Source organism: Azospirillum baldaniorum, from assembly GCF_003119195.2.
GTDB classification, from domain to species: domain Bacteria; phylum Pseudomonadota; class Alphaproteobacteria; order Azospirillales; family Azospirillaceae; genus Azospirillum; species Azospirillum baldaniorum.
Map to the genome: position 1 here is coordinate 2,078,011 of NZ_CP022253.1, position 110,547 is coordinate 2,188,557.

Below are 110,547 nucleotides of genomic sequence, written 5' to 3' on the forward strand. Positions count from 1 at the left end.
CCCCAGTTCGGACGCCAGCCGGTCGGGACGGCAGTCCTCCTGAAGCAGTTCCGGCACCAACATGCGGTCGAGCATCAGATTGACCAGATTGACGTATTTGACCCGGATCAGCCGCCGGTACAAGGCCACCGTCACCGGGTTGAGACGGTAGGCGATCACCGTCGGCAGGCGGGCCAGCGCCAGTTCCAGCGCCACCGTCCCGGACGCCGCCAGCGCGGCCTCCGCCGCCGCGAAGACATCGTATTTCGGAGCGTCGCCCTCGACGAGGATGGTGCGCAACGGCCACCCCGCCACCTCCGCCGCCACGCGGTCGCGCACCGTCGCCACGGTCGGCACCACGGCGACCAGCCCCGGATGAGACGGCAGCAAGCTTTCCAGCGTGGCGCGGAAGTCGGGAAGCAGGCGCGACACCTCGCCCTTCCGGCTTCCTGGCAGGACGGCGACGACCCGCGCATCCGCTGCCAGCCCATGGGTCTCGCGGAAGCGCTGCGCGTCGCCATGCCCGGCGCCGCTCTCCACCACCGAATGGCCGACGAAGGTGCAGGGAAGCCCCTCCTTCTCGAAATAGGGCGGCTCGAAGGGCAGGATGGCCAGCAGATGATCGTAGATCGCCGCGTACTTGGCGGCGCGCTTCGGCTTCCACGCCCAGACAGTGGGCGCCACATAGTGGATGAGCGGAATGTCCGGCGCCTGCGCCTTGACCCGCTTGGACACCCGCACGGTGAAGCCCGGCGAATCGATGCCCACCACCGCGTCAGGCCGCAGCCGCAGAATCTCGGCAACCGTCTGGTCGATGCGGCGCAGCAGGTTCGGCAGATGGGGCAGCAGTTCGAACACGCCGAACAGAGTCAGCTCGCCCATCGGGAACAGGCTCTCCAGCCCCTCCGCGACCATCTTCTCGCCGCCGATGCCGGCGAAGCGCACCCGCCCGCCGGTCAGCCGTTTGCAAGCGGCCATCAGCCGCGCGCCCAGCGCGTCGCCGGAGGGCTCCCCGGCGATCAGGAAAATCAACGGATCGCTCACGACCGGGTCTCCGACGCAACGGTGATGCCGACGACGAACAGACCCAGCCGGTCGGCGGCCTCGGCCACCGCGGCACGGTCCACCAGCAGGCTGCCGCCCGCCTCGACGGCAATGCCGCGCAGACCGGCGCGGGCGGCGTTCTCCACCGTCGTCACTCCCATGGTGGGCAGGTCGAGGCGTCGGTCCTGCTGCGGCTTCTTCACCTTGACCAGCACGCCGCCCGGTCCAGGACGCGCCAGCCCGGCGCAGCGGGCCAGCATGGCGTCGGTGCCCTCGATGGCTTCCACGGCGATCACGATCCCCTGCTGGACCACGGCGCCTTGTCCGACGTCGAGCGCACCGAGCGTGCGGGCAACCTCGACCGCGCGGGCAATGTCGCGTTCGGCCTCGGCGTCCGGCCGCAGCCGCCCCACCGGCCCCACCGGAGTGAGAAGCTCGCCGAGGAGGTCGTGCAGGCCGACCACGCGGAACCCCTCCCCTTCGAGTTCGCGCGCGACGGAGCGCAGCAGCCCGTCGTCGCCCAGCGCTCGGGTGCCGACCTTGGCGAGGAACTTGGTGGTGTACCAGTCGGGAAGAAGCTCGGTGAAGGACGGCCGACGCACTGGTCCAGCGAAGACCAGTTCCCCGACCTTTTCCTTCTTCAACCGGTCGATGATGCTGCCGGCGGCGCCGAAGCGGCTCCACAGATGGGGGAGTCCCTCGACGGTGGCTGGGTCGGTGTGGCCGTCGAAGGCGACGACGAAGACCTCGCGCCCCTGGCCGCGCACCGCGGCGGCGATGCGGGCCGGCAAGGTGCCGCCGCCCGCCAGGATGCCGAGCTTGGGAAGAGGCTGCGACATGGCCGGGACTCTCCCAGGAAACGGAACGTAAAAAGAGGGGCGTGAAGGCCCCTCAGCCCTCGCGCGGCTGGCAGAGCGACCGCGAGGCGCGCGCGAAAGTCAGCACGTCGGCGACCAGCGTCTGCTGCCCCATGTCGCGCCCGACCTCCTCCATGCGCTCGGCGAAGGTGCCTTCGTTGCCGAACAGCAGGCGATAGGCGGCGCGCAGGGCGTGGATCTCGTCCTTCTGGAAGCCGCGACGCTCCAGCCCGACGAGGTTCAGGCCGGCCAGACGCGCCCGGTCGCCCATGACGAGGCCATAGGGGATCACGTCCTTCTCGACGCCGGACATGCCGCCGATCATGGCGTGCGACCCGATGCGGACGAACTGGCGGACCGCCGACAGCCCACCGATGGTCACGAAATCGCCCAGATGGACATGGCCGGCCAGCGTGGCGTTGTTCGCCAGGACCGCGTGGTCGCCGACGACGCAATCGTGGGCGATGTGGACGCCGACCATGAACAAGCCGTTGTCGCCGACCCGCGTGACCATGCCGCCGCCCTCGGTGCCGGGGCTCATGGTGACATGCTCGCGGATCTGGTTGTTGCGCCCGATGACCAGTTCGGACGGCTCGCCCTTGAATTTGAGGTCCTGCGGGCGGTGGCCGATGGACGCGAAGGGGTAGATGACCGAGTCCTCGCCGATGCGCGTGCGGCCTTCGACCACCACATGGGAGGTCAGCCGCACACGGTCGCCGAGCTGGACATCCGGTCCAACCACACAGAAGGGACCGATGGAAACGTCTTCGCCCAGCCTGGCGGCCGGATCGACGACCGCCGTCGGGTGAATGGAAACGCTCATTTCTCGTCCAGGATCATGGCGGAATAGACGGCTTCGGCGACCAGGACACCGTTGACCTTGGCCTCGCCCTTGAACTTCCACACGTTGGCGCGCTGGCGCTGCTTGCTCACATGGATGTGGATGGTGTCGCCGGGAGTGACCGGGCGGCGGAAACGCGCCTCGTCCACGGTCATGAAGTAGACCAGCTTGCCCTCGGACTCCTTGCCCAGCGTGGCGACCACCAGCACGGCGGAGGTCTGCGCCATCGCCTCGATGATCATCACGCCCGGCATCACCGGCCGCGATGGGAAGTGCCCCTGGAAGAACGGCTCGTTGATGGTGACGTTCTTCACGCCGGTGGCGCTTTCGCCCAGGGTGATGTCGATCACCCGGTCGATCATCAGGATCGGATAGCGATGCGGGATCATTTCCATGATCCGCATGATGTCGAGGTCGGCTATCTTCTTGTTGTCCGCCGTCACATCCATGGTCCGGCCGCCCGCCTTTCAAAATCCACGAGAACGCCCCGCGCCGCGCCTGCGGCGGCCCGGGACGAAGCCCCTTGTGCCCCATTTCCGGGGATTTGGCAATCCCGACGCCGACAGCTTTCCGGCTCCGCCCTTTGCGCAAAGAAAAAGCCGCCACGCCTCCCTGCGGAAGCGTGGCGGCTCGTTCCGACGCGCCTTACTGCTTGGGAACGGTCAGCGCGACCTGGGGCAGCTTCTTGTTCACCCGCTCCAGCACCACGTCGGTGACGTCGAGCTGGGTGTCGACCAGGACGAACTGCTGGCGGGCGAGGACCAGGTTGGCGCCGCGCTCGCGCGCGACGTCGGCCACGATCTCCACCATGTTCTTGTGGACGACGGCCATCGCCTCGTTCAGCGCGTTTTCCAGGGCGCGCTTGCGGCTCTGCACCGTCTTCTGGACCTCGCCGACCTGCTTCTCGAAGTCGCGGCGCTTGTTGGCCAGCGCGTCCGGAGCCAGCACGGTCTGCTGCTTGCGCAATTCCTCCTCGGACTTGCGCAGCTTGTCCTCCAGCGAGGCGATTTCCTTCTGGTAGGTCTCGCGCAGCGATTCGAAGGACTTCGAGACGCCCTTGGAGGCGTTCGACTCCTGCATGATCTTCTGGACGTCGACCACCGCGATGACCGGCGCCTTGAGGTTGTCGGTCGGCTTGTCCTGGGCGAAGGACGGCGTCGCCATCGCGACGCCCGCCAACACCGCACCGGCGGCGACCAGCGCCCTGAGCTTGCTGAACTGCATGTTAGAACCTGGTTCCAAAGCTGAAGCGGAAGATCTCTTTCTTGTCGTAATCTTCCTTGAGAATCGGGACCGCAAAGTCAAGGCGGATCGGCCCGAAGGGCGAGCGCCAGGACAAGCCGGTGCCGACCGACAGGCGGACCGATTCGTCGTCGGGGACGAGCGGATCGTTGATGTCGACCTTGCCCAGCGTGCCGACGTCGGAGAAGGCGTGGCCCTTCAGCCCGAACTCCTCGGGCAGGCCGACCGGGAAGCTCATCTCCACCGACCCGCGGTAATAGCGGGTGCCGCCCAGGGCGTCACCGGTGCGCAGGTCGCGCGGGCCGATGCCGGCGGTGTTGAAGCCGCGCAGCGTGTCGCCGCCCAGGAAGAAGCGGTCGGACAGGAAGACGTCCTTGCCGATGCCGACGATGTAGCCGATTTCACCCGTGGTGCTGAGCACCCAGCTTTCGTCGAACAGCGGCAGATAATAGCCGGCGCCGAGGCGGTTGCGCAGGAAGCGCGCGTTGCCGCCCAAGCCGGCGAAATCGTTCGTCAGGCGGACGTAGTAGCCTTCCGTCGGGTTGAGGCGGCTGTTGCGGCGGTCGTAGGTCAGCTCCTGTCCGATCAGCGACGTCGTGCGCGCGCCCTTCTGGTCCTGAATGTACTGGGACGCCGAGCTGGGAACGCTGGTGATGTCGGTGTTCTGGAGCTGGTAGTAGACGCGCTGGCGCAGGTTCTCCGTCAGCGGATAGCCCATGCGCAGGGCCATGCCGGTGCTCTTCTCGTCGAAGGAGCTTTCGTCCTGATAGTCGCGGGTGATGCGGAACAGGTCGAAACCGGCGGACAGGTCGCGGTCGAGGAAGTACGGCTCGGTGAAGGAGACGTCGTATTCCTGGCGGCTGCCCGACACGGTGGCGCCGAAGCGCAGATCCTGGCCGCGGCCCAGCAGGTTGCGCTCGCGGATCGAGAAGTCGGCCAGCGGACCGTCCGAGGTCGAGTAGCCGGCGCCGATGGAGATTTCACCGGTGGACTGCTCGGTCACCTCGACGTTCATCACGGTGCGATCGGGCGCCGAGCCTTCCGCGGTGGTGATGTTGACGCGCTCGAAATAGCCCAGATCCTTGATGCGCTGCTCGGAGCGGCGCAGCTTGGTCGTGCTGAACGGGTCGCCTTCGGACAGCAGCATCTCGCGCCGGACCACCTTGTCCAGCGTGCGGACGTTGCCGGTCACGTCGATGCGCTCCACGAAGACGCGCGGCCCCTCGACGATGTCGTAGACGATGTCGATGGTCTGGTTGTCACGGTTGCGCGAAATCCGCGGCCGGACGTCCACGAAGGCGTATTGCAGGTCGCCGACCGCGTTGGACAGCTTGGTGATGGTGTTCTCCACCTCCTGCGCGTTGTACCAGTCGCCCTCGCGCGTGGTCAGCACGCTGCGCAGTTGCTCCGGGTCCAACGCCTTCAGAGAGGTGCTGATGTCCATTTTGCCGAACTTGTAGCGCTCGCCCTCGTCCACCGTGAAGGTGATGACGAAGTCCTCGCGGTCCGGCGTCAGCTCCGCCACGGCGGAGACGACGCGGAAGTCGGCGTAACCTTCCTTGAGGTAATAGCGGCGCAGCAGGTCGCGGTCGTAGTTCAGGCGGTCCGGATCGTAGTTGTCGTCCGACGTCATGAAGCGCCACCAAGCGCTTTCCCGCGTCTGGATCGCCTCGCGCAGCGTCCCGTCGGAGAACTTCTCGTTGCCGATGAAGGTGATGCTGCGCACGCCGGTGCGCACACCCTCGTTGATCTCGAACACCAGATCGACGCGGTTCTGGTCGAGCTGGATGATCTTCGGCTCGACGGTCGCGGCGAAGCGGCCCTGGCGGCGGTAGATGTCCAGGATGCGCTGCACGTCGCTCTGGACGCGCGTGCGGGTGTAGACGACGCGGGGACGGAGCTGGATTTCCTTTTCCAGATTCTCCTTCTCGATGCGCCGGTTCCCCTCGAAGGCGATGCGGTTGATGATCGGGTTTTCCGCCACCTGCACCACCAGCGCGTCGCCGTCGCGCTTCAGCACGACGTCGGCGAACAGGCCCGTGTTGAACAGGGCCTTCAGCGACTGGTCGATGCGGTCGGGATCGAAGGGATCGCCGGGCGCCACCGCGAGGTAGGAGCGGACCGTCGTCGGCTCGATGCGCTGGACGCCCTCCACCCGGATGTCCCGGATGGTGCCGCCCGAGAACATCTGCGCCACCAGCGTCCCATCGCCAAAGGCGGCGGATTTCGCCGCCCCCGGATTGGGCGCGCCCGCCTGGGCCCAGGCTGCGTGGGAAAGGGCAAGAGAAACCGTCGTCATGGCGCAACCGGCCATCAGGCCGAACGCCAGAACCCTGCTCGACACCCGCAAAGCTCGCTCCCTGGCTTTGGGGGCATCCCTCAGGAAATGAGCCCCCTAAAGAAATCCACCACGCGAAGCTGAACGAGATCGTTCCACGTGGCGAAAACCATGAGCGTTAATACCAAAGCAAGCCCGATGCGGAAACCGTATTCTTGCGCTTTAGGTCCGAGAGGACGCCCACGGAGTCCTTCAAGGGCGTAGAACATCAGATGGCCGCCGTCAAGCAGCGGAACCGGAAACAAATTGATCATGCCGAGGTTCACCGACAGGAAGGTCATGAACCAAATCAGCGGGTACCAGCCGGATTGCGCGACCTCGCCGGACATCTGGGCGATGCGCAGCGGCCCGCCCAGCTCCTCGGTGCCGCGCGAGCCCTCGATCATCTGGCCGAGCGCCACGAAGGTGCCGGACACCATGCCGACGACCTCCCGGCCCGCCTGCCACAGGGCGGTCAGCGGGTCGTGGCGCTTCGTCTCAGCCCCGCCGCGCATGATTCCCAACTGGCCGATGCGGTGGGTGTTGCCGAGTCGGTCGGTGACCTCGCGCACGTCCGGAGTCGCCGTCAGATTGACCGAACGCCCGTCGCGCTGCACCACCATCTCCAGCGGCGCGCCCGGCTGCATGGAGACGATCTGTCGGATTTCCTCGAATCGCTGGATGCCGCTGCCGTTGATCGAGACGATCAGATCGCCCGGCTGCAGCCCGGCGCGCTCCGCGGCGCTGCCCGGCTGCACGCCGCCGACGTCCGGCGGGGTGAAGGACTGGCCGGCGGTGGCGAAGAGGATGGTCAGGGCGACGATGGCGAACAGGAAATTCGCGATGGGTCCCGCCGCCACGATGGCCGCCCGTTGGCCAAGCCGCTTGTGGTGGAAGGAGACCGCCTGCTCCTCGGCGCTCATGCTCTGCGTGTGGGCGCCGGGCGTGCTTGCCGGATCGGCGTCGCCGAACATCTTCACATAACCGCCGAGCGGGATCGCGCTGAACTTCCAGCGCGTTCCGGAGCGGTCGGTCCAGCCGAACAGCTCCGGGCCGAAGCCGATGGAGAAGACCTCGATCCGCACGCCGTTGCGGCGCGCCACGAGGTAGTGACCGAGTTCGTGCACAAACACGAGCACGGTGAGGACCAGCAGAAAAGACAGAAGCGTGGTCCCGAAGCCGCCCATGACGTCCATCACATCCTTTGCATCCCGGAGCGGCTCCTTCGCGGCCCGCGCCCGGAAAAAGACTCAGCGTGCCAGGGCCGCGACCCGGTCGGCCGCCACGCGGCGAGCCTCGGCGTCGGTGTCGCGCACCGCGCCCAGGTCGCGGAGCGGCCGGTGCGGCAGCGTGCCCAACACCCCCTCGACGATCCGTTCGATGTCGAGAAAGCCGATCCGGCGGTCGAGAAACGCCTGCACGGCCACCTCGTTGGCGGCACTGAGAATAGTAGGAGCGCCCCCACCGCTTTGCAAGGCGGCCCGGGCGAGCCTCAGGGCCGGGAATCGCTCGGGGTCCGGCGCCTCGAAGGTCAAGGTTGCGGCCTTGACGAGGTCCAGCCGTTCGGCGGGCGTCGGGATGCGCGCCGGCCAGCCGAGCGCGTAGGCGATCGGCGTGCGCATATCCGGCGTGCCGAGCTGCGCCAGGACCGAGCCGTCCACATACTCGACCAGCGAATGCACGACCGATTGGGGGTGGACGAGCACGTCGATCTTCTCTTCGGGGACACCGAAGAGGAAATGCGCCTCGATGATCTCCAGCCCCTTGTTCATCATGGTGGCGCTGTCGATGGAGATCTTGGCGCCCATCTCCCAGGTCGGGTGGGCGACCGCCTGCTCGCGCGTCGCCGCCGCCATGAAGGCACGGTCCTTCGTCCGGAAGGGGCCGCCTGAGGCCGTCAGGATCAGGCGCTGCACGCTGTCCAGACGGTCGAAATCGAAGACCTGGTAGATCGCCGAATGCTCGCTGTCCACCGGCAGCAGGTTGGCGCCGTGGCGGCGCACCTCCTCCATCATCAGGGCGCCGGCGCAGACCAGCACCTCCTTGTTGGCGAAGGCGACGCAGGCGCCGCGGCGCACGGCGGCCAGCGTGGGCTCCAGCCCGGCGGCGCCGACGATGGCGGCCATCACCCAGTCGGCGGGACGCTCCGCGGCCGCGGCCACCGCCTGCGGCCCGGCGGCGGCCTCCACGCCGGTACCGGCCAACGCCTCCTTGAGGTCGGCGTAGGCGGCGGGGTCGGCGACCACGGCCAGCTTCGGGCGGAGTTGCCGCGCCTGTTCGGCGAGGAGGGCGACGTTGCGGTTGGCGGTCAGCGCCTCCACCGCAAAACGCTCCGGATCGCGGGCGACGAGGTCCACCGTCTGCGTGCCGACCGACCCGGTCGAACCGAAGATCGTCACGCGGCGCGGCGCGTCCCCCGCCCCTTCAGCCTTCACAACCATGACCCCGTCACCACCATGCGATTGCCGTGCCGATGGTCGCGTGGAACAGGGCCAGCACCGGGGCGGCGGCGAGCAGCCCGTCGATGCGGTCCAGGATTCCCCCGTGACCAGGAATGAGATGGCCGCTGTCCTTCACGTTGTAACGGCGCTTGACCGCGGATTCGAAGAGGTCGCCCGCTTGCGCCACCACGGCCAGGACGGCGCCCACCGCAAGAGCCAGCAGCGGCCGTTGCGCGCCCGCGGCCAGAGCCACCCCCCACCCCACCAGGGCGGAAGAGGCCATCCCGCCGATCAGGCCGGCCCAGGTCTTCTTCGGGCTGATGCGCGGGGCCAGCTTCGGTCCGCCGATCGTGCGTCCGGCGGCGTAGGCGCCGATGTCGGTCGCCCAGACGCCGAGCATGGTGAAGAGGAACAGCGCGAGGCCGGACTCCGGGTCATCGCGCAGCCACATCAGCCCGGCCAGACCGGCCACGACATAGAGGATGCCGCCCCCCGACAGACCGCGATCCGGCCCGCCCGAGGCCACGGCCACGCCAGCGCTGGCCAGGATGGCGACGACGACGGCCGCCCACGGCCCGGCGGCGATCTGCGCAGCCAGCGCCAGGAGGACGCCGGCCACCGATAACGCGATGGCCGCACCCTTGCGGCGGCAGGGAACGAGGTTGCCCCACTCCACGGCGGAGGCCACGGCACCGAGCGCGATCAGGACGTGAAAAACCCAGCCGCCGGCCCAGACCGCGGCCAGGACGAGCGGAGCCAGGACGAGCGCCGAGATGGCGCGCGTCTTCAGGTCGCCGGATTTAGCGGGTGCCGGTGGTTGCGCCGAAGCGACGTTCCCGTCGGTGGAACTCTTCAATCGCCGCCTCCAGGTCACGCTTGGAAAAGTCAGGCCAGAGCGTGTCCACGAAGACCAGCTCGGCATACGCCGCCTGCCAGAGCAGGAAGTTGCTGATGCGCTTCTCGCCGCTGGTGCGGACGATCAGGTCGGGGTCCGGGATGTCGGCGGTGAACAGGCGTTCGGACAGCCGGTCCTCGGAGATGTCCGCAGGATCGAGCGTCCCCGCCCTCACCTCTTCGGCCAGACGCCGCGCCGCCAGCGTAATCTCCTGGCGGGAGCCGTAGCTCAACGCCACCACGAGGGTCAGCTTGCGGTTGTCGCGGGTCAGATTCTCGGCGTTGTCGATCAGGCCGACGATGTCCTTGGACAGGCGGGCCCGGTCGCCGATGACGCGCAGGCGCACGCCGTTGCGGTGGAGGTCGGCAATCTCGCTGCGCAGGTAGAAGCGCAGGAGCTGCATGAGGTCGGACACCTCCTCCTCCGGCCGACGCCAGTTCTCGGACGAGAAGCTGAAAATCGTCAGATAGCCGATCCCCAGGTCGCCCGCGGCTTCGACCGTCCGGCGGACGGCGTCCACGCCCTTTTTATGGCCGGCGGTGCGGGGCAGCCCTCTGGACTTCGCCCAACGCCCGTTGCCGTCCATGATCACGGCCACGTGCGCGGGCGGGCGCAGGGGGCGGCTGTCTTCCGCGTCGCGCATGCCGTCAGACCTGCATGATGTCCTTTTCTTTCGCCGCAAGCGCATCATCGACCAGCTTGATGTACTGGTCGGTCAGCGCCTGGACCTTCTCGCCGAGCCCCTTGTGCTCGTCCTGCGAGATGTCGCCGGCCTTTTCGGCCTTCTTCAGGCCGTCCATGCCGTCGCGGCGCACGTTGCGCACGGCGACGCGGGCCTGCTCGGCGTACTTGTGGGCGACCTTGGCCAATTCCTTGCGGCGCTCCTGCGTCAGGTCGGGCAGCGGCACGCGGATCGACTGGCCCTCCGTCTGCGGGTTCAGGCCGAGGCCCGAATCGCGGATGCCCTTCTCCACGGCCTTGACCATGCCGCGATCCCACACCTGCACGACGATCAGGCGCGGCTCCGGCACGCTGACGGTGCCGACCTCCTTGAGGTGCATCCTGGCGCCGTAAGCCTCAATGGTGACGGGCTCAAGCAGGCTGGCGGAGGCACGGCCGGTGCGCAGACCGCTCAACTCCTTGCGAAACGCCTCAAGCGCTCCTTCCATGCGGCGCTTGAGATCCGATGCATCGGGCGCAGCCACGGCTCACTCCGTTTCTTCGTTGATGATCGTAAACTTGCCCCGGCCCTGCATCACCTCGGCGAAGGCGCCGGGGGTGTGGATCGAGAACACGAGTATGGGGATGTGGCTCTCACGCGCCAAGGAGATCGCGGAAGCGTCCATCACCTGCAGATCGTTCGCCAGGACTTCGAGATAGCCCAGGCGCTCGTAACGCTGCGCGTCCTTCACCTTCTTCGGATCGGCGGTGTAGACGCCGTCCACCTGCGTGCCCTTCAGCAGGGCGTCGCAGCCCATCTCCGACGCGCGCAGCGCGGCGGCGGTGTCGGTGGTGAAGAAGGGGTTGCCGGTGCCGGCGGCGAAGATCACCACGCGGCCCTTTTCCATGTGCCGGATGGCGCGGCGCCGGATGTACGGCTCGCACACCGACGACATGGGAATGGCCGACTGCACGCGGGTCGCGACACCCATCCGCTCCAGAGCGCTCTGCATCGACAGGGCGTTCATCACGGTGGCGAGCATCCCGATGTAGTCGGCCGAGGCGCGCTCCATGCCGCTCGCCGCACCCTTCACCCCGCGGAAGATGTTGCCCCCGCCGATGACCAGGCTGACCTGGACGCCCAGCTGGATCACCGCCTTCACCTCGTTGGCGACGCGGTTGACCACCTCCGGGTCGAGGCCGTAGTCGCGCTGACCCATCAACGCCTCGCCCGACACCTTCAGCAGGACTCGTTTGAAGCGGATGCCGTCAGCCGGCTCGGTGGTCCCGGTGGTCTGGGCCATGGGGGGCTTTCTCCCGGTTGGTGTGAAGAGTGCGTGCGGCGGGTCGCCGGGTCCTTACTTCTGGCCGGCGGCGGCGGCGACTTCGGCGGCGAAATCGCTCTCCGCCTTCTCGATGCCCTCGCCCAGCGCGAAGCGGACGAAGCCCGTCACCTTGACCGGGGCGCCGACGTCCTTGGCGGCGTTCTCAACCACCTTGCGGACCTTGGTCTCGCCGTCGATCACGTAGGTCTGCTCCAGCAGCACCACTTCCTCGTAGTACTTGCGGATGCGGCCTTCGAGCATCTTCTCGACGATGTTCTCCGGCTTGCCCGAGGCGCGGGCCTGCTCGGCGAGCACGTTGCGCTCACGCTCCAGGGCAGAGGTGTCGACGTCGGCGATGTCCAGGGCGTCCGGACGGGCGGCGGCGATGTGCATGGCGATCTGCTTGCCCAGATCGTTCAGCTTGGCGGCGTCGCCGGTCGACTCCAGGGCGACCAGAACGCCGATCTTGCCGAGGCCCGGCGCGATGGCCGAGTGGACGTAGGACACGACGACGCCCGCCGGGACCGACAGCTTGGCCGAACGGCGGATGTTCATGTTCTCGCCGATGGTGGCGATCAGGTTGGTCAGCTCTTCCTGGACCGTGCGGCCGGCGTCCGGATAGGCGGTGCCCTTCAGGCCCTCGACGTCGCCCGAACCCGACAGGGTCAGCTCGGCGGCCTTCAGGGAGAAGGCCTGGAACTTGTCGTTGCGCGCGACGAAGTCGGTCTCGGCGTTCACCTCGACGACGGCGCCCGCGGTGCCGGCGGTGGCGACGGCGACCAGACCCTCGGCGGCGACGCGGCCGGACTTCTTGGCGGCGGCGGCGAGGCCCTTCTTGCGCAGCCAGTCAACGGCGCCCTCGAGGTCGCCCTGGGTCTCGGCCAGCGCCTTCTTGCAGTCCATCATGCCCGCGCCGGTCTTCTCGCGCAGTTCCTTGACGAGCGCGGCGGTAATCTCGGCCATGGTTTCGCCCTCTTCCTTCCGAACAGATCCAAGCGGATCGGGTTGATCCAAACAACTCATAAAAAAGGCAGCCGGGCCATAGGTCATAAGGCCCGGCTGCCCCGTATCACCGGGATCAGGCCTGGGCCTGTTCGGCCTCGGCCCCTTCCTCTTCCGGCAGCTGCTCGGCCGGAGCCTCCTCGGAGGAGCCGACGTCGATGCCGGCGGCGCTCATCTCAGCCTGCAGACCGTCGAGCACGGCGCCGTTCACCAGCTCGCAGTACAGGTCGATGGCGCGCAGGGCGTCGTCGTTGCCGGGGATCGGGAAGGCCACGCCGTCCGGATCGGAGTTGCTGTCGATCACCGCGATGACCGGAATGCCGAGCTTGTTGGCTTCCTTGACCGCGATCGACTCCTTGTTGGTGTCGATGATGAAGAGGACGTCCGGCAGGCCGCCCATCTCCTTGATGCCGCCCAGCGCGCGCTCCAGCTTGTCGCGCTCGCGGGTCAGCTCGAGGATTTCGCGCTTGGTCAGGCCCGAGGTGTCGCCGCCCAGACGCTCTTCCATCTCGCGCAGGCGCTTGATCGACTGGGAGATGGTCTTCCAGTTGGTCAGCATGCCGCCGAGCCAGCGGTGGTTGACGTAGTACTGGCCGCACTTCGACGCGGCCTCGGCCACCTTCTCCTGGGCCTGGCGCTTGGTGCCGACGAACAGGACGCGGCCGCCGCCGGCGACGACGTCACGGACGGCCTGCAGGGCGCGGTGCAGAGCCGGGACGGTCTGCTCCAGGTCGATGATGTGCACGCCGTTGCGCACGCCGAAGATGTACGGACCCATCTTCGGGTTCCAGCGACGGGTGTGGTGACCAAAGTGGACGCCGGCTTCGAGCAGCTGGCGCATGGTGAAAGACGGAATAGCCATTTGGAAAAGTCCTTTTCCGGTTGCTCCGCCGCGGGCACTGTCCGTTTGACAGGACACCGGATCGGGCCATCGGGGTAAAGCCGAGGGACCGCCAGCCCGCGTGAGGTTTTGACGACGGCGCTTACATAGCCCGCCGCAACCGCTTTGGCAACACCGGTTTGCCAATTCGGTCGGAAGCGCGATCCTGTTTTCTCAGCGGTTAACCGCGGTCTTGAGCGCTGTGCCAGAGCCGCAGGATCGAAACGGTTTCGTCTTCGCCGATGTCGTAGACGATGACATAGGGACGGACGACGACCAGTTCCCGCGTGCCCTCGACCAAGCCCCGGCGGCCGCGTCGCGGAAACACCTGCAGGCTGTCACCCGCAAGAACCAACTCCTGGGCCAGGCGCCGAGCGGCGACCGGATTTTCCTGCGAGACATAGTGCAGGATGCGGACGAGGCCGGCACGCGCCGCCGCTCGCCAGACGACCCTCACAGGTCACGAGCCTCCGGCGGCTCCGCACCGAACTCACCCTCGGCCACCCGCAACAGCCATTCCCGCATCTGCTCGTGCGGCACGCCGCGCCGGTCTGCGCGCGCCGTTGCGACCGCAGCCTTCAGAGCATCGGATTCGGCGGCTTCATCGTCGATCTGGCGGGCGAGGTTCGGCATGGCTTGAATATGACATCCCGGCGCGGCCTTTTCCAGCTGTGCACCCGATTACAGTTCCACCACCTCGACCACCCCCGGCACCGCCTTCAGCGCGGCACGGCTCTGGTTGGTGATGTTGAAGGAGCCCGGAAGCTGGATCTCCACCTCCTTCAGCGGGTCGATCTCGACCAGCAGGTGGATCTTGCCCTTGCCGCGGGCCAGCCGCTCCAGCATGCCGCGGATGCTCTCCACCGGCCCGCCGTCGCGCACCACCACCTTCAAGCCGTCGGAGACCTGGGCGACGGCGTCCTCCAGCGGCTTCACCTCCTGGCAGGTCAGACGGATGTCCTCGCCGTTCATCTGAACGTCCACGGTCATCAGCACCGGGCGCCCGGCCTCGAGCAGGTCGCGGTTGGTCGCCAGCACCTCGGAGAAGACCGTCACCTCGTAGCCGCCGCTGCTGTCGGACAGCTCCACGAAGGCGAAGCGGTTGCCCGACTTCGCGGTCTTCTCCTTGCGGCTGACCACGATGCCGGCGACGCTGCGCCGGGTCGAGCCGCCGCCGGTCACCGCCGTGGCAAGGTCCGCCGACCGCACCACCCTCATGCGGCCAAGCGGCCCGGCGAAGGCGTCCAGCGGGTGGGCGGACAGGTAGAAGCCGATGGCGCCGAACTCGTGCTTCAGCTTTTCCAGCGGCTCCCATTCCTTGACCTTGGGCAGGTCCGGCTCCTTCAGTCCGCCCCCGGCGCCGCCGAACAGGTTGCCGATGCCGCTGTCGCGCTCCGCCGCTTCGGCCTGGGCGTAGCGGATCAGCGTCTCCAGCGCCGCGTGCACCTGCGCGCGGTTCGGGTTGATGCCGTCGAAGGCGCCGGCGCAGGTCAGGTTTTCGAGCTGGCGCTTGTTGATGGTCTTGAGGTCGAGGCGGCGGGCGAAGTCGAAGAGGCTCTTGTAGGGGCCGTTCTTCCGCCGCTCCTCGACCACCGCCTTCATCGCCGGCAGGCCGACTCCCTTCACCGCGGCCAGCGCGTAGCGCACCGCCTTGGTGCCGTCGGGCAGCGCCTCCACCCCGAAGATGCTGTCGGACTTGTTGATGTCCGGCGTCAGCAGCTTGATCTTCAGCCGCACCAGCTCCTGCCGGAAGACGTTCAGCTTGTCGGTGTTGCCGAGGTCGAGCGTCATCGACGCCGCCATGAACTCCACCGGGTGGTTCGCCTTCAGATAGGCGGTGTGGTAGGCGACCAGGGCGTAGGCGGCAGCGTGGCTCTTGTTGAAGCCGTAGCCGGCGAACTTGGCCACCTGATCGAAGATCATGCTGGCCTGATCGGGGTCCACGCCCTTGTCCTTGGCGCCGACGACGAACTTGTCGCGCTCCTTGTCCATCTCCTCCTTGATCTTCTTGCCCATGGCGCGGCGCAGAAGATCGGCGCCGCCCAGCGAATAGCCGGACAGCACCTGGGCGATCTGCATGACCTGCTCCTGGTAGATCATGATCCCGAAGGTTTCCTTCAGGATCGGCTCCAGGGCCGGATTCATGTAGTCGGGCAGCTCCTCCCCGTTCTTCACCTTGATGTATTTGGGGATGTTGTCCATCGGGCCGGGGCGGTAGAGCGACACCAGCGCGATGATGTCCTCGAGCCGGTTCGGTTTCAGCCGGCGCAGCACGTCGCGCATGCCCGAACTTTCCAGCTGGAACACGCCGGTCGATTCGGCGCGCCCCAGAATCTCGTAGCTTCGGGGGTCATCCAGCGTGACGGTGGTCAGGTCCGGCTTCTCCGGGATCAGGTCCACCGCCGTCTTCAGCACGGTCAGCGTCTTCAGGCCGAGGAAGTCGAACTTCACCAGCCCGGCCTGCTCGACGAACTTCATGTTGAACTGGGTGACCGGCATGTCGGAGCGCGGGTCTCGGTACAGCGGCACCAGATCGTGCAACGGCCGGTCGCCGATCACCACGCCCGCCGCGTGGGTCGAAGCGTGGCGGTACAGACCCTCCAGCTTCAGCGCGATGTTGACGAGGCGCGCCACCGTCTCGTCGCTGTCGCGGGCCTGGCGCAGCATCTCCTCGCTGTCGAGCGCCTGCTGGAGCGTCACCGGGTTGGCCGGGTTGTTCGGCACCAGCTTGCAGATCTTGTCCACCTGCCCGTAGGGCATCTGGAGCACGCGCCCGACGTCGCGCAGCACGGCGCGGGCCTGGAGCTTTCCGAAGGTGATGATCTGGGCGACGCGGTCGTAGCCGTACTTATCCTGGACATAGCGGATCACCTCTTCACGGCGGTCCTGGCAGAAGTCCACGTCGAAGTCGGGCATCGACACGCGTTCGGGATTCAGGAAGCGCTCGAACAGCAGGCCGAAACGCAGCGGGTCCAGGTCGGTGATGGTCAGCGCCCAGGCGACGACCGAGCCGGCGCCCGAACCGCGGCCCGGCCCCACCGGGATGTCGTGCGACTTGGCCCACTTGATGAAGTCCGACACGATCAGGAAGTAGCCGGGGAACTTCATCGACACGATGACGTCCAGCTCGAACTCCAGCCGCTCGAAATAGGTCTTGCGGGTTTCCGCGCGCTGCTCCGGCGTCATGTCCGGGGTGTAGACGACGCTGTTCAGCCGCATCTCCAGACCCTCGCGGGACTGGGCGCGCAGTTCCTCCCCCTCGTCGCGGCCGCCCTCGCAGGGGAAGGGCGGCAGGATGGGCTTGATCGGCTTCAGCAGGAAGGAGCAGCGCTTGGCGATGGCGACCGTGTTGTCCACCGCCTCCGGCAGGTCCTTGAACAGCTCCCGCATCTCCTCGGCCGACTTGAAGCGGTGGTCGGGGGTAAGGCGGCGACGCTCGGTCTGGCTGATGTAGGCGCCCTCGGCGATGCAGAGCAGCGCGTCGTGCGCCTCGTACATGTCCTCGGTCGCGAAATAGCAGTCGTTGGTGGCGACCAGCGGCAGATCGTGGGCGTAGGCGAGATCGATCAGCGCCGGCTCGATGGCGTCCTCGATCACCGCGAAATGGTCGCGGTGGCGCTGAAGCTCGATGTAGAGGCGGCCGGGGAACAGCCGCTTCAGCCGCTCCAGCACGTCGAGCGCCAGATCCTTCTGCCCCTCACCCAGCAGCCGCCCGACCGAGCCGGCGGGACCGCCGGTCAGCGCGATCAGCCCGGCGGAATGGCCCTCCAGCGCGTCCAGCGGGATCTGCGGCCCGGCCATCGGGTCCGATTCCAGGAAAGCCCTGGACACCAGCTTCATCAGGTTCCGGTAGCCCTCGTCGGTCTGGCAGAGCAGAACGAGCTGGTCGGGGACCGACGCCGCCTTGCCCGGCAGGCCCGGCTTGCCGTTGGCGGGACCGACTCGGGTGATGCCCAGGACCGTGCCGATGATCGGCTGCACGCCCGAATCCGCGGCGGCCAGCGCGAACTCCAGCGCGCCGAACAGGTTGCCGGTGTCGGTCACGGCGACCGCCGGCATCTCCTTCTTCTGGCAGAGCTTGACCAGCTCCTTCACCTTGATGGCGCCCTCGGACAGGGAATAGGCGGAGTGGACGCGCAGGTGGATGAAGTCGGCGTGGGGCATGGCGGAGATGGGCACCGGTTCCAGCGAAAGGGGGACGTCTCTCCTAGTCGTCGCGCATCCCGTCCCGCACTGCAAGGGACCAAGCGCGGGCCCGGCCATGCGGCGATGCGCCAACCCTGTCGAAGGTAAGGGATGATTCCCCGATCATGCGTGTTCGTGCTATCGAAAGAGGCAGAGCCACGATCCGAGAATGACCCGTTCCATGCGCCGCATCCGCTCCAGCGCCGTCCTGGCGGTGCTGGCGGCCACGCTCCTCACGGCTTGCCAGACCACCGGCGCCCCCGCACCGTCCGCGGAGCAGACCCACCGGCCGCCGCCGACCGCTACGCCCGCTTCCCCCCTGTCCGACGCGCCGGGGCGCGTCGTCGCGCAGAACAAGGGCTGGGTCGTGCGGGCGCATCCGGCGACCAAGACCGGCTCGGCCTATTGCTACGCCACGCGGGCGGACGACTCCTCCCCCCTCTCCTTCCGGGCGACGGCGAAGGGCGCAGCCATGCTGGTCAACGCCGACCAGCACGCCCAGGCCGGCAAGGACACAGAAAGCCGCCTGACCGCCATCTTCCCCGATGGCGAGACCATGGCGCTGGAGGCCAGCCCCCTGCCCGACGGCGGCGTGGTGGTTCCGGTCGAGCTGCCGAAGTACGAGGACCTGTTCGAGCCCTTCATGCGGTCGCGCGCGGTGACGCTGCAGCGGGACGGCGGCGGGACGGAGATCGGCGACGTCAATCTCGGCGGCTCCTCCTGGGCGCTGGCCGCGCTGGACGAGTGCCGCATTCTGCATACGGATAAGTGAGGAGATTCGGGGGTCTGACCCGCAATGGATGCATCGGACACCGCATTGACCGGCGGGTTGCCCGCCTCTAGCCTCCACCCCATGCGCACCGCCCACATCGGCCTTGCTGTCGCCGTCGCGGCGATCTGGGGCTTCAACTTCGTCGCCATCAAGGTCGGCCTCGCGGACTTTCCGCCGATCCTGTTCTGCGCCCTGCGCTTCGCGCTGGCGGCGCTGCCGCTTCTCGTGCTGGGGGTTCGCCGCGGTCCGCCGGTGCCCTGGCGCTTCATCCTGGGCATCGGGATGGTGCTGGGGGTGGTGAAGTTCTCGCTGCTGTTCGTCGGGATGGACATCGGCATGCCGGCGGGGCTGTCGTCGCTGGTGCTGCAGTCGCAGGCCTTCTTCACCGCCCTGTTCGCCGCGGCGCTGCTCGGCGAACGGCCCGGACCGAAGCAGGTCCTGGGCATGGCAGTGGCCTTCGCCGGGATCGGCCTGATCGCGCTGGAGATGCCGGCGGGCGATTCGCTGCTCGGTCTGGGGCTGGTCATGGCCGCCGCGGCCACCTGGGGCGTGGCGAACCTGCTGATGAAGCAGGCCAAGGCGCCGGACCTGTTCCGCATGATGGTGTGGGTCAGCGTGGTGCCGCCGATCCCGCTGCTGCTGCTGTCGCTGGGGATGGAGGGGCCGGAGCGGGCGTGGCAGGCCCTGACCCATCTGACACCGCTGGGCGTCGGGGCGGTGGCCTACATCGCCTTCGGGGCGACGCTGTTCGGCTTCGCCGCCTGGGGCTTCCTGCTGCGCCATTACCCGGCGAGCCTGGTGGCGCCCTTCTCGCTGCTGGTGCCGGTCTTCGGCATGAGTTCCAGCGCGCTGGTCCTGGGGGAGAGCTTCACCCCGCTGAAGATGGCCGGCGCGCTTCTGGTGCTTGCCGGGCTGGCGGTGGCCGTGCTGAAGCTGCCCTCCGCACGGCCCGCCACCCATCGGCCCTGATTTGGGCCTGATCGTTCAGGTCAGGTTCTTCTTCAGGAACTCCACGGACCGGCCCCAGGCGAGGTCCGCCGCGTCCTTGTTGAAGCGCTCCGCCGACGTGTCGTTGTGGAAGGCGTGATTCACGTTGTCGTACATGAAGAGTTCGTAGGACTTGCCGCCCTTTTTCAGGGCCTCCTCATAGGCCGGCACCTTGGCGTTCACATTGTTGTCCAGCCCGGCGTAATGGAGCTGGAGCGGCGACTTGATGGTCGTGACCAGCGTCGGGTCGGGCGCCGGGCCGTAGAAGACGACGCCCGCCTTGAGGTCCGGCGCCTTGATGGCCAGCCGGTTGGTCATGCCGCCACCCCAGCAGAAGCCGATGGCCCCAACCTTGGCGTTGGAGTAGCGGTAGGCCATCAGATCGCTCATCGACGCGATCAGGTTGTTCACCGTCTTGTCGGGGTCGAGCTGGCCGATCATCTCGCGGGCGCGGTCGGGGTCCTGCGGGGTGCCGCCGAGCGGGGACAGCAGATCCGGGGCCATGGCGACGAAGCCGGCCACCGCCAGCCGCCGCGTCACGTCCTCGATGTAGGGATTGAGGCCGCGGTTCTCGTGGATGACCACCACCGAAGGCGCCTGCTCGGCCAGCTTCGGGCGGGCCCGGTAAGCCTGGACATCGCCGGTCGCGCCCTGGAAGGTGACGCGGTCCGTGGCGATGCGGCTGTCATCCTCCGGCACCTCGGCGGCCAGGGCGTAGTTCGGCTCGATCTGGGAGAGGATCGCCGGAATGGCCGCCGCGCTGCCCGCCAGCACCGCCAGCCGCTCCAGGAAGACGCGGCGCGGCAGCGGCCGGTGGGTGTACTCGTCGTACAGATCGATGATCTTCTGATCCATGAACTCCGGTCCCTCCTTGTTGAGTTGCGCGAAGTCTGCCCCAGGACGCACCGATCACCAATCCGCCGAACGGCGATGCCACTCTTACGCGGTTTGGCCGATCACGCCGCCGCACCGCGATGGCGGTCAAACCCGCGCGTGCTCCACGAGGACGCCGTCGCTCATTTCGAGCACCCGGTCCATGCGGTTGGCAAGCTCCAGATTGTGGGTGGCGATCAGCGCGCCGACGCGGGCCTGCCGGACGATGGAGGTCAGCATGGCGAAGACCCCCTCCGCCGTGTGCGGGTCGAGGTTGCCCGTCGGCTCATCGGCGATCAGCAGGCCCGGCCCGTTGGCCAGCGCACGGGCGATGGCGACACGCTGCTGCTCGCCGCCCGACAGGCGGGCCGGACGGTGGCCGGCGCGCGGCTCCAGCCCGACCATGCGCAGAAGCTCCAGGGCGCGCTCGCGGGCGGTGCGCTTCGCCACCCCGTTGATCATCTGCGGCAGCACGATGTTCTCCAGAGCGGAGAATTCCGGCAGCAGGTGATGGAACTGGTAGACGAAGCCGACCGAGCGACGGCGCACCTCCGTCCGCTTCCCGTCGTCCAGGGCGGACACGTCGGTCCCGGCGATCCGCACGGTGCCGGCGGTCGGCCGCTCCAGCAGGCCGGCGATGTGCAGCAGCGTCGATTTGCCGGCGCCCGAGGGGCCAACCAGCGCGACCAGTTCGCCCGCATGGACGGTCAACTCCGCCCCGCGCAGCACCTGAAGCTCGGTCCCCGCCTGCTCGAAGGTCCGGACGATCCCCGACAGTTCCAGCATCGGCTCACTCATAGCGCAGGGCCTCCACCGGATCGAGACGGGCCGCCCGCCAGGACGGGTAGACGGTGGCGGCGAAGGACAGGCCCAGCGCCATCAGCGTGACCTGAACCACCTCCGACCAATCGATCTTCGCCGGCAATTGCGACAGGAAATAAATCTCGGCGTTGAACAGGTTGGTGCCGGTCAGCGCCTGGATGCCCTGGCGGATCGTCTCGATGTTCAGCGCGAAGGACACGCCCAGGGCCACCCCCAGCAGCGTCCCCGCCACGCCCACCGAGGCGCCGGACAGGAAGAAGATGCGCATGATCATGCCGCGGGTGGCGCCCATGGTGCGCAGGATGGCGATGTCCCGCCCCTTGTCCTTCACCAGCATGATCAGGCTGGAGATGATGTTAAAGGCGGCCACCGTGATGATCAGCGACAGGATCAGGAACATCACGTTGCGCTCGACCTGGAGCGCCGTGAAGAAGCTGGCGTTGGACTGCTGCCAATCGACCACCCGCCCCACCCCGGCCACCGCCGACTGGATGGCGTCGCGCGCCTCCCGTATCCGGGTCGGGTCGCTGACAAAGACCTCCAGCGAGGTCACCGCCTCGCCCGTGCGGAAGAAGGCCTGGGCCTCCGGCAGGGGCAGGAAGATGAAGCTGTTGTCGTACTCGAACATGCCGACGTCGAACACGGCGCCGATGGTGAAGCTGCGCATCCGCGGCACCGTGCCGAAGGCGGTGACGTTGCCCTGTGGCGCGATCAGGGTCATCTGGTCGCCGACCGCCAGACCCAGCCGCTGCGCCATGCGGATGCCGATGGCGATGTTGTCGTCACCGAATGCCTCCGCCGTGCCGCGCACGATGTTGCGGGACAGCGTCGGGCGGACCCGGAAATCCTCCGGCCGCACGCCGCGCACCACCGCACCGGAGGCGACCCCGCGAACCGACACCAGCGCCTGCCCCTCGACCGTCGGCGTCACCCCGACGACGCCGGGCACGCCCTGGAGACGCTGCACCAGCGGGTCGTAATCGGGCAGCGGCCCGCCGCGGACGCTGTAGACGTTAAGGTGGCCATTGAGGCCGAGCACGCGGCCCAGAAGCTCCGCCCGGAAGCCGTTCATCACCGACATCACAATGATCAGCGTCGCCACGCCGAGCGCGATGCCCAGCAGCGAGAATCCCGCGATGACCGAGATGAACCCTTCCTGGCGGCGCGCCCGCAGATAGCGCATCGCGACCATGCGTTCGAAGGCGGAGAAGATCATGCGGCTCCCGATGAGCGAAGGGCGGGCGGCGGAGGCCCGGCAAAAGCAAAGGCGGCGGACCGCAACCAGTCCGCCGCCCCGCAACATAAGTGCTTAACCGTGGCAGGAAAAGGGCGACTTTCCAGCGACCTTCCAAGGCGCTCGCTCCCCCGCCCCACGGTGTTACGCCGAGAGCTTCTCCAGAGCGCTGTCCACCGACAGCTCCTGCTTCTCGCCGGTGGAGCGGCGCTTCAGCTCGACCACGCCGTTCTTCAGGCCGCGCGGCCCGACGACGAGCTGCCACGGCAGGCCGATCAGGTCCATGTCGGCAAACTTCACGCCCGGACGCTCGTCACGGTCGTCGTACAGGACGTCCATCCCGTTGGCGCGGAGCTTGTAGTACAGCTCCTGGCAGACGCGGTCGGTCTCGGCGTCGCCGACCTTCAGGTTGACGAGGCCGACGTTGAAGGGCGCCACGGCGTCGGGCCAGATGATGCCGTTGTCGTCATGGCTGGCCTCGATGATGGCGCCCATCAGGCGCGACACGCCGATGCCGTAGGAGCCCATCTCGACCGGAACCGGCTCGCCGCCCGGACCGGCGACGACGGCGTTCATCGGCTTCGAGTACTTGGTGCCGAAGTTGAAGATGTGGCCGACCTCGATGCCGCGGGCCGACACCAGGTCCGACTCCGGAACCGGGCAGTTGCCGGGCTCGTGCTTCTCGTCGGTCGCCGCGTAGATCGAGGTGTAGGTGTCGAAGAAGGGCTGCAGGTCCTCGTCGAAGCCCGGGGCGTTCTGCAGCACGTCCAGGGTCAGCCAATCCTTGTGGCAGAAGACGCCGCTCTCGCCGGTCTCGGCCAGGATGATGAACTCGTGGCTGAGGTCGCCGCCGATGGGGCCGGTGTCGGCGCGCATCGGGATGGCCTTCAGCCCCATGCGGGCGAAGGTGCGCAGATAGGCCAGGAACATCTTCTGGTAGGAGCGCCGGGCGCTGGCCGCGTCGATGTCGAAGCTGTAGGCGTCCTTCATCAGGAACTCGCGCCCGCGCATCACGCCGAAGCGGGGGCGGATCTCGTCCCGGAACTTCCACTGGATGTGGTAGAGGTTCAGCGGAAGCTGGCGGTAGCTTTTCACGAAGGCGCGGAAGATGTCGGTGATCATCTCCTCGTTCGTGGGACCGAACAGCATCTCGCGGTCGTGACGGTCGGTGATGCGCAGCATCTCCTTGCCGTAATCGTCGTAGCGGCCGCTTTCCTTCCACAGCTCCGCCGACTGGATGGTCGGCATCAGCAGTTCCTGGGCGCCGGCGGCGTCCTGCTCCTCGCGGACGATCTGCTCGATCTTCTTCAGGACCCGGTGGCCCAGCGGCAGCCAGGCGTAGATGCCGGCGCTGGTCTGGCGGATCATCCCGGCCCGCAGCATCAGGCGGTGCGAGACGATCTGCGCCTCGGTCGGGGTCTCCTTGAGGGTCGGCAGGAAGAAGGTGGACAGCCGCATGGCTCTGCTCTCGGTTTCGAGGGGATTCGTCCGGCGGTGCGCCGGTCCGCAACAGGGACAGGGACTTTAGGAAGCCACCGCGCGCTTGTCCATCGTCACGGCGCGCGGCGAGGGCCGGATCGGCCTATCGGGCGGTGCGGCAATAGGCGTAGACCTCGGCCTCGCTCGGCGCGCCAATGGGCTGGCCGTTGAAGTAGAGGCGGTTGGCGTACCAGGTCAGATAGCCGACCTCGACGCCCGGCGCCGCCCCACCCTGCGGCACCGGGAAGCCCATGCGGCGGGCGAAATCCACGGTCACCGGGATGTCGAACCGCTCCAGCGGCGGCGCGGCGCCGGCCGAGCCCGGCAGGTCGGCGGGGGCCACCGCCTTGCCCTTCACGTCCACACCGGGCGTGTACTCCACCCCCGGCGCCGGGCGGTGGGCGGTCAGGAACTGGCAGGCGGAGAGATCGATCGGTTGCGCCGCAGCCCCACCGGAAAGCGCCAGCGAAGCGATGACGGACAGGGCGGAGCGGCGGATCATGGCGGACCTCAGCCTTGGGCGGCGGCGGACTGTTTCATGGATTTCCAGTAGGTGGCGAGATAGGGCATGCCCTTCTCCGCCTCCTCCTGGGTGCGGGCCGACTGGCGGATGTACTTGCCGAGGAAGGGCTTGTTCACGAATTCCATGTCGACGGCCGCCTTCAGCACCAGGAACTCGCCGATCCGGTCCGGCAGATTGTAGTGCCATTTCTGCAGGCAGTCCGAAGTCACCCCCGGCTTGGCCTGATCCTGGCCCGACAGGTAGAATTCCTGGTGATGGTATTGGTTGATCTCCTTCCAGGCCTGGAAGATGCGCGCCGGCTTGACGCGGATCAGCCCCTTCAACACCTTGATGTCGTCATGGAACAGCGGCAGGTAGCCGCGACGCTCCGCCTGCTCGTTCAGCATGGTGTAGAGGCCGGCCATGACATCGCCTTCCGCACCCTGCTCGCTGGTCTTCCTTTCCGGCTTGTCCGCCTTGCGACCGAACAGCGAGGCGAAGAAGCCCTTCTTCTTGGCCGGCGCCGACCCGCCGCTGTCCGCCCCCACCTTCCGCTCGTCCCACAGCGCGTCCCAGGCGTAATCCCAGGCGGTGAAGACGGCGTTGGAGCGGTCGTCGAGCACGGTCAGCAGATAGTCGCGCCCGTCCCGCGGCCAGTCGACATCGCCGACGATGGCCCGCACCGGACGGCGGCTGAGCAGCACCGGGAAGATCCCGACGCGCACCAGTTCCGCGTAGATTTCCTGGAAGGACGGGGTCAGGGCAAAGGGGAGCTTGGCCGCCGGCTGCTCTTCGGGGGTCAGCAGTTCAAGACTTTTGCGAGTGCGGTCGAGCAGTTCGGTGGTCAGAATGGCCGCGAACTGCTCGAACTTCTCATTATCACCCGCGGTCATCGGCGCCTCGACATCGTTCTCCCCGCTGACGGTCGCAAGCCCGGCTGCGAATGCCGACGCGCTTGAATCGAAAGTCGGAACGGACGCTTGCCCGCTTCCTGCACAGTGGATCAGCTATAGCCGATAAAGGGTTAATTCATTCTGTACCGAAGCACAACGCTCCGTCCACCTACGAACGAACGTCGGCCCGGACATCGCAAGCCGGCCGGGACGAAAAAAGGACCGCGCGGCGATCGCGGCGCGGCCCGAGGTTTAGGGAGGAATCGCCACCAGGCGTCGGAAAAGAGGGAAGAACCCCTCTCGTCACACCAAGTACATTGAACCCGACCCCACCCGATGACAAGACGGAATTTGGAATAAACCAAGTCGTCAGCAAAGAATTCGCAGGTTTCGCCCAAGACATAGGCGGTTGATTACGTCATAGGCGCCGATATGCCTGCTTTATGAGCGTCGTATCCTGCGAACCCCTGCCGAACGGCGACCATCCAAGGGGGATCGAGCATGGCGACCTCGGACCAGACCGGGCAACGGGGCTGATGCGCGCCCGGCAGATAGCCGAGACTCATCAGGAATTCGCCGGTGATCTCGCCGCCGGTAAAGCGGAAGGTGCGCTTGAACAGCCGGATCCACTCCGCCTTGCTCAAGGGGTGATGGGCGCGCAGCCAGCCGTCGAACGATCCGTGCGTTTCGCGCAGGGCCACGATCCGCCGCGCGTTCTCAATGGCGGCGTCGACCTTCAGCCGGTTGCGGATGATTCCCGGATCGGCCAGCAGCCGTTCCCGCTCCGCCTCGCCATAGGCAGCGACGCGGTCGATGTCGAAAGCGTCGAAGGCGGCGCGAAAGGCCTCGCGCTTCTTCAGAATGGTCAGCCAGGACAGGCCCGCCTGATTGATCTCCAGAATCAGCCGCTCGAACAGCACCCGGTCGTCGGCGCTGGGGAAGCCGTACTCGCTGTCGTGGTAGGGGCCGTGATGCGCGTGGCCGGGCGCCGCGTCGCAATAGGTCAGGCTCACGCGAAGGCTCCTTCCGGGAGGGGGATCAGTGCGGCTTGGCCATCTCGCGGAAGGAAATCAGGTCCGACTGCACGATGCCGAAAATGACCAGCCACACCACCGCCGCGACCAGGGTCGTGGCGGCGAATTTCAGGAGGATGCGCGGGCGCTCCGGCGCGCTGCTCGCCATGCCCGGCTCGGGCTGGGCCGGGGTGCGCACGCCCCAGGGCAGCACCGCGAACAGCACCACCCACCAGACGACCACATAGACGCTGATGCCCGTCACCCAGCCCATCGCATGCCTCCGGTCTTCGCGCCTTGCCTCAGGCCTGCTCCAGCTCCACCAGGGTGCCGCAGAAGTCCTTGGGATGCAGGAACAGCACCGGCTTGTCGTGGGCGCCGATCTTCGGTTCGCCGTCGCCCAGAACGCGGGCGCCCTGCGCCTTCATCCGGTCGCGGGCGGCCAGGATGTCGTCCACCTCGTAGCAGATGTGGTGGATGCCGCCGGACGGGTTCTTTTCCAGGAAGCCGGCGATCGGAGACTTCTCGCCAAAGGGATGGAGCAGCTCGATCTTCGTGTTGGGCAGCTCGACGAAGACGACGGTGACGCCGTGCGGCGCCAGGTCCACCGGCTGGGACACCGCGGCGCCCAGCGTGTCGCGGTAGAGCGCGGTCGCCGCCGTCAGATCCGGCACGACGATGGCGACGTGGTTCAGCTTCCCGATCATGGGTCCTCCCGAAAGGCGTAAACTCGGAAACGCTTATACACGGACGAGGTGCACGTCCGTCACCGGCTTCTTGCCGTGCGTCGCGTTGAAACAGCGGCGGACGGCGATCCGAGCGGCGGCGCGCACCTGCTCGTCGTCGGAGCGGGCCGATTTCGGCATCTCGGCGACGGCCTCGCGCACCGCGTCCACCACGTCGAGCAGCATGTCGCGGTCCGCCGAGTCGTCGAGCAGCCCCATCACCGCGATCTGCGGCGCGGTCACCAGCTCGCCCTTGCCGTTCATCACCAGCGTGACGACGGCGGCGCCGTTGTGGACCATCCGGTGGCGCGCCCGCATCAGCCCGGTGTCGAGCGGGATCAGCCGCTTGCCGTCCAGCGCCATGCGGCCGGAGCGGACCTGTGCCACCACCCGCGGCGGCGCGTCGGGCGCCAGCCGGATCAGGTCGCCGTTGCCGGGGACCAGAGCCTCCGGCACCTGACAGGCGCGGGCCAGCTTGGCGTGCTCCAGCTGGTGGCGCTGCTCGCCATGGACCGGCATGGCGATGCGCGGGCGCACCCATTGGTACATACGGACCAGCTCGTCCTGCGCGGGGTGGCCGGACACATGGACCGGCGCCTCGTCGGCGGTGACGATTCGGATGCCCTGCCCGACCAGCAAATTCTGCATGCGGCCGATGGCCCGCTCGTTGCCCGGAATCTCGCGGGAGGAAAAGATCACCACGTCGCCGCGCTGCAGCGACACCTGGGGATGGTCGTCCGATGCGATGCGGGCAAGGGCGGAGCGCGGCTCGCCCTGGCTGCCGGTGCAGACCAGCACCAGCTTGTCGCGCGGCACGTAGTTGGCGTCATGCTCGGTCAGGAAGGCCGGCAGGTCTGCGAGGTAGCCGTTGGAGCGCGCGGCCTCGTTGATCCGCCACATCGACCGCCCGACCAGGGCGACGTGGCGTCCGTGCGCCGCCGCCGCGTGGGCGATGCTTTCCAGCCGCGCGACGTTGGTGGCGAAGCAGCTCACCGCGACGCGCACGTCGGGAAACTGCCCGATCAGCTCGGTCAGCGTCTTGCGCACGCTGCCCTCCGACCCGGAGCTGCCGGGCACCAGAGCGTTGGTGCTGTCGCCGATCAGCGCCAGCACGCCCTCGTCGCCGACGGCGCGCAGCCGCTCCTCGTCGGCCGCCTCCCCCACCAGCGGCTCGGGGTCGAGCTTCCAGTCGCCGGTGTGCAGCACCGTGCCGGCGGCGGTGCGGATCGCCAGGGCGTTCGGCTCGGGGATCGAATGGGTGACCGTCACATACTCGACCGAGAAGGGGCCGACCTCGATGGTGCTGCCCAGCGCCACCTCATGCACCGGCACCACCCCGGCCAGCCCGCGCTCGTGCAGCTTGGCGCGCAGCACGGCGGCGGTGAAGGGCGTGCAGTAGACCGGCACGCGAAGCTGCGGCCACAGATACTGGATGGCCCCCAGGTGATCCTCGTGCGCGTGCGTGACCACGATGCCCACGAGGTCGTGCCGGCGCTCCGCGATGAAGGCGGGGTCCGGCATGATGACGTCCAGCCCCGGCATCGTGTCGTCCGCGAAGGAGATGCCGAGATCCACCATCAACCACTTGCCGCGATGGCCGTAGAGGTTGAGGTTCATGCCGATCTCGCCCGAACCGCCCAGCGGCAGGAAGTAGAGCGCGTCGTCCTCGGGAGCGAACAGGTCGCCGTCTCCCTCGACCGGGTGGACGGAGGGAGCGGAGTCGGGATGGGTCATTGGGCCGTGTTGCGCTTGTGGATCAGGAGGAGGCCGCGCAGCGTGAGTTCGCCGTCGGTGTGTTCGATTACATGGGTTGCCTTGGCGAAAAGCACACCCAGCCCTCCGGTCGCGACGACCGTCATCGGCTCGCCGTACTCCGCCCGGATGCGGTTGACCAGCCCTTCGATCAGGCCGACATAGCCCCAGAAGACCCCGGACTGCATGCACTCGACGGTGTTGGTGCCGATGACGTGGCCCGGCTGCTGGATTTCGACGCGGGGCAGCTTGCTCGCCGCCATCTGCAGCGCCTCCAGCGACAGGTTCAGGCCGGGCGCGATGACGCCGCCGCGGTAGTTGCCGTCGCGGTCGACCACGTCGAAGGTCGTTGCCGTGCCGAAGTCGATGACGATCAGCGGCGTCTTGTAGGTGGCCGCCGCCGCCACCGTGTTGACCAGACGGTCGGCGCCGACCTCGTCGGGCCGGTCCACCAGCGCGCGGGTGCCGAGATCGACCCCCGGCTGGCCGACCACAAGCGGATCGCAGCCGAAATGATCCTTGCACAGACGCTTCAGGTTGAAGGTGGCGCCGGGCACCACGCTGGCGATGATGGCGCTGTCGATGTTCGCCGGGCCCAGGCCCTTCAGCGCCATCAGGTGGGTCACCCACACCATGTATTCGTCGGCGGTGCGCTTCTTGTCGGTCGCCGTGCGCCACAGGCCGCGCTGTTCGTCGCCCTCATAGATCGCGAACACCACGTTGGTGTTTCCGGCGTCGATGGCGAGCAGCATCTCTCAGGTCTCCACCGCGGGTGGGAAAAACACGTCTCCGGCGGCGATGCGCTGGCGCCCCGCCCCGTCATCCCGATCAAGCAACAGAACGCCGTCGCTGTCCAGATCGGCGAAGGTGCCGGTCAGCGTGCGGTCCGGCAGACGGACGACGATGGGCTCGCCCAGACCCCGCGCCCGCTTCAGCCAGGCGGCGCGCACCGGGCCGAAGCCATGCTCCGCCCAGACGCCGTACCAGCGCGCCAACTGCTCCGCGTAGATTTCCAGCAGGGCCGCGGGCTGGAGCGCGGGGGCGCCCTCCGCCGCCAGCGACGTGGCCGCGTAGTCCGTGCCCTCGGGAAAATGCCGCAGGTTGATGCCGACGCCGAGCACCAGCCAGGAGACCCCGCCCCTGGCCGCTGCCTCCGACTCGAGCAGGATGCCGGACAGCTTGCGGCCGTGGACCAGCACGTCGTTCGGCCATTTGCAGCGCACGCCGTCGGGATCGGGGAGGACGGCGGCGGCGGTGTCGGCGATGGCGAGCGCCGCCACGAACGAAATCTGCGCCGCCTCGGCCGGCGGGCGCGAGGGACGCAGTATGGTCGAACTGTACAGATTGCCTTCCGGCGAGGTCCAGCCCCGGCCGCGGCGGCCGCGGCCCGACTCCTGCCGCTTGGCCCATACGATGGTGCCTTCGGCAGCCCCCGAACGCGCGAAGGCCTTCGCCTCGTCGTTCGTGCTGCCGACGGAGTCGAAGGCCATCACCCGGAAGCCCGGAGGCAGGCGCAAGCGCGCCGCCTCCGCTTCGTTGCCTGCCGTCATCCGGCGAACAGCGAGGCCGCCGCCGCCGCCGCGTAGTTCAGGATCGGCGCCGGAACCACGAAGAACAGCAGGGTGAACAGGCCGGTGGCGATCAGGATGCCGGTCATCCCGTCGTCGCCGATCTTGTCGAACGCCTCCACCGGCTCATCGAAGTACATGATCTTGATGATGCGCAGGTAGTAGTAGGCGCCCACGACGCTGGTCAGCACGCCGATCACCGCCAGCGTGTAGAGCTGCGCCTCGATGGCGGCAAGGAAGACGTAGAGCTTGCTGAAGAAGCCGGCCATCGGCGGGATGCCCGCCATGGAGAACATGAACACCGCCATCGCGCCCGCCAGCAGCGGGTTGGTGCGCGACAGACCGGCGAGGTCCTTGATCTCCTCAACCATGCGGCCCTGCTGCTTCATGCACAGGATGACCGCGAAGGTGCCGATGTTCATGACGATGTAGACCGCCATGTAGATCAGCACGCCGCGCACGCCTTCCTGGGTGCCGGAGGCGAGGCCGACCAGGGCGTAGCCGACGTGGCCGATGGAGCTGTAGGCCATCAGCCGCTTGATGTTGCTCTGGGTGATCGCCGCGAAGGCGCCGAGCGACATCGAGAGGATCGAGCTGACGATGATGATCTGCTGCCACTGGTGGGCCAGATGACCGAACGGCTCGATCAGCAGGCGGGTGACCAGCGCGATGGCGGCGACCTTCGGGGCGGCGGCGAAGAAGGCCGTGACCGGGGTCGGCGCGCCCTCGTAGACGTCCGGCGTCCACATGTGGAACGGAACGGCGGAGATCTTGAAGGCCAGACCGGCGACGACGAAGACCAAGCCGATGATGACACCCACCGACGGATGCGCGCCGCCGGCGAACAGGGCGGCGATCTTGTCGAAGGAGGTCGTGCCGGCGAAGCCGTAGACCATCGAGGCGCCGTACAGCAGCATGCCCGAGGAGAGCGAGCCGAGCACGAAGTACTTCAGGCCCGCTTCCGAGGACTTGGCGCTGTCGCGGCGGAAGGCGGCGATGACGTAGAGCGCGAGGCTCTGCGTCTCCAGCCCGACATAGAGGGAGATGAGGTCGTTGGCCGACACCATCATCAGCATGCCGAGCGTGGCGAAGAGCATCAGCACCGGGAACTCGAACCGGGCCATCTTCTCGCGCTCGTTGAAGCCGAGCGCGAGGAGGACCGACAGCGAGGCGGCGACGAGGATCAGCACCTTCATGAAGACGCCGAAGGCGTCCATCACGAAGAGGCCGTTGAAGGTGACGACCCGGCCGGTGCCGTAGCCCATGGTCAATATGGCGGCCAGCAGCAGCGCCACCATCGTCATGTAGCCGATGGGGCGCGTGAAGCCGTCACCGCGGAACACGCCGATCAGCAGCAGGGCCATGCCGGCGCAGGCGAGGAAGATTTCCGGCAGGGCCGGCCAGATGTCGGGAAACACAGCGGTCATGTCGGAACCTCTAGCGCGCGGCGACGGAGACGTCGGCCCCGCCCTGAGCGGCGGCCAGCTTGGTCTGGTAGGTCTGGATCAGCTGCCCGACCGACGCCGAGGTGACGTTCAGGAAGCTGTTCGGATAGACGCCCATCCACAGCACCACGACGATCAGCGGCAGGAAGATGGCAACCTCGCGGGTGTTCAGGTCGAACATCGCGCGGACGTCCGCCTTGACCAGCTTGCCGTACACGACGCGGCGGAACAGCCACAGCGCGTAGGCCGGGCCCAGGATCAGGCCGGTGGCGGCCAGGAAGGCGACCCAGGTGTTGTCGCGGAAGGCGCCGAGCAGGACCAGGAACTCGCCGACGAAACCGGAGGTGCCCGGCAGGCCGACCGAGGCCATGGTCATGAACAGGAAGACCACCGCGTATTTCGGCATGTTCTTCACCAGACCGCCGTAGCGGGCGATCTCGCGGGTGTGCAGCCGGTCATAGACGACGCCGACGCAGAGGAAGAGCGCGCCCGAGACGATGCCGTGCGACAGCATCGTGAAGATCGAGCCCTCGATGCCCTGCTGGTTCAGCGCGAACATGCCGATGGTGACGAAGCCCATGTGGGCGACGGACGAGTAGGCGATCAGCTTCTTCATGTCCTCCTGCGCCAGGGCGACGAGGGAGGTGTAGATCACCGCGACGATCGACAGGGCGTAGACCATCGGGGCGAAATACTCGGTCGCCTCGGGCAGCATCGGGATGTTGAAGCGCAGGAAGCCGTAGCCGCCCATCTTCAGCAGAACACCGGCCAGGATGACCGACCCGGCGGTCGGCGCCTCGACGTGGGCGTCGGGGAGCCAGGTGTGCACCGGCCACATCGGCACCTTCACCGCGAAGGACGCGAAGAAGGCCAGCCACAGCCAGAGCTGCATGTTGCGCGGGAAATGGGTCGCCGTGATTGTCGGGATGTCCGTCGTGCCGGCCGCGAAGTACATGGCCAGGATGGCCAGCAGCATCAGGACCGAGCCGAGCAGCGTGTAGAGGAAGAACTTGAACGCCGCGTAGACGCGCCGCGCCCCGCCCCAGACACCGATGATCAGGAACATCGGGATCAGAACGCCCTCGAAGAACATGTAGAAGAGGACGAAGTCCAGCGCGCAGAACATCCCCACCATGAGGGTTTCCAGCACAAGGAAGGCGATCATGTATTCCTTCACCCGGGTCTGCACCGCCTCCCAGGAGGAGAGGATGCAGAGCGGCATCAGGAAGGTGGAGAGGATGACGAACAGCATCGAAATGCCGTCCACACCCATGTGGTAGGAGATCCCGAACTCGGGGATCCACGCCGCCTTTTCCACGAGCTGGTAGCCCGGGTTGCGCGGGTCGAAGTTGAACCAGATGAACAGCGACAGGACGAAGGTGATGACCGTCGTCCAGAGCGCGACGTAACGGACGTTCCGAACCACATCCGGCGTGTTGCCCCTGCAGAAGAGCAGGATCAGCGCCACACCGGCCAGCGGCAGGAAGGTCGTGAACGACAGGAGCGGCCAGCTAGCCATTGTTCTTGTTCCCCTTCAAACCGCTCAACCGAACACCGAGAGCCAAGCCACCAGCAGCACCACACCGATCACCATCGCAAAGGCGTAGTGATAGACGTAGCCGGACTGGAGGCGGCTGGCGCGCGCCGCGACGTCGCGGGTGGCGGCGGCGATCCCGTCCGGACCGACACCGTCGATCACGGCGCCGTCGCCGGATTTCCACAGGCCGTAGCCCAGATACTTGGCCGTGCGCACGAACAGACGGTCGTACAGCTCGTCGAAGTACCACTTGTTGTACAGGAACTGGTGCACGCCACGGAACGTGGTGGCGACCTTCTCCGGCAGGCCCGGGATCGCCATGTACATGATGTAGGCGAGCGCGATGCCGATCAGGCCGACGACCAGCGGAGCCAGCTTGACCCAGCCCGGGGTGTGGTGGTGGGCCGCCTCGATGCTGTTGTTGTCCGCCAGCACCAGGATGGTCTTGCCCCAGAAATGCTCCATGCTGTGGCCGATGAACAGCTCGTGGAAGCCGAAGCCGGCGAACAGCGCGCCCACCGCCAGCACCGCCAGCGGGATCAGCATGACGATCGGCGATTCATGGGCGTGGTCGAAGACCGACTTCTCCATCCGCGGCTTGCCGTGGAAGGTCATGAACAGCAGACGCCAGGAGTAGAAGGCGGTCAGCAGGGCCGCGGCGATGCCGAGCGCGAAGGCGAACTTGCCGACCGGGCTGGCCGAGGCGAAGGCCGCCTCCAGGATCATGTCCTTGGAATAGTAGCCGGCGAAGAAGGGCAGACCGGCGAGCGCGAGGTTGCCGATCCACATCACCGCGTAGGTGAAGGGGATCTTCCGCCAGACGCCGCCCATGTTGCGCATGTCCTGCTCATGGTGCAGAGCGTGGATCACCGAGCCGGCGCCGAGGAACAGCAGGGCCTTGAAGAAGGCGTGCGTGAACAGGTGGAACATCGCGGCGCCGTAGGCGGAGACGCCCGCGGCGAAGAACATGTAGCCGAGCTGGCTCATGGTCGAATAGGCGATGACGCGCTTGATGTCGAACTGGGTGAACCCGATGGTCGCCGCGACGAAGGCCGTCAAGGCGCCGACCACGGCCACGATCTCCAGCGCCGTCGGGGCGTATTCGAAGACCGGGGACAGGCGGCAGACCATGAACACGCCGGCGGTCACCATGGTGGCCGCGTGGATGAGCGCCGACACCGGGGTCGGGCCCTCCATGGCGTCCGGCAGCCAGGTGTGCAGGCCGAGCTGGGCCGACTTGCCCATGGCGCCGATGAACAGCAGCAGGCAGGTGACGGTCAGCGCGTCGAAGTTCCAGCTGAGGAAATGCAGCGTCTGGCCGGCCAGCTCCGGCGCCTTGGCGAAGATCGCGTCGAACTGGACGGAGCCCGTCAGCACGAAGATCGCGAAGATGCCGAGCACGAAGCCGAAGTCGCCGACGCGGTTGACCAGGAAGGCCTTGATCGCCGCGTTGTTGGCCGAGGGCTTCTCGTACCAGAAGTTGATGAGCAGATAGGAGGCGAGACCCACGCCTTCCCAGCCGAAGAAGAGCTGCACGAGGTTGTCGGCCGTCACCAGCATCAGCATGGCGAAGGTGAACAGCGACAGATAGCCCATGAAGCGCGGCTTCTGCGGGTCCTCGGCCATGTAGCCGATGGAATACAGATGCACCATCGACGACACGGTGTTGACCACCACCAGCATGACCGCGGTGAGCTGGTCGACGCGCAGCGCCCAGGACACGTCCAGGCCACCGCTGCGCATCCAGCTCATCAGCTCGATGGTGCGGGGATGCCCGCCGACGGCGACGTCGAAGAACAGCACCCAGGACAGGATCGCGGAGAGCAGGACGGCACCGGTGGTGACGAACTGCGCGGCGCGGTCGCCCACGGTGGGCGGCCCGGCGACGACGTGATGGTCGTCGTGGCCGTCCTCGTGATGCTCGTCGTGAGCGTGCGCGTCGTGCGCATGGGCGTCGTGGCCATGACCGTGGTCATGCCCATGGTGATCGTGGCCGCCGGCGTGCGCCGGCTCCGCCTTCGGCCCGCCGAACAGGGCGATGGAACCCGCGACGAGGAACGCCAGGAGCGGGAGGAATACGACAAGGACTTCCATGGCGCTGCCTTAGCCCCTCATCAGATTGATGTCTTCGACCCGGATGGAGCCGCGGTTGCGGAAGTACACCACCAGGATGGCGAGACCGATGGCCGCCTCGGCGGCGGCGACGGTCAGGATGATCATGGAGAAGACCTGCCCGACCAGATCGTTCAGGAAGACCGAGAACGACACCAGATTCAGGTTCACGGCGAGCAGCATCATCTCGATCGACATCAGGATGATGATGACGTTCTTCCGGTTGAGGAAGATGCCGAGGACGCCGAGCGTGAAGATGATGGCCGAGACCGTCAGATAATGCCCGAGACCGATTTCCATGATCACACGCCCTCCCCGGTCGGCACCTTGCGGATGGCGACCACGTCCTCGCGCCGACGGGCGAGCTGGGAGCCGATGTTCTGCTTCCGGACACCCTCACGCTGACGCAGGGTCAGGACGATGGCGCCGATCATGGCGATCAGCAGCACGAGGCCCGACGCCTGGAACAGATAGACGTAGTGAGTGTAGATCAGCTGGCCGAGCTGCTCGGTGTTGGTCGCACCGGCCATCGCCGCGACCGGCGCTGAGGCGGCCTTCTCCGCGGCCGGCGCGATGATCCAGCCGCCGAGCACGGCGGCCAGTTCGGCCAGCAGGATGAGGCCGATCAGCCCGCCGATCGGCAGGTACTGGAGCGCGCCCGCCCGCAGCTCGCGGAAGTTGATGTCGAGCATCATCACCACGAACAGGAACAGCACCGCGACCGCGCCCACATAGACGATCACCAGGATCATCGCGATGAACTCGGCCCCGAGCAGCACGCACAGGCCGGCGGCCTGGAAAAAGGCCAGGACCAGATAAAGGACCGAATGAACCGGATTCCGCGCCGAGATGACCATCACACCGGAGGCCACCAGCAGCGCGGCAAAGACGTAGAAGGCGATGCCTTGAACAATCATCGTTATCCCCGTTTCCGCTTACCGCACTGCAACGACTTACCGGTACGGCGCCTCGGCCGCGAGGTTCTGGGCGATTTCCGCTTCCCAGCGGTCGCCGTTCGCCAGCAGCTTCTGCTTGTTGTAGAAAAGCTCTTCACGGTTCTCGGTGGAGAACTCGAAGTTCGGACCCATCACGATGGCGTCCACCGGGCAAGCCTCCTGGCAATAGCCGCAGTAGATACACTTCGTCATGTCGATGTCGTAGCGCGTGGTGCGGCGGCTGCCGTCCTCACGCGGTTCGGCCTCGATGGTGATGGCCAGGGCCGGACACACCGCCTCGCACAGCTTGCAGGCGATGCAGCGCTCCTCGCCGCCGGGATACCGGCGCAGGACGTGCTCGCCGCGGAAGCGGGGGCTGATGGGGCCCTTTTCGAACGGGTAGTTCAGGGTCACCTTGGGCTTGAACATGTAGCGCAGGGTGAGCCCGAGGCCGCCCAACAGTTCGGTCAGGAACAGGCTGCGCGCCGCACGATCGAGGAACGCCATGGCCTCTTCGTCTCCTTCCAAGCGGGCGCCCCGTTCCGGGTGACGCCCGCGCATTCTCTTTGAAACTCGATCCGATGGTCCGTTCAGGCGCCGGTCACTTCGGCAGCCAGCCGAACGTCACCAGCACGCCGGCCGTCAGCACGACCCACAGCAGCGAGAACGGCAGGAACACCTTCCACCCCAGACGCATCAGCTGGTCGTAGCGGTAGCGCGGCATGGTCGCGCGGACCCACACATAGACGAACAGGCAGAAGGCGATCTTCAGGGCGAACCAGATCGGGCCGGGGATCCAGGTGAAGGGCGCGAACGGCAGCGGCGGCAGCCAGCCTCCCAGGAACAGGATGCTGGTCATCGCGCTCATCAGGATCATGTTGGCGTATTCGCCAAGGAAGAAGAGCGCGAAGGGGGCCGAGCTGTATTCCACCATGAAGCCGGCCACCAGTTCCGACTCGCCTTCCGGCAGGTCGAAGGGGGACCGGTTGGTTTCCGCCAGCGCCGAGATGAAGAAGATGACGAACATCGGCAGCAGCGGGATGGCGAACCAGATCGTCTCCTGCGCCTCGACGATCTTCGTCAGGTTCAGCGAGCCGACGCAGAGCAGGACGGAGATGATGACGAGGCCCATCGAGACCTCGTAGGACACCATCTGCGCCGCCGAGCGCAGCGCGCCGAGGAAGGCGTAGCGCGAGTTCGACGCCCAGCCGGCCATCACGATGCCGTACACGCCCAGCGACGAGATCGCGAACAGGTACAGGATGCCGACGTTGATGTCGGCCAGCACCATGCCGTAGTCGAAGGGAATGACCGCCCAGGCGACCAGCGCCAGGAAGAAGGTCAGCATCGGCGCCAGATAGAACACGAAGCGGTTCGCGCCGACCGGCAGGATCTGCTCCTTCGCGAACAGCTTCAGGCCGTCCGCGAACGGCTGCAGAAGCCCGAACGGGCCGACGATGTTCGGACCCTGGCGGAGCTGCATGGCGCCCATGATCTTACGCTCGGCGTAGGTCATGAAGGCCACGGCCACCAGGAGCGGCACGACGATCGCCAGGATCTTGAGGACGATGATGATCAGCGGCAGCAGGAAGCCGCTCCAGAACTCAGCCATGGGTACCGGTCCTCTCCTGAGCGCTCTCGGCGGGCTTCACGAACGTCTCGGCGCAACGAGCCATGGTCACCGAGGCGCGGCTGATCGGGTCGGTCATGTAGTAGTTCGCGACCGGCGACTGGAGCGGGGCCGCGTCGAGCGCGCCCTCCGCGCCGAACGGCGCCCAGGGGGCCGGCGTGACCGTGCCGACCGCCGCGAAGACCGGGTTGACCTCGGCCAGACGGCGGCGGATCTGCGTCAGGCTGTCGTAGGGCAGCTTGTGGCCGAGCTGTTCCGACAGGGCGCGCAGGATCTTCCAGTCCTCCCGCGCCTCGCCGGGCGGGAAGGTGGCGAGACGCGCCTGCTGCGGACGGCCCTCGGTGTTGACGTAGAGGGCGTTCTTCTCGGTGTAGGCGGCACCCGGCAGGATGACGTCGGCGCGGTGGGCGCCCTTGTCGCCGTGGTGGCCCTGGTAGACCACGAAGGCGTTGCCCAGAGCCGCGGTGTCGATCTCGTCGGCGCCCAGCAGGTACACCACGTCGATCTCGCCCTTCCCTGCCCCCTCGACGATGCCGACGGTGCCGCGACCGCCCTCGCCCGGCAGGAAGCCGATGTCGAGGCCGCCGACGCGGGACGCCGCCGTGTGCAGCACGTTGAAGCCGTTCCAGCCGTCCTGAACCACGTTGAAGGTCTCGGCCAGCTTGCGCACCGCGGCCTGAACGGCGGCGCCGTCCTTGCGGCGGAAGGCGCCGGCGCCGAGGATGACCATCGGGTTCTTGGCGCCGCGCAGCGCATCGGCGAAGGCGTGCGTGCCGTCGACGAGCTGCTGCAGGGCGTCGGTGCCCGTGCCGAGATGGCTGTACGGGTAGGTCAGCTCGCGGGCCTCGCCGATCACCGCGACCTTCAGGCCACCCATCAGATAGCGCTTGCGGATGCGGGCGTTGACGATGGTGGCTTCCCAACGCGGGTTGGTGCCGACCAGCAGGATGACGTCCGCCCGCTCGATCCCGGCGATGCCGCTGTTGAACAGGTAGCCCGCGCGGGACGACGTGTCGAACAGGGCGCCGTCCTGGCGGCAGTCGATGTTGGCCGAGCCGAGGCCGGCCATCAGCTCCTTGAGCGCCAGCATGGATTCGGTGTCGGCCAGATCGCCGGCGATGGCGGCGATGCGGTTGCCCGGGACGCCCTTGACCTTGGCGGCGATGGCCTGGAAGGCCTCGGCCCAGGTCGCCGGCTGCAGCTTGCCGTCCTTGCGAACGTAGGGGCGGTCGAGACGCTGGCGCTTCAGCCCGTCATAGGCAAAGCGGGTCTTGTCCGCGATCCACTCCTCGTTGACGTCCTCGTTGACGCGCGGCAGGACGCGCATCACCTCGGGGCCGCGGGTGTCGACGCGGATGTTCGAGCCGACAGCGTCCAGCACGTCGACCGTCTCGGTCTTGCGCAGCTCCCACGGACGGGCCGTGAAGGCGTAGGGCTTGGACAGCAGAGCGCCCACCGGACAGACGTCGGCGAGGTTGCCCGACAGTTCCGACCCAATGGCCTTCTCGACGAAGGTGGTGATCTCCATGTGCTCGCCGCGGTTCACCGCGCCGAGGTCGGGAACGCCGGCGATCTCGTTCACGAAGCGGATGCAGCGCGTGCAGTGGATGCAGCGCGTCATCTCGGTCCGGATCAGCGGCCCCATGTACTTGTCCTGGACGGCGCGCTTGTTCTCGCCGTAGCGGCCACGGTCGAAACCGTAGGCCATCGCCTGGTCCTGGAGATCGCACTCGCCGCCCTGGTCGCAGATCGGACAGTCCAGCGGGTGGTTGATCAGCAGGAATTCCATGACGCCCTTGCGGGCCTTGTGCACGAGCTCGGTGTTGGTCTTGACGACCATCCCGTCGCCGCAGGGCATGGCGCAGGCGGCCACCGGCTTCGGCGCGCGCTCCATCTCCACGAGGCACATGCGGCAGTTCGCCGGCACGCTCAGACGCTCGTGGTAGCAGAAGCGCGGGATCTCGATGCCCAGCTGTTCGCAGGCCTGCAGGATCGAGGTGCCCGGCTCGACTTCGATCTCGATCCCGTCGATGGTGAGTTTCGGCATTGGAAACCGGGCTCCTTACTCGGCCGCCAAGGACTTGGCGGCGTTGCGGTAGTCGAGGATGCGGCGCTCGACCTCCGGCCGGAAATGCCGGAACAGGCCCTGGATCGGCCAGGCCGCGGCATCGCCGAGCGCGCAGATGGTGTGCCCCTCGATCTGCTTGGTGACCTCCAGCAGCATGTCGATTTCCTCGACGCGCGCGTTGCCGGTCACCATGCGCTGCATGATGCGGTTCATCCAGCCGGTGCCCTCGCGGCACGGCGTGCACTGGCCGCAGCTCTCATGGGCGTAGAACTGGGACAGGCGGGCGATGGCCTTCACCACGTCGGTGGACTTGTCCATCACGATCACCGCCGCGGTGCCCAGGCCCGAGCGCACGTCGCGCAGGCTGTCGAAGTCCATCAGGACCGTGTCGCAGATCGACTTCGGCAGCAGCGGCACCGACGAACCGCCGGGGATGATCGCCAGCAGGTTGTCCCACCCGCCGCGCACGCCGCCGGCGTGCTTCTCGATCAGCTCCTTCAGCGGGATGCCCATCTCCTCTTCCACGTTGCACGGCTTGTTGACGTGCCCGGAGATGCAGAAGAGCTTGGTGCCGGTGTTCTTCGGACGGCCGAGACCGGCGAACCACGCCGCACCGCGGCGCAGGATGGTCGGAACCACCGCGATGGATTCGACGTTGTTCACCGTGGTCGGGCAGGAATAGAGACCGGCTTGGGCGGGGAACGGCGGCTTGTTGCGCGGCTGGCCCTTCTTGCCCTCGATGGACTCGATGAGCGCCGTCTCCTCGCCGCAGATATAAGCGCCCGCGCCGCGGTGGATGTAGATGTCGTAGTCGTAGCCGGTGCCGCAGGCGTTCTTGCCGATCAGCCCCGCCTCGTACGCCTCGTCGATGGCGCGCTGGACGTTGGAGCCCTCGTTGTAGAACTCGCCGCGGATGTAGATGTAGCAGGCCGACGCGCCGATGGCGAAACCGGCGATCAGGCAGCCCTCGATCAGCTTGTGCGGATCGTGGCGCAGGATGTCGCGGTCCTTGCAGGTGCCCGGCTCGCCCTCGTCGGCGTTGATGACGAGGTAGACCGGCTTGTCGGTCACGTTCTTCGGCATGAAGGACCACTTCATGCCGGTGGAGAAGCCGGCGCCGCCGCGCCCGCGCAGGCCGGATTCCTTGACCTGCTCGATGATCCATTCCTTGCCCTGGGCGATCAGGGCCTTGGTGTTGTCCCAGTCACCACGCTTCCGGGCGGCGTCCAGGCCGAAGCTCTGGTAGCCGTACAGGTTGGTGAAAATGCGGTCCTCGTCGCGAAGCATCGCATCCCCCTCAATCGGCCGTGGTGGTGAAGGCCTTCAGAGTCGTCGGGCCGCCCACCGGTTCGGAGGACTGCCGGCCGATCTGCGAGCCGTGCTTGGGGATCTCGCCGCCCTTGAGGGCGTCGATGATCGTTTCCATGTGTTCCGGGCTGACGTCTTCATAGTAGTCGTCGCCGATCTGGACCACCGGCGCGTTGACGCAGGCGCCCGAGCACTCGACCTCGCGCAGCGTGAACTGGCCGTCCGCGGTGGTCTCGCCGACGCCGATGCCCAGCTTGCGCTCGCAGGTGTGCACGATGTCGTCGGACCCGCGCAGCCAGCACGGCGTAGTCGTGCAGACCTGGATGACGTGCTTGCCGACCGGGGTCTTGTTGTACATCGTGTAGAAGGTCGCGACCTCGTACACGCGGATGCGCGGCATGCCGAGCAGGTCGGCGACGGCGTCCATGGCGACACGCGGCAGCCAGCCCTCGCTCTGGCGCTGGGCCAGATCAAGCAGCGGCATGCAGGCGCTGGCCTGCTTGCCCGCCGGGTACTTCGCGATGATGGCCTTCGCCCGTTCCAGATTTTCCGGATTGAAGGCGAAGGAGGCCGGCTCCTTGGCCGGGTCGTGAGCCGGGGCGCTCATCGGTCAATTTCTCCGAACACGATGTCCATGGACGCGATGTTGGCCACCGCGTCGGCCAGCATGTGGCCCTTCGACATGAAGTCGAGGCCCTGCAGGTGGGCGAAGCCCGGCGCGCGGATCTTGCAGCGGTACGGCTTGTTCGTGCCGTCCGACACCAGATACACGCCGAACTCGCCCTTCGGCGCCTCGATGGCGGTGTAGGTTTCGCCCGCCGGGACGTGGAAGCCCTCGGTGAAGAGCTTGAAGTGATGGATCAGCGCTTCCATCGACCGCTTCATCTCGCCGCGCGGCGGCGGGGAGACCTTGCGCTCCTCCGCGCGCACCGGGCCTTCGGGAAGCTCCTTCAGGCACTGGCGGATCATGCGGTTGGACTGGCGCATCTCCTCCATGCGGACGAGGTAGCGCGCCCAGCAGTCGCCGGTCAGGCCGACCGGCACGTCGAAGTCCATGCGGTCGTAGACTTCGTAGGGCTGCGACTTGCGCAGGTCCCAGGCGACGCCCGAGCCGCGCAGCATCGGGCCGGTGAAGCCCCAGTTGAACGCCTCTTCCTTGGTGACGACGCCGATGTCGACGGTCCGCTGCTTGAAAATGCGATTGTTCGTCAGCAGATTGTCAATGTCGTCAACAAACTTCGGGAAGCGCTCCGTGAACTCCCAGATGTCGTCGGTCAGGCCAGCGGGCAGATCCCAGGCGACGCCGCCGGGACGGAAGTAGTTCGCATGCAGGCGCGCACCGCACACACGCTCGTAGAACTCCATGAGGATCTCGCGTTCCTCGAAGCCCCACAGCGCCGGCGTGATCGCGCCGACGTCGAGCGCGCCGGTGGTGATCGACAGGATGTGGTTCAGGATGCGCGTGATCTCGGAGAAGAGAACGCGGATGTACTGGGCGCGCAGCGGCGCCTTGATCTGCAGCAGGTTCTCGATGCCGAGCACATAGGCGTGCTCCATGCACATCGGGCTGACGTAGTCCAGGCGGTCGAAATACGGAACGGCCTGCAGATAGGTCTTGTACTCGATCAGCTTCTCGGTGCCGCGATGCAGCAGGCCGATGTGCGGGTCGCAGCGCTCGACGACCTCGCCGTTCAGCTCCATCACCAGACGCAACACGCCGTGGGCCGCAGGGTGCTGCGGCCCGAAGTTCATGGTGTAGGGCTTGATCTGGGTCTTGCCGCCGGACTGGCCGGCGGAGGGGTGTGCGGACGTGGCGATGGTCACGGCTTGCTCCCGGTGTCAGGGGCCTGGGCCTTCTCGTCGCCGGGCAGCATCACGTTCGTCATGCCTTCCCAGGGCGACAGGAAGTCGAAGCTGCGGAAATCCTGCGTCAGGCGGACGGGTTCGTAGACGACGCGCTTCTGGTCCTCGTCGTAGCGGCACTCGACATAGCCCGTCATCGGGAAGTCTTTGCGCAACGGGTGACCTTCGAAACCGTAGTCGGTCAGGATGCGGCGCAGGTCCGGATGATCAGAGAAGAAGATCCCGAACATGTCCCAGGTTTCACGCTCGAACCAGCCGGCCGCGTTGTACACCGGCACGGCCGAGGCCACGGGAGTGTCCTCGTCGGTGGTGACCTTCACGCGGAGGCGCCGATTGTGCTTGTAGCTCAAAAGGATGTAGACGACCTCGAAGCGTTCCTCCCGCTCCGGCCAATCCACAGCGGTGACGTCGAGCAGCTGCTCGAACGAGCAGGTCGGATCGTCACGCAGGAAGGTGAGCGACTTGATGAGCGAGGGCCGGCGGACGGTCACCATCAGCTCGCCAAGCTTCAGCTCGACCTTCAGGACGTCATCGCCGAGCGTCGCGGCGATATGGTCCCCAAGTTCCTTCAACGCCTGTTCGGACATGGCCAGGACCTGCCTTTTTCTTATTCAGCGAGCGATGCGGTTGCCGCGCCGGATCTTCTTCTGGAGTTGCAGAATGCCGTAGACCAGCGCTTCCGCGGTCGGAGGACAGCCCGGCACGTAAATATCGACCGGAACGATCCGGTCGCAGCCGCGCACCACCGAGTAGGAATAGTGATAGTAGCCGCCGCCGTTGGCGCAGGAGCCCATCGAGATCACCCAGCGCGGTTCCGGCATCTGGTCATAGACCTTGCGCAGCGCGGGGGCCATCTTGTTGGTCAGCGTGCCGGCCACGATCATGCAGTCGGACTGGCGCGGGCTGGGGCGCGGAATGACGCCGAAACGGTCCAGGTCGTACCGGCTCATGTAGGCGTGGATCATCTCCACCGCGCAGCAGGCCAGACCGAAGGTCATCGGCCACAGGGAACCGGTGCGGGCCCAGGCGAGCACATCCTCGTACTTCGCCGTGATGAAACCCTTTTCCTGGATCTCCTCGGTGACCGCGCGGAGATAGGCGTCCTGTTCCGGTCCGGGCGGAATCGGCGCCAGCTTGGCAGCCTCTACTCCCATTCCAGAGCTCCTTTCTTCCACTCATAGATGAAGCCGATGGTCAGAATCCCAAGGAACACGATCATCGACCAGAAACCGAAGAGGCCGATGTCCCCGAGCGCCACGGCCCACGGAAACAGGAAGGCGACCTCGAGGTCGAAGATGATGAACAGGATGGAGACCAGGTAAAACCGCACGTCGAACTTCGTGCGGGCATCCTCGAACGGCTCGAAGCCGCACTCGTAGGGGGAGAGCTTCTCCGAATCCGGATTCTTCGGGCTGATGACGTAAGACGCGCCAACCATCACCACGGCCAGCGCGATACCGATCAGCAGGAACACCAGGATCGGAAGGTACTCAATGATCAGCGGGTTGGTCACCGCGGTCCTCCCATAAGCCCACGCCACGATCGCCGGTACGGCCGGTAATCGGCCGACGCGCGGTGTCGTGGCTGGAATGCCTTGGATTAGCCCATCAGACGGGGCGGAATATATGACGAGAGCGTGATCAAGGAAAGCGCTTTGAATCGCTTTCGGCCAACGAATCCACTCTGCGGAAATGAGCGGATGTCCTTGGTATTACCAAACTTTTTAAATGACCCTTCTCTCTATCCGGCTTATCGGATATGCGGGTCGAGCTATTCGGATATAGGGATCACGAGCCTGCCGGTAAAGCCGTGAAGGCTTCGTTTTCATTGCAAAAAGGAGAAGGGAGAGGGGAAGAATGGCGCGAGTGACGGGACTTGAACCCGCGGCCTCCGGCGTGACAGGCCGGCGCTCTAACCAACTGAGCTACACCCGCGCAACGCGGCAAGATGAAACGCGCAAAACAAGCGTCCGTGTCATAGGATCGCAGCGCTGTTTCCGAGGCTGTGCCCCGTCGCCGATGGGCGGTTTCTAGCCGCCCGACGCATGGCCTGTCAATCACGATTTTGAAAAAGACATGCCGGAAGGATCGGGCGCGGTGGTGGGCGATGAGGGTTTCGAACCCCCGACCCTCTCGGTGTAAACGAGATGCTCTACCGCTGAGCTAATCGCCCGCGCCGCGTCGTTGACCGGATTGGCGTCCAGACAACGCAAAGCCGGCCAGCTTGTGCTGACCGGCGCGCACTATGCCCGGAATGCCCTATCCGTTCAAGACGTCATCACTTCAGCCCGTCCTTCAAGGTCTTGCCCGGCTTGAACTTCGGCTGTTTCGACGCGGGTATGGCGATCTTCTCGCCAGTGCGCGGGTTGCGGCCCTCGCTGGCCGCGCGTTCGGAGACCGCGAAGGTGCCGAAACCGACCAAGCGAACCTCCTCCCCGTTCCTGAGCGAGTCGGCGATGCCGTCGAAAACGGCGTCGACCGCCTTGGTCGCGTCGGTTTTGGACAAACCCACGGCATCGGCGACGTGCGCCACCAGATCGTTCTTGTTCACTTACTTCCCCCCATTTCAATCCGGCAAAGAAAGTGGAAGCAAAGCCACCCAATGACTTCACGCGTTCAAACGATAAACACGACATCGCCCGCCCGTCAATTGCAGACGGGCGGGCGATGCGAAGCATGGTAGCGCTTTAAGGGTGCTTTAAACGCCGGACTCGATCAGTGACGAAGCACCTCGCCTCCGCCGTCGGTCTGCGGCTTGGCGACCGCCGGCTCGACCGCTTCCGGTTCCTTCCACTCGATGGGCTCGACTTCCCGAACCAGGGCGTGCTTCAGGACGTCGTCGACGGTGCTGACCGGGATGATTTCAAGGCCGCGCTTCACGTTGTCCGGAATCTCGGCGAGATCCTTCTCGTTGTCCTTCGGGATCAGCACATGCTTGAGGCCACCGCGCAGTGCGGCCAGCAGCTTCTCCTTCAGGCCGCCGATCGGGAGCACCCGGCCGCGCAGGGTGATCTCGCCGGTCATCGCCACGTCCTTGCGAACCGCGATGCCGGTCAGAACCGAGACGATCGACGTGATCATCGCCACACCCGCCGACGGGCCGTCCTTCGGGGTGGCGCCCTCGGGCACGTGGACGTGGATGTCCCGCTTCTCAAAGAGCGTCGGCTTGATGCCGAAGGCGGTGGCCCGCGACTTGACGTAGCTCTCCGCCGCCTGGACCGACTCCTTCATGACGTCGCCCAGCTTGCCGGTGGTGGTCACACGCCCCTTGCCGGGGAGGCTGACCGCCTCGATCGATAGCAGCTCGCCGCCGACTTCGGTCCAGGCCAGACCGGTGGTGACGCCCACCAGATCTTCAAGCTCCGCCTCGCCGAAGTGGAAGCGGCGGACACCGGCGTACTTGTCCAGGTTCCGGCGGGTGACCGCGACCTTGGCGCCGGCGGAGCCCTTCATCAGGATCTCCTTCACGGCCTTGCGGCAGAGGTTGGCGATCTCGCGCTCCAGGCTGCGGACGCCGGCCTCCCGCGTGTAGTAGCGGATCAGGTCGCGCAGCGCGTCGTCGGAGATGGCGAACTCGCCCTTCTTCAGGCCATTGGCCTCCACCTGCTTCTCGATCAGGTGGCGCTTGGAAATCTCGACCTTCTCATCCTCGGTGTAGCCGGCGACGCGGATGATCTCCATACGGTCCAGCAGCGGCTGCGGCATGCGCATCGTGTTGGCCGTGCAGACGAACATCACATCCGACAGGTCGTAGTCGACCTCCAGGTAATGGTCGTTGAAGGTGCCGTTCTGCTCGGGGTCGAGGACCTCCAGCAGGGCCGACGACGGGTCGCCGCGCCAATCGGCGCCAAGCTTGTCGATCTCGTCCAGCAGGAACAGCGGGTTGGACGACTTCGCCTTCTTCATGCCCTGGATGACCTTGCCGGGCATCGAGCCGATGTAGGTGCGCCGGTGACCGCGGACCTCGGCCTCGTCCCGCACGCCGCCGAGCGACATGCGCACGAAGTTGCGCCCCGTGGACTTGGCGATCGACTTGCCGAGCGAGGTCTTGCCGACGCCGGGCGGCCCGACGAGGCAGAGGATCGGCCCCTTCACCTTGTTCATGCGGTTCTGGACCGCGAGATACTCGAGGATGCGTTCCTTGACCTTCTCCAGGCCGTAATGATCGGCGTCGAGGATCTTCTGCGCGAGCTTCAGGTCCTTCTTCACCTTGGTACGCTTCTTCCACGGAATGGACAGCATCCAGTCCAGGTAGTTGCGCACCACCGTCGCCTCGGCCGACATCGGGCTCATCGAGCGCAGCTTCTTCAGCTCGGCCAGGGCTTTGTCGCGGGCTTCCTTGGAGAAGCGGGTCTTGTTGATCTTCTCTTCCAGCTCGGCCGACTCGTCGCGGCCGTCCTCGGTCTCGCCGAGTTCCTTCTGGATCGCCTTGAGCTGTTCGTTGAGGTAGTACTCGCGCTGGGTCTTCTCCATCTGCCGCTTGACGCGGTTGCGGATGCGCTTTTCCACCTGCAGGACGCCGATCTCGCCTTCCATGAAGGCGTAAACCCGCTCCAGCCGCTCCGACACCGTGGCACATTCCAGGAGCTGCTGCTTCTCCGGAATCTTCAGCGCGAGGTGGGAGGCGACGGTGTCCGCCAGCTTGCCCGGCTCCTCAATCTGGTTGATCGAGACCAGAACCTCCGGCGGGATCTTCTTGTTCAGCTTGATGTACTGCTCGAACTGCGAGACGACCGCGCGTCCCAGCGCCTCAAGCTCCTGGCTTTCCCCGACCTTCTCCTCGACGAGGTCGGCGTGGGCCTGGAAGAAATCCTCGTTCTCGGCGAACTTGGTGATGGACGCGCGCTGGCCGCCCTCCACGAGCACCTTCACCGTTCCGTCGGGCAGCTTCAGCAGCTGCAACACGGTCCCAACGGTGCCGACGCTGTAGATATCGGCCGGCGTCGGATCGTCCTGCGCGGCGTTCTTCTGGGTGACGAGAAGGATCTGCTTGTCGTCCTTCATCACGTCTTCCAGGGCGCGCACGGATTTCTCACGGCCGACGAAAAGAGGCACGATCATGTGGGGGAAAACCACGATGTCGCGGAGCGGCAGGACCGGATAGAGGGCACCACGAGGGATTTCGAACATTGATTGGGCCTCTTTCATTGGGACGCCGTCAGCCCGGGATGGGCCTGGGAAGACCCCCGCCTCGGGGGATGAGCACAGGGATCGAAAACCGGCACTTTTTCTAACGTGGCACAGCCATAGCCCCCCTTCAAGGGCCAGAACCCCAATTCCGTATGGCGGTGCGACATGCCGGCCGGGCCGTTCCGAGGCCCGAATGGCGCCCTCGATGCCTGCAAAAGCCGGAAACGACAAAGGGCGCCCAAAGGCGCCCTTCCCCGTATCCGATGCTGATCGGCCGTGACAAACTCAGGCACCCGGTGCCTGCTGCTCCCCGCGGCGCTCGGCGTGGACGTAAAGCGGCTTGGCGCGCCCCTCGACCACCTCCTTGTTGACGAGGATGCTTTCCACCCCCGACAGGCCCGGCAGATCGAACATCGGGTCGAGCAGGATCGACTCCATGATCGAACGCAGGCCGCGCGCGCCGGTCTTACGCTGAATCGCCTTGTGGGAGATGGTGCGCAGGGCGTCGTCGGAGAACTCCAGACGCACATCCTCCATCTCGAACAGGCGCTGGTACTGCTTGACCAGGGCGTTCTTCGGCTTGGTGAGGATCTCGACCAGAGCCGACTCGTCCAGATCGGCCAGCGTGGCGACCACCGGCAGACGGCCGATGAACTCGGGAATCAGGCCGAACTTCAGCAGATCCTCGGGCTCGACCTCGCGCAGGATGTCGCCGGTCGAGCGCTCGTCCGGGCCGCGCACATCGGCGCCGAAGCCGATCGACGTGCCCTTGCCGCGCTGCGCGATGATCTTGTCCAGCCCGGCGAAGGCACCGCCGCAGATGAACAGGATGTTGCTGGTGTCGACCTGCAGGAATTCCTGCTGCGGGTGCTTGCGGCCGCCCTGCGGAGGCACGGAGGCGACGGTGCCTTCCATGATCTTCAGCAGGGCCTGCTGCACGCCCTCGCCCGACACGTCGCGCGTGATCGAGGGGTTGTCGGACTTGCGGCTGATCTTGTCGACCTCGTCGATGTAGACGATGCCGCGCTGCGCCCGCTCGACGTTGTAGTCGGCGGCCTGGAGCAGCTTGAGGATGATGTTCTCGACGTCCTCACCGACATAGCCCGCCTCGGTCAGAGTCGTGGCGTCGGCCATCGTGAAGGGAACGTCGATGATCCGGGCGAGCGTCTGGGCGAGCAGCGTCTTGCCGCAGCCCGTGGGGCCGACCAGCAGGATGTTGGACTTCGCCAGTTCGACGTCGTTGTGCTTCGTGCCGTGCGCCAACCGCTTGTAGTGATTGTGCACCGCAACAGAAAGGACCCGTTTCGCGTGATGCTGGCCGATCACGTAATCGTCCAGTACCGCATGGATGTCGCGCGGGGTCGGCACGCCGTCGCGGGACTTCACGAGGGTCGTCTTGTTCTCCTCGCGAATGATGTCCATGCACAGCTCGACGCATTCATCGCAGATGAACACCGTCGGACCGGCAATCAGCTTGCGGACCTCGTGCTGGCTCTTGCCGCAAAAGGAGCAGTAGAGCGTGTTCTTCGAATCGCCGCTGCTGGACTTGCTCATCGGTACTCCGTCATCTCGCGGGGGACTGATCCGTATAACCTGTCAACCGCCTGCGGCGTCCCCCGACGCCGGTCCTTTCAAAGGTTGTCCCGGGCATGGCCCGTGACAAGGTTAACGCATCCGCTCATCCTTCGAACCCGATCCATCGGACCGGTTCCCCATCATTCAACAACAGGGAACCGGCGCAATCAATCATTAGTTCGCGCGCGCCATCAGGCGGCGCCGCCGTCGCCGATCGAGCCGGGGCGCTTCTCCACCACCTCGTCGATCAGCCCGAAGGCCTTGGCCTCCTCCGGCGACATGAACTTGTCACGCTCCATGGCCGCCTCGATGGTGTCGAGAGACTGGCCGGTGTGCTTGACATAGATGTCGTTGAGGCGCGAACGCAGCTTCAGGATCTCCTGGGCCTGGATCTCGATGTCCGAGGCCTGGCCCTGGGCACCGCCCGACGGCTGGTGGATCATGATCCGGCTGTTCGGCAGCGAGAAGCGCTTGCCCGGCGCACCGGCGGCGAGCAGAAGCGAGCCCATCGAGGCCGCCTGCCCCATGCACACCGTCGACACCTGCGGACGGATGTACTGCATGGTGTCGTAGATGGCGAGGCCGGCCGAGACGTAGCCGCCCGGCGAATTGATGTAGAGCGCGATGTCCTTGCTCGGGTTTTCCGATTCCAGGAACAGCAGCTGCGAGCAGATCAGGCTGGCGACGGCGTCGTTCACGCCACCGATCAAGAAGATGATCCGTTCCTTCAGCAGGCGCGAATAAATATCGTACGCTCGTTCGCCCCGGTTGGTCTGCTCGATGACCATCGGGACCAGAGCATTCATCTTCGGTTCGAAGTCGTACATGGTGGTCTTCCCTGCTCCCGCAGCTCGGTTAGTCGTCTGAGCAGTCTACATATAGGAATGGAAAGGGGCGACCGGTAGGCCGCCCCTCAACCTTTCTGACGATCAGGCCGCCTCGGCCTCCTCGTCGGGGTCCTTCATCAGCTCTTCGGCGGACACCGGCTTCTCGCTCACCTTGGCCTGGTCCAGGATGTAGTCGACGACCTTGTCCTCGAAGATCGGGGCGCGGAGGTTTTCCAGCGCTTCCCGGTTCTGCTTGAAGAACTCGAACACCTGACGCTCCTGGCCGGGGAAGCGGCGGGCTTCCGCGATCAGGGCGCGGTTGATCTCGTCCTGAGTCACCTGGATGTCGTTGCGGCGGCCGATCTCCGACAGCAGCAGGCCCAGGCGCACGCGGCGCTCGGCGATGCCGCGGTACTCGGTCTTCAGCTCCTCCTCCGGCTTGCCAGCGTCCTCACCGGCGGTGCCGTTCTTCAGCTCCTGCTGAAGGCGCTGCCAGATGCCCTCGAACTCGACGTCCACCATGCCCGGCGGGACTTCGAAGGAGTGCGCCTCGGCCAGCTTGTCGAGGAGCTGGCGCTTGACGCGCAGGCGCGACACGTTGGCGTACTCGCCCTTGATGCGGTCGCCGACGGCCTCGCGCAGCTTCTCCAGGCTCTCCATGCCGAACTCCTTGGCGAGGTCGTCGTTGACCTCGGCCGGGACGTTCTTGCGGAGTTCCTTGACGTCCACCTCGAACACGGTGTCCGCGCCCTTCAGGCGGTCGTGCGGGTAGTCGGCCGGGAAGGTGACCTTCACCGTGCGGTGCTCGCCGGCCTTGGCGCCGATCAGCTGGTCCTCGAAGCCCGGAACGAACTGGTTGGCGCCCAGCTCCAGCGGGTAGTCCTTGCCGTCCATGCCCGGCAGGGCCTCGCCATCGACCGAACCGGCGAAGTCGATCACGGCGATGTCGCCCTTCTCGGCCGCGCGGTCCTCGGTGACCGGGGCCTGCACCGAATGGGCGGAGGCCAGACGGGTCAGCGCCTCGTCGACGGCCGAGTCCTCGACCGTGGCGACCGGCTTCTCAAGCTCCAGGCCGCTGAGATCGCCCGGCTCGATGTCCGGCAGAAGCTCGACGCCCATGGTGTAGGACAGGTCGCCGCCGTCCTCGTACTTCTCGACGTTGATCTTCGGCTGCATGGCGATGCGCAGGCCGCGCTCGTTCAGCGCCTGGCGCGAGCTGTCGGCGATCGCATCCTCCAGAGCCTCGGCCAGCACGCTGCCGCCGTAGCGCTGCTTGATCACGGCAACCGGCACCTTGCCCGGACGGAAGCCGGGGAGCTGCACCGTCCGGCGCAGCTCTTCGAGCCGGCCCTGCACCTTCTGTTCGATATCCTGGGCGGAAATGACGACCTTGTACTCGCGCTTCAGGCCGTCGGCGCTGGTCTCGGTGATGTTCATCGGAACGAAAGCCTATCTCGTTGTCCGGCCCGGCGGCGCCCGTCCGGGCGGCCCGAAACCGTGTGTTCCCATGCGGTCCAAGCTGTTGCCATGGTGCGGGCGAAGGGACTCGAACCCCCACGACCGAAGTCACCGGAACCTAAATCCGGCGCGTCTACCAGTTCCGCCACGCCCGCAATGGCATAGACAGCCCGCGACGGGTGCGGAACACCCGACGGACTGCCGGCGAAGTCCGCTCTATAGCACAGGGTTCGCGCCGCAAACAGGCAAAATGGGCGCCGTTCCGCACGCCATTGGTGGGGGACGCTTGACGCGACGACGACAGCGCCCCGGCGGGCGGCGAACCGGCTCATCCGCCCCCCTTTCCCAGCGACCGGATGGAGGAGGAGGCGTTGACCTTGCCCTCCCCCCGGTACGCTTCGTGGTTGGCGTCGATTTCCCCCAGCTTGTAGCGGTAGTTGATCATCATCCCGCAAGACTGCCGCAACCCCTTGGGCGACCGATCGCCCAGCCAGTTCAGCCGCTCCATGCGGGCGCCGTTGCTGAGGTGGAAATGCGCGACCGGATCGAGCGCCCGAGCCGGCGCCGCACCTGGTCGTTCGCTGCGGCGGTCCGACGCGCGCGCCGTCGTCAGGTAATGCGCACACAGCCGCATCAACGGGCCGCGCAACTGCTTTTGAAGCTCGTCGTCGGCGTGCCAAGAGGGCAGAGCCAGGGCTCCGGCCAGCACGGGACGCTCGTCCGCGCCGCCTTCCGCCTCCGATTCGCTGGCGCCCGGACGGCTGGCCATGGCTTCGGCGATGCGTTCCGCCTCGGGCGGGCTGAGCAGAGAATCACCGCGCTCGGCCAATTCCCGGTCCAGCCAGCGGCGGAAGCTGGGAATCGGCGACAGGGTGGCGAAGCATTTGATGTTGGGAAACTCGGCGGTCAGCCCGTCCACCACCCGCTTGATGAGGAAGTTGCCGAAGCTGATTCCCGCCAGCCCGACCTGGGCGTTGGAGATGGAATAGAAGATGGCGCTGTCCGCGCTCTTCGGGTCGCAGACCGGGGCGGAGGGGTCGAGCAGCGCCTGGACGTTGTCCGACATGCCCTGGACCAGCGCGACCTCGACGAAGATCAGCGGCTCGTTCGGCATGCGCGGGTGGAAAAAGGCGAAGCAGCGGCGGTCGGAGTCGAGGCGGTCCTTCAGGTCCCGCCAACCGCTGATCTCGTGCACCGCCTCGTACTTGATGAGCTTTTCCAGGAGCGAGGCCGGGCTGTCCCAGGTGATCCGGCGCATCTCCAGGAAGCCGACATCGAACCAGCTGCGCAGCAGGCTCTTGAGATCGTCCTCCAGCGCCTGGAGCAGCGGTTCGCCGCGCGCCATCTCCATCAGCTCGGCGCGCAGGTCGACCAGGAACTTCACCCCTTCCGGCAGGCCGTTGAACTGGGTCAGCAGGCGCAGCCGCGGCGGCTCCAGCGCCCGTCGCAGGGCGCGCTCGGCGTGGCCGCGCGACACCGGGTCGCCCGCCGTCTGGAAGGTCGCCATCGCTTGGTCAACGGCAGCGCGGTCCACGTCGAAATCGCGCGCCAGCATCATCAGGAAATTGCGCCGCCCCTGCCCGTCCAGCGCCAGATAGGTGCGGCCGAGCTGCGCCGCCCGCGCCCGCGCCGACACCTCGCCGCCGCGGCCCTCCAGGCAGGCTTCGATCTGTTCCTTCAGCCGCTCCGCGTCCTCCTTGGGCAGATTGGCGCGCGGCGCGGCGCCGACCACCCCGCGGGCGGAGGCGGCGATCTCGCGCCAGCCCGCGCGCAGCGTGTCCAGGGTGCGGTCGAGCAGCCCCGGCGGCGTGCCCACCCCGATGGCGGGGGGCTGGGTCGGGACGGGCTGGCTGGACCGGGTCTCAGCGGATTTGATCTCGGGCGTCTCGCTCATACCGTAGAGTCTGGCGTGCGGGCGCGCTCTCGGCAAGCCATAGCTTGAGCCCGGCCCTAAGGGTAAGCCCCCTGTCCAGGCGTATGTATGCCCTGGGGACGCCGGGTCAGCGCCCGCCCGCCTTGAGCCGCTTCAGCACCCCCGGCAGCGCGTCCGGCAAATCCTCGGCGATCAGGCCCGGCCCGAAGGCGTTCGCCGCCTCGCCGTGCAGCCAGACCGCGGCGCAGGCGGCGTCGAACGTGTCCGTCCCCTGGGCGATCAGCCCGAGCGCGATGCCCGCCAGCACATCCCCCGACCCGGCGGTCGCCAGATCGGCCGGAGCGTTGGCGTTGATGACGGCCCGCCCATCCGGTGCCGCGACCACCGTGTCGGCACCCTTCAAAAGGACGACCGCGCCACAGCGCGCCGCCGCGGCACGGGCGCGGGTCAATTTGCCGCCCTCCTGCGCCGCGATATCCGGAAAGACCCGGGCGAATTCGCCTTCGTGCGGGGTCAGCAGACAGCGCCCGTTCAACCGGTCGAGCAGGTCGGCGGGCGACTCGGCGAAGCTGGTCAGCGCGTCGGCGTCCAGCACGCAGGCCTTTCCAGCACCCAGCGCGGCGAGCGCATGGCCCCGCGTGTCCGCCCCGACTCCGGCTCCCGGTCCCAGCAGCACCGCGTTCTTGCGCGGATCCACCAGCAGAGCCTCGAAGGCCGCGCCGTCCGCCACATCGGTCACGATCAGGCTGGGCGAGCCGGCGGCGTAGATCGGCATCGAGTCGGGTGGGCAGGCCACCGTGACCAGCCCTGCCCCGGCGCGCAAAGCGCCCCGCGCCGACAGCCGCGCCGCGCCGGTCATCCGCGCCCCGCCAAGCACCACCGCGTGCCCTCGCGCGTATTTGTGCGCGTCGAGCCGCGGCCAGGGGTAGCGCTGCCGCCACAGGTCGGGGCCGTTCACCAGGGTTTGCGGCGCGATGGCGTCCAGCACCGTGTCGGGAATGCCGATGTCGGCGACCACCACCTCCCCGCAGAGAACCCGGCCGGGCAGCAGCAGATGGCCGGGCTTGCGGCGGAAGAAGGTGACGGTCAACGCCGCCTGCGGGGCCACCCCCATCACCTGGCCGCTGTCGCCGTGCAGGCCGCTGGGCACGTCCACGGCAACGACGGTGCGCCCCGCCATCGCCTCGACGACGTCCTTGGCCATGCCGTCGAGCGGGCGGGCCAGCCCGGCCCCGAACAGCGCGTCGATGACCAGAGGGTTGCCTTCCAGCAGCCAGGGGTCGGCGGCCTCCACCGGCCCGGTCCAGCGCCCGGCCGCCACCGCCGCGTCTCCGCGCAGCGCGGAGCGCGACCCCAGCAAGGCCAGCCGCACCGGCCAGCCCGCTTCAAGAAGAAGACGCGCGATGACGAAGCCGTCGCCACCATTGTTGCCCGGCCCGCACAGGACGACGGTCGGGTGCGGCGCCCAGCGCTCGCAGACCGCGCGCACCACCGCGGCCCCCGCCGCCTCCATCAGCACAGGCCCCGGCACACCGCCCGCCATGGTCAGCGCGTCGGCGCGGTACATCTCCGCCACGGAAAGCAGTTCGTCCATCGCCTCCACCCGCCGCAATCCCGCATCACCGTCACCCGGCACAATAAGCACCGCGACGGCCGCAGCATAGCCGAGCACAGGAGGAATGAAAGGAATGGCCTGATTGGCACAGGAATTGGAAGGAAGAACTGGGGCGATGGATGGGACTCGAACCCACGACCGCTCGGACCACAACCGAGAGCTCTACCAACTGAGCTACCACCGCCACCGGGGGACGGAATGAACCGTCCGCAAACACCCCACCCGCCGTTTCGATCGATGCAACGCCGACGTGAACTCCTCACGAGGCACGCGCATCCACCGTCAAGGGGGACTGGGGCGATGGATGGGACTCGAACCCACGACCGCTCGGACCACAACCGAGAGCTCTACCAACTGAGCTACCACCGCCACCGGGGTCGCCTATTTGCCCCAAGGGACGGGGCGGGTCAAGCTCTATTTTCCACCGCGTTCATCAATGTGAAAAAGCTTGGCGAACACCGCCCCTACCCCATCCGAAAGGGTATGGCTGCGCGGATTGCTTGCAGCTTGTGCACAAATATTGTTCACTTCGCCCTATCCGTTGGCAGTCGCGTGCCGCCCACGGTGGCATCGGCCCGCTGCGGCCCGGCATCCCACGCAGCCGGATCGCAACCCCTCCGATTGGCACGCAACGTGCTTTACTTCGGACCGTCGGCAGAGCCGTGGACGGTGCCTGCCGGCGTTGGCACCTCGTACACGAGAGACCCATGAAGAAGATCGAAGCCATCATTAAGCCGTTCAAACTCGACGAAGTGAAGGAAGCCCTTCACGAAGTCGGCATCAAGGGCATCACCGTCACCGAGGCCAAGGGCTTCGGCCGTCAGAAGGGGCACACCGAGCTGTACCGCGGCGCGGAGTATGTGGTCGACTTCCTGCCGAAGGTGAAGATCGAGGTGGTGATGGAGGACTCCCTGGTGGAGCGGGCGATCGAGGCGATCCAGCAGGCCGCCCACACCGGCCGCATCGGCGACGGCAAGATCTTCGTCACCCCCGTGGAAGAAGTTGTCCGCATCCGGACCGGCGAGAAGGGAGGCGACGCGATCTGATCGCGTCCCGAAAACCCGACCACCGGCCAACATGAACCAGCCCCGCCCACAACCGACGCAAAGCCGGCCGACACCGATCGGGCCGACGCAGACCGTCGCAACCGCGACCGGAACGATCCGTGCGTGGAGGCCCATCCGGGCGCGACTTTTTGTGCTGTCACGTTGTGTGCTTGGGAAAGGCATGACATAACGTCCGCCGCGAGCGCCGTCACCCGCCCCTCGGTCGGTTTGACGCAGCGGGACCCAAACCTCTTAAGCGTGGAAAAAGAGATATGTCCGACATCAGCAAGGTCTTCGACCTGATCAAGGAACACGACGTCAAGTACGTGGACCTCCGCTTCACCGACCCGCGCGGCAAGCTGCACCACACCGCTCAGCACGTCTCGACCATCGACGAGGACGTGTTCGAGGACGGCATCATGTTCGACGGCTCCTCGATCGCCGGTTGGAAGGCGATCAACGAGTCGGACATGATCCTCCAGCTCGACCCGACCACCGCCGTCATGGACCCGTTCTCGGCCCAGCCGACGCTGAACATCCTCTGCGACGTGTACGAGCCGTCGACCGGCCAGCCCTACGCCCGCTGCCCGCGCGGCATCGCGAAGGCCGCCGAGAAGTACATGGCGTCGGCCGGCATCGGCGACACCGCCTACTTCGGCCCGGAAGCCGAGTTCTTCGTCTTCGACGACGTCAAGTTCAAGGTCGAGATGAACAAGGTGTCCTACGAGTTCGACTCGGAGGAAGGCCCGTACACCTCGGACAAGGACTATGAGGACGGCAACCTGGGCCACCGCCCGGGCGTCAAGGGCGGCTACTTCCCGGTCGCTCCGGTCGACAGCGGCTCGGACCTGCGCGCCGAGATGCTGAGCGTGCTCGCCGAGATGGGCGTGCCGGTCGAGAAGCACCACCACGAGGTGGCCGCTTCGCAGCATGAGCTGGGCATCAAGTTCGACACGCTGGTCCGCACCGGCGACAACATGCAGTACTACAAGTACGTCGTGCACAACGTCGCCCACGCCTACGGCAAGACCGCGACCTTCATGCCGAAGCCCGTCTTCGGCGACAACGGCTCGGGCATGCACATGCACCAGTCGATCTGGAAGGAAGGCCAGCCGCTGTTCGCCGGCAACCAGTACGCCGACCTGTCGGAGCTGGCGCTGTACTACATCGGCGGCATCATCAAGCACGCCAAGGCGCTGAACGCCTTCACCAACCCGACGACCAACTCGTACAAGCGTCTGGTCCCGGGCTATGAGGCTCCGGTTCTGCTGGCCTACTCGGCCCGCAACCGTTCGGCCTCCTGCCGCATCCCGTACGTCGCCTCGCCGAAGGGCAAGCGCGTCGAGGTCCGCTTCCCGGATCCGTCGGCCAACCCGTACCTGGCCTTCGCCGCCCTGCTGATGGCCGGTCTGGACGGCATCCAGAACAAGATCCATCCGGGCGAGGCGATGGACAAGAACCTGTACGACCTGCCGGCCGAAGAGCTGGCCAAGGTTCCGACGGTTTGCGGCTCGCTGCGCGAGGCCCTGGACAGCCTGAAGGCCGACAGCGCCTTCCTGCAGAAGGGCGACGTGTTCACCAAGGACATGATCGAGTCCTACATCGACCTGCGCACCGAGGAGCTGCTGGCCTTCGAGACCATGCCGCACCCGATCGAGTACAAGATGTACTACTCGGTCTGATCCATCGGACTTCGGTCCGCCGGTTTCCGGTGCCCGCCCAGCCCTCGCGGCGCGGCGGGCACCACCGGAGGACCGAACCGCGGAACAGAGTACGAAAAAGCCCACCGGCGACACCGTCGGTGGGCTTTTTCGTGTCCGGGACTTGAAGAACGCCTCAGGCGGTCCCGCCGAAGCGCCGCGCCGCCTCGATGGTCAGGCCGGTGCCGACCGAGCCGAAGATGTTGCCCTCGACCACACGGGCGCCGGGCAGCTCGGCCAGGATGGCCGCCCGCACCTGCGGCAGCAGCGTGGAGCCGCCGGTCAGGAACACCGCGTCGATGTCCGCCGGCAGCGTGCCGGCCTCGGCCAGACAGGCGCGCACCCGCCCGCCGATGCGGCCGGCCAGGATCGCCGTCGCCTCGTTCAGCTCGTCCACCGACACCGGGCGCGTCATGCCGCCGCCGCCCCAATCCAGCAGCAGGCCGGCCTCCGGCCCGTCCGACAGGGCGATCTTGGTGCGCTCCACCGCCATGGCCAGCGCGTGCCCCAGCCGGTGCTCGACCACGCCGATCAGCCGCTCGATGCGGTCCGGAGTCGCGGAATCGCGTTTCAGGCGCTCCAGATCGGCCATCGCCTTGGCGGTGTAGAGGAAGTTGATCTTCGACCAGGTCGCCAAATCGAAGAACAAATGCTTGGGGGCCAGCAGACCGGGGCGCTTCATGGCGCTGCCGTGGCCGAGCAGCGGCATGGCCGTCGCCAACGACAGGTCGCGGTCGAAGTCGGTGCCGCCGACACGGATGCCGTCGTTGGCCAGGATGTCGGCGCTGCGGTCGGCCCGCCCGCGCCGCTCCGGCCCGATGCGGACGATGGAGAAGTCCGACGTGCCGCCGCCGATGTCGGCGATCAGGGCCAGTTCCTCCCGCTCCACCTGCTGCTCGTAGTCGAGCGCGGCGGCGATGGGCTCATATTGGAAGGAAATGCCGCGGAAGCCGACGGAGCGGGCAATCTCGCCCAGCACCTCCTCCGCCGCGGCGTCGCCCGCCGGGTCGCCGTCCACGAAATGCACCGGGCGCCCGAGCACCACGTCGGTCAGCTCGCCGCCGAGCGCGGTCTCCGCCCGCTCCTTGACCGCGGCCAGGAAGGTGGCGATGACCGCGCGGAAGGTGATCCGGCCCTTGCGCAGCGCGGTGTCGGCATCAATCAGGTCGGTGCCCAGCATCGACTTGATGGAGCGCATCAAGCGCCCCTCGACGCCCGACGCATAGGCGTCGATGGCCGCCTGCCCCACCGTCACCGCGTCGGCTTCGAAATCGAAGAAGACGGCGCTGGGCAGGGTCGTCCGTGCGCCGTCGAGGGCAAGCAGGCCGTAACCGCCCCCTCCCGTGCCGGCAGCCGCGGACGCCGTCCGCACGCCGAGCGTCGTGTTGGACGTGCCGAAATCGAGGCCGCAAGCCGTCATGGGAACCCCCGCCGTGATGGAAGGGGCGAGGCTATACAGGGGCCGGGCCTGCGGATCAAGACGCGCGACGGGACAGGCCGTCCGTGTTTGCTATTCCGCCGGAACGCTGCGGGTCGCCACGATGTGGTTCAGGGTGATGGTCATCACCGCCTCGCCATGCTGGTTCAGCGTGGTGTAGGCCAGCCGGACCGTGCCGCGGTCGCCGCGGCGGGACGGGATGGCCTCCACCACCTCGACCCGGACGCGCAGCGTGTCGCCGGGCCGCACCGGGCGCAGCCAGCGCAGCTCGTCGCCGCCTGAACCGCCCAGGCTGGTGCCGGTGATGGCCCCGGTGTCGCGGAACAGCCGGAAGGTCAGGGACAGGGTGTGGAAGCCGCTGGCGATCAGCCCGCCGAACGGCCCCTCCGCGGCGGCCACCGCGTCCATGTGGAAGGGTTGCGGGTCGAAGCGCTGGGCGAAATCCATGATCTGGCTGTCGGTGACCGTCGCCCCTTCGGTGTCGATCACGTCACCGACGCGGAAATCCTCGAAGTAACGCCCCGCCATGCCCGCTGCCCTCCCGTTCCATTGGTCCTCGTATGGACGGCGCTAAATGTAGATGGCGCCATCCATATAGAGAACCGCTTTCCCGGCGATCTTCACACGGTCGCCGGCCAGTTCACAGGACAGGGAACCGCCGCGGGCCGAGACCTGCCGGGCCTTCAGCCGCTCCTTGCCCAGCCGCCGCGCCCAGTAGGGGATCAGCGTGCAATGGGCGGAGCCGGTCACCGGGTCTTCGGGAATCCCCTGGGCCGGCGCGAAGAAGCGGGAGACGAAGTCAACGCCGCCGCTGCCCGGCGCCGTCACGATGACCGCGTAGAAATCCTCCAGCCGGGCCAGGGCGCTCATGTCGGGGGTCAGACCGCGCACGGTCGCCTCGTCGTCATAGACGACCACGAGGTCGCGCGCCTTCAGCAGCGCCGTCGGCGGCGGTCCGCCCAGCGCGTCGAGCAGGCCCGCCGGCGGTTCGGCCAGCGGTTCCGGCGGGCGACTGGGGAAATCCAGCGTGTAGAGGTCGCCGTTGCGGGTGACGCTGAGGGTTCCGGCTTCCCGGGTGGCGAAGTCGATGCGCGGGCAGCCCCACTCCAGCATCGTCGCGATGACGAAGGCCGAGGCCAGCGTGGCGTGGCCGCACAGGTCCACCTCGACCGTCGGGGTGAACCAGCGGATATCGTAACCGTCGCCGCGGCGGACGAGGAAGGCGGTTTCCGCCAAGTTGTTTTCCGCCGCGATGGCCTGAAGCGTCGCGTCGGGAAGCCAGTCCTCCAGCGGCACGACCGCCGCCGGGTTGCCCGCGAACACCGCGTCCGCGAAGGCATCGACCTGATACAGGGGAAGGCGCACGGTGCCTCCTTAGGGTTTCTCGGTGAACAGGAACGCCTGGGTGTGCCGCTCCATCCCCGCCGCCTCGTAGAAGGTGACCGCCTTGGGCGCGGACAGGAGAAGGCAGGTGACGCCCTCCCCCACCGCGGCGCGGGTGCGGCGCATCAGCTCCTTGCCGATGCCGCGCCCCTGACAGGCGCGGTCGACGGCAAGGTCGGACAGGTAGCAGCAGAAGGCGAAATCGGTGACGGACCGGGCGACGCCGACCAATTGCCCGTCCGCGTCGCGGGCGGTGACGATCAGGCCGGCGTTGCGCAGCATCGCCTCCACCCGCGGGCGGTCCGCCACGGGCCGGCGCTCGGCCAGCCCGGAGCGGTGAAGCACGTCGATGAAGGCGTCGGCGGTCAGGTCGGGCTCGACGGCGTAGAGGATCGCATCGGCGCTCATCCCATCAACCCCGCCAGAACGGCTTGTTGACTTCGCTGTCCACGTCGGCGCGGGACACGCCGATGTCCTTCAGCAGATGATCGTCCAGCCGCATCAGCGCCTGCCGCTGCCGCCACCGCTCGTAGCCGTTCAGGCCCGCCTCCATCACGAACCAGACGGGGCGGATGCCGACGGAGAAGGCGCGCGCGATGACCTTGAAGACGGTCGTGAACGAGGACGATCCGGACGAGCGGGTCGCTTCTGTGGTGCGCATAATGTGCCTCCTTCATCAAAACATTCGGCCCCGAACAATCGAGACAATGGTGATTATGTCCGCGCAATCGTCCCGGTCAATGTCGTTATTGTCACCATTACATTTCCGATATCGGATGTATCCCGACGGCCACACCCACCCGTGCCCCCCTAGGATGAGCCCACCCTCCGGCGACCTCACCGTCCGGGCATGAAAAAGGCCGGCCGCGGAAAGCGGCCGGCCCGGTGTGGCACCCTGACTGGCGCCCGATGCGGTCCCGCTACTCGCGGTTGCCCATGAGCTGGAGGAGCATCTGGAAGAGGTTGATGAAGTTGAGGTAGAGCGAGAGGGCGCCCATGACGGCGAGCTTGGTGTTGGCCTCATGCCCGTGGCCCTCGGCGTACTCCTCCTTGATGCGCTGGGTGTCGTAGGCGGTCAGGCCGGTGAAGATGACCACGCCGATCACCGAGACGGCGAACTGCAGGGCGCTGGAGCCGACGAAGATGTTGACGAGGCTGGCGATGACGATGCCGATCAGGCCCATCATCAGGAACGAACCCATCTTCGACAGGTCGGCCTTGGTGGTGTAGCCCCACAGGCTCATCGCCGCGAACATCGCCGCGGTGATGAAGAACACCCGCGCCACGCTGGCTCCGGTGAAGACCAGGAAGATCGACGCCATCGACACGCCCATCACCGCGCAGAAGGCCCAGAACAGCCCCTGCAGCGCGGTCGTCGACATCGCGTGGAAGCGGAAGGACAGCACCATGATGAAGGCCAGCGGCGCCAGCATCACCACCCACTTCAGCGGGGTCGTGAAGATCGGAACGTACAGCGCCGGCGTGCTCGCCACGAACAGCGCCACAAGCCCCGTCACGCCCAGGCCGAGCATCATGAAGTTGTAGACCCGCAGCATGTGCTTGCGCAGGCCCTCGTCGAACGCCGCGCGGTCCACGCCCGCGGCGCCGGCGCCCCACCGACTCTGGTTGGGATACTGGTCGAACATTGCGAAAACTCCCTCGTTCAAGCCTCTAACCGGCAAGCCTCGGACCGGCGGGGGGCACATGACAGCGGATCGGCCGCGCTTGAGCGGCGGCGGGATGCTATGGCTGCGCTGTCCACCGAAAAGGCCCTCCAGATGCGGTCACGCCCGTCGGCGCAAAAGCAGATGAAGAGGTCCGACATCGCGGCCGACGACTCGGCTGCCAGAGGGGCCCGGACCCTGATTGCCCTAATAGTTGGCCGTGTGGCCGGCGCCTTTCAAGATGCCCGCCCGCTCAGTGGTTCCACACGAACGGGAGCTTGGAACACGCTTGGCTGTTCCCATATGGCGGCTTGGGAGCGACCGGTCCGGGAAGCCGGGCCGCCGCTTCACCCGTCAACAACCATCAGAGCCGGATCAACAACATGGAGAGTGCCGCGTTGAGCGACCAGCACCACAGACGCCTCGAACGGCGGGTGGATCGCATCCAGGAGAAGCTTCCCGACTCCATGGCGCGGATGTTGGCTTGGCTCCGCGAGCCGCGGGCGACCTGGGTGCGCGTCCCCGCCGGGCTGCTGCTGATTCTCGGCGGCCTGTTCAGCTTCCTGCCCGTGCTGGGCATCTGGATGCTGCCCCTCGGCCTCGTGCTGCTCGCCTACGACGTTCCGTTCCTTCGCCCGCCGATCAACCGCGCTCTGGTGCGCGGCGAACGGCGTTGGAAGGAGTGGAAGCGGCGGCGCCGCGCCGCTTCCTCGTCCTCGTGACCGTCCCCTTTCGTCAGGAATAGGAGCGCGTCAGGAATAGGACCCGGTGCGGGCCGGCGTGCGCTCCAGCGGCCCTTCGCCGGGGCTGTAGCGCTCCGAGCGCGGGCCGGACAGGCGGTCGTGATCCTCGTCCGCCACCATGGCCTTCAGCGGGCAATGGCCGCTCATGCCGCGGGCCACCAGGGCGGCGCCGGCCAGACCCATGATGGCGCCCCGCACGTCGGCGCCGCGGCGCACGCCGCCCGCCGCCATGACGAGGCCGAGGCCGGTGGACACGGCGCGTTCCAGCGGCCCGAGATTCCGTTCGCCCCCAAAGAAGCGGTCGTAGGTGTGTCGGATGGCGTTTTCGGCGCTCATGCCTGTGTTCTCCCGGCTATGCCCGGCGCGAAAGGGATGCCGAAGCGGCGCCGGGCGGTCCTGACTGCAACGCCCGCCCGGCCATCCGGGTTCCCGGACGCGCAACGCAGCCGGACACGCACAATGGCGACAATGCGGTGACACTTGCTGACGGATCGGTACAATGTCATCATTGTCCCTATGACAAATTGGGTTCCTGATCTGGAAGGCCGGCAAGGCCCCCGTTACCGCGCCATCGCCGATGCCCTGTCCGATGACATCGCCGGCGGCCGGCTCGCTCCGGGCACACGGCTGCCCACCCACCGTGACCTCGCCTACCGCCTCGGCGTCACCGTCGGCACCATCACGCGCGCCTACACGGAGGCGGAGAAGCGCGGGTTGATCGGCGGCGAGGTCGGGCGCGGCACCTTCGTGCAGGGGCAGCGGCACATGCCCCCCTCCGACCCCTTCAGCTGGACGCCGCGGCCCGAACCCTCGGTCATCAACATGACGGTCGTGACGCCGGAGCACCCGATGTCGGTGCCGATGATGGGCGCCACCCTGGCCGCCATCGGCGCGTCGCCGAATCTCGGGGCGCTGCTCGAATACGCGCCGCACGCCGGCCTGCCCGCCCACCGCGCCGCCGGGGCGCAATGGCTCACCCGCCAGCACCGGGCGGCGGCCTCGCCCGACACCGTCCTGCTGACCACCGGCGCTCAGAACGCCATGGCGGTGGCGCTGGCCGCGGTCGCGCGTCCCGGCGACGTCGTGCTGACGGAGCGGCTGACCAACTACGGCATGAAGACGCTGAGCGCGGTCGAGGGCTACCACCTGGAGGGCATCGCCATCGACGACCATGGCGTGGTCCCGGACAGTTTCGACAGCGCCTGCCGCCGTCTGGCGCCCAAGGCGCTGTATCTGGTGCCGACCCTGCACAACCCCACCGCCTCCGTCATGCCGCAGGCCCGGCGCATGGAGATCGCGGCCATCGCCCGCCGCTACGGGGTGATGCTGGTGGAGGACGACGTGTTCGGCTTCCTGGTGCATGACGTGAAGCCCATCCAGGCCATCGCTCCGGACGTCACCGTCTACGTGAACAGCCTGTCCAAGAGCGTGTCCGCCGGCCTGCGCGTCGGATACGTCGTCGCTCCGCCGGCCCTGGTGCCGCGGGTCGAGGCGGTCATCCGCGCCCTGCAATATTCCTCCCCGCCCCTGCCGCCGGAGGTCGCGACGCGCTGGATCACCGACGGCAGCGCCGACCGAATCGCCGAAGCCCAGCGCGGGGAAGCCATCGCGCGCCAGCAGATCGCCCGCTCCATCCTGCCCGCCAGCGCCGTCTGCGGGCACGCGTCGGCGCAGCATCTCTGGCTGGTCCTGCCCGAGCCCTGGCGGCGCGACGATTTCATCGCCGAGGCGATGCGCCGCGGCGTGAAGGTGACCGGGGGCGACGTGTTCGCCGTGGGCCGGGCCAGCGCCCCTCACGCCGTGCGGCTGGGTCTCTGCCACCCGCACAGCCGGGACGAGCTGGCGCGCGGCCTGCGCACGCTGGCCGACCTGCTGGAGAATCCGCAGACGGCGATGCTGTCGATCGTGTGATTGAGGAGAAGCGGAAAGGCCGCGCCCTTACGGGAACGGCCGGACCGTGTGCAGATGGTTCAGCGGGCCGTGGCCATGCCCGAACCCGGGGGCGGAGCGGATGGCCTCGTCCACATAGGCGCGGGCGCGGGCCACCGAATCGCGCACGCTCAATCCCTGGGCGACCCCGGCGGCGATGGCCGAGGCCAGGGTGCAGCCGGTGCCGTGGGTGTGCGGGGTGTGGATGCGCCGCCCCTCGAAGACTTCCTCACCATCCTCGGTGAGCAGCAGGTCGCACAGCCGCTCGTCCTCCAGATGGCCGCCCTTCAGCAGGACGGCCTTCGGCCCGAAGGTGCGGATCATCTCGGCGGCGCGGCGCATGTCGTCCAGGTTGCGCACCGGGATGTCGGTCAACGCCTCGGCCTCCGGCAGGTTGGGGGTGACCAGCTCCGCATGGGGCAGCAGGCGCTTGCGCAGGGTCTGCACGGCGTCGGGCTCCAGCAGGAAATGGCCGCTCTTCGAAACCATCACCGGATCGACGACCAACGGAACGTTGATGGCCCGCGCCTCATACTCGCCGGCCACCGCCTCGATGACGGCGGCGGTGGCGAGCATGCCGATCTTGATGCTGTCGGCCCCGAGATCCTCCAGCACCACCTTCATCTGCAGGGCGACGAAGGCCGGATCAACGGGCAGCACGCCATAGACCCCCGTCGTGTTCTGCGCGGTCAGCGCCGCGATGGCGGTCATGGCGAAGGCGTTCAGCGCGCTGACCGCCTTGATGTCCGCCTGGATGCCGGCACCGCCGCCGGAATCGGAACCGGCGACGATGAGAACACGGCCGTTGATCGGGTGGGCCTGCATCGGGATTGCTTCCGTCTGGTCGTCTGGTTGGAGGGTGGGCCTTAAGAGGCGGTCTCCAGCCGGGCGGCGTCCGTGATGGCGCCGACAATGTCGGCCACCACCGCGTGCACCAGTCCTTCGTCGTCGCCTTCCGCCATGACGCGGATCACCGGCTCGGTCCCCGACTTGCGGATCAGGATGCGTCCCGACCCGTTCAGCCGCGCCTCGCCGTCGCGGATCGCCGCCTGGACGGAGGCGATCTCCAGCGGCTTCGAACCGGCGGCGAAGCGGACATTGGTCAGCTTCTGCGGCACCGGGGCGAAGACCTGGCAGACCTCGCTGGCCGCCCGGCCGCCGGACTGGATCAGCACCGCCAGGACCTGGAGTGCGGCGATCAGCCCGTCGCCGGTCGTGGAATAGTCGGACAGCACGACGTGCCCCGACTGCTCCCCACCGACGTTGTAGCCGTGCTCGCGCATATGTTCCACCACATAGCGGTCGCCGACCGGCGTGCGGACCAGTGCGATGCCCAGCCCTTGGAGGTGCCGCTCCATGCCCAGGTTGGACATGACCGTGGCGACCACGCCGCCGCCCTTCAGCGTCTGCGCCTGCGCCCAGGAGGAGGCGATCAGCGCCATCACCTGGTCGCCGTCAACGACGCGCCCGGCCTCGTCGACCATGATCAGGCGGTCGGCGTCGCCGTCCAGCGCGATGCCCAGATGGGCGCCATGGGCCACCACCTGCTCCTGCAGGGTCCGGGTGGCGGTGGCGCCGCAATCCTTGTTGATGTTCAGACCGTCCGGGTTGACCCCGACCGGGATCACGTCGGCCCCCAGCTCGTACAGCACCTTCGGGGCGACGCGGTAGGCGGCGCCGTTGGCGCAATCCACGACGATCCTCAGCCCATCCAGCCGCAGACCGCGCGGGAAGGTGTTCTTCACATACTCGATGTAGCGGCCCGTCGAGTCCTCCAGGCGGGAGGCGCGGCCGAGATCGGCGGAGCCGGCAAGGTCCGGCGCAAAGGGCTGGCCCATGCGCGTCTCGATGGCGAGTTCCACCGCGTCCGACAGCTTGTAGCCGTCCGGCCCGAACAGCTTGATGCCGTTGTCCTGGTACGGGTTGTGCGAGGCGGAGATCATCACGCCGAGGTCGGCGCGAAGCGAGCGCGTCAGCATGGCGACGGCGGGCGTCGGCAGCGGGCCGAGCAGCACGACGTCCATGCCCATGGAGATGAAGCCCGCGGTCAGCGCCGGCTCCAGCAGATAGCCGGACAGGCGGGTGTCCTTGCCGATCACCACGCGGTGCCGGTGGTCGCCCCGGCGGAACTGCAAAGCGGACGCCATCGCGACGCGCAGGGCGGTTTCCGCCGTCATCGGATCGATGTTGGCTGTGCCGCGGATGCCGTCGGTGCCGAACAGGTGTCGCGTCATGAAAACCCTCGGGAATGGCCCAGTCACTGTACCGCAATCGCGGATGTGTGAAAATGTCATCGCTTGCCCTGGGGGGCAGGGTCAAGAACCCTTCCGCGCGCACGCCAAAGGGTTACACGCGCGCTGCAATCACGGCACCCTTGCAGGATGCAGCCCCTCCCAGACGGCGCGCGCCTGGATCGTTTGGGGAACGTCATGCACACGCAGGATCTGCGCGCCCTGGTTCAGCGTTTCCAAACCCCCGGTCAGCGATCCGGCCAGACGTTCCTTCGGCGGCTCGCTCCGCGACAGCTTGCCGATCAGGGTCTTGCGCGACAGCCCGATCAGCAGGGCGCAGCCCAGCCCGTGGTAAAGGGCGGTGTGGCGCAGGATGTCGAGATTGTGTTCCACCGTCTTGCCGAAGCCGATGCCGGGATCGACGGCGATGCGCTCCAGCGCCACCCCGGCGGCGAGGCAGGCCTCCACCCGCTCCTCCAACCAGTCGAACACGTCGAGCGTCGCGTCCTCATAGGTCGGGTTCTGCTGCATGGTGCCGGGTTCGCCCCGCATGTGCATGACGACCACGGGCGCCGCCTTCTCCGCCACCAGAGGCAGCGCGCCGGGGTCGCGCAGCCCGGCCACGTCGTTGATCAGCGCCGCCCCGGCGTCGAGCGCCGCGCGCATCACCCGAGCGTGCCGCGTGTCCACCGACACCACCGCACCCTTGGCCGCGAAGTGGCGGACGACCGGCAGGACGCGGGCCTCCTCCTCCTCCGGCGACACGGGGGCGGAACCGGGACGGGTGGATTCGCCGCCGACGTCCAGCAGGTCGGCGCCGGCCTCCAGCATCGCCTCGCCATGGGCGATGGCGGTCCCGGCGTCGAAGAAGTCGCCGCCATCGGAAAAGCTGTCCGGCGTCACGTTGACAATGGCCATGATGCGCGGACGCCCGAGGTCCAGCCCGGCGAACGGCGCCCGTCCGCGGGTCAGCGCGCCCAGCCGCTTGTCCAGGCTCTGCGCCACGGCGGTGCCGCGCTCCCACCCCCAGGCCATGATTTCGGTCAGCGGCGCGAAGGCCCGCTCGATCCGTGCCCCCTGCCGGACGATCAGCTCGGCGGTGGCGAAGGAAAAGCGTCCGCCAGCCAGCGGCACCGCCGCCCCGGCGCTCCAGGCGGCGATGGGCAGCAGCCCGACCGGCCTCAGATAGACGCGGACACCGCCCTCCCCCGCCCAGGGCGCGAAGGAGGCGAGCGAGCCGGCGGCGGATTTCGGGGCGGGTTTGGCGATCGGGGTCTTTGCGATCGGGGGCATGGCGACGATTCGTGCAGCGGAACGGAAGACCGCAGCCTGTCACGGCGGGAAGCCCCGGCGCAAGAGACTGCGGTCCATCGTTTCACCGGAGTTTCACCGGAACGCCGTTGCTCTCGGTGTTATGCGCTCTTGGGCAGCGGGGCCAGGGCAGCCAGCATCTGCTTCTTGCGCTCGCCGTAGATGCTGCCGAGTTCCTCGGCGCGCTTGTCGTCGAGCGCCTTCTTGGCCTCCTCGAACAGCTCCTCCTCCTCCTCGTCGAGGTGGTGGCGGGTGACCTCGCCCAGCACCTGGAGCTTCGCCTTCCAGGCGGTGCTGTCGGCGGGCATGGCGTTCAGCTCGTCGAGGAAGCCGTTGATGATGTGGTGCTCGTTCAGGCCCTCGGTGGTTTCCTGCTTGGTGTTCTTGGCCTTGGACAGCGACTGGTAGAAGACGGCCTCCTCGATCTTGCCGTGGGCCCACAGCTCGCGCTGCAGGTCCTCGTAGGCGGCGCGCCCGTCGCCGTCCGCTTTCTCGGCCGCGTCGAGCAGACGGCGGATGGTGTCGTGGTCCTGCTTGATGCGGTCGAAGATGCTGGTCATGGGTCCTGTCCCGTTGTTGCGGTGTCTCGACGGGACTCAACCCTGGCCCGGATATGGTGTTCCCGGTGCCAAACGGGGTCAGCCATGCCGAACCATCCAGTGCAGGCTGAACAGGCTCCGTTCGTCGGTCCAACTCCGCTCCGTGTGCCAGCCGGCGCGGGCGGCGAGGCGGCGGAAGCCGGGCACCGAGTATTTGTAGGAGTTCTCGGTGTGGATCGTCTCGCCGCGGGCGAAACGGATGGGATGGCCGGCGATGCGGACGGTCTGGTCGTCCAGGCTGCGCAGATGCATCTCGATCCGCCCGCGCGCGGTGTCGTAGCGGGCGACATGGGCGAAGCGGTCCAGGTCGAAGGTGCCGTCCAGTTCGCGGTTGATGCGGGCCAGCAGGTTCTTGTTGAAGGCGGCGGTCACCCCACGCGCGTCGTCGTAGGCGGCCTCCAGCACCGCCGGGTCCTTGCGCAGGTCCACCCCGATCAGCAGCCGCGCCCCGGACCCGAGCCGCCGCCCCAGGCCGTTCAGGAAGGCCATCGCCTCGGCGGGGCGGAAGTTGCCGATGGTGCTGCCGGGGAAGAAGGCCATCGTCCGTTCCGGCGCGACGCCCCGCGGCAGCGCGAAGCCCCGCACATAATCGGCGGCCACCGGCACCACCGTCACCGCCGGGTAATCGCCGGCCAGCCGGGCGGCGGCGGAGATCAGATGGTCGCGGCTGATGTCCACCGGCACATACATGGCCGGGTCGTCCAGCGCGTCGAGCAGGATGCGCACTTTGACGCTCGACCCGCTGCCCAGCTCCACCAGGGTGGCGCCGCGCCCGGCCAGAGCGGCGATCTCGTCGGCTCGGTCGTGCAGCAGCGCGGTCTCGGTCCGCGTCGGGTAATATTCGTCGAGCGTGCAGATGGCGTCGAACAGGGCCGAGCCCTCGGCGTCGTAGAAGTACTTGCAGGGCAGGCTCTTGTCCGGGCGGGACAGCCCCTCCAGCACGTCGGACAGGAACAGGTCGTCCTGCGCCGGCCCCTGCGCCGAATGGGCGCGGGCGGCGGAAATTGCGGTCATCAGGCGTCCTCCGCGAGGCGCACGCCGCTGAACATCCAGCGTTGGTGCGGATAGAAGAAATTCCGGTAGGTGGCGCGGACATGGCCGTCCGGCGTCGCGCAGCATCCGCCGCGCAGCACATACTGATTGGCCATGAACTTGCCGTTGTATTCGCCGACCGCCCCGGCGGCGGGACGGAAACCCGGATAGCCGCTGTAGGCGCTGGCCGTCCATTCCCAGACATCGCCGAACATCTGGACGAGGCCATCGCCCCTCGCGGCGGCCACCGGACGCAGCAGTCCGCTCCCCAGCGTGTTGCCGGTGGGGGAGAGCCCGCTGCCCAGCACGGTGCCGGCGGCGGTTTCCCACTCGGCCTCGGTCGGCAGGCGCTTGCCGGCCCAGCGGGCGAAGGCGTCGGCCTCGTAGAAGCCGATGTGGCAGACCGGGGCATCCTCGTCCAGCGGGTGCTCGCCGAGCAGGGTGAACTCCCGCCAGCCGCTGTCCTCGCCGCGCCGCCAGTAAGCCGGCGCCTCCCACCCCTCCGCGTTGACCGTGGCCCAGCCGTCGGACAGCCAGAGCGCCGGGTTGCGGTAGCCGCCGTCTTCGACGAAGGCCAACCACTCCCCGTTGGTCACCGCGCGGGAGAACAGGCGGAAGGGACGCAGAAGCACCTCGTGCCGCGGTCCCTCGTTGTCGAAGGCGAAGCCCTCCCCGCCCCCCTCGCGGTCATGACCCACGGCGACGATCCCGCCGTCCACCGCAATCCAGCGCCCCTCATGGGCGGGGCCGCGCAAGGCGGGGCGGTACGGACGGTAGGCCGGCGCGACCGGGTTGCAGGAGAACAGGTGCAGCAGGTCCATCAGGATCAGCTCCTGATGCTGCTCCTCGTGGGCGAGGCCCAGCGTCACCAGCGGGGCCAGCCTCTCGGCGTCGCCACGCTCCAGCAGGGTCAGCATGGCGGCGTCGACATGGTCGCGGTAGGCCGCCACCTCGGCCACGCCGGGCCGCGTCACCAGACCGCGCCGGGGCCGCGGATGGCGGGCGCCGACGGCCTCGTAATAGGAGTTGAAGAGATAGCCGAAGGCCGGATCGAAGGGCCGGTAACCCGGCAGATTCGGACTCAGCAGAAAGGTTTCGAAGAACCACGTCGTGTGGGCCAGATGCCATTTGACCGGGCTGGCGTCCGGCATGGACTGCACCACCTGATCCTCCGGCGACAGCCCGACGGCCAGTTCCGCCGAGGTGGCGCGCACCCGGCGGAATCGGTCGGCGAGTCCGCCGGCTTTGGCGGCTGTTTTGAGCATGGGCGCTGTGTCCTCCCCGCCTGACAGGTCCCGGTAAAGCTGTGCCGCTTCGCTGACCCGCCAACCCTCCTTTCGGAGTGGCCCGGACGCACCACCCGGCGGCAACGCTCCGCCGGACCGCCTGTTCACAACGGATGACGCACGGTTTCCGACAATCGAACGATGGAGGAACGGCACCCATGCAACCGCGGCTCAAACCCATTGACGAGCAGGTGATCGTCATCACCGGCGCGTCGAGCGGCATCGGGCTGGTCACCGCCCGCATGGCCGCCCGCCAGGGCGCGAAGGTCGTCCTGGCCGCCCGCGACCGCGATGCGCTCGCCCAAGTGGCGGAGGAGATCCGCGCCGATGGCGGGGACGCGATCCACTGCGTCGCCGACGTGGCCGACGCCGACGCCCTGCGGCGGGTGGCCGACGCGGCGGTCCGCAGCTATGGCCGGATCGACAGCTGGGTGAACAACGCCGGCGTGGCGATCATCGGCAAGCTCCTGGACACCGCTCCGGACGACCACCGCCGCCTGTTCGAGACGAACTACTGGGGGGTGGTCAACGGCTCGCTGGCGGCCATCCCCCACCTGCGGCAGAACGGCGGAGCTCTGATCAACATCGGCAGCGTGCTGTCCGACCGCGCCATCCCGCTCCAGGGCGCCTATGTCGCCACCAAGCACGCCGTGAAGGGCTTCACCGACGCGCTGCGCATGGAGCTGGAGGCGGAGGGCGCGCCCATCTCGGTCAGCCTGATCAAGCCGGCGGCCGTCGACAGCCTGTACGAGGACCATGCCCTGAACCTGCTGGACGCGGAGCCGAACAACCCGCCCCCGGTCTACGCGCCGGAGGTCGTGGCGAAGGCCATCCTGCATTGCACCCGCCGCCCGATGCGCGATCTCTATGTCGGCGGCGGCGCCAAGCTGTTCGCGCTGGCGGAGACCTTCGCGCCGCGGCTCACCGACCGGATCATGGAGCGGACCCTGCCGCGCGTCATCCGCTCCGGCGGGCCGCTCCGCCCACGCAACGACGCCCTGCACAGCCACGGCGACGACGGGCGGGAGCGCGCCGGACGTCACCGCTTCGTGCGCGAAACCAGCCTCTACACCGAGGCGCGGATGCACCCCTGGATCACCGCCGCGGTGGTCGCCGGTTTCGGGATTCTGGCGGGAACGGCGGTGGCGCGCGGCTGGGTGCGGGACAACGACGGGTCGGGCGACGGCGGTACAGCCGGGCTGAACCGCCACCGCCGATCGATGCAGCGGCATCGCGACCGGATGGACGAGGAGCGGGCCACCATCGGCCACAACGCGAAGCCTGCCTGGCAAGCCGCGGAAGAAGGCGTGGTGACCTTTCCCCGCTGACCGCCGCTACACCGGCGCCCTGGCCATCGGCTCCACCTTCGAAGCGTGGTGGCCGCGGGCGGCACGCAGCGCCAGGATCGGTTCCAGTTCCTCCGCCAGGACCGGGCGGCTGAACAGATAGCCCTGGAAACTCTCGCATTTGAGGCTGCGCAGAAGCTGGAGCTGGGCCTCCGTCTCCACACCCTCGGCGACCACCGACAGGCCCAGGCTGCGGCCCAGCCCGACGATGGCGCGCGGAATGGAATCGCCGGCCCCGTCCTGCTCAAGATCGTGGATGAAGGACCGGTCGATCTTCAGCTTGTCGATCGGGAAGCGGTGCAGGTAGTTGAGCGAGGAGTAGCCGGTGCCGAAATCGTCCAGCGCGATCAGGCACCCACGCTGCTTCAGCGCGCGCAGCGTCGCGATGGCCGACGGAATGTCGTCGATCAGGGTGCCCTCGGTGACCTCGATCTCCAGCTCCCACCCTTGAAGGCCGTTGCGGTCGAGCGCGGCGGCCACCTTGGCGGGAAGCTGGCCGTCGCGGAACTGCTGGGCGGAGACGTTCACGGCGACCGGCACCGCCAGACCGATCTGGTCGCGCCAGCGGCCGATCTGGGCGCACACCTCGTCCAGCACCCAATCGCCGATGGGCTGGATCAGGCCGGTCTCCTCGGCCACGGGCAGGAAGCGGTTCGGCATGATGAGCCCGGCTTCCGGGTGGCGCCAGCGCAACAGCGCCTCCACCCCGACCACGAGGTCGTCGGAAATGCGCAACTGCGGCTGGTAGACCAGGAACAGCTCCCGATTCTGCAGGGCACGGCGCAGCGCCGCTTCCAGATCCAGACGTTCGCGGGACCGCGCACCCATCTCGCGCGTGACGAAACGGTAGGCGTTCCGCCCGGCGTCCTTGGCGTTGTACATCGCGATGTCGGCGCAGCGGATCAGCCCTTCGGCGTCCTCCGCGTCGTCGGGGAACAGGCTGATGCCGATGCTGGGCGACACCACGAAGTTCCGCCCGCCGATGGCGAAGGGCGCGGCGAGCTGCGCCAGCACCTTTTCCGCCACCGCGGCGGCCTCCGCAGCCTTCTGGATGGCCGGCACGACGATCAGGAACTCGTCTCCGCCCAGCCGGCCCACCGTATCGGTCGGCCGCATCCCGCCGTGCAGCCGCCGAGCCACCGACCGCAGCACCTCGTCGCCGAAGGAGTGGCCCAGGCTGTCGTTGATCACCTTGAAATGGTCCAGATCGATGAACAGAACGGCGACCTTGCCGCCGTCGCGTCGCGCCTGACGGGCGGCCTGGGCGATGCGGTCGAACAGCAGGACCCGGTTGGGCAGGCCGGTCAGCGGATCGTAATGGGCCAGATAGTGAATGTGCTGCTCGGCCCGCCGCTTGTCGCCGATGTCCTCCACGAAGGCCATGACGAAGGGCGGGTCGCCGGGGGTGGACACCGGCTGGAGGTGAAGGGAGAAATGGCTGTGCCGACCTCCGGCCAGAAGCAGCCGGTCGACCTCCAGCCGCACGCTCTCCCCGGCGATGGCGGCGTCGATGGCGGCGATCACCGCCGGATCCTGGGCGCGCAGCTTCGTGTCGATCCCGATCAGCCCGTCGCGCCCCACTCCGACCGCACGGGCGAAGGCCGGATTGCAGTCAGTGATCTTGGCGTCCGGGCCGATGAGGGCGATGCCCAGCGGCGCTTGGTTGAACAGCAGATCCAGTTCCGTCTCGCGACGGCGCAGCGAGGTGGTGATGCGCCGGGCGATCACCAGCGCCCGGTCGCGCGTTGCGGCCAGCGCCCACAGCAGGGTGGACAGCAGAACGCTGAGCGACAGCCCCGTCGCCAGGACCAGCGTCGGCTTCCAGCTGTCCACGGCGTCCTCGAAGCTCGGACGGCTTTCGTACTGGACCGACCAGACGCGGCTGCCAAGTGTGACGTCCCGGCTCGCCGTCAGCAACGGCTGCTCCGACGGCTCCGGGCGGCTGCGGTAGAGCGGAAACTCCCGCCGCCCTTCGAACACCGTCGCGGCGATGTCGTTCATCCGTCCGAACACGGACTCGGCCAGCGGAGCGACATGGATCGGGGTCATCACCAGCCCGGCGAAGGTGGCCCGCCGCCGCTCCTGCGTGGCGGGGCTCAGCCCGTCGCGGTAAACGGCCTGGAACACGATGAAGGCGGGCGGCGAGGCTTCCCCCTCGTCGAGCCGCAGGGCGACGGCGCGGGTGACCGCCGGCTCACCGCTGTCCCTCGCCTGCTCCGCGGCGGCGCGACGGACCGGTTCCGACAGCAGGTCGTAGCCGAGCGTGCGCAGCGTGCGTTCGTTGACCGGAGCGGCGTAGAGGGTGACGAGCCGGACCGGACCGGTCGATTCCGGCCAGATGCGGAAGTTTCGCAGCCCGTCCATCCGGGCTTCCGTCACCAGTTCCGGGCTCGTCCATTGGTCGGCGACCCGTGCGAAGGCGACGGCGGTGATGCCCGGGAAGCGCTCCGCGAGGTGCAGCCCGTCCACGAAGCGGTTCCATTCCGTGCGTTTCACCTCCGGATAGGCGGTGAACAGGGCGGCGGCGGAGCGCGTCACCTGAACATAGACCTGGATCTGGTTCTCGAACCGGCGGTGCAGTTCCTCCACCCGCAGGGCGAAGCGGCTTTCGGCGTCCGCGGCGACGCGCTGCCGGGTGTCGTGCCAAGCCAGGGCGGTCAGGAGAAGCGCGGCCAGCAAGGCCAGCAGGGGAAGACGTTTCGGAACAGCCACCGAATCCGCGGCGGACCCGCTGGGCGCGAGGTCGATCGGATCGGGGCTTGAAGACCTCTGCATGGCCGTACCGAAGCTGCCTGTCACGCCGCTGCGGCGCCCTTCGAGGGCGCCCATGCCGCCCACCGCCCTCCCGGAACCCACCGGAGGAAACGACGCGCGCCGGTAGACCTTAACCAGAATGCGGCCGTGCGAAAAGCGTATAAATATTTCCGCAATCGCCCTTCGCGTGCGAGAACGCTCAAAACTCCTGCAGAACCTTGGGGCTGTTCTCCAGAAGCGTCTCGATCATGCCCAGGATCTGCTCGATCTTCGTGCGGGTCGCGTCCAGTTCGTCGGCGGTCTTGTCGTCGATGCCCGCTTCCATCAGCATCATGTCGAAGGCGTTCAGCGTTTCCGAAAAGGCCTTCTGCTCCGCCTGAAGCACGTCGAAGGCACCGAGCGAGCTGGTCAGCGCCAAGGGCGGGTCGCTGACGAAGGCGTAACTGATGTCGGTGAAATGGGCGATGGCGGTCAGCTTCTGCCGGATCACCCATTGCGGAAAGTTGGACGGCAGTTCGTCCCCCGCCTCCTGCAACCGCTCCTGGATGGAGAAGACCAACCCCTGGATGTCCAGGTACGCATTCCGGATCTCCCGGAAATGGGGAAAGGTCTTGGGCTTGCCGGCGTTGCGAACACGGCCCAGCCGGGCGTTGTCGTCGGTCAGCTTCCGCGCCATCTGGACCACGATGTTCGCCACCTTCCCCATCGCCCCGCCACCCTTTTGTTTCGCAGCCGTTACAAATCCGCCATCACCGATCTATAGCATGCGCCGCCCGACCGTGGGCAGGCCGTTCATCCCGCCGGCGGCCCCTCTGCCTGCGGCAGGCGGTCGCCCATCCCGCGGAGCAGCGCCTCCCGCGCCGCGTCGTCGGGTGCCGCGTCCAGCGCCCGGTGCAGGTCCAGCAGGAAGGCGGCGTAGCGGTTGTGCCAGTCCCGCCCGGCGGTCACCGCCTCCGGCTCCAGCCGCGGCGGACCGCCCTGCGCCATGGCAGGCGCCTGTGCCGGGACGGCGGCGGTCAGGTCGGCCACCTCGTCCAACTCGGGCAGGCGGATCAGCGCCGGGTCCCAGCCGCGGCGGACCAGCGCGTCGCGCAGGCCAGCGCGGGCCTCTTCCTCGCCATGCACCAGGAACAGGCCGCGCCCCACCCCCTGCCGCGCCGCCACCCAGGCCAGCAGGCTGCTGCGGTCGGCGTGGCCGGAATAGACGTCCAGCGATCGGATGCGGGCGCGCACGGCGATCTCCTCGCCATGGATGCGCACGTTCGCCGCTCCCTGCTGCAACAGGTGTCCCAGCGTGCCCGGCGCCTGGTAGCCGACCAGCAGGACGGTGGCCTCCGGGCGCCACAGATGATTCTTCAGGTGGTGGCGGATGCGCCCGGCGTCGCACATGCCGCTTGCCGCCATGATGATGGCGCCGCCCTTGATCGCGTTGAGCTTCTGGCTTTCCGCGACGGAGCGCACTCGGTGCAGGTTGGGCCGGGCGAAGGGATCGCCGTCGGTGCCGAGATCGGCCAGATGGCGGCGGAACACCCCGGTGACCGCGTCGGCCAGCGGCGAGTCGAGGAACACGTCGACCAAGGGGATCTCGCCGCGATCGAACAGCCGGTGCAGGTCGTAGAGAAGCTCCTGCGTGCGCTCCACCGCGAAGGCCGGGATGAGCAGGGTGCCGCCCGCGGCGAGCGCCGCCCGCACCTCGTCGCGCAGCAGGGCCTGCCGCTCGGCCTCGCCCACCTCGACCCGCTCGCGGTTGCCGTAGGTGGTTTCCAGCACCATCCAGTCGGGCCGCGGCGGTCCCTCGGCGTCGGCGTGGAAGGACTTGCCGCCCGGCCCGAGGTCGCCGGAGAACAGGATCGTCTCCGCCGTCCCGCCGCGCGTCACCTCCAACTCCACCGACGCCGAGCCGAGGATGTGCCCGGCCTGCCAGAAGCGGGCACGGATGTCGGGCAGCACCTTCACCCACTCCCCGTAATCGACCGCGTGCAGGTGGCGGATGGCCGCCTGGGCGTCGGCCTGGGTGTAGATCGGCTCGACCGCCGGGCGCCCGCGCTGACGGTTGCGGCGGTTCAGGCGGTCGACTTCCGTCTCCTGGATGTAGCCGCTGTCGGGCAGCATGTAGGCCAGCAGGTCGGCGGTGCCGGCGGTGGTGTGGACCCGCCCCTTGAAGCCCTGGCGGACCAGCTTCGGCAGCAGGCCGGAATGGTCGATGTGCGCGTGGCTCAGCAGCACCGCCTTCACGGCGGACGGCTTGAAGGGGAAGGGCCGGTAGTTCAGCTCCTTGACCGTCTTGGTGCCCTGGAACAGGCCGCAATCGATCAGCAGGTCGCCATCGCCGGTCTGGATGCGGAAGCAGGAACCGGTGACCGTGCCGACGGCGCCGTGGAAGGTGAGGGACAGTGCCATGGCGAAACTCCGCCTTCTTGTGCCCTATCCCTCACATCCTGCCTGAGGAAGAGTTACCGGGCCGTCAACAGGGTGCCATCAACAGGGCGCCAGCAGCGCGTCGGCGATCAGCCGGGCGAGCGGCAGGTCGTTGCTGGGGTGCGGAACCCCGTCGCAGGACAGCGGCGTGCCGAGCCCTTCCGCAGCGAAGCGGGCAGCCACCGCGGCGTCGAACAGGGCGTGGACTCCAAACACCCGAACCGACGCCGCACCCGCGGCCCGTGCCGCCCGCGCGCAGGAGAAGATCGTCTCGCCGGAGCTGATGACATCGTCGACGATCACCACGGGCCGTCCGGCCAGCGGCGCGTCGGCGGGCAGAGTCACCGTCACGTCGCGGTCGCCGCGCCGCTCCTTCCGTCCGACCAAGGCGGTGAGGCCGAGCGGTCCGGCCACCACCTCGACCAGCGGGGCGGCCTCCTCGTCCGGGCCGACGATCACGGCGTCGGGTGCTGTCCCGTCACGGCGCAGCCGCTCGGCGATGGCCCCGGCGCCGCTGAGGCAGACGGAGGGGCGCCCGACGAACACCTCGTCCAGCGTGTGGGTGCGGTGCAGATGCGGCTCCACGCAGACGAAGCGGTCGAACAGCCGGCCCAGCCAATCCCCAACGACGGCTTGGCTCACCGGCTCGCCGGGGCGGAACACCGCGTCCTGACGCATGTAGGCCATGTAGGGGGCGACGAGGCACAGCTCCGTGGCGCCGTGGCGGCGCAGGACGGAGGCGGCCAGCGTCAGTTCCACCAGCTTGTCGTTCGGCCGGTCGAGCGAGCGGTAGACCACGGCCCGCTCCACGGCCTCGGGCAGGCGGACAAGACTTTCGCCATCGGGAAAGCGGTGCAGTTCGGCGATGTGGCAGGGAACGTTCAGGGCCTCGGCGAGACGCCGCGCGCCGTCGGCCGATTCCGGAAATCCGTAGACGCCCGTATAGCGGGCCATGCTGTCCCCTCTCGCGTTGCGCGCCCGGACATGGGCGCCCCGTTCGGCCCGTACTATGCCGCAAGGGCCGCAGCGGGGCGACCACGACCTTAGGCGCAACGTTACCGTGAAGGGATAGGACGGCAGGGACGGACGCCTGAAAATGATGCCGCGGCGGTCTTCCACTCATTGACCGCAGACACAGGTATGAGGCAGTTTCCCGCCATGCGCGTGCTCATCGCCGACGACACGGTCCTGATGCGCACCATGCTTTCGGAGCAGGTGGCGTCTTACGGCCATGATGTGATCCTGGCCAGGGACGGCCGGGAAGCGCTGAACCTTGCCCAGGCCGAATCCTTCGACATCGCCATCATCGATTGGGAGATGCCGCGGCTGTCGGGGCTGGAGGTGTGCTGGCTTCTGAAGGCCGATCCGCGCACCGCCTACAGCTACCTGATCCTGATGACGTCCCACGACGAACCCTTCTACGAGATGAAGGCGCTGGACGCCGGGGCGGACGACTTCATCCACAAGCCGGTCAACCGCGCCCACCTCAAGGCGCGGCTGAAGGCGGGAGGCCGCATCACCGAAATGCACCGGCTGCTGGTTGCGCAGGCGCAGACGGACCCGCTGACCGGCGTCGCCAACCGGCGCGCCCTTCTGGACCGTGCGGGTGAGGAGATTCGGCGGGCGCAGCGGGCGCGGCAGCCTCTGTCCCTGTTGATCGCCGACATCGACCATTTCAAGCGCATCAACGACAGCCGCGGTCACGCCGCGGGCGACGAGGCCTTGCAACGTTTCGTCCGGACGCTGGACGGCGCCTTGCGCCCCGGCGACCTGATCGGACGCTACGGCGGGGAGGAGTTCGTGGTTCTGCTTCCCAACACCGCGCTGGCGGACGCCTCGGTCGTGGCGGAACGCTTGCGCCAGCGCGTTGCCTCGCAGGAGATGGGGCCGGACGGCGATTCGTTCCGCATGACCGCCAGCTTCGGCGTCGCGCCCGTCGCGCCGGACGCCCCCGGCGGCATCGACGACGCGCTCCGGACGGCCGACGCCGCGCTGTATCGCGCGAAGGCCGAAGGGCGGAATCGCGTGGTCCCCTCCCCTTAGACCGTTCACACCCCGCCTCTCCCGCCCGTCTCCGGCAGCGAAGCCAACGGAATGCGGGGGAAGAGGCGATGCGCCATGTCCATGTGGCGTTTCTGGAGGGGACGAAGGTCCTGATTGTCCGGCGGCGCGAGGTCAGCACTTGGTGGGGGCGTAGCCCGGCGGAGCCGCGCGTCATCGACGCCGCGGGCCAATGGGCGGTTCCCGGCGGCGGCTACGAGAGCGTCACCAGCCCGCTTGCGGCTCTCCAGCGCCTGTTCCACGAACAGACCGGCCTCGCCTTCCCCGACGGCCGGACGGCGGAGCCCTGGCGCCCCACCTCGCGGAGCTTCACGCTGTATTTCGTTCCGATGACCGGGCTGGAGTCGCTGGCCTCCTCGATCACCCTGCGGGTTGCGCAATCCGCCGTCACGCCCGGGCGCCCGGCGGGCGGCGCCATCGTGAACTGGGAGCTGTCCTCGGCCCACGTCGTGCCGCTCGCCAAGGTGGTCGCCCATCTGGGGGTGCGCCAGCCGGTCTCGCACGAGAACCAGCTCGCCATCACCCGGCAGGCGATGCGCTCGCCCTCCTCCCAGTCGATCGAGCGCTACGCGACCATGGCCGCCATCATCGCCCTGCAATGAGCCCGCCCCGCTGGCCTCACCCCTTGCTGTCGCCCGGCGGGGTGCGGACGGCGGTGGCGGCGAGATACTGGGCCGCCGTGCGCAGCAGGAACTCCGCCACCGCCATGTCGCCCAGGTCGCGGTCGGGGCCGCCCAGCCGATGGCGGCGATCGGCGTCGATCAGGCCGGTGGCGATCACCTGCGCGGTCAGCCACGCCCGCTGGTCCTCATCCGGCACGCCGGCCATGCGCTCCAGCATCTCGTTGCAGGCGTGGTCGATCGTCCCTAGGCCGGGCCGGTCGGACGACAGGTAGCTGGTCTCGTTCTGCGGCGCCGGTTCCCCGACGTAGGAGCGGGCGAGCAGCGCCGTCTCCAGGGTCAGGCGGAAGGCGGTGCGGCGTGGTCGCCCCTTCCGCCGCAGCCGCAGCGCCATCATGGTGAAGAGCTGGGCCACCGCCTCGACCCGCTCCGCCGGCACCTCGTCGAGGATATCGACGATCTCGGCGCTGACGGCGTTGCGCGGCGCCTTCTCGCCGGGCCGCACCACCGCGGTGGCGAAGACGGCGATCAGGGTGCGCAGGGCGTCGGCTTGCTCCACGGGAGAGATGCGGCCGATCTGGGCGGGGTCGAACATGGGGGCGCTCCGCTCTGGCTGGGAGGGATCAACAACTCCTTCCAGCAATGTTGGAACGCGAGGGGCTGTCAGGAATCCCCCTCCTTCGGGTCGATGGTCTCCGCCCGACGGCTGATCAGCTGGTAGAGCCCGAGCCCGAGCACCATGAAGACGATGACCATCAGCAGGATGGCCGGGTACACCATGTCGCTCATCTGCGAGGTGCGCGCCTCGAACACCAGCACCAGCCCTTCCAGGCTGGCCGCGATGATGATGGTGGTCAGGAACTTGGTCAGGGTGCGGCGGGCCTCGTCGGCGTGCCGCAACTCGCGGTCATGCTCCAACTCCTCCTCATAGAGATACTTGGCGATTTCGAAGACGGCGATGGCCAGCACGATCATGCCGACACCGTCCAGCAGCCCGTGCGTCGTCGCCTCGATGTCGAGGAGCAGAAGGCTGTGAAACACCGAATAGGCGGCCACGCCGATGAACACCAGGGCGAACAGCATCAACACGCCGGTTGCCAGGAAATACATGACCCGCGACGCCTTCTGAAATCCGTTCCCCACGATGCGCTTCCCTTTCCGACGCGAGAGCCTGTCCTGCGGCTGTCAACGCGTCGTCCCGGCTTTCGGACCGCAGCCTTGCGGGTCACCCCGGAAGGGAAGGTGGAACCGGCGGCCCGGCCCGCGTGTTTGGAGTCAGGCAGCACAGGGGATTGTGCCTCCTCGACAGGCTCCGCCGCGCTCCCTGAAGCGGCGGAGCCTTTCTTTTCCTGCCCCTTGTCTTCTCCTGCCCCTTGCGTTTATGGCTGCGGTGCCGGACCACGCCGACCACGGAACCGCCCCATGCCCGACACCCCGCATCCCTCCGCCGAGACCCTGCACGCCCTGCTGGACCGCTACCTGCGCTGCCCGTCCGAGCCGTTGCGTGGCGAGCTGAACCAAGCCCTGACCGCCTTCCAGACGGCCTGGATACACGCCCGCGCCGGGCAGGACGCCCCGACGGCGCCCCCGCCCACCCCCGTCGCACCCGGCCGCGCCCCGGCGAGGCCGAAATTCCCGATCGCCGCCGCCGATCTGGCGGTGCTGGAAAAGATGGCCGGGGGCTGGGTCCCCACCGCGGCGGAGGTTCCCCGCTGGGTCTGGTTCGAGAACCGGGAACTGGTGACGATGGAGCCCAACCCCGCCGGCAGCGGACCGGAGGTGATGCGCCTCGCCCCCGCCGGCTGGGCCGCGCTGGGCCGCCAGCCGGGCTGAGCGGCGGCCCACAAAAAGCGGGCAACAAAAAAGGGAGGCCGAAGCCTCCCCTTTTCCTTTTTAGCGACCGGCTCCGCTTACTTCGGAACCTTGCCCTGCACGCCCTCGACGTACCAGTCCATCTTCAGGATCTGCTCGTCGGTGGCCTGCTTGCCCTCGGCGATCACGACCTTGCCGGACTGGTCCTTCACCGGGCCCTGGAAGGAGTGGCGCTTGCCTTCCATGATGTCGGTGCGGGTCTTCTCGGCCGCCGCGACGACGTCCGCCGGGAGCGCCGGGTTGTAGGGGGCCAGGAACAGCATGTGGTCCTTGAAGCCGCCCCAGGTGTCCTGCGACTTCCAGGAGCCGTCGAGCGCCGCCTTGACGCGGTTCACGTAATACTCGCGCCAGTCGTCGACGATGGCGGTCAGATGCGCCTTCGGACCGAAGCGGGTCATGTCCGACGACTGGCCGAACACCCACAGGCCGCGCTCCTGCGCGACCTGGATGGCCGCCGGGCTGTCGGTGTGCAGCGAGATCACGTCGGCGCCCTGGTCGATCAGGGCCTTGGCGGCCTCGGCTTCCTTGCCGGGATCGTACCAGCTGTTCACCCAGACGACGCGCACCTCGGCCTTCGGGTTCACCTCGCGCATGGCGATGGTGAAGGCGTTGATGCCGCTGACCACCTCGGGGATCGGGAAGGAGCCGATGTAGCCGATGATGTTCGACTTGGTCATCTTGCCGGCGATCTGGCCGATGACCGTGCGGGCCTCGTAGAAACGCGCGGAATAGGTGGCGACGTTGGCCGAGCGCTTGTAGCCGGTGGCGTGCTCGAACTTCACGTCGGGATGGCGCTGCGCGACCTTCAGCGTCGGGTTCATGAAGCCGAAGGAGGTCGTGAAGATCAGCTTGTGGCCGGAGGAGGCCAGTTGCTCGATCACGCGCTCGGCGTCGGCGCCCTCGGGCACGTTCTCGACGAAGGTGGTGGTGACCTTGTCGCCCAGCTCCTTCTCCACGGCCAGACGGCCCTGGTCGTGCTGGTAGCTGTAGCCGTGGTCGCTGATCGGACCGACATAGACGAAGCCGACCTTCATCTTCTCCTGCGCGTCGGCCGCGCCGACGCCCAGCGCCAGCATGGCGGCGCCGGTGGCCAGACCCATCAGGGCCTTGCCCATGGTCCTTCTGTTCACGTGTTTGCTCCCTGATCCAATTGATTGAGCACGAACGTAAGACTTGCAAACATCCCGGAGCCCGTCGGGCGTCGGCCCGTCAGGCATCCGGATGGAAAACCTTCCCGAGGCTGGCCGGCGCGTTCAGCCGGATCCGGGCGACATCGCGTGAAATCACCACCAGGACGACGACGGTAGCCAGATAAGGCAGCATCGACAAGAGTTGTGACGGAATGTCGATTCCCAGCCCCTGGACGTGGAGCTGCGCGATGGTCACCCCACCGAACAGCCAGGCGCCGAGCAGCACACGGCCCGGCTTCCAGGTGGCGAAGACCACCAGCGCCAGGGCGATCCAGCCGCGCCCGGAGGAGATGCCCTCCGCCCACATCGGCGTGTAGTCGAGCGACAGAAAGGCCCCGGCCATGCCGCTCATCGCGCCGCCGAACAGCACGGCGAGGAAGCGGATGCGGATGACCTTGTAGCCGAGCGCGTGGGCCGCCGCGTGGTTCTCGCCGACCGCGCGCAGGATCAGCCCCTTGCGCGTGGCGTAGAGGAACCAGTGCACCGCCGGCACCGCCGCCAGCGCCAGATAGACCAGCGCGTCCTGCCCGAACAGGGCCTTGCCGATCACCGGCAGATCGGTCAGGCCGGGGATGTAGAGCTCCGGCACGTCGGCGATGGGGATGCCGACGAAGCCCTGCCCGATCAGCGCCGACAGGCCGACGCCGAACAGCGTCAGCGCGAGGCCGGTCGCCACCTGGTTGGCGAGCAGGAGCAGGGTCAGCACGCCGAACAGCGCCGCCATGCCCGCCCCGGCCGCCGCACCCGCGACGAAACCCAGCGTGGAGCTGCCGGTCTGCACCGCCACGGCGAAGCCGCAGACGGCGCCCACCAGCATCATGCCTTCCACACCCAGGTTCAGGACGCCGGACTTCTCCACCACCAGCTCGCCGAGTGCGGCGAACAGCAGCGGCGTGGCGGCGGCCAGCATAGCCGCGAGGATCGGCCCGATCAGGGCCAGTTCGGCGCTCATGCCGCGGCCCTCCCCACAATGCCTTTCGCGCCGAAGCGCACGCGGTAGCGGATCAGCACATCGGTCGCCAGCAGGAAGAACAGCAGCATGCCCTGGAACACGCCGGTGATGGCCTTGGGCAGGCCGAGCGCGATCTGCGCCGCCTCGCCGCCGATGAAGGACAGCGCCATCAGGAAGCCGGCCAGCAGGATGCCCACCGGATGCAGCCGACCCAGGAAGGCGACGATGATGGCGGTGTAGCCGTAGCCGGGGGAGATGGTCGGGTTCATCTGGCCGATCGGCCCGGCGACCTCGCCCAGACCGGCCAGACCGGCCAGCGCGCCGGACAGCAGCAGCGTCAGCCAGATGATCTTCTTCTGGTTGAAGCCGGCGTAGCCCGCCGCCGTCGGAGTCAGGCCGATGACCTTGATCTGGAAGCCGATGAAGGTCCGCGCCATCAGGAACCAGCCCGCCGCCACCGCCAGCAGGGCAAACAGCGACCCCAGATGCACGCGCGTCCCGGCGACCAGCAGCGGCAGCACCGCGTCGGCCTCGAACAGGCGGGATTCCGGGAAGGCGAAGCCGTCGGGGTCGCGGTAGGGGCCGTGCATCAGGTAGTTCAGCAGATGCAGCGCCACGTAGTTCAGCATCAGGCTGGTCAGGATCTCGCTGGCGTTGAAGCGCACCCGCAGGAAGGCGGGGATCGCCGCCCACAAGGCGCCGCCGGCCATGCCCGCGACGATCATCAGCGGCAGCAGCCACCAGCCGCCCTCGCCGTAGAAGGCCAGCGCCAGACCGCCGCCGGTGATGGCGCCGAGCGTGAGCTGCCCCTCGGCCCCGATGTTCCAGACGTTGGCGCGGAAGCCGATGGCCAGCCCGATGGCACAGAGCACCAGCGGGGTCGCCTTGACCGCCAACTCACCAAGGCCGCGCAGCGACAGCAGCGGCGCGATGAAGAAGGCGTGCAGCGCCTTCACCGGGTCGAAGCCCATGGCCCAAAACAGCAGGAAGCCGCTGGCGAGCGTAAGCGCGACCGCCAGCAGCGGCGTCGCGTAGACCATCGCGCGCGACGCCTCGCCGCGGGGTTCGAGACGGAGGAGGGTCATGAAAAGGCTCCGACGCACGTCGTCCCCTCTCCCGCCCCGGGAGAGGGTGGCCGCCGCAGGCGGCCGGGTGAGGGTGACGCAAGGATCAGGCGCTTTCTCCACGCCGGACCCTCACCCTTCCCGCGCGCGGCGCGGGCCCCTTCCCTCTCCCGGGACGGGAGAGGGGGCAAGTCGCGTTCACACCGCACGGTCCACCTCATCCTCGTCGGGCGGGTGGTTGAACAGGCCGCCCATCAGCAGGCCGATCTCCTCCACGCTGGTGTGGTGGGTGGGGCGGCTCTCCGACAAATGGCCGTGGAACAGCACGGCGATGCGGTCGCTCAGCACGAACAGCTCGTCCAGGTCCTGGCTGATCACCAGAACGGCGGCGCCCGCCCGCGCAAGGTCGATCAACGCCCGGTGGATCGCCGCCGCGGCACCCGCGTCCACGCCCCAGGTCGGCTGGCCGACCACCAGCAGGCGCGGCTTCTGCAGGATCTCGCGGCCGATGATGAATTTCTGGAGGTTGCCGCCCGACAGCGACCGCGCCTCCGCCCGGTGGCCGTGGGTGACCACGTTGAAGGCGCCGATGATCCGCTCGGCGTAGGAGCGTGCGCGCCCGAAATGGACCAGCCCGCTGCGCACCAGCGGCTCGCGGGCGTAGCCGGAGAGCAGCGCGTTCTCCGACAGGCTCAGCTCCGGCACGGCGCCGCGGCCCAGCCGCTCCTCCGGCACGAAGGCGAGACCGAGCAGGCGCCGCTCGCGCGGGCCGAGATGGCCGGCGGGCCGTCCCTCGATGGCGACCGATGCCGGGTCCGGCACCAGAGCCTCACCGCTCAGCGCGGCCATCAGCTCCGCCTGGCCGTTGCCGGCCACGCCGGCGATGCCCAGGATCTCGCCGGCCCGCACCTCGAAGGACACGTCCTTCAGGTTGGTGGCGAAGGGGTTGTCGGAGGTCGTGGAGAGGTGCCGCACCTGCAGCTTCGCCGCCCCGGCCTCGCCCTGCGGCAGCCGTTCCGGGGTCGACAGCTCGGTGCCGATCATCATCTCGGCGAGGCTGCGCGCGGTTTCCCTGCGCGGGTCGCAACTCCCAACGACGCGCCCGCCGCGCAGCACCGTGGCGGTGTCGCAGAGCGCGCGGATCTCCTCCAGCTTGTGGCTGATGTAGAGGATCGTGCAGCCCTCCGCCGCCAGACGGCGCAGCGTCTCGAACAGGCGGGTCGCCTCCTGCGGCGTCAGGACCGAGGTCGGCTCGTCCATGATCAGCAGCTTGGGGTCTTGGAGCAGGCAGCGCACGATCTCCACCCGCTGCCGCTCGCCGACCGACAGGTTGTGGACGTGGCGGCGCGGGTCCAGCGACAGGCCGTAGCGCTCCGACACCTCGGCGATGCGCGCCGACAGCGCGTCTATCGGGCCGGGCTGGTCGAGGCCGAGCGAAATGTTCTCGGCGACCGTCAGCGTGTCGAACAGGGAGAAATGCTGGAACACCATGCCGATGCCCAGCCGGCGGGCGCCCGCCGGGTCGGGAATGTGCGTGTCATGCCCGTTCCATTGGATCCGGCCGGCGTCGGCGTGCAGCACGCCGTAGATGATCTTCACCAGCGTCGATTTGCCCGCGCCGTTCTCGCCCAGCAGCGCGTGGATCTCCCCCGGCCGGAGGACGAGATCGACCTGATCGTTCGCCAGACAGCCCGGAAAGCGCTTGGTGATGCCGCGCAGTTCGAGCCGGTGCGGTGGGGATGACACGGATGGGGAATCCAAGGAGACGGACCGGGTAGGGGTGAAGTCGGCAGGGCATTGCCAAAGCCATGCCACTTTCGGAGAGTCTTGCCCGTCAAGGCTGTTCGCCGTCAACAGGGGAAGCGGTTGCCCAGCCTGCGGTCATTCGCCCCGTTTCCGCTGCCCGGGCAGCCCAACAAAGCGGCAGATGACCCAACAAATCAGCAGTTGCTTCGCACACGGACAGATGCCATGCCGCCGCACGGTTGACAAGAGGCCGCCGTCGTCATCAGCTATGGAAAGGGCCGCCATTTCCGGCGGCCTTTGCTTATGGAGCTTTTGGAATGAACCGCAAGTCGATGCTCGGCGATCCGCCGCCGATCCGAATCACCCCCCATGACCTTGGGCGTCTCGACGTCCTTCTCGCCCATCTCAGCCAGCCCGCCGGCGTCATCGACTTCCTCCAGCGCGAGGTCGACCGCGCCGATGTCGCGGATTCCTCCGACGGCGGCGGCACGCCCTTCGTCCGGCTCGGCAGCCGGGTCACCTTCGCGGACGACCGGGGCACGCGGCACACCGCCACACTCATCACACCGGACGAAGCGGCCCGGCGCCAGGACGGCATCTCGATCCTGACACCGGTGGGCGCCGCCCTGCTCGGCTTGTCCGAGGGGCAGTCCATCGCCTACGGCACGCTCGACGGCCGCACCAAGTCGGTGCAGGTCTTGCGGATCGAACCTCCGGCGGCCTGACGGCCCGCCTGAAGGACCGTCTGACGGTCCATCGACCACGGCTTGCACCGTGGCGCGTCCGCGGAAAAGGCGGACGCGCCATGCAAGGGCACAGACCTCGCCACCCTTGCCTCCCCTGCCCCCTTCGCCCAACTATCGGGGACTTGAACGGGACAATCGGAGCAAGGGCATGACGGCGGAACAGGCGGGCTACGCGATCCTGGAGGATCGGGGCGTCATCGCGGTCGCGGGCGAGGACCGGGCGGCCTTCCTGCAAGGGCTGGTGTCCAACGACGTGCGCCGCGTCGCCGCGGACCGCGCTGTCTACGCCTTGTTCCTGACCCCGCAGGGCAAATTCCTGCACGACTTCCGCATCGCCGAATCGGACGGCGCCCTTCTGCTCGACCCCGAGACGGAGCGGCGCGAGGAATTCCTGCGCCGCCTGAAAATGTACAAGCTGCGCTCCAAGATCACGCTGGAGGATCGGGCCGACGCCATGCTGGCCGTCGTCCTGTTCGGCGGCGACGCGCTTGCGCGGCTGGGTTTGCCGGAGGAGGCCGGGGCCGCAATCCCCTTCGCGGGCGGCGTCGCCTTCACCGACCCGCGCCTGCCGGCGCTGGGCGCCCGTGCCTTCCTGCCGCGCGAGGGCGCCGCGGCGGCGCTGGAAGCGGCGGGCTTCGTTCCGCGCGGTGCGGAGGACTACGACCGGCTGCGCCTTTCGCTCGGCGTCCCGGAGGGCAGCCGCGACCTCACCCCTGACAAGGCGCTGCCTCTGGAGAACGATCTGGACGACCTCAACGCCATCTCCTGGGACAAGGGCTGCTACATGGGGCAGGAGTTGACCGCCCGCACCAAGTACCGCGCCCTGATCAAGAAGAAGCTGTTCCCAGTGACGCTGGACGGCCCGCTGCCTGCCCCCGGCACGCCGGTGACGCTGGAGGGCAAGGAGGTCGGCGAGATCCGCAGCGGTTCCGGCTCCTCCGCCCTGGCTTTGTTGCGGCTGGAAGACCTCACCCGTGCGGGGCAAGACGGATTGGTCTTGACAGCCGGAGAGGCCACAGTCACGCCGGCAAAGCCAGTCTGGGCAAGCTTTTGAGTTCTTCGTCACTTTTATTCCCGAAACTTGCACGGACTAGCCGAAAGATTTTTTCGATTTTCCGCGTGACCATTCCCGCCGAGGCCCTGTTGTCGAACTGCCTTACCGAGACAAACCAAGGCACTCGACGACACGCCGAAACACGGAGAGGAGTGAGTTATGCGTAGGGAAATCATCGCGGCTGCGTCCGTCCTGGCGCTGATGACCGGCACGGCGATGGCGCAGACCACGTCGCCGACCACCGGCAGCCCCACCACCGGCGCCCCGACCGCGACCGAGATGAACAAAAGCGGCAGCGCCCCGGGCAGCGCCGCGACCGGCAGCGCCACGACCGGCAGTGCCTCGGGCCTGACCGGCGGCACGCTCGCCAGCGCCGAGAACATGATGGGCAAGAACGTCTACGGCTCCGACAACGAGAAGGTCGGCGAGGTCGAGGACATCATTCTCGACAGCAACGGCCAGGCCCGCCAGATCGTGATCTCCTCGGGCGGCTTCCTCGGCATCGGCGAGAAGCAGATCGCCGTGGACATCGGCAACGCCAACTGGGACGCCCAGCAGGAGCGCGTCCAGCTCTCGGGCATGACCCGCGATCAGGTGAAGGAGATGCCGGAGTTCGAGTACTCCGACACCACCACCTCGCTGAACCGCAACAAGGACAAGGCCGGCGACACGGTGAACGGCGCGGCGAGCCGCTCCTCCACCGGCACCTCCGGCACCATGACCGCCCCGGGCGGCGCCACCGGCACCCCGCCGGCCGCCCCGTCGGGCACCGGCCAGTAATCGCCGGTCCGGTCATGAAAAGCCCCCGCGGCCAAGCGCCGCGGGGGCTTTTCCCTGTTCGGAGTCGTGCTTACGGACGCGCGACGTGCCAGACGTTGTTGACGCCGTCACCGGTGGTGTCGCCCGGCTTGCCGTCCTTCGCCCAGCCGTAGAGCGGTTTGCCCTTGTAGGCCCACTGCATGGAGCCATCGTCGCGGGTGACGACGGAATAATCGCCCATCGCCTTGGCGCCCGCCGGAGCCATCAGCGGCGGCCAGTTGGTGGCGCACTGCCCGTTGCAGGCGGATTTGCCGCCCGAATCGCGGTCGAAGACGTAGAGCGTCATGCCCTTGCTGTCGGTCAGCACGGGGCCGCCGGCCGACTGGCCGGTCTTGGCGGGCATGGCGCCCTGTGCGAAGGCGGACGGCGCCACGAGGCCGAGCGCCAGCGCGGTCGCCGCGGCGGCGGTGAAACGGGTGAAGCGGTGCATGGACGGAACCTCCCTGTCGTGACGGGGCGGGTGATTGGACCCGGCCCTCACACACAGGACGCCCGTCGCGGCGCTTTATTCCGTCCCCACCCGATCGATGATCAGGCCCGCAGCAGATCGACGAAGCGGCGGCAGGCGGCGATGTCCACGCGCAGGGCGGCGCGGCGCTTGGTCGCTTCCGGGTCCTCGCCCCAAGCTTCGATCTGGAAGGTCTCGTCGAGCTGCGACACCTCGAATGCCTCCTCGGCGTCGATCCGTCCCTCGACCAGCGCCAGCGCGACGATCAGCGAGCCGCAGGAACCGGTCGCGGTCTGGAGCGCCGACAGCGTCCAGTCGTCGTAGGCCTCCACCGCGTTGCGCAGGGCGCGCAGCGCCTCGGGCGGCTGCGGCTTGGGCATCAGCCCGGCGTTGACGTGCAGCGGCGCGTCGTAGCGCAGCGTCGCCCAATCGAGCAGCGGCTGCCAGCGCTGCGCCTGCCGCTCCACCAGGTTCCGGGGATGCTCCGCGCGGTAGCAGAGGAGGTCCGTCTCCGCATAGGCGGCCACGCCGTCGACGATGGCGGCCCGACCCTTGCCGATCAGGTCCACCGCCGTGCTGGCGAGCTGCATCAGCGGCATGCTGTCCGGGGCGATGTCCTCGGGCTGCGCGTCCCATTCGGCGGCGACGGCCTGGGCCAGCGGCCAGCTCGCGAAGACCAGCGGCGCCTTGGCCGGGCTGCGGATCGGGCGGTTGTCCAGGCGCACCTCGAAGCCGCCGCCGGCGGCCTCGTCGACGGAGGCGGTCTTGTAGAAGCGCTTCATCAGGGTCCTTCGAATGCTCTCTTAACGGTGCAACAGGTCCAGCACGGCGCCGGCCACCTCGCGCCCGCGGTGGACGATGCGGTCGGCCCCGGCGCCCTCCAGCTCGGCCACCGCGTGATAGCCCCAGGAGACGCCGACCGACGCGACCCGCGCGTTGCGGGCCATCTGAATGTCGTAGGTGGTGTCGCCGATCACAACCGTCCGCGCCGCCTCCACCCCGGTGTCGGCCAGGGCGCGGTAGACCATGTCGGGGTGCGGCTTGCCGGGGCCGATGTCGCTGGTCTGGAGTGTGACGAAACGGTGCGCCAGCCCGTGATGGGCCAGCACGGCGTCCAGCCCACGGCGCGACTTGCCGGTCGCCACGCCGAGCAGAACGCCCGCCGCCTCAAGCGCGTCCAGCGTGTCGCGCAGGCCGGGAAACAGCGGCTCGTGCAGGTCGCCGCGGTGGCGCAGCGCCGCGAAGGCGTCCTTGTAGCTTTCCGCGACGGCCACATGGCGGTCGGTGTCCAGGTTCGGCAGCAGTTGCGACACCGCCTGCACCAGCGGCAGCCCGACCATGCGGCGCACCTCCAGCGGGTCCGGCTCGCCCAGCCCGTGGGCGGCCCAGGCGGTGGTCATGGCGTCGATGATGGCGAACTGGCTGTCCACCAGCGTGCCGTCGCAATCGAACAGGGCCAGCCGCAGGGGACGGGCATTCTCTGAGCTGCTCACGGGCATCGCCTCCGGGACGCGGGTCGTACCGGACTTATGCGGCTCGCATTGGGAAAGCGCAACTCACTTTGCCGGCTGCGACACCGAAGGGCGCCAATGGAGCAAATGGACCGCCCCGCCCAGCAGCAGGCCCCAGAAGGCCGAGCCCACCCCGGCGACGGACAGGCCGGAGGCGGTGACCAGCATGGTGACCAGCGCGGCTGTCCGGTTCGCCTCCACCTGCACGGCGCCCATCAGGGCGGCACCGAAGGCGCCGACCAGGGCCAGCCCGGCCACCGCCTCGATCAGGATCGGCGGGGAGCGGGTGACCATCACCGCCGTCACCCCGGCCAGCCCGGCGAACAGGATGTAGCCGATGCCGCCGACGAAGGCGGCCTGCCAGCGCCGCGCCGGGTTGGGGTCGGCGTCCGGGCTGGCGCAGAGCGCCGCGGTGATCGCCGCGAGGTTGATGGTGGGCGCGCCGCCCAGCGCCGTCAGGGCGGAGGCCGCCCCCGTCGCCAGGAAGATCGGGCGGGTCGGCGGCGCGTAGTTGTAGGTCGCCAGGACGGCGAGGCCGGGAATGTTCTGCGACGCCATGGTGACGACGAACAACGGCAGGGCGATGCCGACCATCGCTTCCCAGGTGAACACCGGCTGGACGAAGGTCACGCCCGGCCACAGCGCACCGGACAACACCGCCCCGCCGGCCAAACCGCCGGAAGAGTCCAGCGCCATCGCCCCCAGCGCCACCGCCACCGCGGCGGGCACGGCGTAGAGACGCGCCACCCGCCCCACCACCGCCCAGGTCGCCAGCACCAGCAGCGCCATTCCCGGCGCCTGCGACACCGCCAGGAAGGGGGCCAGGCACAGCTTCAGCAGGATGCCCGCCAGCATGCCGTTGGCCAGCGGCTTGGGAATCGCCGCGATCCAGCGGCCGAGCGGCGACCACAGCCCGGCCAGGATGATCAGGACTCCGGTCGCTATGAAGGCCCCCACCGCGGCGGGGAACCCGCCCTCCACCGCGCCGGTGGCGGCGAGCAGCGCCATGCCCGGCGTCGTCCAGGCGATGCTGATCGGCTTGCGCCGGTGCAGGCTGAGCCCCATCGCCGTCAGCCCCATGGCGAAGCCCAGCAGGACGAGGCCCGACACCACCTGCTCCGTGCTGGCACCCACGGCGGTCAGGCCATGGATCACCACCGCCACCGAGCTGGCATAGCCGACCAGGGCCGCCAGCAGGCCGGCGCCGACCGCGCGCAGGGAAAGCCCCGTCGAAAGGTCCGTCGCCGGGACGGTGTCGGAAGAGGACATGGCTTGGGACCCTCCATCGGGGGTGCAGGACGATGGGGAAGGTGATAGATTGGATCCAATATCCTGGCAAGGGGAGATCACGCATGGCGGTCAACGACGGGCTGTCGCGCCTCGTGGCGCGTGCGCGGCCGCGCCACCGCACCACCACGGAGTTCGTGGAGGCGACGCTGCGCGAGGCGATCCTGACCGGGGTCATCGCGCCGGGCACGCCCTTGCGGCAGGAGGAGCTGGCGGAAACCTTCGGGGTCAGCCGCATGCCGGTGCGCGAGGCGCTGCGCCAGTTGGAGGCGCGGGCGCTGGCCGAGTTCCACCCGCACCGCGGGGCGGTCGTCGCGGAAATCTCGGCGGCGGACGGCGCCGACATCGGGGCGATCCGCATGGCGCTGGAACCGATGGCGCTGCGCCTGTCGCTGCCCGGCCTGACGGCGGCGGACCTCGATCAGGCGGAAGAGTTGATCGCGGAGATGGATGGGGAGGCCGATCCGGGTCGCATGGGGGAGCTGAACCGGCGCTTCCACATGACGCTCTACGCGCGGGCCGGGCGGCCCCGTCTGCTGGCGCTGACGGAGCAGCATCTGCTGGCCGCCGACCGTTACCTGCGCTTCCAGTTCGCGGCGCTGGGCTATCTACCGCGGTCGCAGGACGAGCACCGCGCGCTGCTGGCGGCCTGCCGGGTGGGCGATGCGGACACGGCCTGCCGGCTCGTCACCGAGCATGTCGGACAGGCGGCGGAGCAGCTCACGGTGTTCCTGGAGGGCCGCGAGGCGGGGTGAGCCCCCCGCCTTACTCGACCCCCTCGAACGGGTCGCCCTTCAGGCTGGCGCTGAAGCCCAGATACTTCCAGGTCGTCAGCATGTGGTCGGGCAGCGGCGCCGTCACGTCGATCATCCGGTTGCCGCCGCGCGGGTGCGGCAGGATCAGCCGGCGGGCGTGCAGATGCAGCTTCTTCTGGATCTCTGCGCCCGGAAGATGGGCCCCCTGCCCGGCGTACTTGCCGTCGCCCAGGATCGGCGTGCCGATGGCGTTCATGTGGACGCGGAGCTGGTGGGTGCGGCCCGTGCGCGGCCACATGGCGACGAAAGCCGCCTGCTTGCCCAGGTTTTCCAGCACCGTGTAGTAGGTGACGGCGCGCTTGCCGTCGTCCTCGTCGCCAGCCACCCGCTCGCCCTGCGGCCCGCCTTCCTTGGCCAGCGCGAGGTCGATCTTGCCCTGGTAGGGCTTCGGCACGCCGACCGTGGCGGCCCAGTAGATCTTGCGCACGTCGCGGCCGCGGAACTGCTCCGTCAGCTTGGACGCCGCGAAGGTGTTGCGCGCCAGCAGCAGGACGCCCGAGGTGTCCTTGTCCAGCCGGTGCACCAGCTTCGGCCGCTCCTTCGCGTCGAAGCGCAGGGCGTCCAGCATGGCGTCGAGATGCTTGGTGGTGTTGGTGCCGCCCTGCACGGCGAGGCCCGCCGGCTTGTTCAGCGCGATGACGTCGCCGTCCTTGAAGAGAACCAGCGCCTGGAGCGCCGCGATGTCCTTGTCCGACATGGCCGGCTTCTTCGGCGCGGGTGCCGCGGCGGCGCCCTCCGGCTTGGCCCAGTCGGCCAGCGGCGGAATGCGGATGGACTGGCCGGCGGCGAGCCGGGTCGAGGTTTCCGCCCGCTTGCCGTCCACGCGGATCTGGCCGGTGCGCAGCAGCTTCTGCAGATAGCCGTGCCCCACGTCGGGGAAATGGCGCTTGAACCAGCGGTCGAGGCGAACGTCGGCCTCGTCGGACGTCACGGTCCGGGTTTCCACGCTGGGGGACTTGTTCTCACTCATCAAACGGGCACCGAAACAAGAGAACGCACGACCGCGAGGCCGGCAAAGAAACCCGCGATGGTCAGCACCATCGAGGCCAGGATGTAACCCGCCGCCGCCGGCAGGGCGTTCCGCTCCACCAGCAGCCCGACGTCGAGCGTGAAGGAGGAGAAAGTGGTAAATCCCCCCAGCACCCCGACCATCAGCAGCGCCCGCAGCTCCGGCGAGGGCGACCACACCAGCGCGGCCAGCTCCGCCAGCGCGCCCATGGTGAAGCAGCCCACGGCGTTCACGATCAGCGTCCCGTAGGGAAACTGCGTGCCCAGCCAATGGCCGACCGCCGTCATCAGAAGATAGCGCGCCATGGACCCGACGGCTCCACCGACGGCAACCGCGGCGAGCGTGGACGGTGATGCGATCACGGAACCTCCGGAACGGATGGGACGACGGGCATCCCGCGCGGATTAGAGCCAGAATTGCGGCGGCTTGTCACGTGCCGGGCGCAGCATCCTCTGGATTCCGGTCGCCCACGCCGAAGATCCAGCCCTCCTGCCGCCGCACCCGCGCGTCCATGGCCGGCGGACTCCACACCGCCTGCCGCTCGGCCAGCCAGCGCAGCCCCGCCGCCGAGACCAGGGCGTCCGCGTCATGGTCGGTCACCACTCCGGACAAGCCGGCGGGCGGCGCGCCGAGGACGGCCAGCGCGGCATCGGTCGCCGCCCCGTCGCGGATCTTGCGCAGCCCGAAGCCAGCGCGGATGAGGAACAGGCGCGGGTAGATCTCGCAGATGACGGTGCGGCCCGGACCCGGCGCGTCGAAGGGCCAGACCGCCACCCGGTCCGGCGCCGCCCGCTTCAGCGCCCGCAGCATGCGCATTCCGGCCAGACCGCCCTTCCCCACCTGCTTGGCGCCGATCAGCTTGTAAGGGCTCTGCGGGCTGCCGTAGCCGTCGGCGCGGCACACCCGCTCGGTCCGCCGGTGCGGATCGCGGTACCAGTCCGGCTGCGTCCCGGCGCGCCAGAAATCGGCGCCGTAGCCCGGGTGCGCCGCGAAGCCGCCCCCGGCGAAATCCGGTTCCGCCCCGGCCACCGCCTCCACCAGGTCCCAGAGGTCGAACGCCGTCGCCAAGTCGGGGTCGGGGAAGTAGCGCCCGGCCACATCGAAGGGCAGCGAGAAGGCGCAGTCGATCCCGACCAACGCCGGCCCGCGCTCCAGCCCGTCCAGCAGCCAGTCGAACACGGCGGTGCGCGACCATTGCCGCTCCGTGGGAGCGACGACCCGGGGCGGCCCCTCCGCACCGCATTCGGCCACGGCGATGCCGGCGTAGCGCTTGCCCGCGGCGCCCGACCAGTCGATGGCGATGAAGCGCCCCAAGTCCGGCAGCGCGGCCCCCGTCGTCATTCCTGATCGCCCCAATCCAATTTCACGATGCTGAAAGCGGAACGTCCGACAGTCAGCGCAGGATCATTGCACCGGAGTATCCCCATGCCCACCCTCAGGATTGCCGGACTGCTCATCGCCGGTTTGCTCTTGTCCATCGCCCCGGCATGGAGCGCTCCCTGCCTGGAAATCCAAAGCGTCCGGCTTTCCGCCGATCCCGAACGCAACATGGCGGAGGGCGGGCGTCTCGCGCGACACATTCTGGGCGCGGTGCCACCGCCCAAGGCCGGGCAGAGCGTCGGCACGCCGATGTTCGCCGACCGCCGGGCCTGGGACGTGGCATGGCAGGCCTTGACCAGTCATCCGGGACAACTGCTGTGTGGCGACGAGATCGGCAGCACCCAGTACGGCAAGACGCTGGGCGTTCAGGTCCCCTCGATGCTGTGCGAAGAGACCGACGGCGCGGGGCGCTGCGTTCGCGCGCGGCCCTTCACCAGTGAAACCGTGACCTATGTGTTCGAGGTTTCCGGTCCGCCGGAGGCGCCGGCCTGGATTCTGGGAACCGCCTACCCGAAGCCGTGAAACGCGGCTACTCGTCCCCGTCCGCGGCCTTGCGCTCGCGCAGGCGCCCCCAGTAGTCCTGGCGCTTCTTGATCTCGCGCTCGAATCCACGCTCCACCGGCTGGTAGAAGGCGCGCCGAGCCATGCCCTCCGGGAAGTAGTTCTGGCCGGAAAAGCCGTCCGCCGTGTCGTGGTCGTACTCGTAACCCTTGCCGTAACCGATCTGCTTCATCAGCTTGGTCGGGGCGTTCAGGATGTGCTTGGGCGGCATCAGGCTGCCGGTTTCCTTGGCGGCGCGCACCGCGCTCTTGTAGGCGGTGTAGCCGGCGTTCGACTTCGGCGCCGTCCCCAGATAGATGACCAGCTGGGCGATGGCCAGTTCCCCCTCCGGGCTGCCCAGCCGCTCGTAGGCCTCCCAGGCGGCGGTGGCCTGGGCGAGCGCGTTGGGGTCGGCCATGCCGATATCCTCCACCGCGAAGCGCGTCAGCCGGCGGGCGATGTAGCGCGGGTCCTCGCCACCCTCCAGCATGCGGGCGTACCAGTAGAGCGCCGCGTCGGTGTCCGACCCGCGCAGCGACTTGTGCAGCGCGCTGATGAGGTTGTAGTGCCCCTCCTGCGCCTTGTCGTAGAGCGGGGCGCGGCGCTGGATGGCGGTGGCGAGCGCGTTGTTGTCGAGAAGCGCGCCGTCCTCCGGCACCGGCAGGGCGAACAGCTCCTCGCAGAGGTTCAGGCAGAAGCGCCCGTCGCCGTCGGCCATCGCCTTCAGCGCCGCCCGCGCGTCCGGCGTCAGCGGCAGCGGGCGGCCCATCTCCGCCTCGGCCCGCGACAGCAGCTTTTCCAGCGCGGCGTCGTCCAGCCGGTTCAGCACGAAGACCTGGGCGCGGGACAGAAGCGCCGCGTTCAGCTCGAAGGACGGATTTTCGGTGGTGGCGCCGACCAGCGTGACGGTGCCGTCCTCCACATAGGGCAGGAAACCGTCCTGCTGGGAGCGGTTGAATCGGTGGATCTCGTCGATGAACAGCAGCGTGCCCTGCCCGGCCGCGCGCCGCGCCCGGGCGGCGTCGAACACCTTGCGCAGGTCGGCCACGCCGGAGAACACCGCCGACAGCGGCTCGAAATGCAGGTCGGTGGACAGGGCCAGCAGCCGCGCGATGGTTGTCTTGCCGCAGCCGGGCGGCCCCCACAGGATCATGGAGGCCAGCCGGCGCGCGGCGACCATGCGGCCCAGCGGGCCGTCGGGCTTCAGCAGATGCTCCTGCCCGACCACCTCGCCCAGGCTGCGCGGGCGCAGCCGGTCGGCCAGCGGGCGGGGGGCGCCCGCCTCGAACAGGCCGCCGGTGGCTCCGGAGTCGCCGCGTTTGCTCATCGCTGATCCACCGATCGCACCGGACCGGTCACTGGTTGGTGGGCGCGCCGCAGCGCTGGTAACACATGCGCAGCGAATGCTGGCAGTTGTCGGTCGGCGAGAAGATGCCGCCGCGGTCCGGACGGTCAAGCCCGCTCTGCGCGCGCGCGGCCACCGAGTCCATGCAGGAGTTGTTGCTGCGCTCGCACTGGGCGCGGCAGGAATCGTCGCTGCCGACACCGCCGTCCAGGCGGAGCGACGGGTCTTCGACCCCGCGGGCCGGGCGCGAGGCGGCCGGCGACCCGGCGGGAGCCGTTGTGGGGGCCGCGGTGGAGGCCGCCGGAGCACCGCCCACGGCGGCGCCGGACGAACGCCCCGGCGCGTCCGCGCAGGCGGCGAGCGCAACCAGGGCGAGGGCCAGCACCGGCCCCAGAATGAGTTTCGGACGGAACATCTCGGCTTTGACTCCCATTGTTCTTGCGTGACCCCGGACGTTGGCGGATGGTCCCCCGCATTGGACCATGCCGCGGGCTCGGCGCCCACTATGCCGGGAACGCAAGCGATAAGGGAATGCCTCAAATGAGTCCCAACAATCCCGGCCCGTCGCCGCGCCGCCGGACATCGACCACCGTCTTCGTGGCGCTGCTGATCGGCGGCCTGCTGCTGCTCGTCGTGCGCATGCTCGCCATGCCCACCGTCAGCGCCGGCGAGGTCGTGCTGCCCCTGCTGGCCGGCATCGGCATGGCGCTGGCCATCGGCGTGATGGTCATGCGCGACCGCCGCGAGCGCAACGCCCTGCCCCCGTCGGAGCGCAACCGCCAGGACCGCGGGATGCCGGATTGATTCTTGGTGGATGCGGGTGACGCGCGGGGCCGAGCCCCGCGCCGCTCACACGAATTTGAAGCTGAGCAATCCGCCGATGATGATGACCAGCAGAACGGTCGTCACCAGCATCAGCCGCTTCTCGATGATGTCGCGCACCTGCGGCCCGTAGAAGTGCAGCAGGATCGCGATCATGTAGAATCGCGAGAATCGCGCAACGATCGAGCACAGGATGAACACCGTCAGGTCGAGATGTGCGAACCCCGCGGTGATCGTCAGCAATTTGTAGGGTATGGGCGTGATGCCCTTGAGGATCAGGAACCAGGGGCCGAATTCGGCGAACATGTCCTGGAAGCGCTGGAACGACTCTTGCGCGTTGTAGAGGTCGATGATCAGCCGTCCGATGCTCTCGAACAGGTAGAACCCGACCGCGTAGCCGAACAGCCCGCCGATCAGCGAGGCCAGTGCGCAGATGTTGGTGTAGCGCCAGAGCTTCTTAGGCTCCGCCAGACACATCGGCACCAGCATGACGTCGGGCGGCAGAGGGAAGAAGGAGCTTTCCGCGAAGGAGACGGCGGACATCCACCAGACGGCGTCCTTGCGGGCGGAGAGCTTGAGAATCCGGTTGTAGAGAGGTTTCAGCATACCGCGCGCGCGGCGCCCTCCCGAAGTGACGGAACCCGAAAACCGGAAACCCTCCCTCCGGGGATGAACCCGAAGGGAGGGCCGGTCGGTCACCTATATCGTCGTCCGCGGCCCGGGGGCAACGGCGACGACAAGATTTCACGAAAGCTCAACCGTGGGCTCAGCCCTCGGCCTCGACCTCTTCCTTGATCTCCACCGGGCCCGAATCCTGGCCCTTGGCGGCGACGTCACGGTCGACCAGCTCGATCACGCCCATGGCGGCGGCATCGCCGTAGCGGAAGCCGGCCTTCAGGACGCGGCTGTAGCCACCCTGGCGGTCCTTGTAACGGTCGGCCAGGACGGTGAACAGCTTGGTCACCATCGCGTCGTCGCGCAGCTGCGCGAAGGCGAGACGGCGGTTGGCGAGGCCACCCTTCTTGCCGAGCGTGATCAGACGCTCGACGATCGGGCGCAGATCCTTAGCCTTCGGCAGGGTCGTCTTGATCTGCTCGTGCTTGATCAGCGCATTCGCCATGTTCGAGAACATGGCCTTGCGGTGGCTGGTGGTCTTGCTGAACTTACGTCCGGAAACGCCGTGACGCATGACGGTCCTCCTTCATGGCGTGGCCCCCCTCGGGGAGCCGGTGGTGAACCCGACCGCCCAGTTTTCGGCTGGTACGGCGCGGGGCGGGCCGGTTGATGGCCCTGGGAACACTTGCCCCCTCCCCGGCCCTCCCCCGCCTTCGGCAAGGGAGGGAGATCATCCCCTCCCCTGCGAAGCCGGGGAGGGTCAGGGAGGGGGCAATAAGGTGTGCGAGACTTAGTACGGCTCTTCCAGACGCTTGGCCAGCTCTTCGATGTTCTCGGGCGGCCAGTTCGGGATTTCCATACCGAGGTGCAGACCCATCTGGGCCAGCACTTCCTTGATCTCGTTCAGCGACTTGCGGCCGAAGTTCGGCGTGCGGAGCATCTCCGCCTCGGTCTTCTGCACCAGATCGCCGATGTAGACGATGTTGTCGTTCTTGAGGCAGTTGGCCGAACGGACCGACAGTTCCAGCTCGTCCACCTTGCGGAGCAGGTTCTTGTTGAACGGAACCTCCTCGTGCTTCTCCTCGGCGACCGCGTGGGTCGGCTCCTCGAAGTTGATGAACAGCTGCAGCTGGTCCTGGAGGATGCGGGCGGCCAAAGCCACCGCGTCGTCCGGCTTCACGGCGCCGTTGGTCTCGACGACCATCGACAGGCGGTCATAGTCGGTGACCTGCCCGACGCGGGCGTTGTCGACCTTGTAGGAGATCTTGCGGACCGGCGAGAACAGCGCGTCGACCGGGATCAGGCCGATCGGGGCGTCCTCCGGACGGTTCTGGCTGGCCGGGACATAGCCCTTGCCGGTCTCGACCGTCAGTTCCATGTTCAGGCGGGCGCCGTTGTCCAGCGTGCAGATCACGAGATCCGGGTCCATCACCTGGATGTCCGCGCCGGTCTCGATCATGCCGGCCTTCACCTCGCCGGGGCCTTCGGCGCGCAGGCGCATGCGCTTCGGGCCGTCACCGCCCATACGCAGACCCATCGACTTGATGTTGAGGACGATGTCGGTCACGTCCTCGCGCACGCCGGGGATCGACGAGAACTCGTGCAGCACGCCATCGATGTGGATCGCCGTGACGGCCGCACCCTGCAGCGAGGAGAGCAGCACGCGACGCAGCGCGTTGCCGAGCGTCAGACCGAAGCCACGCTCCAGCGGCTCGGCCACGACGGTCGCCGTGCGGTCGGCGTCGTCACCGGGCTGGATGTCCAGCTTGTTCGGCTTGATCAGTTCCTGCCAGTTCTTCTGAAGAGCCACGGTATTACCTCATGCCATCGGGGTGGACACACGTCCGCGGAGACCGGCCGTTCCCATCCGATGGCGCCGCGATGGCTGCGGCGCCTGTCCCGGAACGGCGGGTCCCCGCGGGTGCGGAGTAGCGATGCTTCTTAGACGCGACGCTTCTTCGGCGGACGGACGCCGTTGTGCGGGATCGGCGTGACGTCGCGGATCGAGGTGATCTGGAAGCCGATCGACTGCAGAGCGCGCAGCGCCGACTCACGCCCCGAACCCGGACCCTTCACCTCGACCTCGAGGGTCTTCATGCCGTGTTCCTGGGCCTTGCGGCCCGCGTCCTCGGCGGCGACCTGGGCGGCGTAGGGGGTCGACTTGCGCGAACCCTTGAAGCCCATCGTGCCCGACGACGACCAGGCGATGGTGTTGCCCTGCGCGTCGGTGATGGTGATCATCGTGTTGTTGAAGGAGGCGTTCACGTGAGCGACGCCGGCGGTGATGTTCTTGCGCTCGCGACGACGAAGACGCTGCGAAGCGGCTGAGGGCTTGGCCATGGTCCGTGCGTCCTCTTACTTCTTCTTGCCGGCGATCGGCTTGGCCGGACCCTTGCGGGTGCGGGCGTTCGTGTGGGTGCGCTGGCCGCGGACCGGCAGGCCCTTGCGGTGACGCAGGCCACGGTAGCAGGCCATGTCCATCAGACGCTTGATGTTCATGGCGACCGAACGGCGCAGGTCGCCTTCGACGCGGTAGTCGGCGTCGATGGTCTCGCGGATCTTGAGGATCTCGTCGTCCGTGAGCTGGTTCACACGGCGCTCCGCCGGGATCTCCAGCTTCGTGCAGATTTCCTTGGCCTTGAAGGGGCCGATGCCATGAATGTAGGTCAACGCAATCTCCACGCGCTTCTGCGCGGGGATGTTGACGCCAGCGATACGCGCCACGCCTGCTCTCCTCGATATCTCAACGGCAGCCCTCATGGGCCGCCTACACACCGATTGATCCCCGATCCGGACGCCGGGGCCCGAAGGCCGGACGGCAAAACACGGATACGGGACGCACAATGTCTCCCGCCGGGCCGGTTGGGCCGCGGGAGGGTGCGACTATAGAAAAAGCCGGAAATCTGTCAAGGCCGTTCTGCGGCGTTACCGTGCTTTTCCCGGTGCCCGACCATTGTGGGGAGGCGGACCGCGGTTGACAAGCCGGACGGCAGAACTTGAGATGAACGGCCCGCCCCGAACGGAACAATCCGAACGGCCCATATCAGAAGGCAGACCCATGACCCGCAAAGGCATCCCCTTCCGGCGCTTCCGCCTGACCAAGATCGTCGCCACGCTGGGGCCGGCCACCGCGACGCCGGAGATGATCCGCGCGCTGTTCGAGGCGGGCGTGGACGTCTTCCGCCTGAACTTCAGCCACGGCACGCACGAGGACCACGGCAAGCGCCTCGCCACGCTGCGCGCGCTGGAGGCGGAACTCGACCACCCCATCGCGGTGATGGCCGACCTCCAGGGGCCGAAACTGCGGCTGGGCACCTTCGCCGACGGTCCGGTCACCGTCGAACCGGGGCACCGCATCCGCCTCGACCTCTCCACCGAGCCGGGCGACGCGACCCGCGTCGGCCTGCCCCACCCGGAAATCTTCGCCGCGCTTGAGCCGGAGGCGGAGCTGCTGGTGGACGACGGCAAGGTCCGCCTGCGCGTCGTCGACTGCAGCCCCGACCACGCCGACTGCGTCGTGCTGTCCGGCAGCCGCTTGTCCGACCGCAAGGGCGTGAACGTTCCGGGCGTCGTCCTGCCGCTGACGCCGCTGACCCCGAAGGATCACGAGGATCTGGCCTTCGCGCTCGACCAGGGAGTGGACTGGGTGGCCTTGTCCTTCGTGCAGCGGCCGGAGGACGTGGCCGAGGCGCGCAAGCTGGTCGCCGGGCGGGCCGCCCTGCTGTCGAAGATGGAAAAACCGCAGGCCATCCAACACCTGGAACGCATCGTCGAGCTGTCGGACGGCGTCATGGTCGCTCGCGGCGACCTGGGCGTCGAGATGCCGGCGGAGGACGTGCCGAGCATCCAGAAGCGGATCATCCGCGAATCGCGCAAGGCCGGAAAGCCGGTGATCGTCGCCACCCAGATGCTCGAGTCGATGATCGGCGCCCCGGCGCCGACCCGCGCCGAGGCGTCGGACGTGGCGACCGCGGTCTATGACGGGGCGGACGCGGTGATGCTGTCGGCGGAGACCGCGGCGGGCACCTACCCCATCGAGGCGGTGTCGATGATGGACCGCATCGCCCGCCGGGTAGAGCAGGACCCGCTCTACCGCACCATCACCGACGCCCAGCACCCCGACCCCCAGCAGACCTCCACCGACGCCGTCACCGCGGCGGCGCGGCAGGTCGCCCACACAATCCAGGCCGCGGCCATCGTCACCTACACCACCAGCGGCTCCACCACCCTGCGCGCCGCCCGCGAGCGGCCGGAGGTGCCGATCATGTGCCTGACCTCAAGCCTGGAGACGGCGCGTCGGCTCCAGCTCGCCTACGGGGTGCACAGCGTGCACTCCGCCGACGTGGCCGACTTCAACGAGATGGTCCAGAAGGCCGCCCGCTGCGCCTACGAGGACGGGCTGGCGGTGGAGGGGCAGCGGCTGGTCATCACCGCCGGCGTGCCCTTCGGCACCCCCGGCAACACCAACATCCTGCGCATCGCCTGGGTGGATGCGCAGTAAGGGGAAAGCCGTCAGGCCGGCGGACGCTCTGCCGGCGCGACGCGGGGAAAGCGCAGGGTGAAGGCCGCGCCGCGGCCCGGCGCGCTGTCGAGCGCGATGCGGCCCCTCAACCGGCGGGTGGCGATGTTGTAGACGATGTTCAGCCCCAGCCCGCTGCCGCCCGTTCCGCGGCTGGTGGTGAAGAAGGGCTCGAACACCTTGCCATGGAGTTCGGACGGGATGCCGCGCCCGTCGTCGGCATAGACCAGTTCCACCTCGTCGCCCCCCACCGCGCGCGCGGCCACGCGCAGCGTCCCGTGCTGGCCCGGGGCGTAGCCGTGAATGATCGAGTTCATCACGAGGTTGGTCAGCACTTGGCTGAGCGCGCCGGGGTAGCCGTCGATCAGCAGATCCGCCGGGCAATCCACCTCCACGCCGTGGGCCGCCCGCTTGATGCGGACGCCCAGGCTGCGCAGCACCTCGTCGATGTAGTCGCGAAGGTCGAAGACGCGGCGCTCCTCGCTCGCCTGATCGACGGCGATCTGCTTGAAGCTCTGGATGAGTTGGGCGGCGCGGTCGATGTTCAGCAGCATCAGGTGCGCCGCCTCCCCCGCCATGTCGAGGAAGTCGGCGAAGTCGGGCCGGCGCAGCGTTCCCGCCTCGAAATCGCGCCGGATGACCCGGGTCCGTTCCGCCATCAGCGAGGCGCCGGTCAGGGCGATGCCGATGGGGGTGTTGATCTCATGCGCCACCCCGCCACCAGGGACCCCAGCGCCGCCATCTTCTCGGACTGGATCAGATGGGCCTGCGCCTCCTTCAGGTCATGGAGCGCGCGTTCGGCTTCCTCCCGCGCGGCGTGGGCGCGCTCCTCCGCATGGACGCGGTCCGACACGTCGGTGTGCGAACCGACGATGCGGAACAGCTCGCCGTCCGGACCAAGAACGCGGATGGCGCGGCTCAGCATATGAACCACGGTGCCGCGCTTGTGGCGGAAACGCAGGATGAACTGGCATTCGCCCATCGCGCCGTTGATAAGGTCGCGGGCCATCCGGGCCGACAACTCGCGATCCTCGGGCAGGATCAGCTCGGCCCAGCGGGCGGCGGTGTTGACCATCTCATCCTCGCCGTAGCCGAGCATTCCCCACCAGTAGGGCGACAGCCACAACTCCCCCGTGCGCACGTCCCATTGCCAGATCCCCTCGCGCGCCGCCCGGATCGCCAGTTCGAACAGCTCCCGGCTGGCGATGATCTCGCGCTCGGCGTTCCGCCGCTCGGTCACGTCGGTGTAGGTGACGACGAATCCGCCGTCGGGCAGAGGCCGGATCAGGCATTCCAGCACGTGACCGTCGGAACGGGTGCACTCCCAGGACCGCTCGTCCGGGGCGGGGCGGGCGGGAAGCGGCACCTCGAGGGCCGCGGACGGGCCGGTCCCGGACCCGGTCAGGGCGTCGGGGCACACGCTCTCCGGCCCAAAGGCCACCCCCTGCCCGACCCGCCGGGCAATGGCGGCGTAGGGCGTGTGATAGCTCAGGAATTCCGGCTCCACCCCCAGCAACTCCGTGACACGCCCGTTCCAGGCGACCAGCCGAAGCCCCCGGTCGAAGGCCATCACCCCCTGGCCCAGCCCGTTCAGGACCGCCCGGCTCTGGTCCCACTGGGCTTCGAGCGCCTGTTCGGTGCGCTTGCGGGCGGAGATGTCGCTGATGCAGGCGAGCATGGCGTCCTCGCCCCGGAACCGGAACCGCCGGGCGGAGACCATCGCCCAGAGATCGCTGCCGTCGGGCCGGCACAGCCGGGTCTCGAACCCATCCACGCCGCCCGCCCCGTCGCGCAGGGCGGCGAGGAGCCGTTCCCGCTCCGCCGGTTCGGTGTAGTAGGCCTTGGCGAAGCTGCGCCCGACCACGTCGTCGGGCGGCACCCCGAACAGCCGGCCGGCGGGCTGGTTGACCGCCATCACCAAGCCGTCGGACAGCCGGGTCACCACCAGGGGAACGGCAATGGCCTGCATGATCGCCCGCTCCGCCTCGCCGGCCCGGTCGCCCAGAAGGTCCTCCAGGCCGAAGAAGCCGGTGTCCTCCTGCAGGGCGCCGCCATCACCGGCAAGGGTCAGCACCAAGTCGCCGCCCTCGCCCTCCGCCGGAATCAGGAGTCTGCGTCCTTCACCCGGCGGAACCGCAAGCGCCACCGTCTCCCCGGCGCGCAACCGCTCCGCCGCCGCGGCAGCGTCCTCACGCAACGGAAGCGACGCCAGAAGGGCGTCGAGGCGATCCCCCGGACGACCGCCCAGCGACGCCCGGAACACGGCGTTGGCCCAGATCAGGCGCCCGTCGGCATCGAAGCGGGCAAGGCCGGCAGCGGCCATCCGCGAACACTCCCCTTCATTCCCCAGAATGACGCCCGCCGGATGAGACCGGTCGGGCGTTCCGAGTCCATCCGCTGCGAATTCATACAAAATGAATCTACACCAGTTTATCGCGGCTGCACCATGGCGCCTCCCGCATTCCTGTATGCGCACCCATGTTCTAGCCTCCGCCACCCCCGGCCCGGAAGGACCGACCGCCGCATGTCCGAGTTTGCCGCCTACGGCGGGCTGTTCCTCACCGCGTTCCTGGCCGCGACGATCTTTCCGGCCCAATCGGAAATCCTGCTGGTCGGCATGCACGCCACAGGCAACTACGACCATCTGGCGCTTCTGCTGTTCGCCACGGCGGGCAACGTGCTGGGGTCGGTGGTCAACTGGGCGCTCGGGCGCTACCTGATGCATTTCCAGGATCGCCGCTGGTTCCCGGTCCCCGCGTCCATGGTGGCGCGGGCCACCCGCTGGTACCAGCGCTTCGGGGTGTGGTCGCTGCTGCTGGCCTGGATGCCGGTCATCGGCGATCCGCTGACGCTGGTGGCCGGCATCCTGCGGGTGGACATCCGGATTTTCCTGCTGCTGGTCACCGCGGGCAAGGCGGCCCGCTACGCGGTGCTGGTCCTGGCCGTGTGAGCGTCCTACATTCACCCCATGGATGACCAGACCGCCCTTGCGGAGGACGCACCCGTCTGCGCTTCCCCCCTGCGGCGCCGGCTGTGGCTGGCGCTGGGATACGCCGCGGTCGGGCTGGGCATCGCGGGCACCGTGCTGCCGCTCCTGCCGACCACCCCGTTCCTTCTGCTGGCCGCCGGGGCCTTCGCCAAGAGCAGCCCCGCCCTGCGCGACCGGCTGTACCGCGACCCGCGCTTCGGCCCGCTGCTGCGCGACTGGCAGTCCGAAGGAGCGATCCCCCGCAAGGCGAAGGCGGCGGCGCTGATCGGCATGAGCGTGAGCTGGGCGATCGTAGCGCTGACCGCCAGCCGCCCGCTGGTTCCCGTCCTGGCCGGCACCTGCATGGCGGCGGTGGCCGTCTACATCGTCACCCGTCCGTCACCATCCCGGCCCGCACCACAAGATGCGGTGTCCGAAGGCACAGCGGCGGCGGACGGAAACGTTTCCGCATTGCGAAACGAAGCTTGAGCCAATCGGCCGATGGACGTATTACAGCCGGTAATCCCGGCCGGTCACCAGCGCCGCTGAAAAATCCTTATAATCCATAGGGATTTTTCAAATCCGTTCTCGTCTTGATCCCGATCAAGAAGCGCTCGGGTCCTGTCCGCTATTGTCCGGTCTTGCGTCCCTATCCGGAGCCAAGGCAGACGATATGCCAGACGGAAGCGCTGTCACGCCGGCGAAAATCCAGTTTTTCGAGAGCCAGAAGAAGATCCACCCGAAGGCCGTCTCCGGACGCTACCGGCGCTGGAAGACCATCCTGACCTGGGTGCTTCTGGCGGTCTTCTTCATCGCCCCCTGGATTCGCTGGGAACGCGGCCCCGACGCGCCGGCCCAGGCGGTGCTGTTCGACCTGACGACGCCGCGCTTCTTCATCTTCTGGATCGAGATCTGGCCGCAGGAAATCTACTACCTCACCGGCGTCCTGATCGTGGCGGCGCTGGGGCTGTTCCTGGCGACGGCGCTGGCCGGGCGCGTGTGGTGCGGCTTCACCTGCCCGCAGACGGTGTGGACCGACCTGTTCGTCTGGATCGAGCGCGCCTTCGAAGGCGACCGGGCGGAGCGCATCCGCCTGGACAAGGCCCCGTGGAGCGCGAAGAAGGTCCTGCGCAAGACCGGCAAGCACGCCGGCTGGCTGGCGCTGTCCGTCATCACCGGCTTCGGCTTCGTCGCCTTCTTCACCGACGCGCCGCGCTTGGCCGTCGATCTGCTGACCTTCAACGCGACCTATGAGGCGGCGGGCTTCTTCGCCCTGTTCGCGGGCATGACCTACGTCATGGCCGGCTGGACGCGCGAGCAGATGTGCTACTACATGTGCCCGTGGCCGCGCATCCAGACCGCCATGCTGGACGAGCACAGCCTCGTCGTCACCTACGACACGCTGCGCGGCGACACCCGCGGCCCGAAGCGCAAGTCGCAGAGCTGGGACGAGCGCCGGACCAAGGGCTTCGGCGATTGCATCGATTGCGGCCAGTGCGTGCAGGTCTGCCCGGTCGGCGTCGACATCCGCACCGGCGAGCAGGCGGATTGCATCAATTGCGGCCTGTGCGCGGACGCCTGCGACAACATCATGGTGTCGCAGGAGCTGCCGAAGGGCCTGATCCGCTTCGACAGCCTGGCCGCCCAGGACACCCGCGCCCAGGGCAAGACCTACCAGTGGCGGCTGATCCGCCCGCGCACCATCGTCTACGGCCTGCTGATGCTGGTGATCACCGGCGCCATGGCCTGGAGCTACGCGCTGCGCCCGCGGCTGGACATCGCCGTGCAGCGCGACCGCGCCCCGCTCTTCGTCACGCTGCAGGACGGCACCATCCGCAACGCCTACACCTTCAAGGTCTCCAACAAGACCCGCCAGGACCGTTCCTACACGCTGGCCGCCGCCGGCATCGCCGGTGCCGAGGTGAAGGTGGTGGGAGAGCGCGACGAGGACAGCGGCAGCGCGGTCAGCCACATCTCCGCCTCGCCGGACAGCGTGGCCACCTACCGCGTCTACGTCACGGTGCCGCGCGACTCCGTGCCGGACGCCTCCACCCCGGTCACCTTCCAGCTGACCGACACCAACAACGGCGACCGCGACAGCTACAAGAGCGTGTTCCTGGCGCCGGGCAGCAAGTAAGCCTGCCGGACATTCCATAAGGACCGCCGCCCATGACCTCCGCAAAGCCCGCCCGCATCGGCATCGTCACCGTGTCCGACCGGGCCAGCCAGGGCATCTACGAGGACAAGGGCGGCCCGGCCATCCGGGAGGAGCTGACGCGCATCGTCGCCTCCCCCTGGGAGCCGGTGGCCCGCGTCATCCCCGACGACCGCGAGGGCATCGCCGCCACCCTGATCGAGCTGGCCGACCGGGAGCGTTGCGACCTGATCGTCACCACCGGCGGCACCGGCCCCGCCCCGCGCGACGTGACGCCGGAGGCGACGGAGCAGGTCTGCGAAAAGATGATGCCCGGCTTCGGCGAGCTGATGCGGTCGGTCAGCCTGACCGTGGTGCCGACCGCCATCCTGTCGCGCCAGACCGCGGGAATCCGCGGCAGCAGCCTGATCGTGAACCTTCCGGGCAAGCCTTCCGCCATTCACGATTGCCTGATGGCGGTCTTTCC

Annotated in this window: 110 protein-coding genes and 5 tRNA genes (2 of these 115 cut by a window edge); 21 read left to right on the plus strand and 94 right to left on the minus strand. The window is 68.0% G+C overall.

Annotation, left to right across the window (positions count from 1 at the left end; genetic code table 11):
- From lpxB to dnaE, 17 genes are all read right to left on the minus strand, one after another.
- Positions 1-1,023 carry the 5' portion of a lipid-A-disaccharide synthase gene (gene lpxB, locus Sp245p_RS09840; RefSeq protein ID WP_014240163.1) on the minus strand. It extends 198 nt beyond the left edge of the window, so 1,023 of the gene's 1,221 nt are visible here — the first part of the coding sequence; it begins with the start codon at positions 1,021-1,023; its stop codon lies off the left edge, out of view.
- Positions 1,020-1,862 carry an LpxI family protein gene (locus Sp245p_RS09845; RefSeq protein ID WP_014240162.1) on the minus strand — a complete coding sequence of 281 codons (843 nt, stop codon included), beginning with the start codon at positions 1,860-1,862 and terminating at the stop codon, positions 1,020-1,022. The genes lpxB and Sp245p_RS09845 overlap by 4 nt, the downstream gene beginning before the upstream one ends.
- Positions 1,863-1,914: 52 nt before the next feature.
- Positions 1,915-2,703: an acyl-ACP--UDP-N-acetylglucosamine O-acyltransferase gene (lpxA, locus tag Sp245p_RS09850; RefSeq protein WP_014240161.1), complete on the minus strand. Its 789-nt coding sequence runs from the start codon at positions 2,701-2,703 to the stop codon at positions 1,915-1,917.
- The gene (gene fabZ, locus Sp245p_RS09855; RefSeq protein ID WP_014240160.1) at positions 2,700-3,170 is read right to left on the minus strand and encodes a 3-hydroxyacyl-ACP dehydratase FabZ; all 471 of its coding nucleotides are present in this window, start codon (positions 3,168-3,170) and stop codon (positions 2,700-2,702) included. The genes lpxA and fabZ overlap by 4 nt, the downstream gene beginning before the upstream one ends.
- A gap of 196 nt (positions 3,171-3,366) precedes the next feature.
- Positions 3,367-3,945 carry an OmpH/Skp family outer membrane protein gene (locus tag Sp245p_RS09860; RefSeq protein ID WP_014240159.1) on the minus strand — a complete coding sequence of 193 codons (579 nt, stop codon included), beginning with the start codon at positions 3,943-3,945 and terminating at the stop codon, positions 3,367-3,369.
- Between the two features lies 1 nt (position 3,946).
- Positions 3,947-6,313: an outer membrane protein assembly factor BamA gene (bamA, locus tag Sp245p_RS09865; protein WP_014240158.1), complete on the minus strand. Its 2,367-nt coding sequence runs from the start codon at positions 6,311-6,313 to the stop codon at positions 3,947-3,949.
- A 29-nt stretch (positions 6,314-6,342) separates the two neighbouring features.
- On the minus strand, positions 6,343-7,476 hold the full coding sequence (rseP, locus tag Sp245p_RS09870) for an RIP metalloprotease RseP (RefSeq protein ID WP_014240157.1): 1,134 nt from the start codon (positions 7,474-7,476) through the stop codon (positions 6,343-6,345).
- A gap of 54 nt (positions 7,477-7,530) precedes the next feature.
- On the minus strand, positions 7,531-8,721 hold the full coding sequence (locus Sp245p_RS09875; RefSeq protein WP_014240156.1) for a 1-deoxy-D-xylulose-5-phosphate reductoisomerase: 1,191 nt from the start codon (positions 8,719-8,721) through the stop codon (positions 7,531-7,533).
- Positions 8,722-8,728: 7 nt separating this feature from the next.
- Positions 8,729-9,577, minus strand: a complete 849-nt coding sequence (locus Sp245p_RS09880) for a phosphatidate cytidylyltransferase (protein ID WP_014240155.1) — start codon at positions 9,575-9,577, stop codon at positions 8,729-8,731.
- A complete protein-coding gene (locus tag Sp245p_RS09885; RefSeq protein WP_014240154.1) occupies positions 9,522-10,259 on the minus strand; it encodes an isoprenyl transferase in 738 nt (245 codons plus the stop codon). Before Sp245p_RS09885 ends, Sp245p_RS09880 begins: the two co-directional genes overlap by 56 nt.
- Before the next feature lie 4 nt (positions 10,260-10,263).
- Positions 10,264-10,821, minus strand: a complete 558-nt coding sequence (frr, locus tag Sp245p_RS09890) for a ribosome recycling factor (RefSeq protein ID WP_014240153.1) — start codon at positions 10,819-10,821, stop codon at positions 10,264-10,266.
- A 3-nt stretch (positions 10,822-10,824) separates the two neighbouring features.
- Complete coding sequence (gene pyrH / locus Sp245p_RS09895; RefSeq protein ID WP_014240152.1) at positions 10,825-11,580, minus strand: UMP kinase; 756 nt, start codon at positions 11,578-11,580, stop codon at positions 10,825-10,827.
- A gap of 54 nt (positions 11,581-11,634) precedes the next feature.
- Positions 11,635-12,564, minus strand: coding sequence for a translation elongation factor Ts (gene tsf, locus Sp245p_RS09900; RefSeq protein ID WP_038528340.1), 930 nt, complete (start codon positions 12,562-12,564; stop codon positions 11,635-11,637).
- A 115-nt stretch (positions 12,565-12,679) separates the two neighbouring features.
- On the minus strand, positions 12,680-13,465 hold the full coding sequence (gene rpsB / locus Sp245p_RS09905; protein ID WP_038528344.1) for a 30S ribosomal protein S2: 786 nt from the start codon (positions 13,463-13,465) through the stop codon (positions 12,680-12,682).
- 199 nt (positions 13,466-13,664) lie between these two features.
- On the minus strand, positions 13,665-13,940 hold the full coding sequence (locus Sp245p_RS09910) for a type II toxin-antitoxin system RelE/ParE family toxin (protein ID WP_014240150.1): 276 nt from the start codon (positions 13,938-13,940) through the stop codon (positions 13,665-13,667).
- Entirely contained in the window at positions 13,937-14,116 is a 180-nt protein-coding gene (locus tag Sp245p_RS09915; protein WP_014240149.1) for a hypothetical protein, read from the minus strand. Before Sp245p_RS09915 ends, Sp245p_RS09910 begins: the two co-directional genes overlap by 4 nt.
- Before the next feature lie 48 nt (positions 14,117-14,164).
- Positions 14,165-17,647 carry a DNA polymerase III subunit alpha gene (gene dnaE / locus Sp245p_RS09920; protein ID WP_014240148.1) on the minus strand — a complete coding sequence of 1,161 codons (3,483 nt, stop codon included), beginning with the start codon at positions 17,645-17,647 and terminating at the stop codon, positions 14,165-14,167.
- A gap of 190 nt (positions 17,648-17,837) precedes the next feature.
- Here dnaE and Sp245p_RS09925 point away from each other — a divergent pair, with 190 nt between their 5' ends.
- Positions 17,838-18,440, plus strand: coding sequence for a hypothetical protein (locus Sp245p_RS09925; protein ID WP_041811012.1), 603 nt, complete (start codon positions 17,838-17,840; stop codon positions 18,438-18,440).
- Between the two features lie 81 nt (positions 18,441-18,521).
- Positions 18,522-19,409 (plus strand): EamA family transporter, encoded by an 888-nt coding sequence (locus Sp245p_RS09930; protein ID WP_014240146.1) that lies wholly within the window; start codon positions 18,522-18,524, stop codon positions 19,407-19,409.
- Positions 19,410-19,424: 15 nt separating this feature from the next.
- Here Sp245p_RS09930 and Sp245p_RS09935 read toward each other — a convergent pair whose 3' ends face one another.
- From Sp245p_RS09935 to Sp245p_RS10120, 38 genes are all read right to left on the minus strand, one after another.
- Complete coding sequence (locus Sp245p_RS09935; protein WP_014240145.1) at positions 19,425-20,282, minus strand: dienelactone hydrolase family protein; 858 nt, start codon at positions 20,280-20,282, stop codon at positions 19,425-19,427.
- Positions 20,283-20,408: 126 nt separating this feature from the next.
- Positions 20,409-21,098, minus strand: coding sequence for an ABC transporter ATP-binding protein (locus Sp245p_RS09940; RefSeq protein WP_038528362.1), 690 nt, complete (start codon positions 21,096-21,098; stop codon positions 20,409-20,411).
- On the minus strand, positions 21,091-22,338 hold the full coding sequence (locus tag Sp245p_RS09945) for a lipoprotein-releasing ABC transporter permease subunit (protein WP_014240143.1): 1,248 nt from the start codon (positions 22,336-22,338) through the stop codon (positions 21,091-21,093). Before Sp245p_RS09945 ends, Sp245p_RS09940 begins: the two co-directional genes overlap by 8 nt.
- Positions 22,339-22,500: 162 nt before the next feature.
- A complete protein-coding gene (gene proS / locus Sp245p_RS09950; protein ID WP_014240142.1) occupies positions 22,501-23,814 on the minus strand; it encodes a proline--tRNA ligase in 1,314 nt (437 codons plus the stop codon).
- Between the two features lie 124 nt (positions 23,815-23,938).
- Positions 23,939-24,337 carry a hypothetical protein gene (locus tag Sp245p_RS09955; protein ID WP_014240141.1) on the minus strand — a complete coding sequence of 133 codons (399 nt, stop codon included), beginning with the start codon at positions 24,335-24,337 and terminating at the stop codon, positions 23,939-23,941.
- Positions 24,338-24,345: 8 nt separating this feature from the next.
- Positions 24,346-25,230, minus strand: a complete 885-nt coding sequence (locus tag Sp245p_RS09960) for a hypothetical protein (protein WP_014240140.1) — start codon at positions 25,228-25,230, stop codon at positions 24,346-24,348.
- 413 nt (positions 25,231-25,643) lie between these two features.
- A complete protein-coding gene (locus Sp245p_RS09965; RefSeq protein WP_014240139.1) occupies positions 25,644-26,243 on the minus strand; it encodes a DNA-3-methyladenine glycosylase I in 600 nt (199 codons plus the stop codon).
- A 25-nt stretch (positions 26,244-26,268) separates the two neighbouring features.
- Complete coding sequence (locus Sp245p_RS09970) at positions 26,269-26,517, minus strand: DUF1467 family protein (protein WP_014240138.1); 249 nt, start codon at positions 26,515-26,517, stop codon at positions 26,269-26,271.
- A gap of 28 nt (positions 26,518-26,545) precedes the next feature.
- A complete protein-coding gene (gene mce, locus Sp245p_RS09975; RefSeq protein WP_014240137.1) occupies positions 26,546-26,950 on the minus strand; it encodes a methylmalonyl-CoA epimerase in 405 nt (134 codons plus the stop codon).
- A 33-nt stretch (positions 26,951-26,983) separates the two neighbouring features.
- Positions 26,984-28,702, minus strand: coding sequence for a ribonuclease J (locus Sp245p_RS09980; RefSeq protein ID WP_014240136.1), 1,719 nt, complete (start codon positions 28,700-28,702; stop codon positions 26,984-26,986).
- Entirely contained in the window at positions 28,699-29,472 is a 774-nt protein-coding gene (locus tag Sp245p_RS09985) for a type III pantothenate kinase (protein ID WP_038528379.1), read from the minus strand. Before Sp245p_RS09985 ends, Sp245p_RS09980 begins: the two co-directional genes overlap by 4 nt.
- A gap of 3 nt (positions 29,473-29,475) precedes the next feature.
- Positions 29,476-30,270, minus strand: a complete 795-nt coding sequence (locus Sp245p_RS09990; RefSeq protein WP_109138485.1) for a biotin--[acetyl-CoA-carboxylase] ligase — start codon at positions 30,268-30,270, stop codon at positions 29,476-29,478.
- Entirely contained in the window at positions 30,267-31,715 is a 1,449-nt protein-coding gene (nuoN, locus tag Sp245p_RS09995; RefSeq protein WP_014240133.1) for an NADH-quinone oxidoreductase subunit NuoN, read from the minus strand. Before nuoN ends, Sp245p_RS09990 begins: the two co-directional genes overlap by 4 nt.
- Positions 31,716-31,725: 10 nt before the next feature.
- The gene (locus Sp245p_RS10000; RefSeq protein ID WP_014240132.1) at positions 31,726-33,252 is read right to left on the minus strand and encodes an NADH-quinone oxidoreductase subunit M; all 1,527 of its coding nucleotides are present in this window, start codon (positions 33,250-33,252) and stop codon (positions 31,726-31,728) included.
- Positions 33,253-33,276: 24 nt separating this feature from the next.
- Positions 33,277-35,364, minus strand: coding sequence for an NADH-quinone oxidoreductase subunit L (gene nuoL, locus Sp245p_RS10005; RefSeq protein ID WP_014240131.1), 2,088 nt, complete (start codon positions 35,362-35,364; stop codon positions 33,277-33,279).
- A gap of 9 nt (positions 35,365-35,373) precedes the next feature.
- On the minus strand, positions 35,374-35,682 hold the full coding sequence (gene nuoK, locus Sp245p_RS10010) for an NADH-quinone oxidoreductase subunit NuoK (RefSeq protein ID WP_014240130.1): 309 nt from the start codon (positions 35,680-35,682) through the stop codon (positions 35,374-35,376).
- A 2-nt stretch (positions 35,683-35,684) separates the two neighbouring features.
- Complete coding sequence (locus Sp245p_RS10015) at positions 35,685-36,299, minus strand: NADH-quinone oxidoreductase subunit J (RefSeq protein ID WP_014240129.1); 615 nt, start codon at positions 36,297-36,299, stop codon at positions 35,685-35,687.
- A gap of 36 nt (positions 36,300-36,335) precedes the next feature.
- A complete protein-coding gene (nuoI, locus tag Sp245p_RS10020; protein WP_014240128.1) occupies positions 36,336-36,824 on the minus strand; it encodes an NADH-quinone oxidoreductase subunit NuoI in 489 nt (162 codons plus the stop codon).
- Between the two features lie 94 nt (positions 36,825-36,918).
- Positions 36,919-37,929 carry an NADH-quinone oxidoreductase subunit NuoH gene (gene nuoH / locus Sp245p_RS10025; protein WP_014240127.1) on the minus strand — a complete coding sequence of 337 codons (1,011 nt, stop codon included), beginning with the start codon at positions 37,927-37,929 and terminating at the stop codon, positions 36,919-36,921.
- Positions 37,922-39,994 (minus strand): NADH-quinone oxidoreductase subunit NuoG, encoded by a 2,073-nt coding sequence (gene nuoG / locus Sp245p_RS10030; RefSeq protein ID WP_014240126.1) that lies wholly within the window; start codon positions 39,992-39,994, stop codon positions 37,922-37,924. Before nuoG ends, nuoH begins: the two co-directional genes overlap by 8 nt.
- A gap of 15 nt (positions 39,995-40,009) precedes the next feature.
- On the minus strand, positions 40,010-41,302 hold the full coding sequence (nuoF, locus tag Sp245p_RS10035; RefSeq protein WP_014240125.1) for an NADH-quinone oxidoreductase subunit NuoF: 1,293 nt from the start codon (positions 41,300-41,302) through the stop codon (positions 40,010-40,012).
- Between the two features lie 10 nt (positions 41,303-41,312).
- Entirely contained in the window at positions 41,313-41,930 is a 618-nt protein-coding gene (nuoE, locus tag Sp245p_RS10040) for an NADH-quinone oxidoreductase subunit NuoE (protein ID WP_014240124.1), read from the minus strand.
- Positions 41,927-43,075 (minus strand): NADH-quinone oxidoreductase subunit D, encoded by a 1,149-nt coding sequence (locus Sp245p_RS10045; RefSeq protein WP_035673062.1) that lies wholly within the window; start codon positions 43,073-43,075, stop codon positions 41,927-41,929. Before Sp245p_RS10045 ends, nuoE begins: the two co-directional genes overlap by 4 nt.
- Positions 43,076-43,143: 68 nt before the next feature.
- A complete protein-coding gene (locus Sp245p_RS10050; RefSeq protein WP_014240122.1) occupies positions 43,144-43,773 on the minus strand; it encodes an NADH-quinone oxidoreductase subunit C in 630 nt (209 codons plus the stop codon).
- Positions 43,774-43,797: 24 nt separating this feature from the next.
- Entirely contained in the window at positions 43,798-44,340 is a 543-nt protein-coding gene (locus tag Sp245p_RS10055) for a NuoB/complex I 20 kDa subunit family protein (protein WP_014240121.1), read from the minus strand.
- A complete protein-coding gene (locus Sp245p_RS10060; RefSeq protein ID WP_014240120.1) occupies positions 44,331-44,699 on the minus strand; it encodes an NADH-quinone oxidoreductase subunit A in 369 nt (122 codons plus the stop codon). The genes Sp245p_RS10055 and Sp245p_RS10060 overlap by 10 nt, the downstream gene beginning before the upstream one ends.
- A 344-nt stretch (positions 44,700-45,043) precedes the next feature.
- Positions 45,044-45,120: transfer RNA gene (locus Sp245p_RS10065), tRNA-Asp, on the minus strand.
- A gap of 163 nt (positions 45,121-45,283) precedes the next feature.
- A tRNA-Val gene (locus Sp245p_RS10070) sits at positions 45,284-45,358 on the minus strand.
- A 105-nt stretch (positions 45,359-45,463) separates the two neighbouring features.
- Positions 45,464-45,736, minus strand: coding sequence for an HU family DNA-binding protein (locus tag Sp245p_RS10075; RefSeq protein WP_014240118.1), 273 nt, complete (start codon positions 45,734-45,736; stop codon positions 45,464-45,466).
- Between the two features lie 164 nt (positions 45,737-45,900).
- Entirely contained in the window at positions 45,901-48,315 is a 2,415-nt protein-coding gene (lon, locus tag Sp245p_RS10080; RefSeq protein WP_014240116.1) for an endopeptidase La, read from the minus strand.
- Between the two features lie 285 nt (positions 48,316-48,600).
- The gene (clpX, locus tag Sp245p_RS10085; protein WP_014240114.1) at positions 48,601-49,869 is read right to left on the minus strand and encodes an ATP-dependent Clp protease ATP-binding subunit ClpX; all 1,269 of its coding nucleotides are present in this window, start codon (positions 49,867-49,869) and stop codon (positions 48,601-48,603) included.
- A 212-nt stretch (positions 49,870-50,081) separates the two neighbouring features.
- Positions 50,082-50,717: an ATP-dependent Clp endopeptidase proteolytic subunit ClpP gene (gene clpP, locus Sp245p_RS10090; protein ID WP_014240113.1), complete on the minus strand. Its 636-nt coding sequence runs from the start codon at positions 50,715-50,717 to the stop codon at positions 50,082-50,084.
- A 102-nt stretch (positions 50,718-50,819) separates the two neighbouring features.
- Complete coding sequence (gene tig, locus Sp245p_RS10095) at positions 50,820-52,154, minus strand: trigger factor (RefSeq protein ID WP_014240112.1); 1,335 nt, start codon at positions 52,152-52,154, stop codon at positions 50,820-50,822.
- Positions 52,155-52,245: 91 nt separating this feature from the next.
- Positions 52,246-52,330: transfer RNA gene (locus tag Sp245p_RS10100), tRNA-Leu, on the minus strand.
- 173 nt (positions 52,331-52,503) lie between these two features.
- Positions 52,504-54,069: a malonyl-CoA decarboxylase gene (locus Sp245p_RS10105; protein WP_014240111.1), complete on the minus strand. Its 1,566-nt coding sequence runs from the start codon at positions 54,067-54,069 to the stop codon at positions 52,504-52,506.
- A gap of 106 nt (positions 54,070-54,175) precedes the next feature.
- Positions 54,176-55,642: a bifunctional ADP-dependent NAD(P)H-hydrate dehydratase/NAD(P)H-hydrate epimerase gene (locus Sp245p_RS10110; RefSeq protein WP_014240110.1), complete on the minus strand. Its 1,467-nt coding sequence runs from the start codon at positions 55,640-55,642 to the stop codon at positions 54,176-54,178.
- Between the two features lie 129 nt (positions 55,643-55,771).
- Positions 55,772-55,847: transfer RNA gene (locus Sp245p_RS10115), tRNA-His, on the minus strand.
- A 109-nt stretch (positions 55,848-55,956) separates the two neighbouring features.
- A tRNA-His gene (locus tag Sp245p_RS10120) sits at positions 55,957-56,032 on the minus strand.
- A gap of 338 nt (positions 56,033-56,370) precedes the next feature.
- On the opposite strand from Sp245p_RS10120, the gene Sp245p_RS10125 reads away from it, so the two are divergent.
- The gene (locus Sp245p_RS10125; RefSeq protein WP_014240107.1) at positions 56,371-56,709 is read left to right on the plus strand and encodes a P-II family nitrogen regulator; all 339 of its coding nucleotides are present in this window, start codon (positions 56,371-56,373) and stop codon (positions 56,707-56,709) included.
- A 272-nt stretch (positions 56,710-56,981) separates the two neighbouring features.
- Entirely contained in the window at positions 56,982-58,391 is a 1,410-nt protein-coding gene (glnA, locus tag Sp245p_RS10130; RefSeq protein WP_014240105.1) for a type I glutamate--ammonia ligase, read from the plus strand.
- 154 nt (positions 58,392-58,545) lie between these two features.
- On the opposite strand, the gene Sp245p_RS10135 is transcribed toward glnA, so the two are convergent.
- The 6 genes from Sp245p_RS10135 to Sp245p_RS10160 form a co-directional block, all read right to left on the minus strand.
- Positions 58,546-59,829, minus strand: coding sequence for an Hsp70 family protein (locus Sp245p_RS10135; RefSeq protein WP_014240104.1), 1,284 nt, complete (start codon positions 59,827-59,829; stop codon positions 58,546-58,548).
- Positions 59,830-59,919: 90 nt separating this feature from the next.
- Entirely contained in the window at positions 59,920-60,375 is a 456-nt protein-coding gene (locus tag Sp245p_RS10140; protein WP_014240103.1) for a MaoC family dehydratase, read from the minus strand.
- A gap of 42 nt (positions 60,376-60,417) precedes the next feature.
- On the minus strand, positions 60,418-61,212 hold the full coding sequence (locus Sp245p_RS10145) for a PhzF family phenazine biosynthesis protein (protein ID WP_014240102.1): 795 nt from the start codon (positions 61,210-61,212) through the stop codon (positions 60,418-60,420).
- A 9-nt stretch (positions 61,213-61,221) separates the two neighbouring features.
- The gene (locus Sp245p_RS10150; RefSeq protein WP_014240101.1) at positions 61,222-61,638 is read right to left on the minus strand and encodes a GNAT family N-acetyltransferase; all 417 of its coding nucleotides are present in this window, start codon (positions 61,636-61,638) and stop codon (positions 61,222-61,224) included.
- A gap of 4 nt (positions 61,639-61,642) precedes the next feature.
- Positions 61,643-61,891 carry a DUF1127 domain-containing protein gene (locus tag Sp245p_RS10155; protein ID WP_014240100.1) on the minus strand — a complete coding sequence of 83 codons (249 nt, stop codon included), beginning with the start codon at positions 61,889-61,891 and terminating at the stop codon, positions 61,643-61,645.
- A 259-nt stretch (positions 61,892-62,150) separates the two neighbouring features.
- On the minus strand, positions 62,151-62,876 hold the full coding sequence (locus tag Sp245p_RS10160) for a Bax inhibitor-1/YccA family protein (protein ID WP_014240098.1): 726 nt from the start codon (positions 62,874-62,876) through the stop codon (positions 62,151-62,153).
- A 416-nt stretch (positions 62,877-63,292) separates the two neighbouring features.
- Between Sp245p_RS10160 and Sp245p_RS10165 the strand changes: the two genes are divergently transcribed.
- Positions 63,293-63,616 (plus strand): hypothetical protein, encoded by a 324-nt coding sequence (locus Sp245p_RS10165; RefSeq protein ID WP_041811008.1) that lies wholly within the window; start codon positions 63,293-63,295, stop codon positions 63,614-63,616.
- Between the two features lie 30 nt (positions 63,617-63,646).
- On the opposite strand, the gene Sp245p_RS10170 is transcribed toward Sp245p_RS10165, so the two are convergent.
- The gene (locus Sp245p_RS10170; RefSeq protein WP_014240096.1) at positions 63,647-63,973 is read right to left on the minus strand and encodes a YgaP family membrane protein; all 327 of its coding nucleotides are present in this window, start codon (positions 63,971-63,973) and stop codon (positions 63,647-63,649) included.
- Between the two features lie 180 nt (positions 63,974-64,153).
- On the opposite strand from Sp245p_RS10170, the gene Sp245p_RS10175 reads away from it, so the two are divergent.
- Positions 64,154-65,548: an aminotransferase-like domain-containing protein gene (locus Sp245p_RS10175; RefSeq protein WP_014240095.1), complete on the plus strand. Its 1,395-nt coding sequence runs from the start codon at positions 64,154-64,156 to the stop codon at positions 65,546-65,548.
- Between the two features lie 27 nt (positions 65,549-65,575).
- On the opposite strand, the gene thiD is transcribed toward Sp245p_RS10175, so the two are convergent.
- The 6 genes from thiD to egtB all read right to left on the minus strand — a co-directional run bounded on the left by thiD (position 65,576) and on the right by egtB (position 72,004).
- Complete coding sequence (gene thiD, locus Sp245p_RS10180) at positions 65,576-66,391, minus strand: bifunctional hydroxymethylpyrimidine kinase/phosphomethylpyrimidine kinase (protein ID WP_014240094.1); 816 nt, start codon at positions 66,389-66,391, stop codon at positions 65,576-65,578.
- A gap of 41 nt (positions 66,392-66,432) precedes the next feature.
- Positions 66,433-67,800 (minus strand): phosphoglucosamine mutase, encoded by a 1,368-nt coding sequence (glmM, locus tag Sp245p_RS10185; RefSeq protein ID WP_014240093.1) that lies wholly within the window; start codon positions 67,798-67,800, stop codon positions 66,433-66,435.
- Between the two features lie 129 nt (positions 67,801-67,929).
- On the minus strand, positions 67,930-69,090 hold the full coding sequence (folP, locus tag Sp245p_RS10190; RefSeq protein WP_014240092.1) for a dihydropteroate synthase: 1,161 nt from the start codon (positions 69,088-69,090) through the stop codon (positions 67,930-67,932).
- A gap of 119 nt (positions 69,091-69,209) precedes the next feature.
- Positions 69,210-69,668 carry a hemerythrin domain-containing protein gene (locus tag Sp245p_RS10195; RefSeq protein WP_014240091.1) on the minus strand — a complete coding sequence of 153 codons (459 nt, stop codon included), beginning with the start codon at positions 69,666-69,668 and terminating at the stop codon, positions 69,210-69,212.
- Between the two features lie 78 nt (positions 69,669-69,746).
- On the minus strand, positions 69,747-70,721 hold the full coding sequence (egtD, locus tag Sp245p_RS10200) for an L-histidine N(alpha)-methyltransferase (protein WP_014240090.1): 975 nt from the start codon (positions 70,719-70,721) through the stop codon (positions 69,747-69,749).
- A complete protein-coding gene (gene egtB, locus Sp245p_RS10205) occupies positions 70,721-72,004 on the minus strand; it encodes an ergothioneine biosynthesis protein EgtB (RefSeq protein ID WP_014240089.1) in 1,284 nt (427 codons plus the stop codon). Before egtB ends, egtD begins: the two co-directional genes overlap by 1 nt.
- Positions 72,005-72,183: 179 nt before the next feature.
- Between egtB and Sp245p_RS10210 the strand changes: the two genes are divergently transcribed.
- A complete protein-coding gene (locus tag Sp245p_RS10210) occupies positions 72,184-73,353 on the plus strand; it encodes an SDR family oxidoreductase (RefSeq protein WP_014240088.1) in 1,170 nt (389 codons plus the stop codon).
- A 6-nt stretch (positions 73,354-73,359) separates the two neighbouring features.
- Here the strand turns inward: Sp245p_RS10210 and Sp245p_RS10215 are convergent, their stop codons facing one another.
- The 4 genes from Sp245p_RS10215 to prs all read right to left on the minus strand — a co-directional run bounded on the left by Sp245p_RS10215 (position 73,360) and on the right by prs (position 79,497).
- Positions 73,360-76,200 (minus strand): bifunctional diguanylate cyclase/phosphodiesterase, encoded by a 2,841-nt coding sequence (locus Sp245p_RS10215; protein WP_014240087.1) that lies wholly within the window; start codon positions 76,198-76,200, stop codon positions 73,360-73,362.
- A gap of 124 nt (positions 76,201-76,324) precedes the next feature.
- Positions 76,325-76,831, minus strand: coding sequence for a hypothetical protein (locus tag Sp245p_RS10220; RefSeq protein WP_014240086.1), 507 nt, complete (start codon positions 76,829-76,831; stop codon positions 76,325-76,327).
- A gap of 86 nt (positions 76,832-76,917) precedes the next feature.
- Positions 76,918-78,525, minus strand: coding sequence for an MBL fold metallo-hydrolase (locus tag Sp245p_RS10225; protein ID WP_014240085.1), 1,608 nt, complete (start codon positions 78,523-78,525; stop codon positions 76,918-76,920).
- A gap of 78 nt (positions 78,526-78,603) precedes the next feature.
- Positions 78,604-79,497, minus strand: coding sequence for a ribose-phosphate diphosphokinase (gene prs, locus Sp245p_RS10230; protein ID WP_014240084.1), 894 nt, complete (start codon positions 79,495-79,497; stop codon positions 78,604-78,606).
- A 186-nt stretch (positions 79,498-79,683) separates the two neighbouring features.
- Between prs and Sp245p_RS10235 the strand changes: the two genes are divergently transcribed.
- Positions 79,684-80,586: a GGDEF domain-containing protein gene (locus Sp245p_RS10235; protein WP_082188143.1), complete on the plus strand. Its 903-nt coding sequence runs from the start codon at positions 79,684-79,686 to the stop codon at positions 80,584-80,586.
- A 68-nt stretch (positions 80,587-80,654) separates the two neighbouring features.
- Entirely contained in the window at positions 80,655-81,206 is a 552-nt protein-coding gene (locus Sp245p_RS10240) for an NUDIX domain-containing protein (protein WP_014240082.1), read from the plus strand.
- A 16-nt stretch (positions 81,207-81,222) separates the two neighbouring features.
- Here Sp245p_RS10240 and Sp245p_RS10245 read toward each other — a convergent pair whose 3' ends face one another.
- Positions 81,223-81,819 (minus strand): hypothetical protein, encoded by a 597-nt coding sequence (locus Sp245p_RS10245; protein ID WP_014240081.1) that lies wholly within the window; start codon positions 81,817-81,819, stop codon positions 81,223-81,225.
- Positions 81,820-81,887: 68 nt separating this feature from the next.
- Complete coding sequence (locus tag Sp245p_RS10250) at positions 81,888-82,367, minus strand: hypothetical protein (protein ID WP_014240080.1); 480 nt, start codon at positions 82,365-82,367, stop codon at positions 81,888-81,890.
- A gap of 279 nt (positions 82,368-82,646) precedes the next feature.
- Between Sp245p_RS10250 and Sp245p_RS10255 the strand changes: the two genes are divergently transcribed.
- Positions 82,647-83,057 (plus strand): hypothetical protein, encoded by a 411-nt coding sequence (locus tag Sp245p_RS10255; protein WP_014240079.1) that lies wholly within the window; start codon positions 82,647-82,649, stop codon positions 83,055-83,057.
- Positions 83,058-83,134: 77 nt separating this feature from the next.
- Here Sp245p_RS10255 and Sp245p_RS10260 read toward each other — a convergent pair whose 3' ends face one another.
- The 4 genes from Sp245p_RS10260 to Sp245p_RS10275 form a co-directional block, all read right to left on the minus strand.
- A complete protein-coding gene (locus tag Sp245p_RS10260; protein ID WP_014240078.1) occupies positions 83,135-84,211 on the minus strand; it encodes a BMP family ABC transporter substrate-binding protein in 1,077 nt (358 codons plus the stop codon).
- Positions 84,212-84,305: 94 nt separating this feature from the next.
- The gene (locus Sp245p_RS10265; protein ID WP_014240077.1) at positions 84,306-85,238 is read right to left on the minus strand and encodes an ABC transporter permease; all 933 of its coding nucleotides are present in this window, start codon (positions 85,236-85,238) and stop codon (positions 84,306-84,308) included.
- A complete protein-coding gene (locus Sp245p_RS10270; protein WP_041811004.1) occupies positions 85,235-86,323 on the minus strand; it encodes an ABC transporter permease in 1,089 nt (362 codons plus the stop codon). The genes Sp245p_RS10265 and Sp245p_RS10270 overlap by 4 nt, the downstream gene beginning before the upstream one ends.
- Positions 86,324-86,500: 177 nt before the next feature.
- Positions 86,501-88,048 carry an ABC transporter ATP-binding protein gene (locus tag Sp245p_RS10275; protein WP_014240075.1) on the minus strand — a complete coding sequence of 516 codons (1,548 nt, stop codon included), beginning with the start codon at positions 88,046-88,048 and terminating at the stop codon, positions 86,501-86,503.
- A 317-nt stretch (positions 88,049-88,365) separates the two neighbouring features.
- On the opposite strand from Sp245p_RS10275, the gene Sp245p_RS10280 reads away from it, so the two are divergent.
- The 3 genes from Sp245p_RS10280 (at position 88,366) to Sp245p_RS10290 (ending at position 90,628) form a co-directional block, all read left to right on the plus strand.
- A complete protein-coding gene (locus Sp245p_RS10280; RefSeq protein ID WP_014240074.1) occupies positions 88,366-88,773 on the plus strand; it encodes a GreA/GreB family elongation factor in 408 nt (135 codons plus the stop codon).
- Between the two features lie 169 nt (positions 88,774-88,942).
- Positions 88,943-89,848, plus strand: coding sequence for a CAF17-like 4Fe-4S cluster assembly/insertion protein YgfZ (gene ygfZ / locus Sp245p_RS10285; protein WP_014240072.1), 906 nt, complete (start codon positions 88,943-88,945; stop codon positions 89,846-89,848).
- 159 nt (positions 89,849-90,007) lie between these two features.
- Complete coding sequence (locus Sp245p_RS10290; protein ID WP_014240070.1) at positions 90,008-90,628, plus strand: PRC-barrel domain-containing protein; 621 nt, start codon at positions 90,008-90,010, stop codon at positions 90,626-90,628.
- 70 nt (positions 90,629-90,698) lie between these two features.
- On the opposite strand, the gene Sp245p_RS10295 is transcribed toward Sp245p_RS10290, so the two are convergent.
- The 4 genes from Sp245p_RS10295 to Sp245p_RS10310 all read right to left on the minus strand — a co-directional run bounded on the left by Sp245p_RS10295 (position 90,699) and on the right by Sp245p_RS10310 (position 93,895).
- Positions 90,699-91,097: a COG4315 family predicted lipoprotein gene (locus Sp245p_RS10295; RefSeq protein WP_014240069.1), complete on the minus strand. Its 399-nt coding sequence runs from the start codon at positions 91,095-91,097 to the stop codon at positions 90,699-90,701.
- Positions 91,098-91,198: 101 nt separating this feature from the next.
- On the minus strand, positions 91,199-91,897 hold the full coding sequence (locus Sp245p_RS10300) for an ATP12 family chaperone protein (protein ID WP_014240068.1): 699 nt from the start codon (positions 91,895-91,897) through the stop codon (positions 91,199-91,201).
- A gap of 21 nt (positions 91,898-91,918) precedes the next feature.
- Positions 91,919-92,608, minus strand: a complete 690-nt coding sequence (locus tag Sp245p_RS10305; RefSeq protein ID WP_014240067.1) for an HAD-IA family hydrolase — start codon at positions 92,606-92,608, stop codon at positions 91,919-91,921.
- 63 nt (positions 92,609-92,671) lie between these two features.
- Entirely contained in the window at positions 92,672-93,895 is a 1,224-nt protein-coding gene (locus tag Sp245p_RS10310; RefSeq protein WP_109138486.1) for a benzoate/H(+) symporter BenE family transporter, read from the minus strand.
- Positions 93,896-93,978: 83 nt separating this feature from the next.
- Here Sp245p_RS10310 and Sp245p_RS10315 point away from each other — a divergent pair, with 83 nt between their 5' ends.
- On the plus strand, positions 93,979-94,668 hold the full coding sequence (locus tag Sp245p_RS10315; RefSeq protein WP_014240065.1) for a GntR family transcriptional regulator: 690 nt from the start codon (positions 93,979-93,981) through the stop codon (positions 94,666-94,668).
- Between the two features lie 10 nt (positions 94,669-94,678).
- Here the strand turns inward: Sp245p_RS10315 and Sp245p_RS10320 are convergent, their stop codons facing one another.
- From Sp245p_RS10320 to Sp245p_RS10330, 3 genes are all read right to left on the minus strand, one after another.
- A complete protein-coding gene (locus tag Sp245p_RS10320; protein WP_014240064.1) occupies positions 94,679-95,698 on the minus strand; it encodes an RluA family pseudouridine synthase in 1,020 nt (339 codons plus the stop codon).
- Positions 95,698-96,099: a fluoride efflux transporter CrcB gene (gene crcB, locus Sp245p_RS10325; protein ID WP_014240063.1), complete on the minus strand. Its 402-nt coding sequence runs from the start codon at positions 96,097-96,099 to the stop codon at positions 95,698-95,700. The genes Sp245p_RS10320 and crcB overlap by 1 nt, the downstream gene beginning before the upstream one ends.
- 67 nt (positions 96,100-96,166) lie before the next feature.
- The gene (locus Sp245p_RS10330) at positions 96,167-97,078 is read right to left on the minus strand and encodes a hypothetical protein (RefSeq protein ID WP_014240062.1); all 912 of its coding nucleotides are present in this window, start codon (positions 97,076-97,078) and stop codon (positions 96,167-96,169) included.
- An 84-nt stretch (positions 97,079-97,162) separates the two neighbouring features.
- Here Sp245p_RS10330 and Sp245p_RS10335 point away from each other — a divergent pair, with 84 nt between their 5' ends.
- A complete protein-coding gene (locus Sp245p_RS10335) occupies positions 97,163-97,639 on the plus strand; it encodes a hypothetical protein (RefSeq protein WP_014240061.1) in 477 nt (158 codons plus the stop codon).
- Between the two features lie 7 nt (positions 97,640-97,646).
- Here the strand turns inward: Sp245p_RS10335 and Sp245p_RS10340 are convergent, their stop codons facing one another.
- Positions 97,647-98,984 (minus strand): replication-associated recombination protein A, encoded by a 1,338-nt coding sequence (locus Sp245p_RS10340; protein ID WP_014240060.1) that lies wholly within the window; start codon positions 98,982-98,984, stop codon positions 97,647-97,649.
- Between the two features lie 28 nt (positions 98,985-99,012).
- Positions 99,013-99,417 carry a hypothetical protein gene (locus Sp245p_RS10345; protein ID WP_041810998.1) on the minus strand — a complete coding sequence of 135 codons (405 nt, stop codon included), beginning with the start codon at positions 99,415-99,417 and terminating at the stop codon, positions 99,013-99,015.
- Positions 99,418-99,542: 125 nt separating this feature from the next.
- On the opposite strand from Sp245p_RS10345, the gene Sp245p_RS10350 reads away from it, so the two are divergent.
- Positions 99,543-99,806: a hypothetical protein gene (locus tag Sp245p_RS10350; protein WP_014240058.1), complete on the plus strand. Its 264-nt coding sequence runs from the start codon at positions 99,543-99,545 to the stop codon at positions 99,804-99,806.
- A 45-nt stretch (positions 99,807-99,851) separates the two neighbouring features.
- Here the strand turns inward: Sp245p_RS10350 and Sp245p_RS10355 are convergent, their stop codons facing one another.
- From Sp245p_RS10355 to rpsM, 5 genes are all read right to left on the minus strand, one after another.
- Positions 99,852-100,430 (minus strand): YqaA family protein, encoded by a 579-nt coding sequence (locus Sp245p_RS10355; protein ID WP_014240057.1) that lies wholly within the window; start codon positions 100,428-100,430, stop codon positions 99,852-99,854.
- A 160-nt stretch (positions 100,431-100,590) separates the two neighbouring features.
- Positions 100,591-101,013: a 50S ribosomal protein L17 gene (gene rplQ / locus Sp245p_RS10360; RefSeq protein ID WP_014240056.1), complete on the minus strand. Its 423-nt coding sequence runs from the start codon at positions 101,011-101,013 to the stop codon at positions 100,591-100,593.
- 216 nt (positions 101,014-101,229) lie between these two features.
- A complete protein-coding gene (locus tag Sp245p_RS10365) occupies positions 101,230-102,249 on the minus strand; it encodes a DNA-directed RNA polymerase subunit alpha (RefSeq protein WP_014240055.1) in 1,020 nt (339 codons plus the stop codon).
- 131 nt (positions 102,250-102,380) lie between these two features.
- Positions 102,381-102,779 (minus strand): 30S ribosomal protein S11, encoded by a 399-nt coding sequence (gene rpsK, locus Sp245p_RS10370; protein WP_012974490.1) that lies wholly within the window; start codon positions 102,777-102,779, stop codon positions 102,381-102,383.
- A gap of 15 nt (positions 102,780-102,794) precedes the next feature.
- Positions 102,795-103,163, minus strand: coding sequence for a 30S ribosomal protein S13 (rpsM, locus tag Sp245p_RS10375; protein ID WP_014240054.1), 369 nt, complete (start codon positions 103,161-103,163; stop codon positions 102,795-102,797).
- A gap of 334 nt (positions 103,164-103,497) precedes the next feature.
- On the opposite strand from rpsM, the gene pyk reads away from it, so the two are divergent.
- A complete protein-coding gene (gene pyk, locus Sp245p_RS10380) occupies positions 103,498-104,940 on the plus strand; it encodes a pyruvate kinase (RefSeq protein ID WP_014240053.1) in 1,443 nt (480 codons plus the stop codon).
- An 11-nt stretch (positions 104,941-104,951) separates the two neighbouring features.
- On the opposite strand, the gene Sp245p_RS35670 is transcribed toward pyk, so the two are convergent.
- Together Sp245p_RS35670 and Sp245p_RS35675 are read right to left on the minus strand one after the other, a co-directional pair.
- The gene (locus Sp245p_RS35670; protein WP_246119756.1) at positions 104,952-105,671 is read right to left on the minus strand and encodes a sensor histidine kinase; all 720 of its coding nucleotides are present in this window, start codon (positions 105,669-105,671) and stop codon (positions 104,952-104,954) included.
- Entirely contained in the window at positions 105,632-107,281 is a 1,650-nt protein-coding gene (locus Sp245p_RS35675) for a PAS domain S-box protein (RefSeq protein ID WP_246119757.1), read from the minus strand. Before Sp245p_RS35675 ends, Sp245p_RS35670 begins: the two co-directional genes overlap by 40 nt.
- 201 nt (positions 107,282-107,482) lie before the next feature.
- On the opposite strand from Sp245p_RS35675, the gene Sp245p_RS10390 reads away from it, so the two are divergent.
- The 4 genes from Sp245p_RS10390 to mog form a co-directional block, all read left to right on the plus strand.
- Positions 107,483-107,908, plus strand: coding sequence for a YqaA family protein (locus tag Sp245p_RS10390; RefSeq protein WP_014240051.1), 426 nt, complete (start codon positions 107,483-107,485; stop codon positions 107,906-107,908).
- 18 nt (positions 107,909-107,926) lie between these two features.
- Positions 107,927-108,415 carry a YbaN family protein gene (locus Sp245p_RS10395; protein ID WP_014240050.1) on the plus strand — a complete coding sequence of 163 codons (489 nt, stop codon included), beginning with the start codon at positions 107,927-107,929 and terminating at the stop codon, positions 108,413-108,415.
- Between the two features lie 184 nt (positions 108,416-108,599).
- Positions 108,600-110,063: a cytochrome c oxidase accessory protein CcoG gene (ccoG, locus tag Sp245p_RS10400; RefSeq protein WP_014240049.1), complete on the plus strand. Its 1,464-nt coding sequence runs from the start codon at positions 108,600-108,602 to the stop codon at positions 110,061-110,063.
- Between the two features lie 32 nt (positions 110,064-110,095).
- On the plus strand, positions 110,096-110,547 hold the 5' portion of the coding sequence (gene mog, locus Sp245p_RS10405; RefSeq protein WP_014240048.1) for a molybdopterin adenylyltransferase. Its footprint extends 88 nt past the window's final position; the window shows 452 of its 540 coding nt (coding positions 1-452); it begins with the start codon at positions 110,096-110,098; the stop codon falls past the right edge of the window.

What these genes read in the sequence shown, in the direction of transcription:
- Sp245p_RS10055 (WP_014240121.1), bottom strand. Translation starts at nt 44,340, where the DNA reads ATGGGAGTAGAGGCTGCCAAGCTGGCGCCGATTCCGCCCGGACCGGAA.
- Sp245p_RS09960 (WP_014240140.1), bottom strand. Translation starts at nt 25,230, where the DNA reads ATGACCGCGGGTGATAATGAGAAGTTCGAGCAGTTCGCGGCCATTCTG.
- thiD (WP_014240094.1), bottom strand. Translation starts at nt 66,391, where the DNA reads ATGCAGGCCCACCCGATCAACGGCCGTGTTCTCATCGTCGCCGGTTCC.
- Sp245p_RS10255 (WP_014240079.1), top strand. Translation starts at nt 82,647, where the DNA reads ATGCCCGACACCCCGCATCCCTCCGCCGAGACCCTGCACGCCCTGCTG.
- Sp245p_RS10155 (WP_014240100.1), bottom strand. Translation starts at nt 61,891, where the DNA reads ATGCGCACCACAGAAGCGACCCGCTCGTCCGGATCGTCCTCGTTCACG.
- nuoE (WP_014240124.1), bottom strand. Translation starts at nt 41,930, where the DNA reads ATGAGCGCCCCGGCTCACGACCCGGCCAAGGAGCCGGCCTCCTTCGCC.
- nuoF (WP_014240125.1), bottom strand. Translation starts at nt 41,302, where the DNA reads ATGCTTCGCGACGAGGACCGCATTTTCACCAACCTGTACGGCTACCAG.
- Sp245p_RS09980 (WP_014240136.1), bottom strand. Translation starts at nt 28,702, where the DNA reads ATGACCCATCCCGACTCCGCTCCCTCCGTCCACCCGGTCGAGGGAGAC.
- Sp245p_RS10140 (WP_014240103.1), bottom strand. Translation starts at nt 60,375, where the DNA reads ATGGCGGGGCGTTACTTCGAGGATTTCCGCGTCGGTGACGTGATCGAC.
- nuoG (WP_014240126.1), bottom strand. Translation starts at nt 39,994, where the DNA reads ATGCCGAAACTCACCATCGACGGGATCGAGATCGAAGTCGAGCCGGGC.
- Sp245p_RS10220 (WP_014240086.1), bottom strand. Translation starts at nt 76,831, where the DNA reads ATGGGGAAGGTGGCGAACATCGTGGTCCAGATGGCGCGGAAGCTGACC.
- Sp245p_RS09930 (WP_014240146.1), top strand. Translation starts at nt 18,522, where the DNA reads ATGCGCACCGCCCACATCGGCCTTGCTGTCGCCGTCGCGGCGATCTGG.
- Sp245p_RS10125 (WP_014240107.1), top strand. Translation starts at nt 56,371, where the DNA reads ATGAAGAAGATCGAAGCCATCATTAAGCCGTTCAAACTCGACGAAGTG.
- Sp245p_RS10215 (WP_014240087.1), bottom strand. Translation starts at nt 76,200, where the DNA reads ATGGGCGCCCTCGAAGGGCGCCGCAGCGGCGTGACAGGCAGCTTCGGT.
- Sp245p_RS10395 (WP_014240050.1), top strand. Translation starts at nt 107,927, where the DNA reads ATGGATGACCAGACCGCCCTTGCGGAGGACGCACCCGTCTGCGCTTCC.
- egtD (WP_014240090.1), bottom strand. Translation starts at nt 70,721, where the DNA reads ATGACCGCAATTTCCGCCGCCCGCGCCCATTCGGCGCAGGGGCCGGCG.
- Sp245p_RS10335 (WP_014240061.1), top strand. Translation starts at nt 97,163, where the DNA reads ATGCCCACCCTCAGGATTGCCGGACTGCTCATCGCCGGTTTGCTCTTG.
- Sp245p_RS10045 (WP_035673062.1), bottom strand. Translation starts at nt 43,075, where the DNA reads ATGAACTTCGGGCCGCAGCACCCTGCGGCCCACGGCGTGTTGCGTCTG.
- Sp245p_RS10225 (WP_014240085.1), bottom strand. Translation starts at nt 78,525, where the DNA reads ATGGCACTGTCCCTCACCTTCCACGGCGCCGTCGGCACGGTCACCGGT.
- clpX (WP_014240114.1), bottom strand. Translation starts at nt 49,869, where the DNA reads ATGAGCAAGTCCAGCAGCGGCGATTCGAAGAACACGCTCTACTGCTCC.
- Sp245p_RS10390 (WP_014240051.1), top strand. Translation starts at nt 107,483, where the DNA reads ATGTCCGAGTTTGCCGCCTACGGCGGGCTGTTCCTCACCGCGTTCCTG.
- Sp245p_RS10015 (WP_014240129.1), bottom strand. Translation starts at nt 36,299, where the DNA reads ATGATTGTTCAAGGCATCGCCTTCTACGTCTTTGCCGCGCTGCTGGTG.
- Sp245p_RS10135 (WP_014240104.1), bottom strand. Translation starts at nt 59,829, where the DNA reads ATGACGGCTTGCGGCCTCGATTTCGGCACGTCCAACACGACGCTCGGC.
- Sp245p_RS10280 (WP_014240074.1), top strand. Translation starts at nt 88,366, where the DNA reads ATGAACCGCAAGTCGATGCTCGGCGATCCGCCGCCGATCCGAATCACC.
- proS (WP_014240142.1), bottom strand. Translation starts at nt 23,814, where the DNA reads ATGCGGCTGTCCACCTTCTTCCTGCCGACCCTCAAGGAGACCCCGACC.
- Sp245p_RS10170 (WP_014240096.1), bottom strand. Translation starts at nt 63,973, where the DNA reads ATGAGCGCCGAAAACGCCATCCGACACACCTACGACCGCTTCTTTGGG.
- Sp245p_RS10330 (WP_014240062.1), bottom strand. Translation starts at nt 97,078, where the DNA reads ATGACGACGGGGGCCGCGCTGCCGGACTTGGGGCGCTTCATCGCCATC.
- Sp245p_RS09940 (WP_038528362.1), bottom strand. Translation starts at nt 21,098, where the DNA reads ATGAGTGAGCCGATGCTGGAACTGTCGGGGATCGTCCGGACCTTCGAG.
- Sp245p_RS10315 (WP_014240065.1), top strand. Translation starts at nt 93,979, where the DNA reads ATGGCGGTCAACGACGGGCTGTCGCGCCTCGTGGCGCGTGCGCGGCCG.
- pyk (WP_014240053.1), top strand. Translation starts at nt 103,498, where the DNA reads ATGACCCGCAAAGGCATCCCCTTCCGGCGCTTCCGCCTGACCAAGATC.
- rpsK (WP_012974490.1), bottom strand. Translation starts at nt 102,779, where the DNA reads ATGGCCAAGCCCTCAGCCGCTTCGCAGCGTCTTCGTCGTCGCGAGCGC.
- nuoL (WP_014240131.1), bottom strand. Translation starts at nt 35,364, where the DNA reads ATGGAAGTCCTTGTCGTATTCCTCCCGCTCCTGGCGTTCCTCGTCGCG.
- Sp245p_RS09985 (WP_038528379.1), bottom strand. Translation starts at nt 29,472, where the DNA reads ATGCTGCTCGCCATCGACGCCGGAAACACCAACGTGGTGTTCGCGATC.
- tsf (WP_038528340.1), bottom strand. Translation starts at nt 12,564, where the DNA reads ATGGCCGAGATTACCGCCGCGCTCGTCAAGGAACTGCGCGAGAAGACC.
- Sp245p_RS10295 (WP_014240069.1), bottom strand. Translation starts at nt 91,097, where the DNA reads ATGCACCGCTTCACCCGTTTCACCGCCGCCGCGGCGACCGCGCTGGCG.
- Sp245p_RS09935 (WP_014240145.1), bottom strand. Translation starts at nt 20,282, where the DNA reads ATGGATCAGAAGATCATCGATCTGTACGACGAGTACACCCACCGGCCG.
- Sp245p_RS10270 (WP_041811004.1), bottom strand. Translation starts at nt 86,323, where the DNA reads ATGACCCTCCTCCGTCTCGAACCCCGCGGCGAGGCGTCGCGCGCGATG.
- rpsB (WP_038528344.1), bottom strand. Translation starts at nt 13,465, where the DNA reads ATGGCTATTCCGTCTTTCACCATGCGCCAGCTGCTCGAAGCCGGCGTC.
- Sp245p_RS10355 (WP_014240057.1), bottom strand. Translation starts at nt 100,430, where the DNA reads ATGCTGAAACCTCTCTACAACCGGATTCTCAAGCTCTCCGCCCGCAAG.
- rplQ (WP_014240056.1), bottom strand. Translation starts at nt 101,013, where the DNA reads ATGCGTCACGGCGTTTCCGGACGTAAGTTCAGCAAGACCACCAGCCAC.
- Sp245p_RS10160 (WP_014240098.1), bottom strand. Translation starts at nt 62,876, where the DNA reads ATGTTCGACCAGTATCCCAACCAGAGTCGGTGGGGCGCCGGCGCCGCG.
- Sp245p_RS10245 (WP_014240081.1), bottom strand. Translation starts at nt 81,819, where the DNA reads ATGTTCGACCCCGCCCAGATCGGCCGCATCTCTCCCGTGGAGCAAGCC.
- Sp245p_RS10050 (WP_014240122.1), bottom strand. Translation starts at nt 43,773, where the DNA reads ATGTCCGAACAGGCGTTGAAGGAACTTGGGGACCATATCGCCGCGACG.
- Sp245p_RS10150 (WP_014240101.1), bottom strand. Translation starts at nt 61,638, where the DNA reads ATGAGCGCCGATGCGATCCTCTACGCCGTCGAGCCCGACCTGACCGCC.
- mce (WP_014240137.1), bottom strand. Translation starts at nt 26,950, where the DNA reads ATGATCGGGAAGCTGAACCACGTCGCCATCGTCGTGCCGGATCTGACG.
- glmM (WP_014240093.1), bottom strand. Translation starts at nt 67,800, where the DNA reads ATGACGCGACACCTGTTCGGCACCGACGGCATCCGCGGCACAGCCAAC.
- pyrH (WP_014240152.1), bottom strand. Translation starts at nt 11,580, where the DNA reads ATGGCCCAGACCACCGGGACCACCGAGCCGGCTGACGGCATCCGCTTC.
- Sp245p_RS10265 (WP_014240077.1), bottom strand. Translation starts at nt 85,238, where the DNA reads ATGAGCGCCGAACTGGCCCTGATCGGGCCGATCCTCGCGGCTATGCTG.
- Sp245p_RS09990 (WP_109138485.1), bottom strand. Translation starts at nt 30,270, where the DNA reads ATGACGGCAGGCAACGAAGCGGAGGCGGCGCGCTTGCGCCTGCCTCCG.
- Sp245p_RS10195 (WP_014240091.1), bottom strand. Translation starts at nt 69,668, where the DNA reads ATGACCAGCATCTTCGACCGCATCAAGCAGGACCACGACACCATCCGC.
- Sp245p_RS09955 (WP_014240141.1), bottom strand. Translation starts at nt 24,337, where the DNA reads ATGATCCGCCGCTCCGCCCTGTCCGTCATCGCTTCGCTGGCGCTTTCC.
- Sp245p_RS10320 (WP_014240064.1), bottom strand. Translation starts at nt 95,698, where the DNA reads ATGAGTGAGAACAAGTCCCCCAGCGTGGAAACCCGGACCGTGACGTCC.
- nuoK (WP_014240130.1), bottom strand. Translation starts at nt 35,682, where the DNA reads ATGGAAATCGGTCTCGGGCATTATCTGACGGTCTCGGCCATCATCTTC.
- Sp245p_RS09945 (WP_014240143.1), bottom strand. Translation starts at nt 22,338, where the DNA reads ATGATCTTCTCCGCCTTCGAACGCATGGTCGCGATGCGCTATCTGCGG.
- Sp245p_RS10110 (WP_014240110.1), bottom strand. Translation starts at nt 55,642, where the DNA reads ATGGACGAACTGCTTTCCGTGGCGGAGATGTACCGCGCCGACGCGCTG.
- Sp245p_RS10240 (WP_014240082.1), top strand. Translation starts at nt 80,655, where the DNA reads ATGCGCCATGTCCATGTGGCGTTTCTGGAGGGGACGAAGGTCCTGATT.
- Sp245p_RS10345 (WP_041810998.1), bottom strand. Translation starts at nt 99,417, where the DNA reads ATGTTCCGTCCGAAACTCATTCTGGGGCCGGTGCTGGCCCTCGCCCTG.
- Sp245p_RS09970 (WP_014240138.1), bottom strand. Translation starts at nt 26,517, where the DNA reads ATGGGCTGGGTGACGGGCATCAGCGTCTATGTGGTCGTCTGGTGGGTG.
- lon (WP_014240116.1), bottom strand. Translation starts at nt 48,315, where the DNA reads ATGTTCGAAATCCCTCGTGGTGCCCTCTATCCGGTCCTGCCGCTCCGC.
- rseP (WP_014240157.1), bottom strand. Translation starts at nt 7,476, where the DNA reads ATGGACGTCATGGGCGGCTTCGGGACCACGCTTCTGTCTTTTCTGCTG.
- tig (WP_014240112.1), bottom strand. Translation starts at nt 52,154, where the DNA reads ATGAACATCACCGAGACCAGCGCCGACGGCCTGAAGCGCGAGTACAAG.
- glnA (WP_014240105.1), top strand. Translation starts at nt 56,982, where the DNA reads ATGTCCGACATCAGCAAGGTCTTCGACCTGATCAAGGAACACGACGTC.
- egtB (WP_014240089.1), bottom strand. Translation starts at nt 72,004, where the DNA reads ATGCTCAAAACAGCCGCCAAAGCCGGCGGACTCGCCGACCGATTCCGC.
- Sp245p_RS10310 (WP_109138486.1), bottom strand. Translation starts at nt 93,895, where the DNA reads ATGTCCTCTTCCGACACCGTCCCGGCGACGGACCTTTCGACGGGGCTT.
- lpxA (WP_014240161.1), bottom strand. Translation starts at nt 2,703, where the DNA reads ATGAGCGTTTCCATTCACCCGACGGCGGTCGTCGATCCGGCCGCCAGG.
- nuoI (WP_014240128.1), bottom strand. Translation starts at nt 36,824, where the DNA reads ATGGCGTTCCTCGATCGTGCGGCGCGCAGCCTGTTCCTGACCGAACTG.
- Sp245p_RS10260 (WP_014240078.1), bottom strand. Translation starts at nt 84,211, where the DNA reads ATGGGCAAGGCCCTGATGGGTCTGGCCACCGGCGCCGCCATGCTGGCG.
- ccoG (WP_014240049.1), top strand. Translation starts at nt 108,600, where the DNA reads ATGCCAGACGGAAGCGCTGTCACGCCGGCGAAAATCCAGTTTTTCGAG.
- Sp245p_RS10210 (WP_014240088.1), top strand. Translation starts at nt 72,184, where the DNA reads ATGCAACCGCGGCTCAAACCCATTGACGAGCAGGTGATCGTCATCACC.
- Sp245p_RS09925 (WP_041811012.1), top strand. Translation starts at nt 17,838, where the DNA reads ATGACCCGTTCCATGCGCCGCATCCGCTCCAGCGCCGTCCTGGCGGTG.
- Sp245p_RS10290 (WP_014240070.1), top strand. Translation starts at nt 90,008, where the DNA reads ATGCGTAGGGAAATCATCGCGGCTGCGTCCGTCCTGGCGCTGATGACC.
- Sp245p_RS09845 (WP_014240162.1), bottom strand. Translation starts at nt 1,862, where the DNA reads ATGTCGCAGCCTCTTCCCAAGCTCGGCATCCTGGCGGGCGGCGGCACC.
- Sp245p_RS09860 (WP_014240159.1), bottom strand. Translation starts at nt 3,945, where the DNA reads ATGCAGTTCAGCAAGCTCAGGGCGCTGGTCGCCGCCGGTGCGGTGTTG.
- clpP (WP_014240113.1), bottom strand. Translation starts at nt 50,717, where the DNA reads ATGTACGACTTCGAACCGAAGATGAATGCTCTGGTCCCGATGGTCATC.
- fabZ (WP_014240160.1), bottom strand. Translation starts at nt 3,170, where the DNA reads ATGGATGTGACGGCGGACAACAAGAAGATAGCCGACCTCGACATCATG.
- Sp245p_RS09875 (WP_014240156.1), bottom strand. Translation starts at nt 8,721, where the DNA reads ATGGTTGTGAAGGCTGAAGGGGCGGGGGACGCGCCGCGCCGCGTGACG.
- prs (WP_014240084.1), bottom strand. Translation starts at nt 79,497, where the DNA reads ATGGCCCGCTATACGGGCGTCTACGGATTTCCGGAATCGGCCGACGGC.
- folP (WP_014240092.1), bottom strand. Translation starts at nt 69,090, where the DNA reads ATGCCCCCGATCGCAAAGACCCCGATCGCCAAACCCGCCCCGAAATCC.
- Sp245p_RS10175 (WP_014240095.1), top strand. Translation starts at nt 64,154, where the DNA reads ATGACAAATTGGGTTCCTGATCTGGAAGGCCGGCAAGGCCCCCGTTAC.
- dnaE (WP_014240148.1), bottom strand. Translation starts at nt 17,647, where the DNA reads ATGCCCCACGCCGACTTCATCCACCTGCGCGTCCACTCCGCCTATTCC.
- nuoN (WP_014240133.1), bottom strand. Translation starts at nt 31,715, where the DNA reads ATGACCGCTGTGTTTCCCGACATCTGGCCGGCCCTGCCGGAAATCTTC.
- Sp245p_RS10350 (WP_014240058.1), top strand. Translation starts at nt 99,543, where the DNA reads ATGAGTCCCAACAATCCCGGCCCGTCGCCGCGCCGCCGGACATCGACC.
- ygfZ (WP_014240072.1), top strand. Translation starts at nt 88,943, where the DNA reads ATGACGGCGGAACAGGCGGGCTACGCGATCCTGGAGGATCGGGGCGTC.
- Sp245p_RS10105 (WP_014240111.1), bottom strand. Translation starts at nt 54,069, where the DNA reads ATGAGCGAGACGCCCGAGATCAAATCCGCTGAGACCCGGTCCAGCCAG.
- nuoH (WP_014240127.1), bottom strand. Translation starts at nt 37,929, where the DNA reads ATGGCTGAGTTCTGGAGCGGCTTCCTGCTGCCGCTGATCATCATCGTC.
- Sp245p_RS09885 (WP_014240154.1), bottom strand. Translation starts at nt 10,259, where the DNA reads ATGCGCGACGCGGAAGACAGCCGCCCCCTGCGCCCGCCCGCGCACGTG.
- Sp245p_RS10000 (WP_014240132.1), bottom strand. Translation starts at nt 33,252, where the DNA reads ATGGCTAGCTGGCCGCTCCTGTCGTTCACGACCTTCCTGCCGCTGGCC.
- Sp245p_RS10340 (WP_014240060.1), bottom strand. Translation starts at nt 98,984, where the DNA reads ATGAGCAAACGCGGCGACTCCGGAGCCACCGGCGGCCTGTTCGAGGCG.
- Sp245p_RS09915 (WP_014240149.1), bottom strand. Translation starts at nt 14,116, where the DNA reads ATGCCGAACCTCGCCCGCCAGATCGACGATGAAGCCGCCGAATCCGAT.
- Sp245p_RS35675 (WP_246119757.1), bottom strand. Translation starts at nt 107,281, where the DNA reads ATGGCCGCTGCCGGCCTTGCCCGCTTCGATGCCGACGGGCGCCTGATC.
- Sp245p_RS10300 (WP_014240068.1), bottom strand. Translation starts at nt 91,897, where the DNA reads ATGAAGCGCTTCTACAAGACCGCCTCCGTCGACGAGGCCGCCGGCGGC.
- Sp245p_RS10235 (WP_082188143.1), top strand. Translation starts at nt 79,684, where the DNA reads ATGAGGCAGTTTCCCGCCATGCGCGTGCTCATCGCCGACGACACGGTC.